General features: G+C 47.7%; 90 protein-coding genes (1 of these 90 running past the window's edge). 17 read left to right on the top strand and 73 right to left on the bottom strand.

The genetic code is table 11. The features are described 5' to 3' along the window. Positions 1 to 366 precede the first annotated feature (366 nt). Positions 367 to 1,635: a hypothetical protein gene (locus IKW96_RS02385; protein ID WP_296569875.1), complete on the bottom strand. Its 1,269-nt coding sequence runs from the start codon at positions 1,633 to 1,635 to the stop codon at positions 367 to 369. Between the two features lie 712 nt (positions 1,636 to 2,347). On the opposite strand from IKW96_RS02385, the gene IKW96_RS02380 reads away from it, so the two are divergent. Further along, on the top strand, positions 2,348 to 3,091 hold the full coding sequence (locus IKW96_RS02380; protein WP_296569873.1) for a hypothetical protein: 744 nt from the start codon (positions 2,348 to 2,350) through the stop codon (positions 3,089 to 3,091). Between the two features lie 328 nt (positions 3,092 to 3,419). Here IKW96_RS02380 and IKW96_RS02375 read toward each other — a convergent pair whose 3' ends face one another. After that, a complete protein-coding gene (locus tag IKW96_RS02375) occupies positions 3,420 to 4,472 on the bottom strand; it encodes a hypothetical protein (protein WP_296569871.1) in 1,053 nt (350 codons plus the stop codon). Between the two features lie 145 nt (positions 4,473 to 4,617). Continuing rightward, the gene (locus IKW96_RS02370) at positions 4,618 to 5,529 is read right to left on the bottom strand and encodes a transglutaminase-like domain-containing protein (RefSeq protein WP_296569869.1); all 912 of its coding nucleotides are present in this window, start codon (positions 5,527 to 5,529) and stop codon (positions 4,618 to 4,620) included. A 295-nt stretch (positions 5,530 to 5,824) separates the two neighbouring features. On the opposite strand from IKW96_RS02370, the gene IKW96_RS02365 reads away from it, so the two are divergent. The 3 genes from IKW96_RS02365 (at position 5,825) to IKW96_RS02355 (ending at position 8,227) form a co-directional block, all read left to right on the top strand. Continuing rightward, positions 5,825 to 6,046: a hypothetical protein gene (locus IKW96_RS02365; protein ID WP_296569867.1), complete on the top strand. Its 222-nt coding sequence runs from the start codon at positions 5,825 to 5,827 to the stop codon at positions 6,044 to 6,046. Between the two features lie 14 nt (positions 6,047 to 6,060). After that, entirely contained in the window at positions 6,061 to 6,945 is an 885-nt protein-coding gene (locus IKW96_RS02360) for a dockerin type I domain-containing protein (RefSeq protein WP_296569864.1), read from the top strand. Positions 6,946 to 7,162: 217 nt separating this feature from the next. Beyond that, positions 7,163 to 8,227: a dockerin type I domain-containing protein gene (locus IKW96_RS02355; RefSeq protein WP_296569862.1), complete on the top strand. Its 1,065-nt coding sequence runs from the start codon at positions 7,163 to 7,165 to the stop codon at positions 8,225 to 8,227. 49 nt (positions 8,228 to 8,276) lie between these two features. Here the strand turns inward: IKW96_RS02355 and IKW96_RS02350 are convergent, their stop codons facing one another. Then, on the bottom strand, positions 8,277 to 10,631 hold the full coding sequence (locus IKW96_RS02350) for a dockerin type I repeat-containing protein (protein WP_296569860.1): 2,355 nt from the start codon (positions 10,629 to 10,631) through the stop codon (positions 8,277 to 8,279). 468 nt (positions 10,632 to 11,099) lie between these two features. Then, complete coding sequence (locus IKW96_RS02345) at positions 11,100 to 11,345, bottom strand: hypothetical protein (protein WP_296569858.1); 246 nt, start codon at positions 11,343 to 11,345, stop codon at positions 11,100 to 11,102. A 351-nt stretch (positions 11,346 to 11,696) separates the two neighbouring features. On the opposite strand from IKW96_RS02345, the gene IKW96_RS02340 reads away from it, so the two are divergent. Beyond that, positions 11,697 to 12,476: an ABC transporter ATP-binding protein gene (locus tag IKW96_RS02340; protein WP_296569856.1), complete on the top strand. Its 780-nt coding sequence runs from the start codon at positions 11,697 to 11,699 to the stop codon at positions 12,474 to 12,476. Positions 12,477 to 12,478: 2 nt separating this feature from the next. Further along, positions 12,479 to 13,645 (top strand): ABC transporter permease, encoded by a 1,167-nt coding sequence (locus IKW96_RS02335; RefSeq protein ID WP_296569853.1) that lies wholly within the window; start codon positions 12,479 to 12,481, stop codon positions 13,643 to 13,645. Between the two features lie 539 nt (positions 13,646 to 14,184). Here the strand turns inward: IKW96_RS02335 and IKW96_RS02330 are convergent. Genes IKW96_RS02330 through IKW96_RS02310 form a run of 5 tightly spaced genes read right to left on the bottom strand, consistent with a single transcriptional unit; the run spans position 14,185 to position 18,857 of the window. After that, on the bottom strand, positions 14,185 to 16,110 hold the full coding sequence (locus tag IKW96_RS02330) for a serine hydrolase (RefSeq protein ID WP_296569851.1): 1,926 nt from the start codon (positions 16,108 to 16,110) through the stop codon (positions 14,185 to 14,187). Between the two features lie 14 nt (positions 16,111 to 16,124). Next, the gene (locus IKW96_RS02325; RefSeq protein WP_296569849.1) at positions 16,125 to 16,904 is read right to left on the bottom strand and encodes an ABC-2 transporter permease; all 780 of its coding nucleotides are present in this window, start codon (positions 16,902 to 16,904) and stop codon (positions 16,125 to 16,127) included. Between the two features lie 11 nt (positions 16,905 to 16,915). After that, positions 16,916 to 17,629 carry a hypothetical protein gene (locus IKW96_RS02320; RefSeq protein ID WP_296569847.1) on the bottom strand — a complete coding sequence of 238 codons (714 nt, stop codon included), beginning with the start codon at positions 17,627 to 17,629 and terminating at the stop codon, positions 16,916 to 16,918. Then, on the bottom strand, positions 17,598 to 18,482 hold the full coding sequence (locus IKW96_RS02315) for an ABC transporter ATP-binding protein (RefSeq protein ID WP_296569844.1): 885 nt from the start codon (positions 18,480 to 18,482) through the stop codon (positions 17,598 to 17,600). Before IKW96_RS02315 ends, IKW96_RS02320 begins: the two co-directional genes overlap by 32 nt. A 3-nt stretch (positions 18,483 to 18,485) precedes the next feature. After that, complete coding sequence (locus tag IKW96_RS02310; protein ID WP_296569842.1) at positions 18,486 to 18,857, bottom strand: GntR family transcriptional regulator; 372 nt, start codon at positions 18,855 to 18,857, stop codon at positions 18,486 to 18,488. Positions 18,858 to 19,458: 601 nt separating this feature from the next. Here IKW96_RS02310 and IKW96_RS02305 point away from each other — a divergent pair. The 3 genes from IKW96_RS02305 to IKW96_RS02295 all read left to right on the top strand — a co-directional run bounded on the left by IKW96_RS02305 (position 19,459) and on the right by IKW96_RS02295 (position 23,147). After that, positions 19,459 to 20,583, top strand: coding sequence for a DUF4349 domain-containing protein (locus tag IKW96_RS02305; protein ID WP_296569840.1), 1,125 nt, complete (start codon positions 19,459 to 19,461; stop codon positions 20,581 to 20,583). 146 nt (positions 20,584 to 20,729) lie between these two features. Beyond that, the gene (locus IKW96_RS02300; RefSeq protein WP_296569837.1) at positions 20,730 to 21,293 is read left to right on the top strand and encodes a sigma-70 family RNA polymerase sigma factor; all 564 of its coding nucleotides are present in this window, start codon (positions 20,730 to 20,732) and stop codon (positions 21,291 to 21,293) included. Between the two features lie 12 nt (positions 21,294 to 21,305). Then, positions 21,306 to 23,147, top strand: a complete 1,842-nt coding sequence (locus tag IKW96_RS02295; RefSeq protein ID WP_296569834.1) for an immunoglobulin-like domain-containing protein — start codon at positions 21,306 to 21,308, stop codon at positions 23,145 to 23,147. Between the two features lie 54 nt (positions 23,148 to 23,201). Here the strand turns inward: IKW96_RS02295 and IKW96_RS02290 are convergent, their stop codons facing one another. Beyond that, positions 23,202 to 25,715, bottom strand: a complete 2,514-nt coding sequence (locus IKW96_RS02290; protein WP_296569832.1) for a glycoside hydrolase family 9 protein — start codon at positions 25,713 to 25,715, stop codon at positions 23,202 to 23,204. A gap of 362 nt (positions 25,716 to 26,077) precedes the next feature. Between IKW96_RS02290 and IKW96_RS02285 the strand changes: the two genes are divergently transcribed. Next, a complete protein-coding gene (locus IKW96_RS02285; protein ID WP_296569830.1) occupies positions 26,078 to 26,473 on the top strand; it encodes a hypothetical protein in 396 nt (131 codons plus the stop codon). A gap of 41 nt (positions 26,474 to 26,514) precedes the next feature. After that, on the top strand, positions 26,515 to 27,207 hold the full coding sequence (locus IKW96_RS02280) for a suppressor of fused domain protein (RefSeq protein ID WP_296569828.1): 693 nt from the start codon (positions 26,515 to 26,517) through the stop codon (positions 27,205 to 27,207). 298 nt (positions 27,208 to 27,505) lie between these two features. Here IKW96_RS02280 and wecB read toward each other — a convergent pair whose 3' ends face one another. From wecB to IKW96_RS02210, 14 genes are all read right to left on the bottom strand, one after another. After that, positions 27,506 to 28,690 carry a non-hydrolyzing UDP-N-acetylglucosamine 2-epimerase gene (gene wecB, locus IKW96_RS02275; RefSeq protein ID WP_296569826.1) on the bottom strand — a complete coding sequence of 395 codons (1,185 nt, stop codon included), beginning with the start codon at positions 28,688 to 28,690 and terminating at the stop codon, positions 27,506 to 27,508. Then, positions 28,690 to 29,889: a capsular polysaccharide biosynthesis protein CapF gene (locus IKW96_RS02270; RefSeq protein WP_296569824.1), complete on the bottom strand. Its 1,200-nt coding sequence runs from the start codon at positions 29,887 to 29,889 to the stop codon at positions 28,690 to 28,692. The genes wecB and IKW96_RS02270 overlap by 1 nt, the downstream gene beginning before the upstream one ends. Then, positions 29,889 to 30,932: a polysaccharide biosynthesis protein gene (locus tag IKW96_RS02265; RefSeq protein ID WP_296569822.1), complete on the bottom strand. Its 1,044-nt coding sequence runs from the start codon at positions 30,930 to 30,932 to the stop codon at positions 29,889 to 29,891. The genes IKW96_RS02270 and IKW96_RS02265 overlap by 1 nt, the downstream gene beginning before the upstream one ends. A 73-nt stretch (positions 30,933 to 31,005) precedes the next feature. Beyond that, on the bottom strand, positions 31,006 to 32,148 hold the full coding sequence (locus IKW96_RS02260; protein WP_296569820.1) for an acyltransferase: 1,143 nt from the start codon (positions 32,146 to 32,148) through the stop codon (positions 31,006 to 31,008). After that, positions 32,138 to 33,259 (bottom strand): DegT/DnrJ/EryC1/StrS aminotransferase family protein, encoded by a 1,122-nt coding sequence (locus IKW96_RS02255; RefSeq protein ID WP_296569818.1) that lies wholly within the window; start codon positions 33,257 to 33,259, stop codon positions 32,138 to 32,140. The genes IKW96_RS02260 and IKW96_RS02255 overlap by 11 nt, the downstream gene beginning before the upstream one ends. 444 nt (positions 33,260 to 33,703) lie before the next feature. After that, the gene (locus tag IKW96_RS02250; RefSeq protein WP_296569816.1) at positions 33,704 to 34,873 is read right to left on the bottom strand and encodes a glycosyltransferase; all 1,170 of its coding nucleotides are present in this window, start codon (positions 34,871 to 34,873) and stop codon (positions 33,704 to 33,706) included. Positions 34,874 to 34,883: 10 nt separating this feature from the next. Further along, positions 34,884 to 36,950 carry a glycosyltransferase gene (locus IKW96_RS02245; RefSeq protein WP_296569814.1) on the bottom strand — a complete coding sequence of 689 codons (2,067 nt, stop codon included), beginning with the start codon at positions 36,948 to 36,950 and terminating at the stop codon, positions 34,884 to 34,886. Beyond that, positions 36,947 to 37,834, bottom strand: a complete 888-nt coding sequence (locus IKW96_RS02240; protein WP_296569813.1) for a sugar transferase — start codon at positions 37,832 to 37,834, stop codon at positions 36,947 to 36,949. The genes IKW96_RS02245 and IKW96_RS02240 overlap by 4 nt, the downstream gene beginning before the upstream one ends. A 22-nt stretch (positions 37,835 to 37,856) precedes the next feature. Continuing rightward, on the bottom strand, positions 37,857 to 38,378 hold the full coding sequence (locus tag IKW96_RS02235; protein WP_296569812.1) for a PglB: 522 nt from the start codon (positions 38,376 to 38,378) through the stop codon (positions 37,857 to 37,859). A 611-nt stretch (positions 38,379 to 38,989) separates the two neighbouring features. Continuing rightward, complete coding sequence (locus IKW96_RS02230) at positions 38,990 to 39,829, bottom strand: CAP domain-containing protein (RefSeq protein WP_296569809.1); 840 nt, start codon at positions 39,827 to 39,829, stop codon at positions 38,990 to 38,992. Between the two features lie 194 nt (positions 39,830 to 40,023). Further along, entirely contained in the window at positions 40,024 to 40,476 is a 453-nt protein-coding gene (locus IKW96_RS02225; protein ID WP_296569806.1) for a YbjN domain-containing protein, read from the bottom strand. A gap of 274 nt (positions 40,477 to 40,750) precedes the next feature. Next, entirely contained in the window at positions 40,751 to 41,467 is a 717-nt protein-coding gene (locus IKW96_RS02220) for a hypothetical protein (protein ID WP_296569803.1), read from the bottom strand. 22 nt (positions 41,468 to 41,489) lie between these two features. Then, positions 41,490 to 43,382, bottom strand: coding sequence for an ABC transporter ATP-binding protein (locus tag IKW96_RS02215; RefSeq protein WP_296569801.1), 1,893 nt, complete (start codon positions 43,380 to 43,382; stop codon positions 41,490 to 41,492). Further along, on the bottom strand, positions 43,382 to 45,109 hold the full coding sequence (locus IKW96_RS02210) for an ABC transporter ATP-binding protein (RefSeq protein WP_296569799.1): 1,728 nt from the start codon (positions 45,107 to 45,109) through the stop codon (positions 43,382 to 43,384). The genes IKW96_RS02215 and IKW96_RS02210 overlap by 1 nt, the downstream gene beginning before the upstream one ends. A gap of 137 nt (positions 45,110 to 45,246) precedes the next feature. On the opposite strand from IKW96_RS02210, the gene IKW96_RS02205 reads away from it, so the two are divergent. Then, positions 45,247 to 46,233 carry a CPBP family intramembrane glutamic endopeptidase gene (locus IKW96_RS02205; protein WP_296569797.1) on the top strand — a complete coding sequence of 329 codons (987 nt, stop codon included), beginning with the start codon at positions 45,247 to 45,249 and terminating at the stop codon, positions 46,231 to 46,233. A 50-nt stretch (positions 46,234 to 46,283) separates the two neighbouring features. Here IKW96_RS02205 and IKW96_RS02200 read toward each other — a convergent pair whose 3' ends face one another. After that, complete coding sequence (locus IKW96_RS02200) at positions 46,284 to 47,471, bottom strand: CPBP family intramembrane glutamic endopeptidase (RefSeq protein WP_296569794.1); 1,188 nt, start codon at positions 47,469 to 47,471, stop codon at positions 46,284 to 46,286. A gap of 86 nt (positions 47,472 to 47,557) precedes the next feature. Then, positions 47,558 to 49,876 carry an alpha-xylosidase gene (gene yicI / locus IKW96_RS02195; RefSeq protein ID WP_296569791.1) on the bottom strand — a complete coding sequence of 773 codons (2,319 nt, stop codon included), beginning with the start codon at positions 49,874 to 49,876 and terminating at the stop codon, positions 47,558 to 47,560. A gap of 572 nt (positions 49,877 to 50,448) precedes the next feature. Here yicI and IKW96_RS02190 point away from each other — a divergent pair. Then, a complete protein-coding gene (locus IKW96_RS02190; RefSeq protein ID WP_296569788.1) occupies positions 50,449 to 54,345 on the top strand; it encodes an endo-1,4-beta-xylanase in 3,897 nt (1,298 codons plus the stop codon). 438 nt (positions 54,346 to 54,783) lie between these two features. Here IKW96_RS02190 and spoIVA read toward each other — a convergent pair whose 3' ends face one another. Together spoIVA and IKW96_RS02180 are read right to left on the bottom strand one after the other, a co-directional pair. Then, complete coding sequence (gene spoIVA, locus IKW96_RS02185; RefSeq protein WP_296569787.1) at positions 54,784 to 56,259, bottom strand: stage IV sporulation protein A; 1,476 nt, start codon at positions 56,257 to 56,259, stop codon at positions 54,784 to 54,786. A gap of 130 nt (positions 56,260 to 56,389) precedes the next feature. After that, a complete protein-coding gene (locus tag IKW96_RS02180) occupies positions 56,390 to 57,943 on the bottom strand; it encodes an SPOCS domain-containing protein (RefSeq protein WP_296569786.1) in 1,554 nt (517 codons plus the stop codon). A 234-nt stretch (positions 57,944 to 58,177) separates the two neighbouring features. Between IKW96_RS02180 and IKW96_RS02175 the strand changes: the two genes are divergently transcribed. Continuing rightward, positions 58,178 to 58,591, top strand: coding sequence for an NUDIX domain-containing protein (locus IKW96_RS02175; RefSeq protein ID WP_296569785.1), 414 nt, complete (start codon positions 58,178 to 58,180; stop codon positions 58,589 to 58,591). Between the two features lie 114 nt (positions 58,592 to 58,705). Here the strand turns inward: IKW96_RS02175 and IKW96_RS02170 are convergent, their stop codons facing one another. The 19 genes from IKW96_RS02170 to ruvC all read right to left on the bottom strand — a co-directional run bounded on the left by IKW96_RS02170 (position 58,706) and on the right by ruvC (position 78,612). Next, on the bottom strand, positions 58,706 to 59,833 hold the full coding sequence (locus IKW96_RS02170; RefSeq protein WP_296569784.1) for a DUF4317 domain-containing protein: 1,128 nt from the start codon (positions 59,831 to 59,833) through the stop codon (positions 58,706 to 58,708). 282 nt (positions 59,834 to 60,115) lie between these two features. Then, positions 60,116 to 60,850 carry a cohesin domain-containing protein gene (locus tag IKW96_RS02165; RefSeq protein ID WP_296569782.1) on the bottom strand — a complete coding sequence of 245 codons (735 nt, stop codon included), beginning with the start codon at positions 60,848 to 60,850 and terminating at the stop codon, positions 60,116 to 60,118. Further along, positions 60,840 to 63,182, bottom strand: a complete 2,343-nt coding sequence (locus IKW96_RS02160; RefSeq protein WP_296569780.1) for an ATP-dependent Clp protease ATP-binding subunit — start codon at positions 63,180 to 63,182, stop codon at positions 60,840 to 60,842. Before IKW96_RS02160 ends, IKW96_RS02165 begins: the two co-directional genes overlap by 11 nt. Before the next feature lie 70 nt (positions 63,183 to 63,252). Next, positions 63,253 to 64,149 carry a hypothetical protein gene (locus IKW96_RS02155; protein WP_296569777.1) on the bottom strand — a complete coding sequence of 299 codons (897 nt, stop codon included), beginning with the start codon at positions 64,147 to 64,149 and terminating at the stop codon, positions 63,253 to 63,255. A gap of 71 nt (positions 64,150 to 64,220) precedes the next feature. Continuing rightward, complete coding sequence (locus tag IKW96_RS02150; RefSeq protein ID WP_296569775.1) at positions 64,221 to 65,393, bottom strand: DUF5711 family protein; 1,173 nt, start codon at positions 65,391 to 65,393, stop codon at positions 64,221 to 64,223. Positions 65,394 to 65,419: 26 nt separating this feature from the next. After that, positions 65,420 to 66,181: a tRNA pseudouridine(38-40) synthase TruA gene (truA, locus tag IKW96_RS02145; protein ID WP_296569773.1), complete on the bottom strand. Its 762-nt coding sequence runs from the start codon at positions 66,179 to 66,181 to the stop codon at positions 65,420 to 65,422. After that, a complete protein-coding gene (locus tag IKW96_RS02140; protein ID WP_296569771.1) occupies positions 66,141 to 69,044 on the bottom strand; it encodes a YfhO family protein in 2,904 nt (967 codons plus the stop codon). Before IKW96_RS02140 ends, truA begins: the two co-directional genes overlap by 41 nt. 22 nt (positions 69,045 to 69,066) lie before the next feature. Next, on the bottom strand, positions 69,067 to 69,870 hold the full coding sequence (locus IKW96_RS02135) for an energy-coupling factor transporter transmembrane protein EcfT (RefSeq protein WP_296569769.1): 804 nt from the start codon (positions 69,868 to 69,870) through the stop codon (positions 69,067 to 69,069). Further along, a complete protein-coding gene (locus IKW96_RS02130) occupies positions 69,871 to 70,734 on the bottom strand; it encodes an energy-coupling factor transporter ATPase (protein ID WP_296569766.1) in 864 nt (287 codons plus the stop codon). It abuts the gene before it with no gap. Between the two features lie 32 nt (positions 70,735 to 70,766). Beyond that, positions 70,767 to 71,621 carry an energy-coupling factor transporter ATPase gene (locus IKW96_RS02125; protein WP_296569880.1) on the bottom strand — a complete coding sequence of 285 codons (855 nt, stop codon included), beginning with the start codon at positions 71,619 to 71,621 and terminating at the stop codon, positions 70,767 to 70,769. A gap of 12 nt (positions 71,622 to 71,633) precedes the next feature. After that, positions 71,634 to 72,482: a hypothetical protein gene (locus IKW96_RS02120; RefSeq protein WP_296569764.1), complete on the bottom strand. Its 849-nt coding sequence runs from the start codon at positions 72,480 to 72,482 to the stop codon at positions 71,634 to 71,636. A gap of 10 nt (positions 72,483 to 72,492) precedes the next feature. Further along, positions 72,493 to 72,690: a DUF6440 family protein gene (locus IKW96_RS02115; RefSeq protein ID WP_296569763.1), complete on the bottom strand. Its 198-nt coding sequence runs from the start codon at positions 72,688 to 72,690 to the stop codon at positions 72,493 to 72,495. Between the two features lie 106 nt (positions 72,691 to 72,796). Further along, a complete protein-coding gene (locus IKW96_RS02110; protein ID WP_296569761.1) occupies positions 72,797 to 73,660 on the bottom strand; it encodes a class I SAM-dependent methyltransferase in 864 nt (287 codons plus the stop codon). A 29-nt stretch (positions 73,661 to 73,689) separates the two neighbouring features. Continuing rightward, positions 73,690 to 75,048, bottom strand: coding sequence for a phosphoglucosamine mutase (glmM, locus tag IKW96_RS02105; RefSeq protein WP_296569759.1), 1,359 nt, complete (start codon positions 75,046 to 75,048; stop codon positions 73,690 to 73,692). 25 nt (positions 75,049 to 75,073) lie between these two features. Further along, positions 75,074 to 75,601 (bottom strand): hypothetical protein, encoded by a 528-nt coding sequence (locus tag IKW96_RS02100; protein ID WP_296569756.1) that lies wholly within the window; start codon positions 75,599 to 75,601, stop codon positions 75,074 to 75,076. Positions 75,602 to 75,632: 31 nt separating this feature from the next. Then, a complete protein-coding gene (ruvB, locus tag IKW96_RS02095; RefSeq protein WP_296569754.1) occupies positions 75,633 to 76,694 on the bottom strand; it encodes a Holliday junction branch migration DNA helicase RuvB in 1,062 nt (353 codons plus the stop codon). A 15-nt stretch (positions 76,695 to 76,709) separates the two neighbouring features. Beyond that, positions 76,710 to 77,444: an enhanced serine sensitivity protein SseB C-terminal domain-containing protein gene (locus tag IKW96_RS02090; protein WP_296569751.1), complete on the bottom strand. Its 735-nt coding sequence runs from the start codon at positions 77,442 to 77,444 to the stop codon at positions 76,710 to 76,712. A gap of 42 nt (positions 77,445 to 77,486) precedes the next feature. Then, entirely contained in the window at positions 77,487 to 78,107 is a 621-nt protein-coding gene (gene ruvA, locus IKW96_RS02085; RefSeq protein ID WP_296569750.1) for a Holliday junction branch migration protein RuvA, read from the bottom strand. A 13-nt stretch (positions 78,108 to 78,120) separates the two neighbouring features. Then, entirely contained in the window at positions 78,121 to 78,612 is a 492-nt protein-coding gene (gene ruvC, locus IKW96_RS02080; protein ID WP_296569748.1) for a crossover junction endodeoxyribonuclease RuvC, read from the bottom strand. 255 nt (positions 78,613 to 78,867) lie between these two features. On the opposite strand from ruvC, the gene IKW96_RS02075 reads away from it, so the two are divergent. After that, positions 78,868 to 79,983, top strand: a complete 1,116-nt coding sequence (locus IKW96_RS02075; RefSeq protein ID WP_296569745.1) for a bifunctional chorismate mutase/prephenate dehydratase — start codon at positions 78,868 to 78,870, stop codon at positions 79,981 to 79,983. Positions 79,984 to 80,001: 18 nt separating this feature from the next. Beyond that, positions 80,002 to 82,377 (top strand): homocysteine S-methyltransferase family protein, encoded by a 2,376-nt coding sequence (locus IKW96_RS02070; RefSeq protein WP_296569742.1) that lies wholly within the window; start codon positions 80,002 to 80,004, stop codon positions 82,375 to 82,377. 102 nt (positions 82,378 to 82,479) lie between these two features. On the opposite strand, the gene IKW96_RS02065 is transcribed toward IKW96_RS02070, so the two are convergent. From IKW96_RS02065 to IKW96_RS02000, 14 genes are all read right to left on the bottom strand, one after another. Continuing rightward, entirely contained in the window at positions 82,480 to 83,418 is a 939-nt protein-coding gene (locus tag IKW96_RS02065; protein ID WP_296569739.1) for a hypothetical protein, read from the bottom strand. Then, positions 83,415 to 84,503, bottom strand: coding sequence for a glycosyltransferase family 4 protein (locus IKW96_RS02060; RefSeq protein ID WP_296569737.1), 1,089 nt, complete (start codon positions 84,501 to 84,503; stop codon positions 83,415 to 83,417). Before IKW96_RS02060 ends, IKW96_RS02065 begins: the two co-directional genes overlap by 4 nt. Continuing rightward, the gene (locus IKW96_RS02055) at positions 84,490 to 85,461 is read right to left on the bottom strand and encodes a glycosyltransferase family 2 protein (RefSeq protein WP_296569734.1); all 972 of its coding nucleotides are present in this window, start codon (positions 85,459 to 85,461) and stop codon (positions 84,490 to 84,492) included. Before IKW96_RS02055 ends, IKW96_RS02060 begins: the two co-directional genes overlap by 14 nt. A 52-nt stretch (positions 85,462 to 85,513) precedes the next feature. Continuing rightward, positions 85,514 to 87,244: a hypothetical protein gene (locus tag IKW96_RS02050; protein WP_296569730.1), complete on the bottom strand. Its 1,731-nt coding sequence runs from the start codon at positions 87,242 to 87,244 to the stop codon at positions 85,514 to 85,516. After that, the gene (locus IKW96_RS02045; RefSeq protein WP_296569728.1) at positions 87,241 to 88,410 is read right to left on the bottom strand and encodes a glycosyltransferase; all 1,170 of its coding nucleotides are present in this window, start codon (positions 88,408 to 88,410) and stop codon (positions 87,241 to 87,243) included. The genes IKW96_RS02050 and IKW96_RS02045 overlap by 4 nt, the downstream gene beginning before the upstream one ends. Continuing rightward, positions 88,410 to 89,609 (bottom strand): glycosyltransferase family 4 protein, encoded by a 1,200-nt coding sequence (locus tag IKW96_RS02040; protein WP_296569726.1) that lies wholly within the window; start codon positions 89,607 to 89,609, stop codon positions 88,410 to 88,412. Before IKW96_RS02040 ends, IKW96_RS02045 begins: the two co-directional genes overlap by 1 nt. A 12-nt stretch (positions 89,610 to 89,621) precedes the next feature. Beyond that, positions 89,622 to 90,707 (bottom strand): glycosyltransferase, encoded by a 1,086-nt coding sequence (locus IKW96_RS02035; RefSeq protein ID WP_296569725.1) that lies wholly within the window; start codon positions 90,705 to 90,707, stop codon positions 89,622 to 89,624. Continuing rightward, complete coding sequence (locus IKW96_RS02030) at positions 90,707 to 91,159, bottom strand: hypothetical protein (RefSeq protein ID WP_296569723.1); 453 nt, start codon at positions 91,157 to 91,159, stop codon at positions 90,707 to 90,709. Before IKW96_RS02030 ends, IKW96_RS02035 begins: the two co-directional genes overlap by 1 nt. A gap of 16 nt (positions 91,160 to 91,175) precedes the next feature. Beyond that, a complete protein-coding gene (locus IKW96_RS02025) occupies positions 91,176 to 92,414 on the bottom strand; it encodes an ABC transporter ATP-binding protein (protein WP_296569721.1) in 1,239 nt (412 codons plus the stop codon). Continuing rightward, a complete protein-coding gene (locus IKW96_RS02020; protein ID WP_296569719.1) occupies positions 92,414 to 93,193 on the bottom strand; it encodes an ABC transporter permease in 780 nt (259 codons plus the stop codon). Before IKW96_RS02020 ends, IKW96_RS02025 begins: the two co-directional genes overlap by 1 nt. A 218-nt stretch (positions 93,194 to 93,411) precedes the next feature. Further along, the gene (gene rlmH / locus IKW96_RS02015; RefSeq protein ID WP_296569878.1) at positions 93,412 to 93,888 is read right to left on the bottom strand and encodes a 23S rRNA (pseudouridine(1915)-N(3))-methyltransferase RlmH; all 477 of its coding nucleotides are present in this window, start codon (positions 93,886 to 93,888) and stop codon (positions 93,412 to 93,414) included. Beyond that, positions 93,885 to 94,670, bottom strand: coding sequence for an MBL fold metallo-hydrolase (locus tag IKW96_RS02010; protein WP_296569716.1), 786 nt, complete (start codon positions 94,668 to 94,670; stop codon positions 93,885 to 93,887). The genes rlmH and IKW96_RS02010 overlap by 4 nt, the downstream gene beginning before the upstream one ends. A gap of 88 nt (positions 94,671 to 94,758) precedes the next feature. Beyond that, positions 94,759 to 96,177: a cysteine--tRNA ligase gene (cysS, locus tag IKW96_RS02005; RefSeq protein ID WP_296569714.1), complete on the bottom strand. Its 1,419-nt coding sequence runs from the start codon at positions 96,175 to 96,177 to the stop codon at positions 94,759 to 94,761. A 119-nt stretch (positions 96,178 to 96,296) separates the two neighbouring features. After that, a complete protein-coding gene (locus tag IKW96_RS02000) occupies positions 96,297 to 96,674 on the bottom strand; it encodes a hypothetical protein (protein WP_296569712.1) in 378 nt (125 codons plus the stop codon). Positions 96,675 to 97,113: 439 nt separating this feature from the next. Here IKW96_RS02000 and htpG point away from each other — a divergent pair, with 439 nt between their 5' ends. After that, complete coding sequence (gene htpG / locus IKW96_RS01995) at positions 97,114 to 99,015, top strand: molecular chaperone HtpG (protein WP_296569709.1); 1,902 nt, start codon at positions 97,114 to 97,116, stop codon at positions 99,013 to 99,015. A 110-nt stretch (positions 99,016 to 99,125) separates the two neighbouring features. Here htpG and IKW96_RS01990 read toward each other — a convergent pair whose 3' ends face one another. The 11 genes from IKW96_RS01990 to IKW96_RS01940 form a co-directional block, all read right to left on the bottom strand. Next, on the bottom strand, positions 99,126 to 99,521 hold the full coding sequence (locus tag IKW96_RS01990; RefSeq protein WP_296569708.1) for a metal-dependent transcriptional regulator: 396 nt from the start codon (positions 99,519 to 99,521) through the stop codon (positions 99,126 to 99,128). Between the two features lie 28 nt (positions 99,522 to 99,549). After that, complete coding sequence (pgsA, locus tag IKW96_RS01985; RefSeq protein ID WP_296569705.1) at positions 99,550 to 100,134, bottom strand: CDP-diacylglycerol--glycerol-3-phosphate 3-phosphatidyltransferase; 585 nt, start codon at positions 100,132 to 100,134, stop codon at positions 99,550 to 99,552. Next, positions 100,131 to 101,462: a 30S ribosomal protein S12 methylthiotransferase RimO gene (gene rimO / locus IKW96_RS01980; protein WP_296569702.1), complete on the bottom strand. Its 1,332-nt coding sequence runs from the start codon at positions 101,460 to 101,462 to the stop codon at positions 100,131 to 100,133. Before rimO ends, pgsA begins: the two co-directional genes overlap by 4 nt. Position 101,463: 1 nt before the next feature. Next, a complete protein-coding gene (locus IKW96_RS01975) occupies positions 101,464 to 102,105 on the bottom strand; it encodes a RecX family transcriptional regulator (protein ID WP_296569700.1) in 642 nt (213 codons plus the stop codon). Continuing rightward, a complete protein-coding gene (gene recA / locus IKW96_RS01970) occupies positions 102,105 to 103,286 on the bottom strand; it encodes a recombinase RecA (protein ID WP_296569698.1) in 1,182 nt (393 codons plus the stop codon). Before recA ends, IKW96_RS01975 begins: the two co-directional genes overlap by 1 nt. Before the next feature lie 127 nt (positions 103,287 to 103,413). Then, entirely contained in the window at positions 103,414 to 104,034 is a 621-nt protein-coding gene (locus IKW96_RS01965; RefSeq protein ID WP_296569696.1) for a metallophosphoesterase, read from the bottom strand. Between the two features lie 101 nt (positions 104,035 to 104,135). Further along, positions 104,136 to 104,996 (bottom strand): peptide chain release factor N(5)-glutamine methyltransferase, encoded by an 861-nt coding sequence (prmC, locus tag IKW96_RS01960; RefSeq protein ID WP_296569694.1) that lies wholly within the window; start codon positions 104,994 to 104,996, stop codon positions 104,136 to 104,138. Further along, positions 104,990 to 106,000 carry a DUF1385 domain-containing protein gene (locus tag IKW96_RS01955; protein ID WP_296569692.1) on the bottom strand — a complete coding sequence of 337 codons (1,011 nt, stop codon included), beginning with the start codon at positions 105,998 to 106,000 and terminating at the stop codon, positions 104,990 to 104,992. Before IKW96_RS01955 ends, prmC begins: the two co-directional genes overlap by 7 nt. A gap of 36 nt (positions 106,001 to 106,036) precedes the next feature. Then, positions 106,037 to 107,440 (bottom strand): HAMP domain-containing sensor histidine kinase, encoded by a 1,404-nt coding sequence (locus tag IKW96_RS01950; RefSeq protein ID WP_296569691.1) that lies wholly within the window; start codon positions 107,438 to 107,440, stop codon positions 106,037 to 106,039. Beyond that, a complete protein-coding gene (locus IKW96_RS01945) occupies positions 107,440 to 108,141 on the bottom strand; it encodes a response regulator transcription factor (RefSeq protein WP_296569690.1) in 702 nt (233 codons plus the stop codon). Before IKW96_RS01945 ends, IKW96_RS01950 begins: the two co-directional genes overlap by 1 nt. Positions 108,142 to 108,203: 62 nt before the next feature. Next, positions 108,204 to 108,646, bottom strand: partial view of a hypothetical protein gene (locus IKW96_RS01940; RefSeq protein ID WP_296569689.1) — the final stretch only. It continues 877 nt past the right edge of the window; the window shows 443 of its 1,320 coding nt (coding positions 878-1,320); its start codon lies off the right edge, out of view; its stop codon occupies positions 108,204 to 108,206.

Raw genomic sequence — 108,646 nt, 5'->3', positions numbered from 1 at the left:
TGTAATCCGACACTTCAAAAATACATCTGATACAGCGGCGATGTATTCCGATGTATTCAGTATGTATCCGAAAACGGCTTAACACCGTATATGAATACATCGAATACACCAAATACATCATTTTTCAAGTTCAGATGAAAATTACTTTTTCCCGAGGACTTCTTTTTTATAAAGCTGAGATCATGTACAGTTTATCAGAATTGATAAAGTTTACCCTCGCCTATGGCGAGGGTAATTTTGTATCTTATGTGACGCGCTTTATTTGACGTTTATATTTTAACGGTTAGTTTTGATTGATTCTGTACCTTATATTCAGAATACTCAGAAAGTATTAAAATATGATTCATCTGAGAATTCTTGACAATTTCAAAGATGCTTTTTGTCGGCAGAAGTACGACTTACGTCCGCCTGCCCGCCATTATTTTTTTTCATTTTTAATTTGGCCTTTTTATCATAGTGCTTTTGAACATTATAGTAGTATTTTGGTGTGCTTCTAATTCCTCCGATATATTTATAGGAGATTTTCGACCATATCCCCTCCGTTGCCATATAAGGCAACAACGTGCACATCATGGTAAATATTATTGCATACACCAAGGCGTCTGAAAACGTGCTGCCAATCTTAAGAAATGAATACCAAAGCACAAAGGTCAGCAACTCAAAAAAGGCAAAAATCAACCCATAAACCAGCTTACCCTTGTAACTGAACGGCACATCAGGAGAAGCCAGTTTGCCTGTCTGACCGTTCATGGCAATTGTATATTCTTTTCTTTTGTATTTAAAATTCATAAACCATATCGGCACAAGGTAATAGGTCAGCTTCTGATTTCTTATCTTGCTGTGTGCATTTACGTCGAAGGAGTCGGGAAAACGACACACACTATCCAGTGCGCCGACTCTTTGTAAACAACAACTTTTTTTTACTTCTTCGTCTGCAAATTCCATTGCATGCTCGGCTCTTATGGAGTATCTGCTTGCGTAAAAGCCGGTAAGGCAGGATTCGGTAAATTTTACCGAATGATTGAACCAAAAAGGAGCAACAGAATAGAAAACATCCTTTTTTATATCTGTTCCGAGAACTGGGAAATCCGTTACTTTAAAGGAGCGTTTGTTAGAATGATCTCCGTATGTGTCACAGACACAGCTATAAAGCCATATTGGTATATAACATCCGACAATATTATCCGTTACCGAAGGATCTCTGAAAGCCTTTGGGGCATATCTTGCGATGTTTTGTCTGTACTTTTCCGCAAATTCTTCAGCTCCGACCCTGAAAGGTATGACCCTGTCGGGACGCAGATCACCGGAAAAATTAGAAGAAATGATTAAGTCATGATTGCAGAAAGGACATCTGGCAGAAGCTGAGTTATTCTTGGTTATGATGTTTCCGCCGCATGAGGAACATGTATACTCCGCAAGCTCCTCGAGCATATCGGGTTCCCATACATATTTTGTCCTGTCAACCCAGTCAAAGTCGGATTGGTTTTCATCTGCCACTTCATTGAAGAAATGCGACCGTATATATTCAAGGCTGAAACCTTTTGAGCAAAAGTTACAGACCATGCGTTGCCTATTGATATCAAAACGCATCGGAGCTCCACATGATGGGCATTTGTACTCCTTTACATCTGCCATAGAAATCACCGCCTCTTTGTTATTATTTCTTTCAAATCATGTATATTAGTGTGATTCGCAGATTTGCCTTTAAATAAAGGGTTTACGCGGCAACTGCTGTAAAGCGGTTGCCTAATACGAGCAAATTATAACATATGAGCACTTCAAAGTCAAGTATATATGACCTGAAAGTCTTTATATTTGAGGAACTTCTGCCTTGGAACAGATTTGTGCAGAACATATGCAAAAGCAGTATCATAGCTGAAACAACTAACGGAATTGCGACTTGCAGCTTATCTTCACTCTCCTATTTTTACTCAATTCTTGATAAAAGCAGTGATGACAAGAATGCTAAGAACGCAGTTTCATCGCTCTATATTATACTATGATGCTACTTTTTTCTTTCCCTGACTTAAGGGCGCACTTATATACCATTTTCATGGTATGTGCGCTCTGCGAGGCAAATATAAAATTAAATTCCTCCAAAAAGAAGCTGCTATCTGATTTAAGGATGTGACAAATGACCTCTTTCAAGTCCGTAGCAGAAATGTTATACTTTTGAAAGAGGAGTGATATCAATGAAAAAATTATTACAATATTTGCTGCGATTGTCACAGCAATAATGTGTTGTAGTTCATGTAGTAAAACAACAACTCAGACATCACAACATACGGGAACAAGTACTTCTCAGACCGAAAATATTAATGAATCCCTCAACGACTGGCAGAAGAAAGTGCTTGAAGCACAGGGACTGCCGACAGAATATGACGAGCTAGATGTTTCGCAGAAGATAGCAATACGCCGTATGTATGAAATGAAGAAATATCTTGATGATAAATACGGTATGGAGTTCGAGTATGCGGGATATATTCCTGCGGGACTAATGGAAAAAGAACAGTTTTTTGCATATTCGAAGGAGCTCGGCACAGACGGCGGAAGGAACTACGTAACAGTCAGAACAAATGATAAGGGAGAATTTACAGACGATTATGTCAGTGCTACTCTAAGAGATAAGTTTGAAAAGATGTATAATGACTTCGTTCAGGATTATTTTCGTTCAGACAAAGCTGTTGTATTCATCAGCCATTTTGAATGTGATTATGAAGATATCAGTGAAATGAATGATGTTTTTTATGACTGTAAAATTCACGGACAAAATCAAATATTTATTTCAGATGAGCTATGTAATGCGGAAAAGTTTAAGCATTTCACAGTTGATTATTATAAATGGCTATATCAGAAAGGCATTTATGGTAATACAAGAATAACAGTGATTTATGATAGGGATTTTGATTCCATTACCTTTGATAACTATACTGATTTTTATGATGATAATCAAATGGAATTTGACATAGGTCTATTTGTAGATGAGAATTTAAGCTATACCAATACGTCGTTTTCAGTATATAAAATGGATAATGACAAAATAGTATGTGAAAGAGAAGAAATCAATCTTGATAAATATGGAGTTAATTAATAATAAGACAAACGGGACAGATGTGTAATGAATGCATCTGTCCCGTTATTGAATATTCGACTGTCATTTCATTATTATTTGGGGCAACAATTGGTCAACAAAGCTACCTTAGTCTGCAAAATGTTGCCCAAAATGATTATAGAATAACTTGGATACTTCGCAATATATCATCGTTTACGCAACTTAGCCATACATTGCCAAAAACTAAAATTTAATTTAGATTTATCATAGTAACCTACTTAATATCCATACTATAATCAAAGTCAAGAATGCATAGCTTGCCGGATATCCGCCGCCCTAAAGATAAGTTGGTTTTAATGATCAGCGATCAGATGTTGAAAATCTTATACATTCCTTTTTTATCTTTTACAAGTATGACCTCAGTGCCCTTACTGCGAACAAGAGCTTCCTTGTCATTGAGACTTATATCGCTCAGGATTTCATGTGTATCCGATGTTTCAAGAGTATAGAAATAGGTATTGCTGCTCTCGCCGGATGAATACATAACGCTTTCTGATCTCCTGCCTTTTATTATAACGTGTCTTGCCGAATATTCTTCTCTCGGATCGCCCGTCAGAAGCTTTTTGAATAAGTATCCGATCACAAATGAGGATATGATCAGTATGGCAAGCATGATAATCAAAGACATACCGTGAAATACCGCCGTGACTATCACCGATACCAGATCCATAGCGGCAATAATAATAAGCAGAGTTTTGAACTGTTTCTTTCTGAGAGTCTTTATGGAATCAACATCAGCCTCCGAAAGCTGATAAAAGCTGATGCTGTCTATAAACGCTGTTTTTGCTCTGCTTTCGTACAACCGTTGTTCAGTCTCCTCAGGCGGCATGATCGGGGCAGAGTATATACCTGAAGAAATAAGCGGCTCAGCAGGAAAAACATCGTAGTTGCTGATCTTGTTTTTTACCACCAACACCCTTGATCCTGTTTGGAAGACCTTTGCATACATAGAGCCTGTAAAATTCCTTATCTCAGCGCCTGTATCATCAAATTTTACAGTAAAGTAATGTGTTGTATTTGTGGTTTCATCCCCACTGCCCCCTGTCGTTTCCTGTGTTGCATAGCAGGATACAATGGTCGCATAGCGTCCTCCGACAGGACAGCGGAATATCTGACAAACAGATACTATCAGACATATCCAGCCAACAGAGCTGAATACCAGAAAAGGAATAAAACCCGAACTGAAATTGCTCCCTGACATGATATATATAAAGAAAGTTACAGATATTATTACAATGCTTGCTATTATGAACGGAATCAAGCGGCTGACCTTACACCTGCGTATATAATCAATTTCAGCTTTGGCAAGCGGGTAAAAATCAGCAGAATTTATAGGATGATCTTTTCTTGTATAAGCCATAAAACACCTCTTTTTCTGATTTGAAACTATTTTGTTATAACAATACTTTATCACTTTGTTTTTTTAAGTCAAGAGTATGAATGTAATTCATGTTGCTATACGGACAAGTCCCCGCGAGTGCGGTGACTTTCTGTATCATTCTTATTTACCTTATCGGACTCGCCTCAACAGAGTCTCTTGATATCAGTCTTATCTCATCTTCCTCAGCTGTATAATTCACAGGCATAAGGCAGAATCCTTGAGTTTCTCCGACGGTATATCTATCCATATATTCAAGCACTGCCAGATTCTTAACATAGTATGCATAATAATATTCATACGCTTCACGGCTCTTTTGCAGATCCTTCAAATCATCATCTGAAATAACGGGTGTGCAGAATTCATTGTTTATTATCTTATCTCTTATTTCGAGCACTGATAACGGTGCAGCATTTTCATCGACCCAATAAAGATCATTGGAAATATCCAGCATTATCCATTTCTCATACTCAGAATCCCACACTTCATTTACTACATGACATTCATTTTCATAAACAGATAAAGATTCTATCCATAGCTTTCTTGCATAGATACCGAGAGCTAAACACATCTCGTTCAGTATCTGAGCTTTCGCCTTGCAGTACGTTCCTTCTTTTTTATTATCCAGATATGCAGCAAGCAGATATTCTGCATTCATGTTTTCGGGGAGCACCTTAGCTGTACTGTTATGTCTGATACGTCCCGCATACTCATGCATAAGATTTTTTGCCTTAGCAAACTCGCTTCCCTCACCTGCAGTTTCTTTAAGATGATATTTTTCAAGCAGGGTATCATATTCCTTATTGTCGAAATCATACTCAAAGACTATTTTTTCTCCGTCTCTGAAATCCTTGGAATTTTTTAAGATGCCGTTTATGGTCTCTTCGACAAATTCCTCAGACTGAAGCCAGAAAAGCGGAGCTTCTTCAGAATCTGTACCTGCATATGCATAAATGTTCAAGCCTATACTTGATACAAGCAATATGCTTAAAACAATGATCGCAATTTTTGTTTTATTGTTTTTTAATTTCTCTTTCATTACATTCCTCATATTAATAGTTTAAATTCTGCTTTATACAGTAATCGGTGCACTCTTCATATTATAACTTTTCCAGCGCCCAAAGTCAAGAATACCTATACACGCCCCTGCGGTTGCGGTATGAACAATGATTCTTCTTTTATACACCAGATTACTACCGCCTTTATATCAAAAATACTATGGCTTAGAATTTCAATTAAGTGCCGCCCTTCATGGGCGGTTCTGTTTTATGTATTGACATTATATCGGTATTATGCTATAATTGGTGACAAGAGAATTGACAAAGAAGTAACATATGGCAAATCGAGAAATTATTGACAGATATACATATAAGAAGATGAAACGAGCGGAGCTTACAAAGTTCATTCTTCGATATGGTGACCAGCTTCTCGGAGAACAAGGCAAAACCATAGACCTCCCGGCTCTTGAGTCAGAACTCAGTAAGATCAAAGGTATCGGCGGTAAGCGCCTTGAGGAGATTATGGTCGTTATTGAGAAATTCTTAGATGTTGAATAGACAGGAGGTATACTATGAATTGTAAAAGAATAATAGCAGCTTTGATGTGTGCAATGCTTCCGTTTGGAACAGCCATACTTTCCGTCAAATCACCAATATCGGCTGCTGCTTCATCAGGATCAATGACATTTGAGGAACTATATGCTTTAGAGGAAAATGAACTTGAGCAGTATTGTTCAAAGAATGATCTGACATATATAAGCAAAGAATCAGCTAAATCAATACTCGAAATCAGACGCGGAAAATGGGTAGCAGTTATGCCAAAAGACTATATGCTCAAAGGCGTGACCGATCTGCTTGAAAGCGAAAATTCAAGTGATATGAAAAGTAAAAACTATTATGATTATGACTTTGAGAAGATCACATCAGAACTGAATATGCCAGAAAAATATTACAGAATCAATGCTGAAAATAATGATTTTGCATTCTATAAAAAGTCTGAAATCGATGCTGACGGTAATGCTAAGGATATTTACGTAAAACTCGCATCAATAGATGTTGAGATAGATCCTTCTATTACTGATGAGGATGCAATTGTAAGATTGTATCAGCTCATATCTGTGTGGACTGAGCAGAATCCTCTTGTTTACAGCGGAATAACTTTCCGTCACGGTCCTGCTCCTGGCAGCAAAATCGAAACTATAGAAATTGAAACACTTGGAGATGTAAACGCTGACGGATATATTAACGCAGTAGACGCTTCAAAGGTACTTGCATATTATGCCCGTATTTCTACGAATCAAATCGGCGAATACACTGAAGATCAGAAGCTTTCAGCTGATGTTAATCATGACAAAATGATCAATGCTGTTGATGCATCTAATATACTTGCTTACTACGCTTACTCCTCTACTACAAAAGAAGCTCCGATATCAATGGAAGAATACATGAAGAAGTAAGAATATATTTAGATTAGCTACCGCCCTTTTCACGGGCGGTTTTGCTTTATGTATACCTCCTCTTGCAGGCACTATGACTTCACCAAGAACAACAACACAACGGCCCTTTTTTTGAATATATACCGCAAAGAGAACCTTATTTCTTGATATTTTCCGATTCATGTGATATAATGTTCATAAAACACTTCGTTTATGATTTATGCAAAGGAGTTTAGATATGAAACTAAAAAGGATCATGATTGCCGCTTCTGTGCTGCTGTCAGTTTCATGTTATACGCTTCCCGCAGCAGCTACAGCCTCAGCTCCATCTGCTGCTGTATCGGCAGTCACCTCTTATGATAGTTCCTACAATCCGTGCAACAAGCAGGACGATATGGAAGTCCCCTACGACGGTTCACGCTGGGTACAGCCTGTGAAATGGAATGTCCCGACCATAAGACCTAAGGATTATAATGGCGGTATTATGCTCTTTTTTGACAAGATAGGATTTGATGCCGGCTATGCCAACGGCAAGGTGCAGCGTGTATACTTCAGTGTGAGAGGAGCAACCGAGCCTGTAAGCCTGATTAAGTTCCACATTTTTTATGATACCAGACTTACCGTCAAAGAAAACTCAAACGGTGAATTCGTTAATTCCGGCAAAGCTGTAAAAAGCTTCACAACAGGTTCTTCAATGGTGGAGGAAGGTCAGCTGGCGTTTTATGCATATTCAGATGAGAATATCCTGCTGGATAACGCCAGTTTATTCACCATTGACTTTATAATTCCCGAAGATGCAGAACAGGGTGATGTCTATCCCATCGGTATTTCGTACGTTGATGACGGTATAGTACCAGATATGTTTATCAATTCGCAGCAGGACGAGGCGGGAAGACTTCAGATGACCTACGTTTTCACAAAGGGCATATATAACGGCTACCTCAAGATCAACGGCGAGAAGCAAACTACGACAACGACCACCTCAACTACTACTTCAACTAAAACAACAACCACCACTGCTGTGACAACAGCGCCTCCTGTTCCCAATCCCGAATATAAGCTTGGTGACGTCAACAACGACGGTCTCATAAATGCAGTGGACGCTTCATCTGTTCTTGAATATTACGCAATAGTCTCATCTGCCCGGTTCAGTACCTTTACAGCAGGTCAGAAGCTTGCCGCTGATGTAAATCACGACGGCTTCATAGACGCTGTTGACGCATCGAAAATACTTTCCTACTATGCATATCTCTCTACAGCTAAAGATGATATAATGCCTTTAGAGGAATACATAAAGACTTAAACTTGCAAAAAAGGAGGACCGAAGTCCTCCTTTTTCATTATTATACAGATCAAATCGCTCCCTTTTCAAGCGTAGCACTAAAACCGAGTCCTGCTGTCTCATAAATGTATATTTTCCCAAGCTGGATACGCTTGTCACCTTCTGTTCCCTCAACCAGTATCTCGATATAACAGTCGTTCTGATAACACTGATCATCGGGCGACCATAATACATAGCCGCAGTTTTTTATATCGCAGGTATTTCCGGAAACAATAACAGCTTCACTTTCACTGTTGAGATAACAGTCTGCAAAGTAACCGGCGTTAGCTGTCAGTGTAACAGGATATCCAGGAGGATCAATTTCAAGCAGTATGCCAAGTCCCGACCAGTCGCTCATTACAGGATTATATCTTGTCTTGATTGATACGATATCACTCAATTCAGGTTTAACTTCACTTTTTTCTTCCTTGATACCAAGCAGTTTATACTGTATCGCCTGTGCGTCGCCGACAGTAAGTCCGTCGCCGTTCATATCACCGTTGAGTTTGCCCTGTTCGGTAAGGTGATTCTCGTCTGTACCGTTTATTCCGTATTTATTGGGATTTGCAAGAGCCTGCATGATAAGTACTGCATCTGCCATATTTATCTCGCCATCGCAGTTTGTATCACCTGAAAGCTTTTCTGTAAGCTCCGGATCCGGCTGCGAAGAGGTCTCCTCAGTACCCTGATCACTCTTTTTGAGCACTACTCTGTCGATATAGAGCGCAGCAACCTGCATATCATACAACAGACCGCTGTTGCCGTCACTTGTGAAATCGCATTCGTTCTTTATTCTTTCAAGAACATCGTCAGGTATCTCAGTATCTCCCATTTTCCCGGTTTGAAGGTAAGTTACATATGACTCTGCATACATTTTATCAAGTTCATCGACTGTTCCGTTTCCGTCAATGTCAGGCGCAGATTTCATCTTTGATGCAACTCCTGCCAAATAGTTTTTATAATGATCTTCTAAAGTCGGAAATACAAAATTTTCGTATTTATCATCATAAAGACGGAAAGGAGCAAATACATCAATATTATTATCCGGATCCATTTCCTTTGCGAAAAGCGCATCTGCATATTCCTTGTAAAATTCACCTGTACTGTCAGTTGCCATTGCATTTGTTCTTTCAATGACAGAATTAAGAATGTAGGTACTGATCAATTCCAGATCATCGTCATCACCGCTTATGCCATTATTGTTGTAATCGCAGTTTTGATCCAGATTATCATATTCTTCCTTTGTAAGCTTGCTTTCCTCAGCTGTTCTGCCGTATAACCTGTCACCGTGAAAGAGGTCGGCAATATGCAGGTCTCTTCCGTCTATTTTATTGTCAAAATTAAGGTCAGGAGCAGGTATTTTTCCTGATTCTATATCATCGAAGAACTGCTTTTGAAGTTTTTCCTTTTCACTTGCCTGCTTTTCAATTTCATCCAGTGACGGCACAGAAATACTTTCATCTTTACTGTATTCAAGATAAGCCTTGACATAATCGCCTATATAGTAATACTGCGCTCCCTCATGGAACTTTTCATAGTATATGTTATCTGAATATTCGGGAAGAACAGGTTCTGTCATGAAAAGGCAGTCAAGAAGTGCCGAAGTATCATAATCCTGTATGAATCCGTAATTACTCTGCTCCAACGTTATTGCCTTTGCCCTTGCCTTTATCTCATCATCAAGCTCTATTTTCTTATCGGGAGAACATTTATATGACCATATGCCCGTATCAGGATCCTGTATGCCTATCCACGGCTCGGAAGTTGTGGCTATTTCAAAATCCAGAACATCGGATATGTCAAACTTACCGTCATTATTGACATCAGGATCGACTTTTCCCTCCTCGATCATCTTTTGCAGGAAAAGATAATGTACGCCAAGATATATTGTCCTGTTATTAAGTGTATCTATAAAATTTATGCTGAAATTGTTACTGTTATAGCTTGGACCGTGACGAATGCCCAGCTCATCATCATATGCTTCATATGTTGACTGTGCAAAATAAGATGTATCAATATCACAGTATAGGAGAAAATGGCAAATAATTTCCAATTTTTCATCTACTTTTCCGTTACCGTCAAGATCGGCATTGGCAGCTATCTTTGTCCTGATATCCTCCGGCAGATAGTCATGGGAGCCGGGATAGTCGTTATATCGATCAAGGAGATAGCAGTCAAGATGATCGAACTTTCCGTCTGAGTTGAAGTCGATATCAAGGTTATTCTCAGTGATATACCGCACAGTCTTCTGTTCGACTTCCAGAGAATGTAGGTATGTGAGATGAGGTTTGTTCTTAACATTCAGTTCAATATCTGCTTTGGGTATGCAGGGCATGGCTGCTGCCGCAGTCAGCATAGCCGCTGCAAAAGACATGATTTTTTTCATAATGATATCACTCCTTTGATTATGTTTTGGCATGCACGGAACTTTTTTCATTATACACTATATTCAGGCATTTGGCAAGAGAATTGAGACAACTGCCATGCCTCGAAGACTTTTGTTTACTGCAAAGCAGGGATTTTCGCTGTCGGGCTAAAGTGTCTTTTGCATACGCCCCTTTCAGTAACCTATGTAAAAATACATCCCCCTCAACTGCGTGAACTCTCCATATCATTTTTTCATAAGCTTTGAACTATCATGGTACTAAGCTAAATCAGATTTATCATAGCAACTTATATATTATCCATATTATACACTGCACTGTCGCCAAAAGTCAAGAATATATATATGAACGAGTAAGTCCCCTAGCGGAGACTTACTGTTTTATTCTTCGTTGCTGCTGTCAAAAAGCTCAGTGAAACAGCTGGTAATGAAGTCCATCTCAGTCTTTTTAGATGAATCATCAGCATGACTTTAGACATTGAATGTTGTAAGGAAGTCTACATGTCCTGCATAGTCCTGTATCTGCTTCATCGAGAAGCTATTATCGTTAGCATGGAAACTTATGCAAGAATGACGGAGTGCATGGAACTTTATATGCGGAAGACCGTTTGCATCAAACAGCTTGTTGAAGTGAGATATTATGCTGCCAGGAGCAATAAGAGTACCGACTGCATTCACGCAGTCAAAGTCCGTATACGCTTTAGTTTTCCTCGGCATAGTATCATGAATGTCTGATGTTATCTGTCATAGATCATATCACAGATAACGTACAGGCTCCGACACGGCTGTGCCGCATATGTCGTTAAAAACGGCATAATAAACGCTATTGTTGCTTCCTCTGTACTTGCATACCATGCTTATGTTTCAACAGTATCAGGGGACATAATGCCTATTGAAGAATTCCCGAAACAATAACCGCATATGCTCTGAAATAAAAAATGATGTTTTTTTGTTAACTACTTGACAAACTTGTTGCTAATATGTATGATGTATATATAAACTCATGATGAGAGTTGTTATCAATATTGCTGTATACATTATATGCTGCAATAATTATTGGAGGATGAAATGGAAATTCTGAAAGCAGAAAAACTCGTAAAAACATTCACTATCAGTGAAAAACAGCGAAAAGCCCTCGGTATAACCGAAAAGACAAAGGTCGCCGTCAACGGTATCAGTTTTACCGCAAGATCAGGCGAAGTGTTCGGACTTATCGGACCTAACGGTGCAGGCAAGACAACTACCATGCGTATGCTGGCTACTCTTCTTATTCCCGACAGCGGTGACGCTCTCTACAATGACGTGAGCGCTGTAAAATCCCCCGAGGAGATACGCTCACAGCTGGCATTTCTCACTACAGACTTAAAGCCTGACATGAAGTCCACACCAAACATCATGTTTGACTTCTTCGCGGAGCTTTATCACATACCAAAGGACGCTGCAGATAAGCGCAAAAAGGAACTCTTTGACGAGTTCGGCATAAATAAGTTTGCAGATACCATGATATCAAAGCTCTCACAGGGACAGAGACAGAAGGTATCTCTGGTAATTTCCGTAATTCACGATCCGAAGTTCGTAATTCTTGACGAACCTACAAACGGACTGGATATCATCGCTGCCCGCGTTGTGCGCGAGTTCATACTTGATATGAAAAAATCAGGCAAGTGCGTAATAATCTCCACTCACCTTTTCGACCTCGTAGAAAAGGTCTGTGACAGAGCCGCCATGATAATGGACGGCAAGATAGTTGCAGACGATACGCTTGAAAACCTCATGCAGGGACGCTCTCTTGAGGACGCATTCTACGATATCTATACAAGCCTTAACGGCGGAAATGATGAGGTGTGACCATGAGAGATATTATTACAGTTGCAAAAAAAGAAATAAGGGCATTTTTCAGTGACAAGGCCATCCTGATGCAGATGTTCTTGCTGCCCTTTGTCATAGTATTCGGCTATGGTATGCTCATGACGGCAACATGGTCAAATACACGTGAGGAGCATGCATCACAGGATAACATATCTATCAATGCCTACAGCATAAATGCTCCTGCCGAGTTCAGTTCAGCATTGAAAGAACTTGGTATAAAGCCGGCACCTGATAATGACATTGAGAAATATAAGTCACAGATCAAATCCAAGGATACAGATATGCTCATGGTATTCCCCGATGATTTCAAAATGGGCGCATCTGATTCAGATTCACTGTCAAATATAGATATTTTCTATAATTCCGACAAGAATTCATCTATGGAGCTTTATTCCAAGGCCACGTTTGTATTCACCACAATGCAGCCGCGCATATTTACATTCAATGAAGCCGCAGATGTTGAATACGACCTCATTGACAAGGCAGCAATGATGAGAAATCTTCTCGGCGGAATAATACCTCTTATGGTATTTATGGCTGTATACATGGTTTGCATGAACCTTGCAGCAAACTCTATCGCAGGCGACAAGGAAAAGGGCTTCCTCAATACGCTGCTTATAACGCCTATTAAGCGTGAAAGTCTTGCAGCAGGAAAGTCTCTTGCTATACTTCTGGTAGCTGTCATTGCAAGCTGCTCGGCATTTTTAGGAATGGCATTATCGCTGCCGAAATTCTCAAAGGCATTGAAAATATCCGAAAACACAAGCTACAGCATAGCTGATTATGCATTACTTCTTGGCGCAGTTATAACTGGCGCATTCGTATTTGCAGTTGTGCTCCTTATCTTCTCTACAATTGCCAAGGATGTAAAACAGGCAACAACTCTTTCGCCTATCCTTCTTCTGGTCATTATGATACCTTCGGTACTGTGCTCATCCGAAAGCTTTTCATCAAGTGTTGAAAAGCTTGGCACAACAAACTACCTCATTCCTGTATGGAATTCAGTAAAGCTTCTTCAGGACGGTATCAAGGTCAGCTATTCATGGGCAAATGCAGGCATAACATTCGGTTTAAACATTGCCGTTGCTCTGTTGGGCATTGTATTTATCGGAAAGCTTTTCAGAAGAGAAAAGATCGTAAACGGCTGATATCATCAGCATACATCAAAGCTCCCATATATGTGTGATACGCATAGGGGAGCTTTTTTATACTTATCTGTATTTTCTTTCAGGATGTTCGGAATAGTACCTTTCCTTATCCTGATACATCCGGTTGCCACCCCGAAGGCAAGCTGAAGCTTGAACAATATAAGCTCCGGAAGGCCTTGACAGTATGTACATTCCTGCCAAGCAGAAAGGCAGCTACATAATATATTTGAGGACGGCGAGTACCGTCCTCTGTATATACTATATGACTTTCAAAACATATATCTCCTTCGGAAGTATGCCGGAATGCTATCCTTACCACTTTACACAAACTATTTTTCTGAAACAAAAGGCTCTCACAATCAGAACCGTGAGAGCCTTATTGTTTTTAATCTGTGATCTTGTCATCGATCAGCTGAAGACCAACAGATCTGTTTCCATCGTAAATGATCTTCCAGGCTGCCTGATCGTGATTCCAGGGCTCACATGAATAAAACATCACATTACTATTAATATTATATACTGCACTATGCATTTAACAGTCAGCAGCACCAGAAGTTGTACATCTCAAAGAATACCATTGCGGATACGGTTATAAGGTTGCCTGTAAAGCAGGACAGACTGCGTATTCTTCCGTAAGGGAGCTTCTTTTTTGAAATGAATGAGTAAGCAGCGGCAAGAAGCGCAAGACCGCATAATGCCAGACAAATAAGCTGTATAACTCCGATGACAGCACCCTCGGTCCTGGTGAGACCGTGTTTGTCTCCTTTCACGCGAATGACCACAATGGATATTATTGCGGCAAGTGATATTATCTTTGCAAACTGTCCTGCGGTGATGATGTGAGCAAAGGAAAGCGGAGCAGCCTTGCCTGCTTTATTGAGCTTCCGCTTTGCAAGGAGTATGAACAGCGAAGCAACTCCGCAGAGCATGAAGCCTGCAAGGAGACAGAGCTTAGGTATATAATTCTTTATTTCAAGATATTCCGAGCAGCAGTTTACAAGGCCACGTCTGCCGTCCGAGTTTTCAACTATGCTAAATATAGTATCATCGTAATAGTCTTCGGAATGATATTCAAAAAACACATCATCAGCAACCTTTGCAGCGTTTATACTGTCAATTGAAAATGCGTCCATATATAATATGAATTTTCCGATACCTGCTGCATGGGTACGGGTATCTGAATAGTATCCGCTGTATGGTGTCATATCTGCTTTTTCGTAGTTTTCACCTATATATTTTTTCAGCTTCAATCTGCCGAAAACAGATCCGCCAAATGAATTTGGGAAATCATCGCCGCAGTTTGAAAGGCCTACGACTCCGAACTTTGATACGGGATCAAATTCCATATTTGCAACGCAGCCGAAGGTAGCACCTGTATGTCCGAAAGTGCGGGTGTTATTGTATTCCTTGACGTCAAAGCCGTAGCTGAAGCCGGGAATATCCGTGTTTCCGTAGAATGACGAGCCTGACAGGAGCTTCTCCTGAGTTTCGGCATTCCGGAAAAGTGGGTGGTCATCGTTGACGAAAGCCTGTGCGTAAGTTGCGAGGTCACCGAGAGTACCCGTTACGGCGCCGCAGGGGTAGAGCTGATCGTTGAACAGGCAGGTGCCCTTGGGCTCGTATTCTTCTACTACCCTTTCCTCTATTGTTCCGTCTTCATTTTCTTTATAGTTTGTATGCAAGGATGATTCGTAGCAGATCGTTTTCAGACGCTGCTCTCTTACCCACGGATTATCGGTAAAGTCGGGACCTGCTGAGGTATGCTCCATACCGAGGGGCTCAAAGATATTCTTATGTACGTACTCAACATAGTCCATGCCGCTGACACGCTGAACAATAAGTCCTGCAAGAGCAGCTGCCCAGTTTGAGTAGGAAGCTACCTCTCCCGGACGGTAGGTCTGGGCGGGCTCGGTATTTCTGAGAGCTTCTTCAAGTGACGGCATTTCAGCCATGTCCTCTGAGGTGGAGTCGTAGAACTTCTCGCACCAGCCCCCCTTGTGGTTCATAATATCCGTTAGTGTAATCGGATCGTCGTATTTAAGATGGCGGAAAAAGTTATCGGGGAGATATGTGCGTATATCTGCTTCAAGGTCAATTTTTCCCTGTTCCCAGAGCTGCATGATACTCACCCATGTAAAGGTCTTGGAGATACTTCCCCATTCAAACACGCTGTTTTCGTCAGCAAGGGTGTGCTCTTCGATATTTGTGCAGCCGTAGTAACGGGTATAGAGTATCTCGTCGCCGTGGAAAATAAGCTCCACACGAGCGTTGGATTTGTCTCTTCTTTCGATATTGTTGCGATGTGAGTCCCATTTTTCCTGAATTTTTATAACAGAGCTGACTGTTGCTCCCGACGGAAATTCAAGAACGTCTTCATCTTCTGCAAAGGCACTGAATGGCTGAGTGCAGACTGTAAGCACCGCCGCAGCAATGATAGCGGCAGTTCTGCGAAGTATTCTTTTCATCTATATCCACCTCCTCAGAGCTCGCGGGCTTCATAGTCCACTACCGAGCAAACAAGCTGATAAAGGGTGAAGCCGAAGCCGATAAAAATCAGTATAATGCTGAGCAGCAGACCGTTCATGGGAGCTGCAAGTGCAATGAGCATATTTACAAACACGATAAGTGCAGGCTTCAGTATATCTATATTGAATATCAGAAGAATGACAGATGATACAGCATAGAATATTGCAATTCCGCCTAAGAATTTAAGAAAGCTTCTCAGCAGGGAGTTGTTCTTGCTTGAAATACCCTTTTTGAAATATCTCCTGTGCTGACCGGCCATTACCATGAGCGTAACAGCGAAAAAAAGCCAGAACATTGAGTTCGTCATAGCCCTCATCTGTATACCTGTACCGAAACCGCTTGATACTTCGTATAAGTTGCTTATGTCCTTAGAAATGACAGAGGTGTGGAAATCACTGAATTTTTCCATTATTAAGTACAGGATAAAGATAATGACGGAAAAAATGGTGTATATTACTGTAGTCAGAGCAAAACGGGAAATTACTATGCTTTTTCTGTCAGTGGGGAGAACAGTGAATATCTTTCCGGTATTATGAGTCTTTTCTGCCATTGTGATAGAAGGCACGAGCATAACTCCCACTACAACGATGCTGTATACCATGAATATGGATTCAGTCAGCATTCCAACGACTACAAACATAGCAGTCAGCATGAAAATAAGGAAGAATTTGCCCTTGTTCCTGCCCTTTGCCGATATGAGATCGACTCGGATGAGATCGATTATCTTTTTCATGTTTTCCCTCCTTAAAGCTCTTTGTCAGAAGCCTTTTTAACGGTGACCGTACAGAAAATGTAAGCTGCTGCTAAGGTGACTGCATTCAGTATGGCAATGGACAGCCATTTTCCTGCCGAAGTCCGCGGCAGCAGTATATCCTTTAATGCGTCAATCTTATCGTTGTATATCATAACAGATATGACTGTAGCTACTGCAGCAAATACAGCCACAATTATCAGGAATTCACGTATGGCAGCCTCCATATTTTTTATCTCTGAGCGCATCTGCGTAAAACAGAGGACAATAGTTAAGAAAGCAAATGCCGCAGCAGCAAACAGATACATTTTCATATATTTGCTCTCAGGCAATTTGTGAAAATTGCTTGCTATATGCGAAAGTCTTTCTGGGAGTATCTTGTAAAGCGAGGAACCCCTGCATATGAACAGACACAGAAAAGAGAGCAGTTCGCCTATGAACATAGTAACGAACATTTCAGTAAAAAGCGCCTTTATGACGGCGCTCCTGCGTACAGGCAGCATACCGTAGAGCCTTTTGCAGTTTGAATTGTTGATTCCCTGTATTGGCGCTATGATCATTACAAAGTTTACTACACAAAGGATACCAAAGGTGAGGCCGAACAGTGAGGCTATAATGCTTACTGCGACAAATACGGCTACATAAGGTACAGTGAGCCTGCTGACGGTGATAAGGTCAAACCTTATCATTTTCATCATTTCGTTCATGTCTGTCCTCCTTTGCAACATAGACAAGTATCTCGTCGATATCAGCCTTTTCGGTCTCAAGCTTGTCGGTGACTTCACTCAGATACTCGGTGCTGAGAAGTGCGTCGAATCCGTTTCTGTAGCCGTGGAAGCCTATGCATTTTTCACGCAGTGCAGAGGAGATGTCCTCCTCAGCGCCTCTGAGAATAACATATTTTTCGTTGAGTTCATCTTTAGTTCCCGTGAACCAAACCCTGCCGTTGTGGAGTATTGTAACGTAGTCGGCGATACGCTCCACATCAGATGTGATATGTGTGGAGAAGAGGACGCTCCTGTTTTCGTTTTCGATGTACTCCGCAAGAATATCGAGAAGCTCGTCACGGGCAACGGGATCAAGACCGCTTGTAGGCTCGTCGAGTATCATAAAGTCAGCCTTGTGAGACAGTGCAATAGCTATCATAAACTTCATTTTCATGCCCTTTGAAAACTCGCCGACACGCTTGTTGTCAGGGAGTCCGAAGGATTTAAGTCTGCCTGCGAACTCCTTGCTGTCCCAGTCCTTGTAGAAGGGTTTCAGCTGTTTTTCGATCTGTTTTGCAGTAAGGTGTTCTGCAAGGTAAAGGCTGTCAAATACTACGCCCAGTTTTTCTTTTATGGCGATAGTGTCTTTAACGCTGTCAAGGCCGAAAACGCTTATCTTGCCGCTGTCTATATTAGCCATATTGAGTATGGAACGGATAGTAGTGGTCTTACCCGAGCCGTTTTCACCAACAAATCCCATTATATAGCCCTTGGGCAGGGAAAAGTTGACATCCTTCAGTGCAAAGCTGTCGTAAGCCTTGTTGAGTCCTTTTATCTCCAGAATGTTCTCCATAAATCATTCCTCCATAAATTTTTTTAACGCGGCGATGATCTCGTCATCGGAAAGTCCCGCATTTCTGCCGTTCAGAACGGCTTTCTCGAAGCCTTCCTCCATTTCGCAGAGCATACGCTCGCGGAGAAGCTCGTTGTTGCTTGGCGCAACGAAATATCCTTTGCCTGTAACAGAGATTATAAAGCCCTCCTCAGCAAGGTCGTTGTATACTCTTGTGGTGGTGATAACGCTTATTTTCAGATCTCTTGCAAGCTGGCGGATAGACGGCAGCTGCTCGTCTTCTGCGACCTTGCCTTCAAGTATCTGAGTCTTTATCTGCTGCTCTATCTGTTCGTAGATAGGCAGTTCAGATTTATTTTTTATAACTATCTTCATAGTGCACTCCTGTGTTATACTGTATATATCATCGTATATACAGTATAACACACCTTCATTCGTTTGTCAATACACCTGAATGTAAAAAATTTATGTACGTACCGCAAATGACTGTATATAGCCTGTTTATGAAAAAAAGCATTGCCTGAGCCAATCAGATGATATCATTGATTTTGAGATAATAATGCAGCGATAACAAATATTCAGCAGCTTTTATGTTCTTTATTGATTTTGCAGGAGCTATTTCAAGCATAATGATGCAGATGTAAACAGATACAAGCTGTAATACTCCCCCCTTTCATAATCGACCTTCAAAAATGGCACTTGAAATATTTTCATCGCAATGCACTAATCCGTTCCACACAATTTGTGTGAAATACCAAAAATGAAAACTCCATGCAACAATAGTATCTTTGCCAGACACATATATATCAAACAGGCTTATGAAGGGCAAGGACTCAATGGATAAGCCCACAGGAACGACAAGTTCTTTATCGCTTGTAAACGATTTTTAACCTTATTGTTATGAGATATTCGTTGACTTATTACAAACAAAATGTTATTATATATATACAAAGCCACCCATAAAGGAGGAATAAAAATGAGGAAGATACTAATACCGCTTGCTCTGGCAGGCACTATGCTGCTCACTTCATGCGGTGAGGGAATGAAAACGGCAGACAGAGCAGAAACCAACTCTTTTGCAAATCAGGCAGGCAGCTCTGCAGATTACAAAAGCGACGAGGCTTATGCCGATTCGGAAGCATTTGAAAACGGCGAAAGCAGCTCCATGAGCTACAAGCAGTCGGAAGTAAAGGCTATAAACAAGCAGATGCTCGTTTATTCATGCGACATGAGCATTGATGTTCTCGAATTCGATCAGGCCGTTGACAAGATACACGAACTCATCAACAACTACAATGGCTTTATCGAAAGCGAAAACTACAATGACGGCGGAGGCAGCACCAGATGGCAGTACACGGACAACGAGAAATGGAAGACTCTTTATACTACCATAAGAATACCAAGCGCCGATTATGAGGACTTCTGCAAGGATGCCGAGGACATCGGTGATATGCGCAGGAAGAGCTCCTCAGTGCAGAACCTCACCACCGAGTATTCCGACCTCAGGACCACCCTCAGCATTTATGAAGCAAAGGAAAAGCGCTATCTCGATATCCTTGCCGATATCAAGGACGAACAGGACGCTATCAGCGTTGAGAACGAGCTCACGAGCATTCAGATCGAGATCGCCAAGATAAAGACGCGTATGAACAACATCGAAAACGACGTTGCTTATTCCTTCATCAATCTCACCGTGAACGAAGTCCGCAAGTACTCCGACAAGCCGGTCGTCGAGAGGACGGACACATTCGGACAGCGCCTGAAGAACACATTGACCAAGACATGGGACAGCTTCCTGTATTTCCTGGAAAACCTGCTGTTCATCATAATAAGGATGCTTCCGTTCCTGCTTGTTTTCGGAATCATCATATTCATAATAGTGAAGATAATAAAATTCTTCTGCAAGCGTGCAGAAAAGCGCAAAAAGGCAAAGTATCAGCAGAGAATGCAGCAAGCTCCGCCAATTATGCAGGGAGCTCCTATGCCGCCCAATCCGCAGATGATACCGCCTAACGTACCGCCGCAGGCACCTCCGCCTGCCGCACCGCCTGCAAGCAGCGATAACAGCGGCAATAACAGCGACAATAAGGACAATAAGTGACCTTTCTCAGAGGGTGTGGTAAAGAAATTTATCACACCCTCACTTAATACCGGAAATTTTTCAGAAATATGTTATGTTTCGCTCCGTTTTTTTCAATAGATATAGTGAAAGCCAAAATAAATGCATTTATAAAGGCGGTGAGGCGAATGACGCACAAGGAATTTCGCAGCAAACTGAAAATATCCTCAGAAAAGGCGCACAAAGAGCTTTTTGAAGCCTACTGCGGCTATGTTTACACCATAGTTTTCAACAGGCTAAGAAGCTGTGCGAGCCGCGAGGACATAGAGGAGTGCGTTTGCGACGTTTTCGCGGACGTTTACTGCTATTATGACACCGAAAAGGAAATTGACGGTGATATATCAGGCTTTATCGGGACCATCGCAAGGCGCAAGGCAGCTGCCTTGTATAAAAGCAGGATATCCTCCGCTGAAACCGTTTCTATTGACGACGAGCTGTCAGAACAGCTGAGCTCGGAACAGGACGTGGAGAGCGAAACCGCTCTTAATGAACAGCGCAGAGTAATACTCAGCCTGATAGCAGGACTTGGCGAGCCCGATTCCTCCATAATCATACAGAAATACTACTACGGGCGCAGCGCACGGGAAATAGCCGATATAGTGGGGCTCACACCCGAAAATATCCGTGTCCGCAGCGGACGTGCCGTCAGGAAGCTGAAAGAAATGCTTGAAAAAGCGGATATCTCTTTATAAGGGGGCATATCTATGAAAAAAGATGAACTTGACCTGGATATTCTCGAAAATGCGGACACTAAGACCATAGAAACGCTTTCCGAAAACTATAAATCACTGTCGGACAGCGATGTTTCAAGGCTTTTTGCAAGGAGCGAAAAGCTCTTCAAAAACAGAGCCGCTGAAAGCGACGGCGAATACTCCTCTACTGTTTCGGGAGTTGAAGTCTACCGCAGACCCGTATGGAAAAAGCTCCTTGCCACAGCGGCTTCGCTGGTGCTCATAGGCTCGGCGGTAACGGGCGGAGCGCTTTTCTATAAAAACAATTTCAAAGACAAACGATACGGCGGTGATACTCTCACTATCGAAGAAATGATTGCCTCCGCAGGAGAGATGCCCTACATTCCATATGAATTCTTCCTTGAAAATAAAAAATTCCTGATGACTATTGACAACTTCACAAGTGAGGGAAATCCCCTGCAGCTCAGCGGCGGACCTTATCCCGACGCAGCAGTTGCTAAGCCCTTCAGATCCCTGCTCGTTGACGGCGATTCCGTAGTGGCTACCCTTCAGAACTGGATGTTTCCCGTGGTCTATGACGGTAAATATTTAGGCTTTGCGAACTGCGGTATGAGCCGAGCCGGCTCTGACTCTCCCGAGCCTTCATACTGGGGCGGTCAGATGTTTGCGCCGCAGCTCAACGAAGCTGTACAAAAAGGCGATTTAGCGCTTTTCACAACAGTTGACGGCACCTATGGCATTTACGAGGACAATACCGTTGTCACGCTTCTTGCAGGCGCTCCCTACAGCGGAAATATCACCTTTGAACAGGTAGATCAGGAGTATAACCTCGTTACTGCTGACTCCGTAAACAATATCGTATACCAGAACGGCAGCATAGTATGGGAAAATGTCCTCTCTCCTCCCGATGACTTCTTTGAAGAAGCTCCCCTCACTGACGAGCTCAGGGGCAAGAACATCATAGACATGACTCCCATATACGAATTTGCCTATGATTACAGTGTACTTGACAATATCACCGCAAACGCCGATAATATCATCATCGGCAGAGTTAACGGTATATCGTATAAGGCTCTTACATATGAGAGCGGCGGAACGCCGTACACTCAGATAGATGTGACCGTATCCGAAGACGCCGCAGGCAAACTTCAAAGCGGCGAAAAAGTCAGCATTTATATGCTGGGCGGCTACATCTCCATGAGAGACAGAACAGGCGATACACTGTACAAAACAGGCGGCAAGTACGGCGACGGTATCAGCATGACCGAAGAGGAGATAGACAACACCTATTACCATGAGATAATCGACAGCGGAGAAGTTCCCATAGCAGGCAATGAATACGCTTTCTTCGTAACAAACAACGAAGACGGCACCTACAGTGCTCCCGGTCATGAATACGGCATACTCTACAAGTATGACAAGGTCTATGTCCGGCGAGACAGTAACGGACTGAGCTATTTCACCCTCGACCAGCTCACAGGAAAGTGTAATTTCACACAACATGACTGGGGCATTGCTCTCACAGCGGAAAATGTCACAAGCAGCGGCCTTACACTGAAATGCACACAGTCGGGCGGCAAGGACTTTTCCGAGCTGAAAGCGCACGGCAACTTTGTTATCCAGCAGCTTATCGGCAGCTCATGGGTAAATGTCAATGAGCTGCCGCAAACAGCTGAGGTCAATTGGGTAACGGATACAGTCCCCCTGAACGACACGACCTCATGGGAAATTGACTGGGAATGGCTCTACGGAAAGCTTACCGAGGGCAGATACCGTATAGGTAAGGAGTTCTTAGACTTCCGCTCCCCGGAAGATTTTGACACAGAAATGATATACGCGGAATTTACGGTCTGAAAAGAAAAAAGCGTAAAGAAGCAATTCTTCTTTACGCTTTTTCTTATATTACTCTTATCTGGGAAGCTTTTCTATCATATGCAGCAGATATGCCTGTATAGCCTGTGCGTCGCCTGTAGTAACGCCGTCGCCTCTGTCGCTTACGTCAGCGTTTGCAAGTCCCTTTGATGTGATACGGTGCTCGTCAGAGCCGTTCACGCCGTACTTATTTGGATTTGCAAGAGACTGCATGATGAGTACAGCGTCGCCCATGTCAACGGCGCCGTCGCAGTTAGCGTCACCGTAAAGACTTGCCTCTTCACCGACCTCTGATGTAGCAATTGTGGTGGTGGTAGTAGTTGTTGTCGTTGTCGCAGCAGTTGTGGTAGTAGTTGTTGACTGCTGCTGCTCGCCCGAGCCTGTATTCTCTGTAAGCGAGAGCAGATATGTGAGCGGAGAGTTCCAGTATATAGTTATCTCGTTTGTGGAATAGCTCTCGGAGTTGTCAACATAGCACTTAGCCGCAGGCTGATCCTGACAGTAAGCCTTTGCAGCGCTGTCCTCGAGGTTCTGGTTTACGCCGCCTGCAAGCATACCCTTCATAGCATGGCCTACAGCCATTGAAGGACGGTGGTGCGGATTCTCGGGAGATACAGTACCATAGCCCGAAACGAAGCAAGTACCGCAGGGGTTGACGCCCAGGAGATAGTTGAGCTGAGCCTGTGCAGCATCATAGTAGCTCTGCTCGCCTGTGAGCTTTCCTGCAAGTGCAAGTATAATACCGCCGTTTGCGATAGTCATATTGCTGCCCCAGTTGTACATCGAGATAGCTTCTCCGTATGGCGAAGCCCCGGAAGTGCTGAGAAGCGACTTTGCCTGCTTTTCAACAGCGCTTACAGCATTTTCGTATGCAGCCTTGTATGCCTCTGACTCCTTGTCTGCGTTCTTCATTGTGAGGAGAGCGATATTGCCGTAGTCGCCCACTGTTGACCAGTCAAGACCCGTAACGGCTCTGCTGACGCCTGAAAGGTACTTCTCGTCACCTGTAGCGCGGTACATCTGAACAGCTGCCCAGTAGCGCTCGTCCTTGTCGGTCTTGTCGCCGTACTCGCCTGTAACGATGTCGGCAGGGTTCTTGAACAGGAAGTTCGGGTTAGCCTCAAGCCAAACCCATGCCTTATCAGCAGCGTCCATGCACTTCTTTGCGAAGTCCTTGTCGTACTTCTCATAGAACTCCGCAGCAAGCGCCATAGAAGCGCAGAGATCAGCGGTAGCAGTTGAGCTTACGGGAGTAACGATAAGCTCTGCGGTCTCCTTTGTAGGCATAACATATGCAGGGAAATTAGCGCATGATACCTTGTGGTATGCACCGCCGTCGGCAGTCTGCATCTTCATCATCCACTCAAGCTCGAAACGTGCCTCGTCCAGTATGTCGGGAGTTCCGTTGCCGCTCTCGGGGATACCGATATCGTCGCTGTAAAGCTCGGGAGCAGCCTCATAAGCGTAAAGCAGGTCTGCAACAGCCTTTGCTGCAGGAACAACGTATCTGCCGTAGTCGCCTGCGTCGTGCCAGCCGCCGCTCACGTCTATCTTTTCGTTTGTGCCGTAAACTGTAGCCATATCCGTATGGCAGGCATCATGACCGAAGTCCTTGTCCTCTATCTTGACGCCGCAGCGCTGTAAATAGAGCATTCTGACGCTGTCGTCAATGAGGTTTGAGTAGACCTTGTCCCCTATCTCGAATGTATATGAATCGTCGAGTCCCTCGCAGGAGATGTAGTACTTGCCTGCCTCACTGACTGATGAGAAGTCACCCGTCCAGTTTGTCTCGTCTGCTCTCTTGTTTTCTGTCCTGTTTTCCAGCTTTCCTGTAAATACAGCCTCCTTTGTATCCGCGTTAACGACCTTGAACTCGGTCTGATCGGTAACGTCGCGGAATACAGCTTTTTTCCTTCCGTCAGTCCTGTAGCCCACCTGGTCCACGTTTATGGACGGAGCATATGGACGGCTGGAAGCATAGTCAACATTGCTGTCGTCAACGAGCTCCAGTGAAACATTGTCTATATAGATAGTATGCTCGGGGAGCTCTCCCTCGTACTTCTCCTGTATACCGCAGTTGAAAACGAGCTTTGCCATGATATCGGTCTCTTTTTCCATTGTGAACTCATAGTCCACAGTCTGTGGCTCTGTAGTAAGCTGAAGGCCCTTCCAGGTGTAAGCCTGATAGGTACCGCCGTTCTGCTGTATCATTCCCTCGATAAAGCGTGGTTCACTTGAAGAAATGTCGTACTTGAGGCGGTAAACGCCGTTCTGATAGAGCGGAACGATGTCGTAGAACACCTGTACGGCATAATTGAGCTTTCCGACGTTGGAAACTGTCAGAGCAAGCTGTCCGTCCTCAGTGCCTAGAGAGCATTTACCGCCGCTCTCCTTGTAGGTGCCCCAGCCGGTGGTGCCGCTCTCAAATGTGGAATTGCTGATAATGTTCCCTGCGGCAATGACAGGAGCTCCGCTGTACGGCAGAGCAGCCGCAAGGACTGTACAGGCTGCAAAAACAGCTGCACAGCGTTTGATAGTAAGATTTTTCATTTTTGATTCCCTCTCAGTTACGTTTTCGCCGAGTAACATAATGTGCTTTTGGTCAAGTCCCGTACAGTGCAGATACGGTATGAACATACCGTATACAGGATTTGAGAAAGCTCAGTATTATGCTAAAGTCGGCATATCATTTTGTGCTTTTACATCTATATTGTATCAGAACAAAGGGCAGTACGCAATAGCGTTTCGTACTTGTTATATAACGTTTTGTGCATTTATTGACATTAATGTGCTATTGCAGCCGATACGGCGTCCTCACTGAATATATATTTGCTTTTGTGCTTAAATCAGTTGCTTTTTCCCGTAATATGTGTTACACTGAAACTACAGACCGGTTTAGCAGGAGGAATAATATGGAAAAGCTTTTACTGACAATAGATGTTATATGCCGCGAACCTCTTTCTGTCAGGGGTTCCGTGACCGAAGTCGTAATGGTACCTTTCAGTGGAACGGCTCACAGCGAGCATTTCCGCGGCGAAGTCATGGGAAACGCCGTGGACACCCAGAAATACAGCCTAAGCAGCGGCAAGTGCCGACTTTCCGCGCGGTATATGCTGCAGGGAACTGACAGGAACGGACAAAGCTGCCGGATATTCATCGAAAACGAGCAGCAGGGCGACAATTGCTGGAAACCAACAATAGTCACCGACAGCGAGTACCTCCGCAGCTGGGAAAAGCTGCCGCTGACGGCAACCGTGGACATCACAGAATCAGGCGTGACCGTAAGGATATATGCCCAGGACGTTTAACGGCTGAACTGAAAGTAAACTTCACAGAAAAGGAGAATATTATGGGACTGTTTGACAAATTCAGGAAAAAAGAGGAAAAACCGCAGGAAGAAGCCGACGAGATGATAGAGCTCGAAAAGCCGGAATGTTCGGGCTGGGACGCAATAACCGCCGCCTTTGAGGAGCTCTATCCGGACCAGAAAAATCCGAAGCACTACGGCGTTCTTGTGCCTTGGGAGCTTGGCGGAGACGATCCCCTGACAGGCATAAGCATTTACGAAACTGCCGAATACTACCACTTTGTCACCTACGGTCTCAGCGAAATATTTGAGAAAGAGACCGACGATCCTGAGATCAGCGGTTACGGCATGGAGTTCACATTCAAGCTGAAACGCTCCTGTATCGCCCCTGAGGACGAGGACGGGGAGCTCCGCTGCGTATGCGGCATATTGCAGAAGGTCGCAAGGATAACCTTCTCAAACGGCGAGCTGTTCCGCGCATATGAGTACATCTACACAGGTCAGACAACGGGTATCGACCTTCATCAGAAGAGCGACCTGACAGGCTTTATCCTCATTGCCGACAAGGACGTGAAGTCCCTGTCCACGCCAAATGGAAAGGTCGATTTTGTGGAGTTCATAGGCTGTACCAATGACGAGCTCCTTGCGGTAAAAAACAAGGAAATGACCGTCCCCGAGCTGTACTCAAAGCTCGGCAGCGATATCACCGACTATGACAGGACTTCCGCCCTGTAGCGGACGGCATCAAGCGCCTTTATCAACAGTCTGCATATACCATTCTGTAGAGGCGGATACTATCCGCCCACCCATACCATAATAAAACAAGCTCTGTTATTGTGCACACTCAACAATAACAGAGCTTAACTTTTATGCGAAACGCAGATTTTCAAAATTATTTTTTTCTTATTAAACGGTTTTCCGTTTAAAAAGCCCCTGTTTTGCCCCCCTTATAGAAAAGCTTTTTCTTCCCGCAAAAAAACGGGCGGCAAAAGCCGCCCTTACTGATCACTTATTACTGATTACTGAAAAGCTCTCAGAACTTTCTCCATACCATCTTATCCACAACGCCTGTGTAAGACTGGATTATCTTGACTACCTTATTTGAAACGATCTCCTCAACGTAGTCGGGAACAGGGATACCGTAGTCGCCGTTCCTGTTCATCTCAACAGCTGTATCTACTGCCTGTAAGAGGGACTTCTCGTCGATACCTGCAAGTATGAAGCAAGCCTTGTCGAGTGCCTCAGGGCGCTCTGTGGAAGTTCTTATGCATATTGCAGGGAACGGATGACCTACGCTTGTGAAGAAACTGCTCTCCTCGGGAAGAGTACCGCTGTCGGAAACAACTGCGAAAGCGTTCATCTGTAAGCAGTTATAGTCGTGGAAACCGAGAGGCTCATGCTGTATAACTCTCTTGTCGAGCTTGAAGCCGCTTGCCTCAAGGCGCTTCTTAGAGCGTGGGTGACAGCTGTAAAGTATAGGCATATCGTACTTTTCAGCCATTTTGTTGATAGCTGTGAAAAGGCTCATGAAGTTCTTTTCCGTGTCGATATTTTCCTCACGGTGAGCCGAAAGAAGTATGTACCTGCCCTTTTCAAGGCCAAGCTTCTTGTGTATATCGGAAGCCTCTATCTCGGCAAGGTTCTGATGAAGCACCTCTGCCATAGGAGAACCTGTAACGTAAGTTCTCTCCTTGGGAAGTCCGCAGTCTGCAAGATAACGTCTTGCGTGCTCGGAGTAAGCAAGGTTGACATCGCTGATGATATCCACGATACGGCGGTTTGTCTCCTCGGGGAGGCACTCGTCCTTGCAGCGGTTTCCTGCTTCCATGTGGAATATCGGGATATGGAGCCTCTTTGCGGGAATAGCCGAGAGACACGAATTTGTGTCACCGAGAATGAGCATGGCGTCAGGCTTTATCTGGCTCATGAGCTTGTATGAGCAGTTGATGATATTGCCAACTGTAGCGCCCAGGTCGTCGCCTACAGCGTCCATGTACACCTCAGGGTCTGCAAGCTTGAGGTCCTTGAAGAATACACCGTTAAGGTTGTAGTCGTAGTTCTGACCTGTATGTGCGAGTATGCAGTCGAAGTACTCTCTGCACTTGTTTATAACTGCGGCAAGACGGATTATCTCAGGTCTTGTGCCAACGATGATAAGAAGCTTGAGCTTGCCGTTATTTTTCCATTTTACATCAGAATAATCTGTTTTTATATCCATTATTTCACTACCTCAAAGAAAGTATCGGGGTGCTGGGGGTCAAACTGCTCGTTTGCCCACATTACCGTAACAAGGTTCTCCGTATCGGAGAGGTTTATGATATTGTGAGTATAGCCTGGGAGCATATGTATAGCCTGTATCCTGTCTCCGCTGACTTCAAACTCTATTACCTCATCGGTGCCTACCTTACGCTCCTGGATAAGTCCGTGACCTGCAACCACGATGAAGAATTCCCACTTGCTGTTATGCCAGTGCTGACCCTTTGTTATGCCGGGCTTGGAGATATTCACGCTGAACTGTCCGCAGTTCGCAGTTTTGAGGAGCTCCGTGAAGCTTCCTCTGTCGTCGCAGTTCATCTTCAGGTCGAATATGGTCTTCTCCTTGGGGAGATAGCTGAGATACATGGAGTAGAGCTTCTTCGCAAAGCTGTTATCCGGTATCTCGGGCATAAGGAGAGTGCTCGGCTGTGCCTTGAAGCTCTCGAGAAGATCAACTATCTCGCCGAGAGTTACCTTATGAGTTGTGGGAACGTAGCAGTATTTTCCGTTGTCCTTCGCAACAGGCTCAAGTCCGTCGTATTCGCAGTGGTGCTCCTTGTTTTCAAGAGCGTCGAACATCTCCTCAACAAGGTCGTCGATATAGAGAAGCTCCAGCTGAGTAGAGCGGTCGTTGACCTGTATGGGAAGGTCGTTTGCGATATTGTTGCAGAATGTGGCAACAGCGCTGTTATAGTTTGGTCTGCTCCACTTTCCGAAGAGGTTCGGGAAGCGGTAAACAAGCACCTTTGCGCCTGTTTCCTTTCCGTAGTCGAAGAAGAGGTTCTCGCCTGCAAGCTTTGACTTGCCGTAGTCGGACTCGCCGTATCTTCCGATAAGTGTAGCCTGTATAGAGCTGGATATCATTACGGGGCAGGTATTATTATGCTTCTTGAGAGCGTCGAGAAGCTCGCTTGCAAATCCGAAATTTCCCGACATGAACTCGCTGTTGTCCTTGGGGCGGTTAACGCCTGCAAGATTGAAAACGAAGTCAGCCTTAGCGCAGTACTCGTCAAGGAGAGCCTTGTCCGTATCGATATCGAATTCGTATATCTCTTCTATCTGAAAGCTGCGTGTACGGTTCTTGCCGTCACGTATATTCCTGAGGTTCTCTACTAAGTTTCTTCCTGCGAAGCCCTTTGCGCCTGTTACGAGTATATTCATCACTTTAACCCCATTTCTGCGAGGCGCTCCTGGATATATGAAAGTGAAGCTATCTTTTCCTTGGTCTCGGCAACTGTGAGGAGCTTTGTATTGCTTGAATTGAACTCAGTGAGAACATTTCTCTCCTCGTCGCCTTCCTTGAAGTACTTATCGTAGTTGAGACCTCTGTTGTCGGCAGGAACACGGTAGAAATCGCCCATATCGATCGCCTTAGCACACTCCTCGTTGGTGAGAAGGGTCTCATACATCTTTTCGCCGTGGCGGATACCGATTATCTTGATATCCTCCTTCTTTCCGCCGAAGAGCTCGCATACAGCCTCTGCCTGTGTCTGGATAGTACAAGCTGGAGCTTTCTGAATGAGAAGGTCTCCGTTCTCGCCGTTTTCAAAGGCAAAGAGAACGAGGTCCACAGCTTCCTCGAGGGACATGATGAAACGTGTCATTGTGGGCTCGGTAAGAGTGATAGGCTGACCGCTTGCGATCTGGTCTATCCACAGCGGGATAACAGAACCGCGGCTGCACATAACGTTGCCGTAACGTGTACAGCATATCTTGGTCTTGCCCGATGTTCTTGACTTTGCGATAGCGACCTTTTCCTCGAGAGACTTTGATATACCCATAGCATTTATCGGGTATGCAGCCTTATCGGTGGAAAGACAGATAACGCTCTTTACGCCTGCCTCGATAGCGGCTGTGAGGACGTTGTCTGTACCGATAACGTTTGTACGTACTGCTTCCATAGGGAAGAACTCGCATGAGGGCACCTGCTTGAGGGCTGCTGCGTGGAAGATATAGTCAACTCCGTACATAGCGCCTCTTACGGACTGAAGGTCACGCACGTCGCCTATGTAGAATTTGATCTTGTCAGCTACTTCTGGCATTGTTGCCTGGAAGTGGTGACGCATATCGTCCTGCTTCTTCTCGTCACGGGAGAAAATTCTTATCTCACCGATATCTGTTTTCAGGAAGCGGTTGAGTACAGCGTTTCCGAAGCTGCCTGTACCTCCTGTGATCATAAGGGTCGCATCTTTAAATAATGACATTTTTCATTCCTCCGAGTTATATGTTTGCATATCCTATGCTGAAGCTATGAGCAGATATCTCTGCCCCTGTCCGTCATCCGATATGCAGTTTCTTAAAGAGTTTATCCTCTTTATTTCTCATTTTTGCTGAAAAGCTATCCCAGTGCTTATCCCACCATTTGAAAAAGGGCTTTTCCAAAAGGTTTATCCTTAATATATCTACCACTGTGCAGACAGCGTATATGATGATAACGCTTCCTATGGCATGAAGGAAAATATAGCTCTTTCCATAGGTGCCGACATTGTCAAGAACATCATTCCAAAGCCATTTACGCATCGCGTCACAGTTAGCGTGTATAAGCAGTACGCCAAAGGACGAAGCTGCAACGGTATTGATAAACTTGCTGTAGGGTATCCTGATCGACTTAAAGAACAGGAAAGCGAATATCCCCACCACAACAGGCAGGAAAGAATTTGAATCCGTAACAAAATAGAACGGAGCAAATATGCCTTTCTTTGAGCCGATAAAAGCACAGCATAATATACTTGCTATTGAAACAAAAAGCGACAAAAGCAGAATCAGTCCGCATTTTCTTCTGTCCGAAAACAGTTCCTTAGGATATAAGCGGATATAGGCTGCAATGAAATATATCACCATGAACCATGAAACGTAATTCATAGTTACACCGAACGGACCGCCGTGTATCGTCCCGAACAGTACATAAGTGAAAAAGCACAGCAGCAGCAGTCTTATATGCTGACGCTCGTTCAGCGACTGTATCAGCGCATTAAGAAACGGTATCGACAGAAAGAATACGATAAAACAGCCCCAGAAATTCTGCTTCACTGACGTAACGGGAATTACAGCCTGAACGAGCCGCATTGCCGACAATCTTTCGTATCCGGTCATAAGAAATATGATATATATTCCTATCCTGTAGAACATTATTTCAAGCAGCAGTTTAGCAAACTTTTTCGCAGTTATCTTTGATCTGCACATAAAATAGCCTGTTATCATAACAAAGCAGTTTATGCCTGTTTTTCCCCATGCTCCGAAAAGCAGAAGGAAAACCGATCTTCCCGACATCTGATCCGCGGCTATAGGTCCGCCGTAATTCATCAGTCCTGAATTAATGACATAATGATGTGCAACTATAAGCAGCATTGCAATAATACGGAACAATTCGATGTTTGAATCGCGCTTCCCCCCTGTCTTTGCGATCACATCATTTTCCATTTTTACACCTCAGTATAACATCGCATATCCTGTCTACATCTTCAAGGCTGAGGTCTGCATACAGAGGCAGGGTAAGCACTCTCTTGCTTATATGGAGTGCAACAGGGGTATTGTTTATATCATATGCTCCGTGGAAGCAGTCAAAGGTATTTGTCAGCGGATAGAAGTACTTTCTTGCACCGATACCGTTTTCCGCAAGAGCTGCGAATACCTCGTTTCGGGTGGAGCCGAAAAGCGTAGGCTCGAATACTACAGGACAGTAAGCGTAATTAGGCTCAACGTCCGCCTGCAGAGGACAAAGGGTTATACCCTCTGTTCCCGAAAGTCTCTCACGGTAACGCTCCATTACAGCCTTTCGCTTTCCGATCTCCCTGTCAAGATGACGGAGATTGCATATGCCCATAGCTGCCTGGAACTCGTTCATTTTAGCATTTCCGCCAACAAACTCAACTCTTTCGGGACCGTGTATTCCGAAATTCTTCATATCGTTGAGAAGCTGCACTAAATAGTCCTTCTTGAAGCAGACTGCACCGCCCTCAATGGTATTGAACACCTTTGTAGCGTGGAAGCTGAACATCGAAGCGTCTCCGAAGCAAGCCGAGCTGACCCCCTTATACCTTACTCCAAAAGCGTGTGCGGCGTCATAGATGACCTTGAGTCCGTACTTGTCCGCAATACGCTGTATCTCCTCTACCCTGCATATATTTCCGTAAACATGAACAGGAACTATAGCGCAGGTCTTATCAGTGATAAGCGCCTCTATCTTGGTAACGTCTATAGTGTAGTCAACAGGGTCTATGTCGCAGAACACAGGAACAAGGCCGTTGCGTACTATGGCGTGTGTCGTCGAAGCAAATGTGAACGGAGTAGTTATTACCTCTCCGTTTTTCGGGAAATTCATTGCTGCAAGAACGTTCTCGAGAGCAAGATGTCCGTTTGTATAGAGCACCACATGAGGGACTTCCAGAAACTTTTCAAGCTCTGTCTGGAGCTCCTGATGCTTTGCACCCATATTGGTCAGCCAGTGGCTGTCCCACAATCCCTTTATTTCCTCACAGTATTCCTCATAGTCTGGCATTGAGGAACGTGTGACCAGAATTTTATCCGCCATTTCACACCTCAGTAATTATATATATTTGGTCAAATATCTTTTCGGGAACATTATTAAACTATATACGTTCGCAATTGTTTATTATACCACACTCATAGGATTTGTCAAGACTTGAATGAACGCTGCAAACGGTATTTCTGACGAACCCGATGTATGCGATACTGAAAATCGCGCAAACATTCCCGAAATAACGACCACAAAAAACATATTTTTCTTTTTGTCAGGACTTTTTCCATTGCTGCCATTACTTTCTGTTGTATGCGATACTATGGTAAAAATCAGAAACGCCCCTCTTGTTGAAGGAGAAGCGAATACAAACTCTGACGCAGAGCCCGTGCAGCAGTTACAGCATTGCGCGGCATACTGCCCTACACGGATAAAACGCAGGCAATGCCACAAAGCAGCGCCTGCTTATCCAAACGGAAATGTACGCAGAGAGCTTTCTCAGTACAGTTCCAGATATTCTTTTAACGAATACTCCCAGCTGTCGTCCTGACTGCAATTCTTTTCAAACTTCGCAGATGACCTGACAAGCTTTGCAACAGATTTAAGATCACCCTGTTCAACAACAGTGCCGAACCTTACTGCGCTCTCGGTGCTTCCGCCTGTTCTGTAACTGATAACAGGAGTTCCGCACGCCTGAGCTTCAAGATTTACCGTCGGGTAATTGTCCTCATAGGTCAGGTTGATAAAATAGTCAGCCGCCGTGTATATCTCGGCAAGTTCCTTGGTGCTGTTGGTGCGGGTTATGCCGAGGATATTCTTCGGCATAGTCTCAAGCTGTTTATCTGTCAGTCCGACAAGGATTATTTTATAGGGATCATCAAGCTTTTTTGAAAGCCTTATGAAGTCTCCAAGCCCCTTTTTATCATACCATGTACTTGCTACTCCGAGAAGCAGCTTTTTGCCCTCGAGACCGTTCTTTTCCCTGAAATTGCTTTCTGTCGGTCTGAAAACGTCTGTATCTATGCCGTTATGTATGACTTTTACGGGACATTTCTTTAAAAAGGACTGCTTTGCAAGGTCGCCCAGCCATTTCGACGGAGTGACCAGCGTCATGTCCTTTACCGCTGTAAAGAGCTTTCTTTTCTTTTTCCAGTTGCTGGCGGAATTGTCAAGCAGGAGCCTTGCAGGATACTCTTTCTTGTCCTTCGGACAATCGAAGCAGCCTGTTTTCCACTTGCCGCACTTTTCATACTCAAAGTGAGGACAGTGGCCCGTAAAAGGCCAGCAGTCGTGCAATGTCCATATCACGTGCTTTTGGGTTTCCGCAAGATAGCGGAACAGCACCTCGATGTTTATGTAATAGCCGTGGATATTATGCAGGTGAACAACATCGGGATCGTAGCTCCTGACCCACTCTATAAAGCGTTCCGTAGCTCTTTTCGAACCGAAGCCCGTATCATCAAGCAGTCTCGAACGCAGAGCGTGTATCTTCGTATCCGTATCGCTGCCTATTTTGACAGCGTATTTCTGATACTTCTCGGGAACCGTTTCCCTGCCGTATGCTATCCTGACCTCATGTCCCTGAGCTGTCAGTGCGTCTGCCAGGTCGGTGCATATTCTTCCAGTGCTGCGGATACCGCAGACGCTGTTTATCATCAAAACCTTCAATTTGTACCTTCTATCTGCAATTTTCTCTCAGGATATCCTCAAGCTTATCCATAACGATATCCACTGCAAAATGCTGAGAATAATACTTTCTGCCGTTTTCGCCGAGCTCCTGACGTTCGGGAGAAGCAATGAACTCCTTTACAGCTCTTACGAGGTCCTGCTCGTCATCTGCCTTTGCACAGAAGCCGCACCTGCTCTCGCTTATGACATCGGGTATCTCGCCGTCAGCAGAGGCGATTATGGGTTTGCCTGCCGCCATATAGCTCTGCACCTTTGCAGGGAGAGTAAGTGATATGAGCGGATCGGGCAGAAGGGTAACTATCATGGCGTCAGCCAGTCCGTAGTACTTCGGCATTTCCTCGGAAGGCTTCCTGCCGTGGAAGATAACGTTTTCAAGCTCTTCCTTTTTCGCATAGCTCTTCAGGTTATCAAGCTCCTGACCCTCGCCGACGATATGGAAAACTATCCTTTTTCCGTTATCCGTTATCTGCTCTCTCTGGATTATAGCAGCTGCTCTCAGTATGACGCCTATATTCTGAGCGGTTCCGACATTTCCCGCAAACACAAGATCTGTGGTGTCTTTTTCGCCGCCCTGTGGGATATGATTGAATGTAGAAAGAGCATACTGAGGCAGATATACTATCTTATTCCCGGGGATACCGAACTCCTCCATGAAGTAGTCCTTAAACTTCCTCGAGGTAACGAGCAGAACGTCCACCTGCTGATATATCTTCTTTGATATTTTATAGTAGAACTTATATACTGCCGAATCCTTGCTTACTCCGCCGACGCAGAGGCTTGCGGGCCAGAGATCCATACAGTACATAACTACTCGTTTATCGTGTTTTTTTGCATACGCAATGGCAGGCTCCACCATCATTACGGGTGAGGACTGATTTGCGAATATCACGTCGTATTTTCCTTTCAGACGTGAGAGGAAGAACTTAGCAGAAACAGGGTAGCTGTGGTAATTCAGCATTCTGTGTACTGTGTCCTTTTTCCTCGGGATAACGGGAACATGAGTGATATCTATCCCGTTATGCTGTTCCTTGCTCGTCTTGTTGCGGTAGCCCTCGAAAACATCGCCCATAGGATAATTAGGCGTACCCGTTATTGCGTGTACATAGTGTCCGCGCTTTGCCATTTCCTCCATAGGATACAGCGACGGATAGGGCTCGGGCCAACCGTACTGACAGGTTGCAAGGATCCTCATTTTCTCATCGGATTTTACCGTTTTTTTTAAACACTCGCCTGTTTCTGTAAGGCTTATGCTGTCCTCAAAGCCGAACTTGTCGACTGTATCTACCTTTTCATATATCAGGTCTCCGAAGACCTTCTTGACCACGTTGAATTTCGCAAGCTTTATCCCTGCATTGAAAAGACCTGTAAGGCGGATCTTTTCTCCGTTCAGCCTTGCAATTCTTCTGACCATTTCCGAGGTATTCACATATTCGGCATTCTGGGGGAAGAACAAGCCGCTTTTTTCCTCGTCGATGACCTGCTTTACGAACTCGCAGAGATTTCCGATATATACCATTGAACGCTTGTTCCTGTAATCAGGGAAAACAGGTGAAGCCAGCGCGAATTTTCTCAGGGTCTGATAGTTGCCCTTGCAGCCCTTGCCGTAGACCATAGGCGGTCTGAGGCAGGCAAATCTGAAGCTGTCGTCCGCAAGCTTTGCTATTGCGGCATCTGCCTGCGCCTTTGACTTTCCGTAAGCATTTGTGGGAGCTGCTTTTGTTTTCTTGCTTATCCTGCCTGTAAGCTTACCGTAGACAGACATGGAAGAAAGCAGGACGAACTGCTTGACTCCTCCTGCTTTTGCAGCTTTTGCGATCTTTATAACAAGGTCCCTGTTGACCTTGAAGTACAGCGCCCTGTTCTCGTCGGTCTCCTTGATATGAGCGATTCCCGCAACATTGAAAACAACGTCATAGCCTGCAAAATCATCAGGCTTCGGCTCAAAGCCCATAGTATCTATGATATCGACAGAGTATTTATCGGGTTCGCTCAGAAGATAGTCCTTTACGCATTCTCCTATGTATGAGCCTGCGCCTGTTATCATTATTTTCTTCATCTTTTTTCTGCCTTTTTAAATTCCTTTGCCATCTGTCCTGTACCGCCCTCTACGATTCCCTCGCTTCTGAGAACGGAAGAAACAGAGCCCATAAACACCTTCATATCCATAAGGAGCCCGTTTGCACTGCTGCCCTTGAGAGCGTCCGTATAAACGCCGTCCAGTCTTGCCTTTTCGGGGATCTCGAGCTCATCTCTGCCCTTTATCTGAGCAAGTCCAGTAAGTCCGGGCTTGATATCGTTAGCGCCGTACCTGTCGCGCTCCGAGGTGAGGTAATCCTGATTCCAGAGAGCCGGACGCGGACCGATTATGCTCATATTGCCGATAAAAATGTCCCATATCTGCGGAAGCTCGTCGATAGAGAGCTTTCTGATGACCTTTCCGACTTTCAGCAGGTACTGGTCGGGATTGTCCAGCATATGCGTGGGAACGTCGTGAGGCGTACACATCTTCATGGAACGGAACTTGTGGAGCATAAAGTACTGCTTATCCTGTCCGACGCGCTTCTGCGTAAAGAGTACCGGACCGGGGTCGTCAAGCTTTATGGCAAGAGCCGTAGCAGCAAAAACAGGCGAGAGTGCAACAAGTCCACAGAACGAGAGCGAAACGTCAAAAGCACGTTTTATGTATCTCTCGTATACTGTGGGAATATGCTCACTTTCGCCGATAGCTTCAAGATGGCCGCATTTTCCGTCGGCATTTATCGGGTCGTTCTCGTCCTCGACAAAAACTACCTTTTTGCCCTGCATTTTGTTCTGCTGGTCGGGCTCGTTCCTGTAGACCGAGCCCGACTTTTTATTTTTCGCAATAACATTTAAAGCAACAAATGCAGTTCCAAGAGCGGCTCCTGCAACTGCAAATGTCTTAGTCCAATTTATACCCATACCGTCTCCCCTTTGATATTTATCACACTGCTAACGAGCCGTGGTGGTAATCATTGTCGAACAGATCACCGTATCCGCTTCGTGTACCTGCTGCTACCTGTACTCCCGACTTTACGATGGAGCCGCAGTTTATGTGGCAGCCTTCCTCGATAACACTGTTATGATTTATTATTACGCCCGCCGATATGATACAGCCTGACATAATAGTAACATCTGTATGCACAACAGCCATAGGCTCAACAAAGCAGCCCATGCCTATCTTCGCAGAGGGCGAAACATAAGCTCTTGCATGAATGAGCTTAGGTATCTTGTAACCCGCATTGAACAGCTTATTGATAAAGCTGAGGCGGAAATCCGAATTTCCAACAGCTACGACAGCATAGTCGTACTCGCTGCGGAAGTTTGCGTAATCGCTTATTTTGCCGATCGCGGCAGGATTATTGTCGTCAAGGAATGCGATCTTATCATACTCGCCCGTTGACTCAGCGATCTCTTTCGCTACCATGCCATACTGACCCGCGCCGATAATAAGTAAATTATTCATAATCGTCACCCCAATGAAATTAAAAAAATGATTTTTGTTTTTCCCTATGCCTCTTCAACTGAGACCTGTACTTTGCAATACGAGCCTCTTGCTCCGTCTTTTTGCAGCAGTTGATATAAAATTGATTCAGTGTGTAAAAAAACAGAGTTTTTCACGAACGATCAACATCAGCCTCGCCTGTTTTTATCTGTGCGGAAAACCGCCGTATATTTCTGTACGGCCCCGCGCGGCAAGACTCTGTCGGAGAAATACAAAAATGTATTACTCCTCAACATAATGTATTATAGCATACAGATATACATTTTGTCAATATTTCCCAATAAAGATTGGAGACTGTACCTAATAACAACTTATATACAACCCCGAATTTATATAACTTGTAATACTCTGTTCACAAATTACTATCAGTATTATTTCGAGGCACGGTGATTTTTATGTATTTTAAGCCATATACCGTGCTTTCACGCATATCGGGCAGTGAAAAATTATACCTTTTGTTCATTCTGAAAAATCTCATTATTTTAAAAATTATACTTCCGTTCATAAATAAAAACGGCTGATCTCTCAGCCGTTTTTATCATGAACACACCTTCTATATTATTCTCATTCATTTATTTCCATTCTTTAAGCATCTTCAACAGCATTTCCGCCGTTACCGGCAGAGTATCGCATTCGCCGAGCAAGTACATCGCAAGCACCTCAGCGTCGTCGGCGTTTACCTCATCGTCATCGAGCATATCCGCGCTTTCCAGCTGAAGAGTATTGAGCTCCTTCTTGCCTGCAAGGAACTTGTTCAGTGTTATAAGATCAAAGGAATCTATCTCGCCGTCACCGTTTATGTCTCCCGAGCTCACAGGTCTTTCCCTGACAGTTTCGGGGAGATACTGGTTTTTCAGTTCGATATCGCAGCCGATAAACAGAGTTTCCCAGTAATAATGGAAATTATTGGGGTCTTCCTCCGCATACACAGCGGCTATTCCGATATGGGTGTAATTCGGGTTCATTATGTTTTTCCAGTGTCCCTCGGAAGCCTTCCACTGCTCGAAAGTAGCTTCTGCCGAGGAATTTCCTGCCGCTAAGTTCTCTCCTGCCCACAAAAAAGGCACTATCGAAACGTCTATGGCAGTATCAAAGCCGAAATACTTCTCGCCGTTCTTTTCTTCCCTGTAATCAATGATATCACTGGGACGGGTATGGCTGAACATTCTCGTACACTCGGTAGCACGGATATACGCTATATCGCAGAGATACGGAACTATCTTCAAAGGCTCGAGACCTGCATCAGTTCTCGCTTCGTTGATAAGAACGACTACCTCGCCGCACCTTGCGGAAAGGTCCTGTTTATCCTCCGCCACAGCCTTGGTCGGGAAGCTCGCAAGTACGCAGAACATCATAGCAAATGCAACCACAGCAGCAGATATCCTGCCTGAAAGTTTTTTCATTGTACTCATGCAAACACCTCCCTCTCATATGAAATACTTGTGTAATTATAGTTTAGCACAAATATCCAAATATTAAAAGAGAAAAATGCATAATTTGTCAGTTCGTACAATAAAATTCTACGTTTTGTACAATGCTTTCTTTACATATGGTATTATCGGCTCCGGATTATCCTGGAAATAATTCAATATTTAGCGGTTTTTCGTTAATTATTGTTGCTGCTGTCAATAAGCTCGGAGATCTTTCCGAAATATTTGTCAACAGCGAGCACGCTGATGTTGATATACTCCTCGATCTGAGCGTTCGTATTCTCGCCCTTGAGTATAGCGTTTGTCAGCACGATTATCTGGCCGTCCTTGTCTGTGAACATCTTGCAGGCAAAGTTTGCAGGGTCGGAATTGAACTCGTTCATAAGCTTGTAGAGGTCCTCGCTTACGCTTGAAAACAGTGCAAGTCTGCTGAGAGCAAGGCTGAGAGCACTGTTCTGAGGGTTAAAGTGAATAAGTATGAACGGAGCTGCGTCGTGATTTGGCAGCTTTGTGCGGAATCTTATCATATTCACGTCCTGCTGGTTGCGCTCGTAGGATACGTTGCGACTCTCGAGAAGAGTACAGAAATCCGCAACAACAGGGTTCATTTCATTTTTGTTTTCGTCCATGGTTATTTTCTCCTTACGGTTGATTTTTTGTTAAAAATGCTATACCACATTATAACATACAAGCCGGGCTTTGTCAATCACGGCAGGGGAAACAATGGAAAAAGCGCCCATTTCTGGACGCTTTGACCTTTAGGGTGGTTTATATGAAAAAATGTGGCTGTCATTACCGTTCGGAAGTTTTTCTCTTCCATGATGGTATTATATCCCACCCATATGATTATTCTGTGACAAAAAGCTGAACTAAGTGAAAAATCCTGACGAGTAAACTGTGACATCAGAGCCCCGATACGGTAAATCCGACCTCTACGTTTTTCCACTCGGCAAACTCGGAACGGTCTATTATCTGTGCGGAACAGCTGCCGTCGTTGACAGCCGTGGGCTTAGAGGTATCGCCGTTCTCGAAGAGAGCTCCCTCCGCGGTCCTTGCGTCGGCAGGGAGAGCGTCGTCCGATACCCACTCGTTGAAGATATTGGCGCGTATTGAGCCGCTTTCCGTGTTGGTGTAGCTCTTTTTTCTGAGCTCCAGCTCTTTTCCGTCCACTTTTACGCTGTTTATCGTTATTACCGCATTGGGCAGGACTTCCTCGGCATTGTCGATGATAACTGCCGCAAAGCCTATGCCCTTTATGGTATATTCGCCGTTTATGTCACCTGTTTCGTCGTATCTGAAGCCGTTGGTATCGGCGGTAACGCTTACTGTGTACTCGCCGTTTCCATTTATGTGTGCAACTCCTGCGTCGTATGAGAGCTGGTCGCTGCCGTTGACGTCCTTGTTGCCGAGGTACTGGACTTCCCATGCCTCGTCGGTTATGGCAAGGTAAGCGTCGCCTGCGGCTGCTTCAACAGCGTCGTTTATGTCAACGCCCTCGACTGTTACAAGCTCCGTAGGGAGCTCAGCGCTGCCTACCTTTCCGCTGCTCCTGCTGCATGAAGCGGAGCATACAAGAAGCGCCAGCGCTGCGGCAAATGCTGCATTTCTTCTGAGTTTCATTCTTTTCCTCTTTCCGGTATCATCAGCTGAGCTCGAACATTCCCGTGTACAGCTGATAGTACTTGCCCTGCTGAGCAATAAGCTCTTTGTGGTTTCCTCTTTCGATTATCCTGCCGTGCTCAAGCACCATGATAGCATGGGAATTGCGTACAGTCGACAGTCTGTGAGCGATAACGAATACCGTTCTGCCCTCCATGAGCGAATCCATGCCCTTTTCGATAAGGGACTCTGTACGTGTGTCGATAGAGCTGGTAGCTTCGTCAAGAATGAGCACAGGCGGGTCCGCAACTGCCGCACGGGCAATCGCAAGGAGCTGTCTCTGTCCCTGAGAAAGGTTTGCTCCGTCAGCGGTGAGCATGGTATCATAGCCGTTTTCCAGATGCTTTATGAAGCTGTCCGCGTTTGCGAGCTTCGCAGCCGCATAGACCTCTTCATCTGTGGCGTCAAGCTTTCCGTAGCGGATATTCTCCATGACAGTTCCCGTAAATAGGTGGGTATCCTGCAATACTATGGACTGCGAGCGCCTCAGGTCGTCTTTCTTTATCTTGTTGATGTTTATGCCGTCATAACGTATCTTTCCCTCGGGAACATCGTAAAAACGGTTTATAAGGTTGATTATGGTGGTTTTTCCCGCACCTGTCGAGCCTACGAAGGCTATCTTCTGTCCCGGCTCCGCAACGAGGGATATGCCGTTGAGTACGGTCTTGTTGGGCTCATAGCCGAATACAACGTCGTCGAACTCCACATTTCCGCGCACCTCAGTATAAGTGGTAGTGCCCGTGGACTTGTGGGGGTGTTTCCATGCCCAGCGGCCCGTGCGGTGGTCGGCTTCGGTGATAGTGCCGTCCTTTGCGATATTTGCATTTACAAGTGTAACGTAGCCCTCGTCAGCCTCGGGCTCCTCGTCGATAACGCGGAAGATACGCTCCGCACCTGCAAGCGCCGTGAGTACTGAGTTGAACTGCTGTGATACCTGAGTTATGGGCATTGAGAAGGAACGTGTGAACTGCAGATACGAGACTACGGTTCCCACAGTCATGCCGCCTATGCCCTTTACTGCCATTATGCCGCCTGCTATGGCAGTTGCCGCATAGTGGATATAGGAGAGGTTGTTCATGATAGGCATGAGTATGTTCGCAAAGGTATGAGCGTGTGTGGAAGCACTGCAGAGCTCCTCGTTGAGCCTGTCGAACTCCTCGTCAGCCTTTTCCTCGTGGCAGAAAACCTTTACGACCTTCTGTCCGTCTATCATTTCCTCAATATAGCCGTTGACTCTTCCGAGAGCTCTCTGCTGGGCTGCAAAGCCCTTGCCGCTCCTTGAGCCTACAAAGCCGATGACCTTGAAGATGATAAAGAGCATAGCCACGACAAGTATGGTAAGTCTCCAGCTGTAAACGAGCATTGCCGAGAATACTCCCACGATGGTTATGGCAGAGCCTATGAACTGTGAGATACTGTTGCTGAGCATTTCGCGGATAGCGTCGGTATCATTGGTGTAAAGGCTCATGAGTTCGCCGTGGGTGTGCTTGTCAAAGTAGCGTATGGGGAGCATTTCCATTTTGCTGAAAAGGTCGTTTCTGATACGCATGAGCGTCGTTGTGGATATTTTCAGCATCATTCTCTGATAGAACAGTGTGGAAAAAGCTCCGAGAGCGTAAATTACCACCATTACGATGATAAGTCCTATGAATCTGCCGTATTTCCAGCTGCCCGTCTTCAGGGCGTCCTCAATGTTGTCGATTATGGGCTTCAGCAGGTAATTTCCCGCTATTCCTGCGCCCGAGCTGAAAAATATACCGAGAACTACGAATATGAACTGTATCCTGAACCCGTGCATATAACTGAATATGCGCTTCAGGGCGCCCATAGTGTTCTGCGGCTTTGCCATTGGTCTCTGAGGTCCTCTTGGCGGCATTATTCATCAGCTCCTTTCTGCTGCGAGTCGTATACCTCACGGTATATCTCGCTCTTCTGCATGAGCTCGTCATGTGTGCCGATATCGGTTATCTTTCCGCCGTCCATGACGATTATGCGGTCGGCGTCCATAACGGAGCTTATGCGCTGAGCTATTATGATAGTTGTGGTATCAGCCAGCTTTTCGCGGAAAGCCTTGCGGATACTGCTGTCTGTAGCGGTATCCACTGCGCTTGTGGAGTCGTCAAGTATGATTATCTTGGGCTTTTTGAGAAGAGCTCTCGCGATACAGAGCCTCTGCTTCTGACCGCCCGAAACATTTACGCCGCCCTGTCCCAGGTCGGTGTCGTAGCCCTCGGGGAAGCCCATGATAAAGTCATGAGCGCAGGCAGCCTTGCAGGCTTCGATTATCTCCTCGTCAGTGGCATCAGCGTCGCCCCAGCGGAGATTGTCCCTGATAGTTCTCGAGAAGAGAACGTTTTTCTGCAATACCATCGCCACCTGGTCGCGGAGAGTTTTCAGCGAGTACTCCTTAACATCGTGACCGCCTACCACTACTCTTCCGTCAGTGGCTTCGTAAAGCCTCGGTATGAGCTGTACAAGGGAGGTCTTCGACGAACCGGTACCGCCTATGATTCCGATAGTTTCGCCTGACTTTATCTTCAGGTTGATATGCTCAAGGGCAAGGTTCCTCATATCGTCATAGTAGCTGAAGCTCACATTCTCAAAGCTGACGGAGCCGTCAGCAGCCGATACCTCCGAGCCCTCAGTGTCCTCTATTGCGGGCTCTTCGCTGAGCACCTCGTAGATACGCTGGATAGAGGCTCTCGAGATAACAAAGGTGATGAACAGTATGGACATCATCATAAGCGAGAGAAGTATCTGTCCGACATATGTGATAAAGCTTGAAAGCGTACCTGTTGCTATATCGCCGTCTACAGCCATTCTTCCGCCGAAATAGAGGATAGTGGCTATACTTGCGTACATTACCAGCTGCATTGCGGGAGTTCCCAGTATTACCAGCTTTTCAGCCGCAAACTGAGCAAGACGGACGTTCTTCGTGTTTTCCTCGAACTTCTCAGTCTCATAGTTTTCACGGGCAAAAGCCTTTACGACTCTGATCCCCACAAGGTTTTCCTGTACCTTGGCGTTCATTTCGTCGTACTTTTTGAGCATTTTCTCAAATCTCGGGTGAGCGTTCGAGATTATCAGTATGACTGCAAGCGCCAGCAGAGGTATCGCAAAGATAAACACGACCGACAGCTTCGCATTGGCCCTGACAGCCATTATCGTGGCACAGACCAGCATGATCGGCGAACGAAAAGCCATTCGCACGAACATCATAAAGGCGTTCTGCACATTGGTGACGTCCGTGGTCAGTCGGGTCGTCAGCGAGGCTGTGGAGAACTTGTCAACGTTAGCAAACGAAAAGCTCTGCACCTTCCTGAACAGTGCGCTCCTGAGGTTCTTGGCAAATCCCATGGCCGCAACTGCACAGAAACGGGCTGCAAGAGCTCCGAAGCAAAGGGAAAATACGGACATGAGCGCCATAAGTCCGCCCATTTTTGCGATATAACCGACATCTCCCTTTTTGACGCCGTTATCGATTATCATTGCCATTATGGTAGGTATGAGGACTTCCATAGCGACCTCTCCGATAATGGTCACAGGCGAAAGTATCGCCTCTTTCTTATACTTTCCGATGTGTGACAGTATGGTTTTGTACATCGGCGATCCCCCTTTTTTGAAAGTAGTCTAAATTTTATTATACCATTTGCAGGTACTGTTGTCAATTCGGAAGCAGTACTAAAATTCCCTTGACAATCGGCTTTGAACATAGTAAAATTAATTACGGAGGTGTTGCTATGCTCGATTACAGACCCAAAATGTTCAGCGAAGCTTCAAAATCTCACGCTTCCAAGAACATTTTCATAATATTACTGTGCTTTCTGGCAGTATTCATCGTTATACTGCTGCTCGAATCGGTCGTACCTGCCGTTGTCACGCTCAAGCCCATGATAGAGGAGCTGCGTAAGCAGGGCTACCTCGATTCGGGAGAGATAATCAGCGTCACAGAAGCAACGAAGCTCGCCACTAAGGTAGCTTCCGCGCCTAAGGTAATGGTCCCGACCCTGTTGTCCACAGGATTCGGAACTCTTGCGGCAATATTCTACTGCCGCTGCATTGAAATGAGACCCGTCCGCTCAATGGGAGCCCGCAAAAACGGCTTCTTTTCACATTATTTCTCGGGACTTCTCTGCGGACTGATAATGATGTCCGCCATAGCTCTTCTCAGCGCCGCTCTCGGCATAAACAGGATCAAGCTTTGCAGCAATATCAATTTCGGCATTATCGCCCTGTTTTTGCTGGGATTCATAGTTCAGGGCATGAGCGAGGAGTTCATCTTCCGCGGCTACCTTATGACTACCATAGGCGGAAGCGGCAAGCATACCGCTGTTGCCGTCCTTATAAGCTCTGTGGGATTCGCCCTTGCTCACGCGGGAAATCCAGGATTCGGACCTCTCCCCTTCGTCAATCTCTTCCTTTTCGGAGCTTTTGCCGCACTTTGTGTGGTGATATTCGATAATATATGGGGAGCCTGCGCTATCCACTCAATATGGAACTTCGCACAGGGCAACTTATACGGAATAAGCGTCAGCGGTTCTGCCGACGCGGAATCCGTGTTACGCAGCGTACCGCAGTCATCTCACGCTTTCCTCACAGGAGGTAAGTTCGGTATCGAGGGAAGTATAGTCACTACCGTTATCCTCGGTATCGGCATAGCTTCGGAGCTGTATATGCTCTCGAAGAAAACTCCCGAAACAGAGCCTGCCCCTGCCGAGGCTGAATAATATGCAAATAATAAGCCCGTATACGGTGTAATGCCGTATACGGGCTGTTTTTATGCCGAGGTCTTTGTCTGATATATAACAAGTACGGTATATGCAATGTGGACAACTACCGCAAGTATCACGCCCACGGAGGTCTTTGCTATGGCTATCCCTCTGCGGCTCTGCGCGGGAGTCGATACCGGGAGCTTACAGTTCTTACGGAATATCACGAGCATTATTATTCCCGTGATATAGCAGAGTATCAGCAGCATTCCGCTTATGCCCATAACAAAGGTATTGTCCTTTAACTCAGTCAGGACCGTCGCAAGAGTATTTATCAGTATGTGGACAACTATCGACGGAACTATGGAATTGTGCTTCATGTCGATGTGACCGAAGAATATTCCTATCAGGAATGCAAGCACGAACTGCGGAAGATTGCCGTGAGCAAGTCCGAAGAAGAACGCCGACATGAATATTCCGAAGCGCTGGTTCGACTTTGAGAATATCTTCATTATAGCTCCGCGGAAGAAGAGCTCCTCCGTGAGCGGCGCTATGATACAGCTGTACATGAGGAGCACCGTAAAGCCGAGCCCCGTTTTTCCCATGTCCATATCCAGAACGTCCGTGGAAAAACCGTACTTTTCAAAGACGTTGTCGATACCGCCTGCTATGATAGCTGACGTGTACCAGATGAATATTCCCGCAAGACAGTGCTGGACTGCGTCGTAAAAGTGGTAATCCCTTGTTCTGAACATGAATGAGGGCTTTATTTTTGCCCATTTCAGTGCAAGGAAGGTAAATCCCACGTTCGCTCCGAGGTAGGTGATGAGGTTTATGGACGCCATTATGGAACCGTTCTGCATATAGTGCGATACAGCGCCTTTTGCAGCGTTTGGGTTCATGCTGGTCAGCATAAGGTTTATGAGCGCAAGGAGCAGATACGCAAAGATGCTGGACGCGAAGAACTGTATCAGCATCATAAATCCGCCGATGTTGTAATAGCGCCTTATAGCGCTCTTTTCCACCTTTGCAGGCTCAAAGGGCACAGTGAACTCGGGCATTGTCGCCCAGGGAAGTATCTCCGAATAGTCGTCCCTGTACCACCTGAACTCAGTAGGATTCCTGAACGGGTCGCGGAGGTCGGTCTTTGTGGACTCCCTGTACTCCTTTTCCTTTTCCTCGAGCTGCTTTGTAAGACTGTATATTTCATGGCTCAGCGCCGCATACTCAGCGGTGTAGCCCTGTGATTCGTTCATATATCTGTTATCTCAGTCCTTTCTCCGTATATCTGATATTCATTTTAACATAACTTACGGCAAAAGTAAAGAGATAACGGCAAATTTCAGTCAATTATCACGATGTCGAGTCCCTGAGGGCTTTCCGCCGTAAAAGGACGGTCCGCTCCCCTGACGTTGAGCTCAATGCAGTCGCCCTTGCTGACCGCCTTTATTTCCACTTTTTTACTGTGGCTGCTGTCGTATACCGCAGTTTCCGCGGTACTTCCCTCGTCCATGCCGTAGAGCACTATCTTCATGCCGTCAAGGTAGTCGTAATCGGCAGTTTCCCTGTAATTTCCGTAAACTATAACGGAACGCGGCTTCGCATAGAGCGGCATACCGAAATAATCGTACTTTTTCGTGTACCACCTGCCGCCTGTTAGGACTTCGCCTGTCTGTATATCCGTCCATGTGCCGCAGTCGGGCAGATAGAAGCTGCACTCGCCGTCCTCGCTGAAAACAGGCGCAACAAGAAGCGACTCCCCAAGCATATACTGCGTATCAAGGGTAAGGGTATTGCGGTCGGAGCTGAAATCCACAGCCATCGCCCTCATCATGGGAACGCCGGTTTCATGGGCCTTTACGGCGTTCGCCCACAGATAAGGCATGAGCCTGCCCTTGAGTTTTACGAAATGACGCGCAACATCGCAGCTCTCCTCGTCAAAGTGCCAAGGTACGCGGTAAGAGTTGTTTCCGTGATAGCGTGAGTGGGTCGACATAAGTCCGAAAGCCGTCCAGCGCTTGTATATGTCGGGAGTTCCCGTGGACTCAAATCCACCGATATCATGGGAGAAATAGCCGAATCCCGACATACACAGGGAAAGTCCGCCGCGCAGGGTCTCCCACATGGACTCATAAGCCGAGAAGCAGTCGCCTCCCCAGTGTACGGGAAACTGCTGACAGCCTGCCGATGCCGAACGTGCGAAAAGGCAGGCATTTCCCACTCCTTTTGCGCCCTCGAGGGCTTCAAATACAGTCTTATTATACAGATATGCGTAGTAATTATGCATTCTGTAAGGGTCGGAGCCGTCGGAGTACTGTACATCGGTGGGGATACGCTCGCCGAAATCGGTCTTTACCGCGTCGATACCGAGGTCCGCAAGCTTTCGTATCTGCTCCGCGAACCATATCCGCGCTTCGGGATTGGTGAAGTCGATAATCGCCATGCCCGGCTGCCACATATCGCACTGGAACACGGAACCGTCCTTCTTTCTGATGAAATATCCCTTTCCGGCGCACTCCGCAAATGCCGGAGAGCGCTGTCCGATGTAGGGATTCACCCACACGCATATACGCAGTCCTTTGGACTTCAGGCGGTTTATCATCGCCCTGGGGTCGGGGAATTTTTCACTGTCCCACTCAAATCCGCACCATTGGAACTCCTTCATCCAGAAACAATCGAAATGGAACACATCAAGAGGGATATCCCTGTTTTTCATCTCGTCGATGAAGGAATTCACCGTTTTTTCGTCGTAATCCGTGGTAAATGAGGTGGAGAGCCACAGCCCGAAGGACCAGGGCGGCGGCAGGGCAGGTCTGCCCGTAAGCGCCGTATAACGCTCTATTACGCCGGCTACGTTCTCTCCGCCGAAAATAAAGTACTCAAGGCTCTCGCCCTGTACCGAAAAAGCGGTTTTCGACACATTCTCGCTGCCAACCTCGAAGCTCACCATTTCGGGGTGGTTCACAAACACGCCGTAGCCCCGTGAGGACACGAAAAACGGTATGGACTTGTAGCTCTGCCCGGTGCAGGTGCCGCCGTCGTTGTTCCAGACCTCGACAGTCTGTCCGTTTTTTACGAAAGAGGTGAACTTTTCGCCGAATCCATAGATGTACTCTCCTACGGAAAGTCCCAGCATTTCGCGGATAAACACGCTCTCTCCGCTGTCGGTGCGGGCAAAGAAGCGCTCCTGTGCCTGTACGGCTTCGGCCTGCTTTCTGTGCCACGGCTCCTCCTCTATCACGGAAGTTGTCCGCCAATCGGACTTTGTAAGGAGTTTACCGTCGAAATAATAGGAAATGTCCCATTTTTTCCTTTCGCAGCCGATACGGACCGAGGTTTTTCCCGATATCAGCTCCCGGCTGCCGTCAGGGAGCTCCCTGACAACAGGGCGGAAGTCCCTGTCCTCGTTAAGGGCGAAAGAGGGCTTTTTCGGGGCAGTTCCCGTAAAATGTTCTATCTTCACCTGTATGCTGTTTTCGAGGGTAGATGTAAAAGTCACGGTCAGAACAGGTCCGCCGAGAGTCATCCCCCTGTTGGCAACATGGTACGGCGTCGCATAGACCGTAACAGAGCGCTCGTCGGCGTCCGCCTCGTAGATCTGCGAAGCCCAGTGTACATTATAGCCTGTTTTATTCATCCAGAAACCGTCTGATACCTTCATAATTGTATTCTCCCCTTAATTTGTACGTACAACTTTTTCGATCACATTTTATTGTACCGTTGTATAGTTTAATAATAACATTAATTTCAGCAATTTGCAATAGGCAATTGTACACGAAAGCACCTGTTCATAAAAAATCAAACCACAGGTGCAGATTATGCAGGATACTATTATAATAGTAATATTTTTCGTAAATATTCCCGACTGTACATAAAGGCGGTTGTATTTTTAACAAATGGTCACATTTCACAAAATTGTATATACAAATTAAGCATACTGACATGGATTGACTTCATAAATTCAATTTTTCTTCAAAAACAAAGCATATAATGCTCATAACAATGCATTTTGAGCAATTGTAATTTTATGTAAAAAATACCAATTTCTTATCTAAAAATAATTTAATTTTGACACATATTGGACTTTGTCTGCGTTTTTTGCACCTAATCTTTATTTTTGGGGTTGAATTTATCTGTACAAATATAGTACAATGTGTGTAACAGCATGATATGATATGAATAATATCATTACGTTGAACGAAAAATATACACTTTTTACAAGGAGGAGAATGTATGAAAGTAAAAAAGTTAGTTGCAGGCCTTACGGCTGCAAGCTGCCTTTCAGGAGTGATTACAGTCTTACCTGACGTAGTTTCGCGCACTTATGCTGCTGAGATCGTTTACAACGATTTCGAGCGCAACTACGAGGGCTGGTACGGCGAAGGGGATAATGTTGACGTCACAGCACTGACAGGCGCAGGCTTCGGTTCTTCACGAGGCATGAAGATCTCAGGCAGAAGCACAGCTTCACAGGGCGCAGTTTCATCGAAGGGACTCTACCTCTTCGGCGGAGACAAATACACCTACAGCGTTAAGGTATACAGCGAGTCAGCTCAGAAATTCCATTTTTCACTTCTGACGATCGACGAAAAGACAGGCAAGGAAACTACTGTCGAGCTCGATTCAAAGAATGTTGCGGCAGGAGAATGGACAGAGCTCAAGGGCAGCTATAAGGCTCCCAAGGACAGCTACGAGTTCAAGCTCAGCATCACAAACGACTCTACAGAGGACTTCATCTTCGACGATTTCCTCATCACAGGCGACAAGGAGGCTCAGGAAGCACACGCTGCTCCCTCGGGCAAGGGCCTCAAGGACGAGTTCGCAAACTATTTCCGCGTAGGTAATATCTTCAACAGAGGTACTATCAGCAACAGCGGTATCCAGGGTATCATTCTCAAGGACCACAACGCTGTGGAGTGCGAGAACGAGACAAAGCCCGATGCAACTCTGGTTCAGAGCGGTTCATCGGATACAAACGTAAAGGTATCACTCAGCAGCTGTGCTGCTATATGCGATTTCTGCGTAAAGAACAATATCGCTTTCAGAGGACATACTCTTGTATGGCACAGCCAGACTCCTGAGTGGTTCTTCAAGAGCGGCTTCAACAACAACGGAAGCTGGGTAGACAAGAGCACAATGAACAAGCGTATGGAAAGCTATATCCAGCATATGTTCGAGGCCTTCGCTACACAGTATCCTGACCTTGACCTCTACGCTTACGACGTATGTAACGAGTGTATCTCTGACGGCGGCAACGGCGGCCCGAGAGGCAGAGGCTACGGCAACGGCAACTCACCGTGGGTTCAGGTTTACGGCGACAACAGCTTCATCGAGCAGGCTTTCACTTATGCAAGAAAGTACGCTCCTTCCACCTGCAAGCTCTTCTATAACGACTATAACGAGTTTGCTGACGGCAAGAAGAACAGCATCATCAACTCGATCCTCAAGCCTCTCAAGGCTAAGGGCGTCCTCGACGGTATGGGAATGCAGTCCCACGTAAACGCTGCTGCAAGCAACGCATGGGGCGATACAAATTCCTACCTCAAGGCTATGGACGATTATCTCGCCCTCGGTATCGACGTTCAGGTAACAGAGCTCGATATCAGCGTTGAGAACGGCAAGTACTCATATACAGATCAGGCCAACAAGTACAAGGCTATATTCAAGCACGCTATGGACTGGAACAGCTCGGGTCACGACAACAAGGTAACCCTTGTTCAGATCTGGGGTCCTAACGACTCCAATTCATGGCTCAGCTCGGGCAGCAACGGTCTTCTCTACAACGGAAGCAACCAGCCCAAGGAGGCATATACAGCTCTTACAAGCCTCGTTCCCGACAGCGAGTGGGGCGAAGGCAAGCCTTACACAGGCCCCGGAAGCAGCAACTTTACTCCCACACCTGTTACACCTCCCGAGGTAGACGGTGACGGATACTGGTTCCACAGCACATTCGAGAGCTCAGAGGACAACTGGAGCGGCAGAGGTGCAGCTTCTGTTGAGACCAGCAGCTCCGCTAAGTTCGCAGGCAGCAAGTCACTCTATGTAAGCGGACGTACTGCTTCATGGAACGGTGCAGCTATTTCCCTCAACTCAAGGATCTTCCAGCCCGGTGAGACCTACAGCTTCTCGGTCAACGCTATGACCAACGAGGGCGGCAGCACTACCGAGTTCAAGTTCACTCTCCAGTATGAGGACAGCTCCGGAACAAACTACGCAGAGATTGCTACAGCATCAGCTCCTAAGGGCGAGTGGGTACAGCTTGCAAACACAAGCTATAAGCTCCCTGCTGACGCTTCAAATATGCAGATCTATGTTGAGACTACTGACGAAGACAATACTGTTGACTTCTTCATCGACGAAGCTGTCGCTGCTCCTTCAGGCACAAAGATAAGCGGCGCAGGACAGCCTGCCCTCCCAAGCGGCGGACAGAATTCATCAGGCGGACAGACATCAACTACACTCCACCTCGGTGACATCAACTACGACGGCGTTATCAACTCCTTAGACATGATAGCAGCAAGAAAGGCTATCGTCAAGGGCGGCTTCAGCGATTCAAACGCTCAGAAGGCTGCAGACGTTGACCAGAGCAGAGAATTTGACGTAACAGACCTCGTTTGCCTCCAGGAATTCATTATTGGCAAGATCAAGGAATTCCCCGTAAACAAGCCCGCAGCTCCCGAGGTTGACCTTTCAGCTCTCGCAAGCAAGTTCGGCAGCGTTACACTGGCAGAGTCCTATAAAAAGGATACTGAGAACAATCCTCTGTATACTCAGCGTTTCGGTGCAGACCCCGGCTGGCTCGTATATGACGGCAGACTTTACGTTTACACAACAGCTGATGAATTCGCATACAAGAATAATCAGCTTATTGAAAACGATTACTCCTCAGGCTATATCAACTGCTTATCAACAGCAGACCTTGTAAACTGGACAGACCACGGTCAGATCCCTGTTGCAAAAACAAGAGTAAACGGCACTCCTATTGCAAGATGGGCTAATAACGCATGGGCTCCTGATGCTGCATGGAAAAAGATCAACGGTCAGGACAAGTTCTTCCTTTACTTTGCAAACAACGGTTCAGGTATCGGCGTTATCACAGCTGACGACCCGACATTTACCAAAAATGTAAAGGATCCTCTCGGACATGAACTCATTTCAAGAAGCACACCTAACAGTAACGTAACATGGCTCTTCGATCCTGGCGTTTACTATGATCCCGATACAGACACCGGTATCATTGCATACGGCGGCGGTGTTCCTGACGGACAGGCTGCTAATACAAAGCAGGGACGTATCGCTAAGCTCGGCGATGACATGATCTCGATCGTAGGTACACCTATCGATCCCGGTACACCTTACCTCTTCGAAGATTCAAGCATGATCAAGATCGGCAACACATGGTATTATTCATTCTGCCACAACTGGAATGTTCCCGGCGGTACAAGTGTTAACGGTCAGTCATTCAGCAACGCTGATATCGGTTACATGACATCAACAAATCCGCTCAGCGGATACCAGTATCAGGGTGTTGTATTCAAGAACACCGGTACACAGAGACTTGACAACGGCGGTAACAACCACCACTCAATTATCGAATTCAAGGGCAGCTACTATGTACTTTATCACTCACGTCAGCTTGAAATGCGTATGGGCGTTAACGGCGGCAAGGGTCTTAACTACAGATCACCCTGTATCGATAAGGCAACTATAAGCAACGGAAAGATCACTTGTAACGGTTCACAGAATGGTGTAAGCCAGATCGAGAAACTCGATCCTACACAGACTGTACGTGCAGCTACAATGTCCAACCAGTCCAAGAACATCAGCATATCAGGCGTAGGCAATACTGCTGTACAGTTCAAGAAGGGCGAATGGGCTAAGGTTAGCGGAGTTGACTTCTCCAAGGTTTCAAGCGGAACACTTACAGCAAAGGCTTCTTCTAAGAACGGCGCTATCATCAAGGTAGTTGCAGGTTCAAGAACAGGCAATGCTATCAGCTATATCGAAGTTCCTGCAGGCGGCTCTATGACAGAGATCCAGACAGCACTCGGAGAGATCCCGAGCGGTGCAACTGATATCTACTTCATAGCTAACGGCGACCTCAGCTTCGACAGCTGGTCAATGTCATAATTCTTTTCGATGTTGATCTGTGCGGTGCATCTGCACAACGCGCCGCACAGATTGATATAACTCAAAAACTGAATTGTAAGGGACAAATCAGAACAGGAAAACCGTACTTGAGCAGTACGGCTTTCTTGTTTTTAGTCCCTGACAAAAAAAGAGTACCGCATGGGTACTCTTTTTTATACTTCAAATATATCGTCATAGCTGACGCCGAGAAGCTTTTTCAGCAGTATAATCTCATCGGGGTAAAGGTGCCGCTTCACATCAGGGAATCGAAGATGTTTTAGTTGATCCAATGTAATTTGCACATTAAAAATAACGGGACGTCGAGGACGCCGTCCCCTACAATGGGACAACGTAATTTCATCATAACTCTCGGGAGCCCGTGGGCGGGCTCCCCTACAAGCTAACGGCTGAAAAAAGGAGACCAAAGGTCTCCTTTTTTCATAGTATAAAGCATATAAGCCCCGAACAGCCCTCGTTTATGACTCGCTCGAGAGTCTCCTGGAGCTTCATACGCGCGTCCACAGGCATTTTGAACAGCTTGCTGTGTAGCCCCTCGTTCACCAGCTCGTGCAGGGACTTTCCGAAGATATTGCTCTCCCATATCTTCTTCGGGTCGTCGTCAAAACCGTCAAGGAGATACATCACAAGCTCCTCGGACTGCCGCTCCGTACCCACGATAGGACTGATAGTGGTATTGATATTGGCTTTCATAAGGTGTATTGACGGAGCGGAGGCTTTGAGCTTCACCCCGTATTTGCCGCCCTGTCTGATTATTTTCGGCTCCTCGAGGGACATCTCCTCAAGCTCGGGCATGACTATTCCGTAGCCCGTAGCTTCTACCTCCGCAAGTGCAGGCTCGATACGCTTGTACTTGCGGCGTATGTCGTTGAGCTCCGACAAAAGCGGCATGAGGTCGCTTTCGCTCTCTATCTCGATACCCGTTGTCTCGCCGAGTATCCTGTAGAAAAGGCTGTTGTCAAGCTCTGCGGTAATGGTGACAGCTCCCTTGCCGAGGTCGATACCGCTTATCTCCGCCTTTACAACATCGGGACACTCGGCTATGGCTGACGCCGCGTCCTCGGCTTCACGGACGAGCCGTATATCCTTCGCCGCATTGCGTATACAGTCCAGTATCTCGGACTTGAGCCAGTGACCCTTGCCGAGAGTATTTATCCACCGCGCCGTGCGGATATTTATTTCCTTTATGGGGAACGAAAAGAGTATCTCCCGCATTATGCCGCGAATGTCGTTTTCGTCCAGTTCAAGGCAGTTTACGGGGACTACTTTCGCGTCGTAGCGGTCAGTCAGCCTTGCCGCAAGCGCCTTTGCCTCGGGAGAATCAGGGTCAACGGTATTGAGTATGACCACAAACGGCTTGCCAAGCTCTTTCAGCTCGCGGATAACCCGCTCCTCGCACTCCTCATACTCCTCTCTCGGGATATCTGTCACGGAGCCGTCCGTGGTAATGACCAGCCCGATAGTGGAGTGGTCGGTGATGACCTTCTGAGTGCCTATCTCCGCCGCCATATTAAAGGGTATCTCCTCGTCGAACCACGAGGTCATTACCATACGGGGCTGCTCGTTTTCAATATAGCCGAGAGAGCTGGGTACGATATAGCCCACGCAGTCTATGAGCCGCACATTGAAGGAAGCTCCGTCGCCGAGGTCTATGCGGACTGCCTCCTCGGGGATAAACTTCGGCTCGGTAGTCATAATGGTCTTTCCTGCGGCGGACTGAGGCAGCTCGTCAAGAGCTCTTTCACGCTTGAACTCGCTGTTGATATTGGGTATCACCAGCGACTCCATGAACCTCTTGATAAAGGTCGATTTACCCGTTCGTACAGGTCCCACCACGCCTATGTAGATATCGCCGCCTGTACGCTCGGCAATATCGCTGTATATATCTTTAGCCATACAATACTCCTTTTTATCAGAACTAAGATCTAAGCTCTATGAACTAAGATAGTTAAACTGATATTTCTTAGTTCTCATTATATACTTCTTAGCTCTTAGTTCTTAATTCTTAGCTCTTAGTTCTTAAATCTCAGGATACGATCGGTATGAGCAGCATTCCGCCGCTTTCAAGCCTTTCGCCTGTGAGTTCGTTTTCCTCCATTACTGCGGAAACACTGGTGCTGTAGCGCTTTGCTATGTCCCACACGCTCTCGTTTTCAGTGCCGAAATAGAGCTTTATTGCGTAATCTCCGTCCCTCTCCTTTCGGGAACTGTCATCAACGGATATATCTGTCACCGCTTTTATGGAGTCGGAACTGTACACGGACAGCTTCACAGCCATATCCGCCTTTGCGGTAAGAACTCCCTCAGCGGAGATATCGTAGGAAGTTTCGCGGACTCTCACCTCCGCTGTTACCTCGGAGCCGCCGATATTGTCGGGAAGACCGATAGTTTCCTCGAAAGCCTCCTCGCGGTCGGGCATAATCATACTTCCTGTTCTGTCCTTTGCCGCCATAGAATATACCAGCATACCGCTTATGACCACAGAACGCCCGTCATCGCCGATGTGGGCGTTGATATTCTTGGGCTCGCTCCACATTGCGTAGATATTCTGCGGAACATCGTCCCCTGCCGCAAGTCGGGCGCTGTGACGGAAGCTCTCATCGTAGACAACAGGTATCTGCTCGGCTTTTATGTCGGATATTTCAACATTGCACGGGTACACTGTTGAAAAAGCGTCCTCCGCTATCATAACAGTAGCCGTCCTGACTGCACGGCAGCAGAGCCGCAGCTCCGCCTCGCAGCGCAGAACGCGGTTATCGCCGTCCCTGCCGCCTGTTATGCTTATATCGCAGCTGACCACTTCAGGGGAAACAGTACAGTCGAAGCTGTCGTCAAGCCCGTCAACGTCGATTATCTGACTGTAACCGAGAGAAAAGCTCATAGGCTCAACAGTCATGCTCTCGCCGCCGCCACCTGCGTAGAGAAGCTCTACATCAGCCTCACCCTTTGCAAGGAGCTTTCCCGAGATAAGCTTCATCTCGCAGCCCGAAGCACTGCAACGGCAGCTGATGATACCCGATATATCGGGCTGAGCCGCCGTGAGCTCTATCTCCTCCTCGATATGCACGTTCTTCACGGCGTTCAGCCTCTGGGCGGCATACTTCACAGGCACCTTTTTCAACTGTATATTCAGCCCCTCAGCGTCGGATATGACCTCCTGCTGCTGCTCGCCTGCAACGCTTATTTTCACGGAAACAGCTCCCCGAAGGTCGATACGGCGCTTGTTGACAGCACGGAAGTTCACATGGCCCGTCTTTGCAATTATCCTTACCTCGGGCGAACTCACGCTTTTTCCAAGCTCCGCAGTACGTGTGAAGCTCCGCTGCTGATCCACCGCCTGCACGGTACTGCCGTCCTCGCCGCAGTAGAGTATGTGTATATCGCACCTGAGCTCGTATGTGAGCTTATCGCCGCTAACCGCCCATTCAGTGATAACGGGAAAAGCCTCACAGCGCACGAGCCTGAATATGTCGGGACAGTAATCGGGGAGAATATAGTCAAGCTCGACAGGCTGTTCCTGCAAGCCGTCATAGATCATCTCTGCCGCAGGAACTGTCTCTTTTGTAAGTTTCAGATCCATAAAGGTCGACCTCCTTGAAGTTTGGTTTATGTAATCATATTCAGAAAAACAATTATTTAGAACAGCCTGTTTGACAACCATTTATGATAAAATTCATTACAAATTTACAAAGTCAGGTATAGACAAAATAGACAAAATATGCTATAATAATTGTGAACTACATAAAAAAGCGGCATTTAAATTAATGAACTGCTTTTATTCTGCCCTAAAAACAGGGGCAAGAAAGGATAATATATGCTTCACGAGAAATCATGCGGCGCGATTGTCTACAGGAAATACCACGGCAATACGGAAATTCTGCTGATAAAGCATATCAACAGCGGTCACTGGTCCTTTCCGAAAGGACACGTTGAAAATGGCGAGACCGAGATTGAGACTGCTCGTCGTGAGATAATGGAAGAGACCTCGATCGACGTAATTATTGACCCGACATTCAGAGAAACGGTGACCTATTCACCCAAAAAGGACACCGTAAAGGTTGTCGTTTACTTCCTTGCAAAGGCGAAGAATGTGGATTTTTCACCGCAGGAGGGAGAGATAGCAGAGATACGCTGGGTGGATATATCCTACGCAGCAAATATTCTTTCCTACGAAAACGACCGAACCATCGTTGCCAAGGCAAAGGCGGCTATAAAAGAGAATCATTGAAAAAATCCCTCACTGTTGTGAGGGATTTTTCAGCCTGTAGGGACTGCCTTTGGCAGCCTGCAAACAAAACAAAACGGACGCCAACATGGCGTCCGTGCTAACGGCTAAGAGCTGTTACAGAGTAACAGGCAGCCCATTTATCTCGATAGTCGGGTCGTCGATATCAATAAGGAGACACCTTCTGCCGTCTACCACGCTTGTGCGTACCTTATCCGCCGCTGAGGGCTTGATATTCACAGTGATACCCGGGGAGGTGAGAACGGTCTTGGTCTCTACAAGATTGGCAGCCGTAAGGGGAGCTGTTCCGCAGACCTTTTCGTATACGGGCTCGACCATATTCGCGCGCTCCTCGGGAAGTCCCACATCAACAAGGATATCCCTGAGCTTTGCGTTGTCGATAACGACTCTGTCCGTATCGTCCTTGTTCTCCTCAACGACCTCCTGTATCTTCTCGTTTACGGTCTTTATGAGCATATAGTCAAGGTCGTCGCCAACAACGTTCTTGAGAATGCTCTGGAAGCTGTTCTTCTCGCTCTCAGCCGACATAACAAAGCTGCAGCCCAGCACGTTTTCCACAACGGAAACGTTCGGCGACTTCACATTCTTTGTGTAGTACATAACGTGATTGATATCGGAGCTCCTGTTGCTGAAAACAGGATAAAGGAAGCCGTCCGAGGGAGCTTTGCTGATAATGAGCTCGGTATTGACCTTTTTGGTTATCTCGTTTCCGACGCTGTCGAATATAAAGCCGTCCTTGCTTGTATTCACGGGACAGATAGCCGTGAGGATATAGCGGTATATCTCGTCATCGCCCTCTGCGAACTCGTCGTTCTTGTCCTTTTTGCGGATAGTATATGTACAGTAAGAGGTTATCACCGCGAAAGGGCCTGTGTATGCGATATTATTGGCGATATGGTTGAGGAACTCCTCACAGGCGATATCGTCCTTGAGCTCGGAGGTGAGGAGGGTATAAAGGATATTCTGCGGCTGTCCCTCGTCGTAGGCTTCATTGGGGAACTCATACTCCACAAAAGCCTTGCCTACATTAGTGTTGAGGACCTTTTTCAAAGTCTCGTCGTAAACATCGTGCTCCTCCACAGGCATGGTAAGACAGGAGCTTACATTGTGGTATCTTACGTTCTTATCCGCGTCGATAAACGCTGTAAGAACTCGCTCCATAATGAAAAATCCGCTTTTATCGGAGAAATTCTTCTTTATTTCTGCTGTTTCCTTTTTATTCATTGTATTTTTTCCTTTCTTTTGCAGTCTGAAACTGCATAACATTACGTTTATATAAATTTAATTATTATTATTGAGAAAAAACATTTGAAGAAGGTCTCTTCGTATCTTTTCCCGAGCCTTTATTTGATTTTTTCCGACATAGGACGACCAACAGCAGCAAAGCCGCTTATCGATCTTTCATGGTCGTCCTGTGTCGGAAAAATTCAGCTAAAAGTCTTTGGAAAGGGGTTCGGGGAAGAACCTTTCCTCAGAAAGGTTTTCCCCGATAAATACGTATTAAATTTATCTTACTGTAATGCTGCCGCCCTGGAGATGTTCAAAGGTATACTTCTCATATGAGATATCGTCGCTGACATTTCTGAACATATCCGAATCCATGAAGAAGTATCCGAGGTCGTAGACCGTTCCGGGCTTTGCGTCGTCGGGCACCTTGAAGTAGAACGTAGCTATATCGCCGTCCGTTCCTGCGCTGTCCCAGAATATGGCGGTAAAGAACAGTGAACGTTCGTGATTCCTGATGAGCTCCTCGTCAAGGTTATCCTGCCATTCCATAGCTACAAAGCCTGCATTCTTCTTTATAGCAGGACCCGGCTCGTACTTGACGTCGCGTGTTTCCTCGTTCTCGAGCTGACATTTGAGCACCTCGGGGTAGGTTATATGGATACCGCAGTTGTTCCAGTTATCGCCCGTACCCTTTACAGATACCGTAACGGCTGCTATATCTCCGGGCTTTGCGGTAACGTCTGCTATTTTCAGCTCGGGACCGCTTTCTATCTCGGGAACATCTGCAAACTTGAGTCTCATGAGCTCCATGCTCTCGGTTATCTCGCCGTTGCTGCCCGATGCGGCGTTATTGCCGCCGTTCTGGGAGTTGTCCGTTTTTTCGTCCGATTTCGGGACAGTTCCAACTGTAGTCTTTTCCTTTTCCTCGGGCTTTGAGGAGCCGTCCGAAAGACACCCCGTCAGGGACGCCGCAACCAGCACTGAAAGCAGCGCCGCCATGATCTTACGCTTCATTTTCTGTATTCTCCTTTCTGCCCTCAACGGCAAATGCACCGTCCTTGACAGATATAACTATCTTATTTATGCTTGATGCCTTTTCTATTATGAGGTCGGCAATGCTGTCCTCTATCTCCTGACGGATAACACGGCGGATATCTCTTGCGCCGTATGGCTTTCCGAAGGACTTCTCCGCGATAAGCTCAAGAGCTTCCTTTGTGTACTCGAGAGTTATATCCTTTTCGGCAAGAGGCTCTTTCATCTCGTCGAGAGTAAGAGCTGCGATATCGGCGTAGTTCTCCTTGGTGAGATCCCTGAATACAACTATCTCGTCGATACGGCTGATGAACTCGGGACGGAGGAAATCCCTCAGACCCTTCATGGCCTTTTCGCGTGTTATCTCGTTCTCTGTACGGTTGAAGCCAACGCCTATGCTCTTGTCGGTAGAGCCTGCGTTTGAGGTCATGCAGATGATAGTATTCGCAAAGTTTACCGTTCTTCCGTGAGCGTCGTCCACCTTGCCCTCGTCAAGTATCTGCATGAGTATATTCATTACATCGGGGTGAGCCTTCTCTATCTCGTCGAAGAGTATTACCGAATACGGCTTGCGGCGCACCTTTTCGGTGAGCTGTCCTGCCTCGTCGTAGCCCACATATCCGGGAGGCGAGCCTATCATTCTCGCAACCGAGTGCTTTTCCATATATTCCGTCATATCAAGCCTGATAAGCGGATCGGGCGAGTCAAAGAGCTCCTCCGCAAGTACCTTTACCAGCTCTGTCTTGCCCACGCCGGTAGGTCCAACGAATATGAAGGACGCAGGTCTGCGGCGTTTGCTGAGCTGTACCCTTGTACGCTTGATAGCCTTTGTAAGGACTCCTACAGCCTCTTCCTGTCCGACGACTCTCTTTTTCAGAGCCTCGTCAAGTCTTGCTATCTTGAGGAATTCATTCTCTGCTATCTTGCTTGCAGGTATACCCGTCCAGCGCTCAACTACCTTTGTAACGTCGGACTCCTCAACATTTACGCTGTCAGCCTTTTTCCTGAGCTCCTCACCGTCATCGCGCAGGTGTATGAGCTTGCCCTTGACCTCTGCAAGAGCCTGATAATCTATTTCTTCCTGTTCGGATAAGGATCTCTCCATATCCTCAAGCACCTTTATTTCCTTTTTGTTCTTTTCGTACTCCCCTATCTCGGGCGAACGTATGGAAGCATAGGCGCAGCTCTCGTCCATGAGGTCTATGGCCTTATCGGGGAGGAAACGGTCAGTGATGTATCTCTCTGAGAGTACGGCACAGACTCTCACAAGGTAATCGGATATGTGTACCCTGTGGAAATCCTCGTAATACTTCTTTATGCCCACAAGGACGTTTACTGTATCCTCGATAGTGGGCTCGTTGACTGTAACGGGCTGGAAACGTCTTTCAAGGGCGGAGTCCTTTTCGATGTACTTTCTGTACTCGCCGAAGGTAGTCGCGCCTATTACCTGTACCTCGCCTCTCGAAAGGGCAGGCTTGAGGATGTTTGCGGCGTTCATTGAGCCCTCTGAGTCTCCTGCGCCCACAAGGTTATGCACCTCGTCGATAAAGAGTATGATATTGCCCTCACGCTTTACCTCGTCAACAAGTCCCTTTACACGGCTCTCGAACTGTCCGCGGAACTGAGTTCCGGCAACGAGAGCTGTAAGGTCGAGAAGATAAAGCTTCTTGTCGGCAAGGTTGAAGGGAACGTTTCCCTCGTTAATACGCAAAGCTATACCCTCTGCGATAGCCGTCTTACCTACACCGGGTTCACCGATAAGACAGGGATTGTTCTTTGTACGTCTTGAAAGTATCTGTATAACACGATCTATTTCCATGTCTCTGCCGATAATGGCGTCGAGCTTTCCGTCAGCAGCCTTCTGCGAAAGATTGGTGCAGTAGCTTCCCAGGAACTTTGGCTCCTTGGGCTTTTTGTCCTTGCCGCGTCCGAAAGGGCTGTTCTTTCTGTCCTTGTTGTCGTCATCGGACTTCTTGTTCCCGAAGAGGCTTCTCGGGTCAAATCCGCCCTTGCTGCTGTCGCCGCCGTCGCTGTCAGAGTCACTGCCGCCGAACATATTCGTGATAAAGTCGGGAAGTACGCCCGAGCCGCCCATTTCAAAGCTGTCTCCGTCGAGCATACCGAGCATCTGGTCTGAGAGCTGGTCAAGCTCCTCGTCGGTGATGCCGAGCTTATCCATATATTCCTTTATCTGCGGGATATTCTGCGACCTCGCACAGGAAAGGCAGAGTCCCTCATTCTTCTTTTCGTTGCCCTGAACAGAGGTGATGAACACCACCGCAGGTCTTTTTTTGCATTTACTGCACATTATCATCAGGCAGTTCCTCCTGTAGTTAGTTATGACCGTTCCGACCGTCATTACGGTATGAACGGTATATTTATGATTACCATGTCCTTATAAAGGAATAGAAATATTTAAAGATATAGGTCTTGTCTATCGCCTCGTGATTGAAGAACAGCATTTTGTCGTTGCCCGTTATCACGTTGAGACGTATTATAACAGCGATAGCAAGTATTATCGCAGCCGCCTTGCCGACACCTATGATAACTCTCAGGGATACGGTAAAGAAGCCGTTTTCCGTATGGTCGTTCCTGCTGAACGAGTGAGCTATTGCAAGGAAAATAAGCAGCAGTACCACAAATGCTATGAGGTATATGATAAGTCTTATCAAAGTCGTGTACGGCGGCTGGACATAGTTCTTTACAAGGAACTCAGCGGCCGGCTTTGTATCGTACTCATCACCTAAAAGCTGCATGAACTGCCAGTATTTCTGGGGGTTCTTTCTTATCTGCTCGGCAGCGTATTCCGCTGAATACGGGCTGAGCTTCTTTGCTATGAAATTGCTTGCGGATACGGCATAACAGTCATGGAGCTTAACGGTGAATGTCTCCTCGTCGTCCAGCTGCTTGCTGTTCATATGCCTGATATAATCGTATATCTTGTGGTCCACATCTTCTCCCGAAAGATAGAACTGCTCTATCTTATCGCGGTTGACTGTGACATAGTATCCCATACCGTTTATCTGGGAACATAACTCCGCAGCATAATCGTTCTCTGCGATAGTAAAATTCATTTTTTTCACATTGCTTCCGTACAATGCGCTTTCAGCTATACTGCCTGCAAGCGTCGTACTCAGCGAAAAGCTGATAAAAACAGCAAAGATATAGCCGACTATTGCAGCCGAGGCTTTAAGAAGCCCTTTCCTTAAAGTCAGAAAAATACAAATAAGGACCACTGCTGCTACGATAACATCGTAAAACCACCAAAATTGTTCTCCCATACGCTTCGCGCCGTATCGTGCTACCTACGGCGCTGCCTCCTTTCGGGTAATTAATTGATCAATGATCAGAGTCAGCTTTCATAATCTATACGATCTATTTTATTATAGCCCTTCAGGAAAATATGATCATCACTGCGTACAAAGCCTGTATATGAGTCGCTTACATCAGCCACGGAACGGAGTCCGCCGTTGAAATCGTATGCCATTATCCTTCCCTGGCACATTACGTATGCAAGATCCTCATAAATGGTAACGTCAATTGACGGCTCCTCGAGCTCAATGACGAGTGCTTCGGCATTTTCGCCGCTGAAAAGAGCCATGACGTATTTTCTTCTATCCTCGTTATTTACTATAACTGCTGAATTGCCGTTCTCACTTGAGCCTGCGACGAAATCTCCGTCATATGAATAATATGAGCTGATCTGTCCGCTGCGGTCAACATAACCGCAGGCTTCAGATCCGAGTACGAAGGCACCGCCTTCATATCCGCAGACTCTGAGACCGAATGTATTAAGTCCTGGGGATGTCCATTGTTCATCTTTTTCACTGAAGCTGATCTTCTGCACCTTTGTAACGAGCTGGCCGTTTTCAGCTGAGATATAGCTCAGCACGCAGCCCCTGCTTCCGTCAATGAAGCTCAGATCGCTGGCTCTCTCGATACATTTTCTTGTGTATATGACTTCACCCCTTTTGTCATATACGACCAGTTCACAGCTGTAATTTTCAGAAGTAGTTACTACTGCTGCATATCCCTCCTCGCTGATATCAGCAAAGAGTATCTGGTTTTTTGCGAAAGTCTTGGTGTAGAAGATCTGATCCTCGTCCTCCACACTGAGCTCGTTTCCGCCCTGTTCATAAACAAGGGTCCGTCCGCCCGCATTGCGAAGCACCGTATTCGTATATGTATGCTGTCTGCGCTTGAGAAGAGCGCCGTCAGTATCATAGTAATAGGTGTACGTATCGCTGAGGAGCGTCATCCTGCTGCCCGAAAGGCTTAGCTGGTAATCCGCTCCGCCGCTGACCTCTATAGGGAAGTTTCCCTCGGCCAGCTGACCCGAGTTGACGATGGTCCTGTATTGTTCTCCTATGCCCCTTAATTTATTATACCACTTATCGCGGGTAAAATAAAGCCCTGTTCCGATAATTGCTGCCAGCAGTATACAGATCAACTGCCTCTGTCGCTTTCGCCGCTTCATCCGATTTTTCTGATCGACGATATCTTCGGCGTCATAAACCTTAGGCAAGCTGGCACCTCCTTTTTGTTCTTTTCCTATGTCTCTTTAAGAAGCTCCTCCTCGCTGTAGAACACGCGGTTCAGATACAGTCCGTGAGCCATTGCCGTTCTGCCTGCTTTAAGGCGGTCTTTTGCGGCAAGTATAGCAGGTATATCGTCGGGAGCTATCCTTTTTTCGCTCACGTCGATAAGAGTGCCTGCAATTATCCTAATCATATTATACAAAAAACCGTTGCCTTTTACAAGCATTATCACAGAATCTCCACTATTTTCTATTTTGAAAGAATAAATAGTCCTTACGGTGGTGGAAACATTTGTACAGTCAGCACAAAACGATGAAAAATCGTGGGTTCCCACGAGATATCCTGCGGCTTTTCGTGCAGCCTCGATATCGAATTTTCTCCTGTAATGCAGCATAAGATCCGCTGCAAAGGGATTTTTCGACTCGCTGCAATGCATTTTGTAGATATATTCCTTTCCCTTGCAGTCGTACCGCGCATGGAAATCCAGCGGAACGTCCTCACAGCTGAGAATGGATATATCGTCGGGGAGCTCGCCGTTCACACCTCTGCAAAAGCCGAGACAGTTTATATTGCTGACGGTCTTTACGTTAAAGCAGAACATATTCGCGTGAACTCCCGTGTCTGTCCTTGAACAGCCTGTTACCGTCACAGGCTCGTTCAGCACCTTTGAAAGCTTGTTTTCCAGCACCTCCTGCACCGTCAGAGCGTTGTTCTGGCGCTGAAAGCCGTGGTACTTAGTGCCTCTGTAGGCTATGGTCACTTTCAGGTTCCGCATTGCCCGCCTCCTTTTCAGCAGCAGCCCGCCCGTCGTAAAGTACTACCTCCGAGTCCTCGACTCTGCCGATATGGTCATCGGGGTGGGGAATGCCGAACTGATCGTATATAGCCGCTCCCTGCCTGTAGGTGGAGGTATCGACGTTTTCCCCGGCTTCGCGCTGTATTGCCGCAGCGTGTTCCTTACGGCGGATCCTGCGCTTTCTTTCGGCGTATGTGATGAATATCACAAGCGCCGCGCTGAGGAATGTTATGGTAACTCCGGGTGCAAAGCCCTCGGGAGTGTACTCTATCCTGATATCATGCCCGCCGCTGCCGACTTTTACACCGAGCATGGCCTGCAATACCTTGAAGGTCTCGGCTCTTTCGCCGTCGATATATACTTTCCAGCCCTTTTCGTAGGGTATCGACAGGAAAAGCACTCCGTCCTTCTGAGCATTTATCTTACCGCTTATTTTGCGGTCGGTGAATTTGTCTATTTCCAGCTGTTCATCGGCCAAGTCATTGTAGAACGCCTCAAAACGCTCCTTTTTCAGAGCATAGACCATAAGCTTGAAGTTGCCTGTCTTGTGCTTCTCGTTGGAGGTTATCTTTACTGTGGACTCCTCACCTGCCTGACCGTTGCCCATAGGGAACACGATAGGATAGCTTTCGATGAGCTTGCCCGAATCTATGGTATCCTCGCCGCACTTTATCTCGAGGTGGTCGCAGGTACCGCCCGAACCGTTGGCATAGCCGTAAATGTAGCTTCCGTCGATACAGTCATAGGTGTAGGTAGCGCTGCCTGTAGGCTCTTCCGTATTGTTCTGGAAGGTGTAGTTGCCGTAGCCGTTCTTTGAGACCTCAAGGCCGTCGTACTCTGCAAGAGCCACGGGCTGCGGAACGAAGAACTCCTCCTCATTGTCCGTGAGGTGACGCACAAGGCTGTTCTGGTACTCAAAGGGATTAGCCGTGCTGCTGTCCTCCATGTCAAGCACCTTTTCGCTTACCATGAAGCCCATTGACAGCGGATAGCGGTTCCTGTAAAGCGTCGAGCTGCCTGCTGTACGGATATCCTCCATTACCCAGTCCTCGGAGTTGAGCACTCCACCCTTTTTCACAAGGTATTTTATGCTGAAAAGGGAATTGACAACAGGAGTGGAAGTCCTGTAGTAGTAGCGGTTTCCTGCCTCGGAGGCGTAAAGTCCGAGCCTCTTGCAGAGAGTCGTGACCGAAACGTTTGCCGCCGACGAGAACTGTGAAAGGCCGTAGTAGCCGTAGAGCGCACTGTCGTTGAGGGTGTAGGTCTGAGTCATCTCCGTCCTGTAGAAGGGCGTTTTGTCATTCTCCCTCTCATATTTCAGGAGAGCCTCAACGTCGTCGTATGTTGCAGGATATTCGGTGTAGCTGGTGGTATCGACGGTCTGCACGCCTATCTGCGCGTTGCTTATGAACTCGCTGAACATTGCCGCAGCAAGCACGAAGGTCATGAGAATGTTACGCGTCCTCTGAGTTCTGAACGGAAAGACCTTTGCAGCCACGAATATGAGCCAGAATGCTCCTGCGATGATAGCGGAGCTCTTTATGGCTCCTTCAAATTTATAGTCAACGCCCCGGGATATCTTGTACAGCACAAAGACAGCCGAGGGAGCTATGAGCATGAGTACAAGGTGATATATCTTTATGCCCCTCGTCAGTATGACGTCATAAGCCCTGAATGCCGCCGCAGCAAGCACAAAGCTGAATATGAACGCAAAACGGTAGGGTATCTGATTGGTGAAATGGAATCCGTGCCATATGTAGTTGAGGATATTCATGTTGCAGCTGACGGCTATAACGCCAAGCATTATTACAGCTGCTATCTTCTCTCTTATCTTTATGCCGAATGCGAAGATGAACACTCCGAACAGCATAACTGCCAGCATTCCGCAGGCGAAATTCGGGAGTCCGTCCACCTTTGTGGGCTCGCTGTACGAAAGGAGATTTCCGAATATCTTCTTCCAGTCCTCATAAAAGGATATTTCCTTTGGCATGGAGTTGTTTGCACTGTAGGTCAGTTTAAGACCGAAGTATGCAGGGAGCAGCATGAACGCTCCGAGACCTATGCCCAGCGCCGATGAACGGAACATGAGCAGCAGTTTCCTGAACCAGTCCCTGATCCCTCTGCATTCGATAATGCTTGAAGCCGCAAACATAAATATTGAAAATATACATGTAAAATATCCGACATAGTAGTTCGCAATGAGCGAAAGCGCAAGGCTGAGCGTGAATATCTTCCACCTGCCCTCTCTGCACAGCATCACTATTCCCAGCATTGCCAGCGGAAAAAGCGCTACCGTATCGAACCACATGACGTTCCAGTAATATCCGAGAGTATAGCTGCAAAGGGCGTATGCCACGGAGAACATACATATTGAGAAGTCCCTGCGCCTGTAGGTGTATCTCAGGAACGAGCTGAAAAATGCTCCTGCAAAGCCTATCTTTGCCGCAAGTATGAATGTGAGCGCGTCCCTTTCTCCGCCCTCTCCGAAGAATACCGAAAGCCAGTTCAGCGGACTTGCCGCATAGTAGGATATGAGCGACAGGAAGTTTGTGCCAAGTCCGTTTTCCCATGAATACAGGAACGAGCCGCCGCTCACGAGTTTCTCGCGCACTACCCTGAAAAACGGGTAGTACTGGTGCCACAGGTCAACTACAAGTATCTGTCTGTTTCCAAAGGGGTGTATCCCGAACATTCCGAACGCATAAAGCATTATGGAAAAAGGGATAAGAAACGAAAGTATAAAGTACAATACACCCTTTTCGTACATTATACGGTAAAATTTTCCTTTTCTGAACCGCTCCAGCTTTAATCGCGCAGCAGCTCTTCTTTCTTCTTTGTTCATTGTTTTCCTCTCTGTGATCCGCTCAGACGAGCTTGCCCAGCACGATAACTCCCACAAGGAAAAGTACCGTTACCGCAAGGGCTATATAGTCCCTCGGGGCGGATTTGAGCTGTCTCAGTCTTGTTCTTCCCTCTCCGCCGTGATAACAGCGGCACTCCATAGCTGTTGCGAGCTCGTCCGCACGTCTGAATGCGGATATGAACAGCGGAACAAGTATGGATATGAGGTTCTTTGCTCTCGTTGCGAAGCTTCCTGTATCTATTTCAGCTCCGCGGGCTTTCTGTGCGGACATTATCTTGTCGGTCTCCTCTATGAGCGTAGGTATGAACCTGAGGGCGATGGACATCATCATCGCAAGCTCATGCACGGGGAACTTCACTTTCCTGAGGGGCGAGAGCAGCCTCTCGATAGCGTCCGTAAGTGTTATGGGCGATGTCGTATATGTCAGGAGAGATGTTCCCATGATGAGGAGCACTATCCTTATGACCATGAATAAGCTGGTGTTCAGTCCGTCCTCGGTTATCCTGAGGAATTTCCACTTCCAAAGCACCTCTCCGCTGCTCATGAGCAGAAGATTGAGGACAGCCGTGATGACAAGGAACGGAAGAAGCGGCTTCACGCTCTTCCAGAACATCTTCACGGGTATGCGCGAAAGCAGTATCGCACCGAAGGTGAATGCAGCCCCCACCGCAAGGCATATGTAATTGCCTCCCGAAAAGAGCATTATGATGTATATGAGCGTGATAACTATCTTGAATCTCGGGTCGAGCCTGTGGATGATACTGTTTCCCGGGAAGTACTGTCCGATGGTGATATCCTTCAGCATTCAGCGTACCTTCCTTTCGTTCAGCTGCCTCAGCAGGAGGTCGCGGGCATATCCCACTGTGAATACTTCCTTGCCGAAGTCGAGACCTCTGCGCCTTAGCTCTCCGAAGACTCTGGTTATCTGCGGTACGTCGAGACCTATCTCCGATATTTCGTCGGCTCTTGCGAACACTTTTACCGTTTCGTCGTAGCAGAAGAGCTTCGCCCTGCTCATGACCAGTATCTTGTCGGCAAAGGAGGCTATATCCTCCATGCTGTGAGAAACGATGAGTATGGTATTCTTTGTGCGCTCGTGATAGCGCTTTATATGCTCGAGTATCTTGTCTCTTCCCGCAGGGTCAAGACCTGCGGTGGGCTCGTCGAGTATGAGCACTCTCGGCTCCATAGCCATAACGCCTGCGATAGCCACACGGCGCTTCTGACCGCCCGAGAGCTCGAAGGGCGAGCGCTCCAGCAGCTCCTCCGGAAGCCCTATATCATGGGCTGTTGCAAGTACCCGTCGCTTTATCTCCGCTTCGTCAAGTCCCATATTCTTAGGGCCAAAGGCGATGTCCTTGAAAACCGTCTCCTCGAATATCTGATATTCGGGATACTGGAAAACAAGTCCCACCTTGAAGCGGACGTCGCGTATCCTGTCCTTGTCCTCCCATATGTCCTTTCCGTCAAGAAGAACTTTTCCCGACGTGGGCCTGAGAAGTCCGTTGAAGTGCTGTATGAGCGTGGACTTTCCCGAGCCTGTATGCCCCATAACGCCTACCATTTCGCCCTCATCAATGCTGAGGCTCACATGGTCGACGGCTGTTTTTTCAAAGGGCGTGCCCACGCTGTATGTATATGTAAGTTCCTGTGTTTCAAGGATAGCCAATTCTATTCTCCTTTTCTGCAGCGGCAGACGATTCAGTCTGCGAACAGTTTTTCTATTGCCGCAACGCACTCCTCCTCCGAGATTATCTCGGGAGAGATGTCGCAGCCTGCCTTTCTGAGCTCCCATACGAGCTCTGTCACCTGCGGTACGTCAAGCCCTATGGCTTTCAGCTTTTCCACCTGTGAAAAGACCTTTTCGGGAACATTGTCGAGGACGACCTTTCCCTTGTCCATTACCACCACGCGGTCGCAGTCCGCAGCCTCGTCCATGTAATGGGTTATAAGGACTATGGTTATGCCCTGCTCGCGGTTCATGCGGTGTATGGTGGCAAGAACTTCCTTTCGCCCCTGAGGGTCGAGCATGGCAGTGGGCTCGTCGAGTATTATGCACTTTGGCTGCATGGCGATAATGCCTGCTATGGCAACTCTCTGCTTCTGTCCGCCCGAGAGCTGACTCGGCGAGTGCATCCTGTATTCGTACATTCCCACAGCTCTGAGGCTTTCGTCCACGCGCCTCCGCATTTCCTCATATGGTACGCCGAGGTTTTCGAGGGCAAATGCCACGTCCTCCTCGACTATTGACGATACTATCTGATTATCGGGATTCTGGAATACCATTCCTGCTCTTTGTCGGAGCTCGAACAGCTTGTCAGCGTCCTTCGTGTCTATACCGTCAACCGTTACCGTTCCCTCGGTGGGGAGCAGTATGGCGTTCAGGTGCTTTGCAAGAGTGGATTTTCCGCAGCCGTTGTGCCCCAGCACCGCTACGAACTCACCCTGCTTTATGTCAAGGTCTATGCCCTTGAGGACTTCGACGGGTTCCTTACCCTCTTCGTCTGGCTCATAGGCGAAATGCAGACCTTTTATTTCGATTATATTTTCCATAATTATCCCTGTTCTTCAACAAAAAGTTATAGTCGAGCATATCATGAGGGCTTCCTCTCTCGATCTTGCAGTGACCATGAGCGTATATTCTGTATTGCTGTCGGCAAATGCTCCCACCCAGAATTTGCAATCGCTGTCCTTGCTTTTTTTGCCAAGCGAGTTTATCGGAGGATAGCCATGAGCGTATACATCGTGTCCGTCGTGGTCTCCGTAGAACACCTCGGGGAAGGTCAGAAAGCAAAGTCCCTTTGCCAGTGCGGCGGTATCGAAAGCCTTGGCGTTTTCATCGGTGCGGTCAGCGCTTGTGAAAGAAAGCACAGCCTTATAAAATGAGGTGCGTGTGCCGTCGTAATCTATCCCAAGCTCCTTGAAAGCTTTTACTACATTTTCCTCGCTTACCTCGGGAAAATAGTCATCTTCATCTTCAGCTTCTGCCTCATAATGTTCGTTCCAGTCGTTGCCATTCATTATGGTAACAGCCACGGATCTATCCTCATTCTGGAACTTGCCCATTATAAGCTTGCTTTTTGAAGTCGTCTTGTCCTCAACATCGGGCGGAACGAGGAATTTTATCCTTCCGTCACTCATTTCCTTCCAATCGTCAGGTATTTCATAATTCTGGAGCTTCTGGGCTGTAAGGTCCACGCGCTCCATAGCAGTTTCTTTCATCTCTGATATCTGCTTCTCAAGCTCCTCGGCAGTGGTCGTATACTCTGCAAGTATATCTTCGATACTTTTTGTTGTTATCTCTGCCGTGACATTTGGAGCAGCCTCGTCAGAGAAAGTCTTTTTCCCGTCCTTGCCGCAGGAAACTGCGGTAAGCAGCATTGCTGCCGCCATAAGTACTGTAAGTGTTTTTTTCATTCCTTATCCTTTATTTCTTCAATGCTTTTATCTCGTCAGGGGACGAGATCACAGGCTTGCCGTCCTTGTCAAGAAGCGGAGTCAGACCGCCCGAATAACCTGCTGCATGGTAAACATAGTTAACACCTGTGACTACATCTACCCATATTTCAGAAACAACAAGCTTTCCCTGTGAATATATCTTTACAAATCTTTCCTCTTTTCCCATTTTTGTTCTCCCATATCATAAAAATTTGATTTTCGGGCGGATATTAGCTGCCCCTGCAAGCGGCACAGCCGCTTCCTGATGGCTAAGGGCTAAGGGCTAAAAAACTTCAACGCTGCCAGATAGCGGTTGAACCGCATGGCAGGGTCATTCCCGTTGACTTTACGGGGAGCCCTATCTCGTCGAAACTCACACTTCCGCCATATTTCTCAGTGAGGACAGTTCCGAGGATATATCCCATTACCGAGGGCGAAAGTCCCGTAGTATAGCTGTTTATAAGGAAGAACAGCGGCTCGTCGGAAAGCACTCCCGAGCAGAGCTTCACAAGGTCGTAAACGCAGTTTTCCAGTTTCCAGACCTCGCCTCCCGGACCTCTTCCGTAGCTTGGAGGGTCCATAACTATGGCGTCGTACTTCCGTCCGCGGCGTATCTCGCGGGCTATGAACTTCTCGCAGTCGTCCACTATCCAGCGTATGGGCTTGTCGGTAAGTCCCGAAGCCGCCGCGTTGTCTCTCGCCCACTGCACCATGCCCTTTGAAGCGTCGACATGACACACAGAAGCACCTGCCGCCGCACAGGCAAGAGTTGCTCCGCCCGTATAGGCAAACAGGTTCAGTACGTTTATTTCCCTGCCCGAACTGCGTATCTTATCCGCCATATAATCCCAGTTGACCGCCTGCTCGGGGAAAAGCCCCGTGTGCTTGAAGCCTGTGGGACGGATATTGAAGGTAAGGTCGCCGTAGCTTATGTTCCATGACTCGGGAAGTCTTTTGCGGAACTCCCATTTTCCGCCGCCCTGATTGGAACGGTGATAGTGACCGTCCGCATTTTTCCACAGGGGGTCGCTGCGCTCAGTCTTCCATATTATCTGCGGATCGGGGCGCACAAGGCTGATATTCCCCCATTTTTCAAGCTTTTCACCGTCAGACGTATCTATTATCCTGTAATCCTTCCAGTTATCTGCTGTTCTCAAAATAAATGCTCCTTATATTCTATCGGCGCTCATTCGCCTGCCGAACATTTTTCCTTTATATGCTGCGCTATCTCAACAGCCATATCGTTTATCCTGCCGAAGTCGCTGCCCTCAGCCATTATGCGTACTATAGGCTCTTTTCCGCTTTCACGGACCATTATCCTGCCGTCCTCGCCGAGCTCCTTTTCAAAGCTCTCGATGAGCTCCGTGACGCTCTTTTCGTTTTTCCAGAGCTCCTTGAAGTGGGGCGATATCTTGACATTCAGCTTGACCTGCGGATAAGCGGGTATATCCTCCGAAAGCTGACTAAGTTTCAGTCCGCTTCGCTTCATGATACTCATGAGCCTTGCTCCTGCAAGCTGTCCGTCGCCTGTTCCGCTGTCGCCGAGGAAGATGATATGACCGTTCGGCTCGCCGCCCAGCTTGTAGCCGCCCTCCAGCATACGCTCCAGCACATATCGCGCTCCTGCGCCCGAGCTGACCAGCTTTATGCCGTTTGCAGCGGCGTACTTGCGCAGTCCGAGACTGCTCATCGCGGTAATGACTGCCGTATCCTTGTCAAGAAGCCCCTGCTCCTTCATGCTACGCGCAAAAATGGCGAGCTGCCGGTCGCCGTCGAGCAGAGCGCCTTTTTCGTCAACTGCTATGCAGCGGTCAGCGTCGCCGTCAAAGGCAAGTCCGCAGTCACAGCGGTTTTTCACGACGAACTCCATGAGGTGCTGTATATGGGTACTTCCGCAGTCCCTGTTTATGTTGGTGCCGTCGGGCTTGTCAAACATTACATATGTCTTTGCGCCGAGAGCGTTGAATATCTTTCTTGCCGTGAACGCCGCGCACCCGTTGGCGCAGTCTACAGCTATCCTGAAGCCGCTGAGGTCTGTATCCGCGGCATTTTTTACGTGTTCTATGTACTCGGCGGCAGCCGTTTTCTCGGAATGTATCATGCGCCCCATATTCTCATTGGAACAGGGCTTCATTTCCTGAGGAGCGTACAGCACGAGGCGCTCTATCTCGTCCTCGGCCTCCTCCATGACCTTGTGGCCTTTGCCGCAGAATATCTTTAATCCGTTGAATTCGGCACTGTTATGGCTTCCCGATATCATAATGCCGCCGTCGGCTTCATGAGCGCCTATAAGGTGAGCTACCGCAGGTGTGGGAACTATTCCGAGGAGCTCCGCGTCTGCACCGACTGAGCATATACCTGCGCATACCGCAGCTTCAAGCGCATCCGAGGAACGTCTTGTATCCTTGCCCACAAGTATCCTGGTCTTTCCGCCCTTTTTCGCAAGCACAGACGCAGCAGCTCTTCCCGTCTGCATTGCCAGCTCGCAGGTGAGGTCGGTCACCGCAATGCCTCTCGGACCGTCAGTACCGAACAATTTTGCCATTGACTTGTCGTCTCCCTTTTATTTCTCAACTGATTTTATATATCGCGATTATGCAGCGTTTTTTTGCCAATTCCTCAACGCTGCGGCATATCTCTGTTGTACACACATTGTTGTAGCGGTTATAGACCTTGATAACGCCTGCCTCCCTCACACAGAAAACGGTATGTATCATTGAAAGGAAAGGGCGTCTTGTCCAGAAGGTCATAATAAACGCATTTGCATCCTCCGCGCTGCTCACGCGGTCATACCCTGCCCCGAAATGTTCAAGCGCTTTCCCGAGCCTGAACGCATTGCAGCCGAAAAATCCCATGAGTATGCGGAAACGCTCCATATAAAAGGCGACGTCCTTCAGCGGCTGAGGCTTGCCGAGATAAACAAGCGCGTTGTGTACCGCTATGACCTCGCAGCCATTGAAGCTCATGGGACAAATGCCGTACCTCAGTGAAGAAACACGGCCTTTAGCCTGGCCGTTTATCATCTTGCCGAACTCAGGCTGCTCCGCTCGCTCGCTGTTATGTCTGAGATTGTATCTCCTTGAACCTTTTATCAGCATTTTCTACCTCTCTCCCTTTCGGGGAGCATCGTCAGAAGCTCATCTGTCCGTCATCAGGGGGCGCTGTCTGCTGCTCGGGAGGAGTTATCCCGAGGTGCTCGTAGGCGAGTCTCGTAGCCACTCTTCCGCGCGGAGTCCTTCCCAGGAAGCCCAGCTGCATAAGGAATGGCTCACATATATCCTCGAGGGTAACGCTCTCCTCGTTTATAGCGGAGGCGAGGGTCTCAAGTCCCACAGGTCCGCCGCCGTAGCCCTTGATTATCATTTCAAGCATACGCCTGTCAAGTCCGTCGAGACCGAGGTTGTCGATGTCAAGGCGGCTGAGGGCGATGGAGGCTATCTCCTGCGTTATCTGACCGTTGCCCATAACGTCGGCAAAGTCGCGGACTCTTTTAAGCAGACGGTTTGCTATACGCGGCGTACCGCGCGCCCTGCCGGCTATCTCCGCAGCTCCGTCGGAGGTGCAGGGGATACCCAGTATCATAGAGCTTCTTCTCACGATGTCCGTGAGCTGTTCTTTTGTGTAGAGCTCAAGGCGCTGTATAACGCCGAAGCGGTCACGGAGAGGTGCGGAAAGCTGTCCTGCTCTCGTAGTTGCGCCTATGAGCGTAAAAGGCTTGAGGTCCATGCGTATGGAACGGGCAGAGGGCCCCTTGCCGATGATAATATCTATTACTCTGTCCTCAAGCGCAGGGTAGAGTATCTCCTCCACCGCACGGGACAGTCTGTGTATCTCGTCAATGAAAAGCACATCGTTGTCGGAAAGGCTCGTGAGAAGCGATACCAGGTCGCCCGGCTTTTCAATGGCAGGACCCGTTGTAACGCGGAGGTTCACTCCAAGCTCATGAGCTATAATTGATGAAAGGGTAGTCTTTCCGAGACCCGGAGGTCCGTACAGGAGTACATGGTCGAGAGGCTCGCTTCTGCGCTTTGCCGCCTCGATGTATATGGCGAGGTTTTCCTTCACCTTTTCCTGTCCGATATACTCGTGGAGGGTCTGCGGTCTGAGACTTATCTCGACATCGCTGTCCTCCGTGGTATTCTCGGGAGTTATTATCCTCGGAGCGAACTCCATATCCTCTGTTTGTATCAAATAAACACCTCTGTATTATTTCTCGAAAAATCTCTTCTTGCGGACATAGAAGGGCTCTACGGTCTCCGCTGCCTTCTTGCCCATATCCTGTTCATAGCTTATGAAGCACAGGTGCTCGTTGGCCTTTACTGTCTTTGAAAGATACTTTGACAGCGGCACAAAGAGCTTTCGCGTACTTCCCATCATATCGAGGACAAGGAGTATCTGCGGCTTTTCGCAGCCCTTTATCATCTCCATGATGAATGCGCGGTCAACATTGGGCTGCTTCGACAGGAACTTGCTGGCAGCTCTTGTGATATGGCTCACGGAGTGCTCAACGGGGCGATAGCTTATGATATCGGCTTCGTTGTAGGAGATAGCCTTTATCTTGAGATTACGGGCTATCATGAGAATGCTCTTTATCTCCTGCGACGAGAACTCCTTGCCGTAGGAATTGGGGTTGAGAACTGCCGAGACCGACTGTATAAGGTCGAAAAGACGCAGGCAGTTTATTTTATAGCAGTCAACATATCTTTTGGCGAACTGCTGGAGAGCACGGTAGCTTGTAAAAAACGGTATGAATACCTCGCCGTCGGGGTTCTGGGTGGTTATCAGTTCGAGCTGTACGCCGCCCTCAGAGCGGTCGCGCTCCTGCTTGACAGGGTTCTTGCATATTACATATACGTCGCTCTTTATAAGCGTCTGTAAGAACAATGAACGCTGTGAGGGGTCTTTTATTGCCGCTTTCAGCAATTCGTCAAGATTCATCATAACAGTAACCTTCCTTGCTTCAATATTTTGAAAAATAACTTTTCAGCGCATATTTTTTGCAGCCATTAGTCTGAGTGTTTCCTTTATGAGCTCCTGTGTACTGAGGGACGGGTCGAGCTTGCCCAGTATAGGAGCCGCTTCTCCCTGGGAATATCCGAGGACCATGAGGGCTTCGAGGGCTTCCGATACCGACGAGGACGCTTCCGCAGGTATGCTCGCAAGAGCCGCAGCGTCGCTGCTTATGCTTCCGCTTATGGACTCCGACGATATCTTGTCCTTGAGCTCGAGAACAAGTCTCTGAGCAGTCTTTGCACCTATTCCCTTTGTCTTTGTGAACGCCTTGCTGTCTCCCGAAGCCACGAGAAGAGCGAACTTCTCGGGCGTCACGTCGGAAAGTATAGCCGTAGCCGCCTTCGGTCCCACGCCCGATACGGATATGAGCAGCTTGAAGCAGCTCAGCTCCTGCAGGGTGGCGAAGCCGAAGAGCTCCACAACGTCCTCCCTTACGTAGAGGTATGTATAGAGCTTCGCCTCGCTGCCGATATCGCCCAGCTGAGCGACGGTATTGTATGAAGTGCGGCAGCCGTAGCCGACTCCGCCGCATTCGATGACTGCGAAACCGAGCTCCTTGACTGTAAGCGTTCCTTTTACACTGTATATCATTTTTACGTTTCCTTTATCTGAAATCAAATCTTGTGCTGTGCCCGTGACAAATGGCTATGGCAAGGGCGTCGGCAGCGTCGTCGGGCTTAGGTATCTGAGCGAGTCCGAGTATCTGCCTCGTCATTTCCATTACCTGCTTTTTTTCAGCCTTTCCGTAGCCTACAACCGACTGCTTCACCTGCAGGGGAGTATACTCCGAAACGGGGATATTCCGCTTTGCAGCCGAAAGCACGGTTATTCCGCGCGCCTGGGCAACATCTATGGCGGTTTTCTGGTTCGTTGTGAAGTAAAGCCGCTCTATTGCCATACATTCGGGCGAGAATTTATCGAATATGTACTCTATATCCTCATGTATAGCCCTCAAACGCTCCGGAAATGGCGTTCCTGCCTCTGTCAGCACAGCTCCGTACTCTATGGGCGTGAACCTGATGCCGTCGTAATCGAGAACTCCGAATCCGACTATGGCATAACCCGGATCAATGCCCAGTATTCTGACTTTTTTCAATGTTTTATACCTGTTTTTGATTTTGTTCTTCATGTGAATATAGTTTCTCACTATATACTGTATTATTATAACATAAAACAAGTAGCCTTTGCAATATATTTACTTCTTTTTTATTGATTTCTACAAAAAAAAATGATATAATATGTGAGGTATATCAATGAGCCTTAGCCATTAGCCTTTATCCGTCAGCTTTCAGCCTTTGAGAGCTGACAGATAAGGGCTGACAGCTGACGGCTAATATCGGAGGTATTTTTTATGGATCTTAAACAGCTTCGCGACGGGATAGATGAGATAGACAGCGAGATACTCTCTCTTTTTATGAAGCGCATGGAGCTTTGCAGGGGCGTTGCAGACTACAAGAAGGAGCACAATATGCCCGTTTTTCAGGGAGGACGCGAACAGGAGATCATCGACCGGATCAAAAAGCTGACTGCCAACGAAAATCTCGAAAACGGCACTACCGCCCTTTTCACCAATATCATGGACATAAGCAAGATACTGCAGAACCGCACCATACTTACGGATTCCCACGATTACAGCTACACCTCTCCCGATTTTGAGGGAGCGGAAAAAATAGGCTGTCAGGGCACTTCGGGAGCCAATTCCGAGGCTGCTGCGGAAAAGGTGTTCGGCAAGCGCGATTTCACCTTCTATCCTTCATTTGAGGACGTTTTCAGGGCTGTACAGGCAGGAGAGGTGGACTACGGCGTACTTCCCGTTCAGAACTCAACCGCAGGCTCTGTGGACAGCACCTACGACCTTATGGCAAAATATCCTTTCTACATCGTGAAAATGGTAACTTTGGAGATAGATCACTGTCTTGCAGCAAAAAAAGGCACTAAAATAGAGGACATAACCTGCGTTTATTCCCACAGGCAGGCGCTTTCCCAGTGCGAGGTGTTCCTCAGCAGGACAAGGCTCAAAAAGCACGAGTACAGCAACACCGCAACAGCAGCTGAAAAGGTGCTCAGAAGCGATGAGCCTATCGCTGCGATATGTTCCACATCATGTGCGGAAAAACTTGGACTTGAGATACTGGCAAGGGATATCGCGGACTGCACCATAAACCGCACCCAGTTCATAATCATTTCCAAGGACTTGCAGGTGGCTGAGGAGTCGGACGCAGTTTCCGTAATGCTCACTATCCCCCACAAAGAAGGTAGTCTTTACCGTCTACTCACCAAATTCTTCGTGAACGGAATGAACCTCCTCAGGATAGAGAACCGTCCTATCCGCGACGGCAGCTTCGACGTAATGTTCTTCCTCGATTTCAGCGGAAAGCTCTCCGAACCAAGTGTTAAGGCTGTTCTGCGCGATTTGGAGGAAAATCTCAGCAATTTCAGATGTATCGGCACATTCAAGTCCGAATAAGGGCTAAAGGAGATAAATATGTCCCAAGAATTCTATTCTCTGCTTGAAAACAACAGTTTCGTATTTCTGGACGGAGGCATGGGAACTATGCTGCAGGCTCACGGCATAAAGACCGAGCACGTCCCCGAACTGCTGAATATCACCGACCCTGAGGCGATAATGAATATCCACCGCCTGTACGTTGAAAGCGGCGCTGATATCATCTACGCCAACACCTTCGGCGCAAACCGCTTCAAGCTGGCAAACAGCGGACATTCCGTTGAGGAAGTCGTCACCGCAGGAGTTGCCAACGCAAAAAAAGCAGCCGCAAGCAGGGCTCTTGTAGCCCTCGATCTAGGCCCTATTGGACAGCTCCTCGAGCCTGCGGGAACTCTCAAATTCGAGACCGCATATGACATTTATCAGGAGCTCGTTCTCGCAGGAAAAGATGCAGACGTAATAGTTATAGAGACAATGACAGACCTTTATGAGGTAAAAGCCGCTGTTCTCGCCGCAAAGGAGAACTCGGACAAGCCAGTTCTCGTCACCATGACCTTTGAGGAGAATATGCGTACATTTACAGGCGTTTCTCCCGAATGTATGGTGGCTGTTCTTGAAGGCCTCGGAGCTGACGCTATCGGCGTCAACTGCTCCCTCGGCCCCGAAGAGCTCTTCCCTGTTCTCGACAGGATATGCTCCCTTACAACTCTGCCCGTTATCGCAAAGCCCAACGCAGGACTTCCCGACCCTGTGACCAATGAATACAATGTAGGTCCGCAGGACTTCGCAGAAAGCGCGGTGAAACTCGCAAATGCAGGAGTTACCGTATTCGGCGGCTGCTGCGGAACTACTCCCGAGCACATTTCCGCTATGACAGAGGCTCTTTCGGGCATGGAAAGGCAGACAAGGAAGATAGTCCGTGCAAGCATAGCCTGTTCCGCAGTCAACTGCGTGACCATAAATCAGCCCCGTGTCATCGGCGAACGTATCAATCCTACGGGAAAGAAACGCTTCAAGGAAGCTCTTCTCGCCCATGACGTGGACTATATCCTCGGTCAGGCTGTCGAGCAGATACACGCAGGCGCGGAGATACTCGACGTAAATGTGGGACTGCCGGGCATAGACGAAAAGGAAATGATGGTCACGGCAGTAAAGGCTATACAGAGCGTCTGCGATACGCCTTTGCAGCTTGATTCAACTATACCTGCCGTGCTTGAGGCAGGCCTGAGAGTTTACAACGGCAAGCCTATCGTAAACTCGGTAAACGGCGAGGACGAGTCCTTAGAGGCTATACTTCCACTCGTCAAGAAATACGGTGCTTCCGTGGTGGGACTTGCTCTCGACAAGGGCGGTATCCCTAAGACTGCCGACGGACGTTTCGCTATCGCGGAGAAGATACTCCGCAGAGCTATGGATTATGGCATACCCAAAGAGGACGTTTTCATCGACTGCCTTACCCTTACGGCTTCTGCCGAACAGGACGGCGTTATGGAAACTCTTAACGCTCTCCACATGGTAAAAACGGAGCTTGGCCTCAATACCGTTCTCGGCGTATCGAATATCTCCTTCGGTCTGCCGAACAGGGAGCTCATCACAAGGACGTTCCTTACAATGGCGCTCCACAGTGGTCTGACCCTGCCTATCATAAACCCCAATATCGAGGGTATCATCGGAGCTGTACGCGCTTACAGGCTCCTTGCGGGAATAGACCGCAATTCTGCGGATTTCATAAGCATATACGCACAGGACGACAATGCGCCGAAGGCTCCCGCCCCTGCACAGGACAAGGGAGCTCCCGATATAATGTACTCGGTGGAGAACGGTCTGAAAAATCAGGCTGTGAAAGCCGCCGAGGAGCTCATGTACACTGTCGACCCTATGGAGATAATCAACAGCTACCTTATCCCTGCTCTCGACAATGCAGGAGCAAAGTTCGAGAAGGGAAAGATATTCCTGCCGCAGCTCATACTCACCGCAGAAGCCGCGCAGGCTTGCTTCGAGGTCATAAAGACTAAGCTTTTCGCCGCAAACAGCGAAAGCGTTTCAAAGGGCAAGGTCGTCCTTGCCACAGTCCACGGAGATATACACGATATCGGCAAGAACATCGTCAAGGTGCTCCTTGACAGCTACGGATTTACGGTCATCGACCTCGGCAAGGACGTTCCTCCCGAGACCATTGTCGATGCCGCCATAGAAAACAAGGTCAGCCTTGTGGGACTTTCCGCACTTATGACGACCACTCTCGGCGCTATGGCCGAGACTATAAAACAGCTCAACGAGAAGTACCCCGAATGCAGGACCGTCGTGGGAGGAGCTGTCCTCACAGCTTCATACGCGGAGCAGATACACGCGGACTTCTATGCAAAGGACGCAAAGCAGACAGTTGATATCGCTTCACAGGTCTACGGCGCATGAGCGCATTCCTGAGCTTAAAAGAAAAGCAGCCCACGGGCTGCTTTTTCTTCGTTATAGAGTTGTTTCTTCAAGTCAGGAACGTCGGTGACGCCGTCCCATGCACTATTTGCTGTTTACTGATCTCTGTCTGCCTGCAAACACTCTGCCCACAATAAATGCCGCAACATCGGCAAGTATGGAGGCTATACGCATTACGAGCACAAACAGCACTATCCTGTCGGGGAAGCTGCCGTCGCATACGAATATCATTACTCCCTCGCGTATACCGATACCGCCCGGAGCTCCCGGAGTCACAAAGCCGATTATCCACGCGAACATGAAAGCCCCCGTAAGCATGGCAAGGTCTTTTGCCCCTGCGTTCGGGACTATCAGCGTCAGGCAGGCGAAGTACATCGCCGCCGATACCGCGTTCTGAAACAGGTAGTAGAAGACTCCCCTGAGAAGCATGGGGCGCTTTTCCCGTTCAAAGGCTTTTGCGTAGCGCGAGATGTATTTTCCGAACCTCTCGTAGAACCTCAGTCTGCACAGTACCGCAGCCGCTGTTATAACAGCTGCGCCGATGACCGCCGCTATGAGAAGTCCCCTGCCGTACCGCCGAAGGAGCTCGGCTATCCTGCCGCCGAGGAGCAGCGCCGATATCACGGCAGTCCACATCACACAGAAGAATATGTCCAGGACTGTCGCGCAGGCTACGTCCACATGGCTTATCTCCATTTCCGCTGCAAGCTGGTTCCGCCCCACGTACTGGAAAACGTTTCCGGGGATATATTTGTACAGATTGGACTGAGTATACACGGGCATTGCCGCAGAAAACGGTATGCTCCTGCCCGACAGCACCCTTGTGAACACCAACCACGGATAACAGGAGAATATTATTATCAATGTCTGAAACACAAAGCATATCCCCAGTGAAACTATGGCTCTGCCGTTCCTGAGGTCGGAAAGCTTTATATCCATGCCCATGAGTTTTTTTATTACGAATATTACAGCGGCGATCATTATGATATTGCCGATAATGTTTATTACTTTTTTAGGCTTCATCTCTTATCTTTCCCAAGAAGTTTCTCAAAAAGGCTCACATATTTTCCGCATACCGAGCTCCATGAGTAGTTTTTTCGTGTATATTCGCTGTAGACCGCAGCCTTTCTGCGATAGCCGCCGCGGTCTGAGCAGAGGTCCTTTATGCGATCTGCATACTGCTTCGCATTGCCGCTTTCCATTATCCAGCCGTTCTTTCCGTCTATGACCGCGTCGCGTATGCCCTCTATGCCCGAAGCAAACACCGCAAGTCCGGCAAGGCTCGCCTCCACAGCAACGAGTCCGAAGCCCTCCATGTCTCCGTCCACATGGATATTCGGCATGATGAATGCGTCCGCGTGCGTATAGACCGCGTTCAGCTCAGGAGCGCCGATCCTTCCGAGCATTTTCACCTTGTCGCCGAGGCAGTGATTCTTTATGCTCTCCGCAATTTTTTCACGCTCTTCGCCGTCGCCGATGATGAGGTACTTCACCTTTTCGTCCCTGAGCAGCGGCATTACATTGCTTACGAACCATTCCGCGCCCTTGCGCTTTACAAGTCTGCCGACTGTAACGATAACGGTATCGTCCTTTTCAATGCCGTTCCTGCGGCATATCTCCTCATAGTCAGCACATTCGCCGCTGAACTGCTCAGTATCCACTCCGCAGCTTATAACGCAGGAACGCTTTCCTCCGCGCTTTCTGAAAGCCTTTTCCGTCTCGCTGCTGATAGCGATATATGTGTCGAATTTATTGTAAAAAAGCTTCAGATAGAGCTGATAGAGCTTGTTCCTGAAGGTTATGTCAAGTCCGAAAACGTTTACGACCACTTTTTTACGCGGATAGAGCAGCTTTGTGAAAAAGCCTATGCCGCTCAGAAGTGCGTCACCGATAAAAATTATGTCGTATTTCCGCGCATTTATCAGAGTCTTTACCAAAGCATAGGGCAGGAACCATATCAGGTTCTTCTGCGGCTTTCCGAGGGAGATAATATCCTTTTCCACCATGTCAGGGTCAAAGCCGCTGTAGAGGTTATAGCTGAAATTCTCCATTCCTCCCACAGCAGGCGGATACTTCCTTGTGACGTAAAGGAGCTTAATCTTCTTCATGCTTTTTTTCCTCATCGCTCTTGCCGCACTCCATTTTTCTCACCCTGTACTGCACGTCCTCGAGGAGCTTTCTGTTTGCGGAGATAGTGTCCCCGAGAAGTCCGATGGTAATGGTCTGAAAGCCCATCATTATCAGTATCGCCGTAAGTATCAGGGACTGGATATGGCCGCTGCCGTCGCCCATTGCCATGAGTATCAGGAACCTTATACCGAGAACAGCGCCGAAAAGAAGCAGTACAAAGCCGATAGTCATGAAGAATTTAAGCGGCTTGTACATTACGAAAGAACGGGTTATCACCGTGGAGGAACGCTTCATATAGCGCCACATACTTGAAAACAGCCTCGATGGTCTTGTTTCGGGGTTAGTCCTTATGGGGACCGATGTCATGGCGGTCTTGCTGTTGCCTGCCTGAATGATAGTTTCAAGAGTATAGGTGTACTCGTTCACAACATTGAGCCTGAGGGCTGCGTCCCTTGAATATGCGCGGAAACCGCTGGGAGCGTCGGGGATATCTGTTCCCGAAGCCACACGCACCACCCAGCTTCCCAAATGCTGGAACTTTTTCTTTTTCCACGAAAAATGCTCTGTCTTGTCGATAGGGCGCTCGCCGATGACTATATCCGCCTTTTCATCGAGTATGGGACGGACTATCTTCTCAATATCTGCGCCGCAGTACTGATTGTCCGCGTCGGTATTGACGATTATATCAGCTCCCAGGTGCAGACAGGCGTCGATACCTGCCATAAAGCCCTTTGCAAGTCCCTTGTTCCGCTTGAAGGAGACAATGTGATGGAATCCGAGCTCCTTTGCGCGCTGAACGGTCCTGTCCTTGCTTCCGTCGTTTATTATGAGGTACTCTATTGTGTCGATACCGTCTATATGTCTGGGGAGGTCGTTATACGCAAGCTCCAGCGTTTCCTCCTCGTTATAGCATGGTATCTGTATGATAAGCTTCATATTATTCTTCCTTTCCTTTATGAAACAGGAGCAAAACCTATCGTTATTCCGCTCATTTTATCAGATAAACATCAAGTCTGTCGGAGCTGTCTACTATCTGACAGTCCCTGAGCATTCCCTCATCGGAACGCTTTGCGAACAGGTATGCTTCTTCGCCTATATCCTCAGCAGAATCGGCAAGCTCAACACGTATATCCTTCATCTCGTACTGCAGGAATGAGATGAAATTGCCTGCATCCGACATGATATATATCTTCCTGTCAGGGAGCTCCCTTACTCTGTCACAGAGAGCCCTGTCGCTCTTATATTCCGTCTGGAATGCGGTTATAACGTTTCTCGCACCCGGAACATTTATGCAGAAAAGCACTGCACAAGCTGCCGAACAGAGATATATGCCCAGCTTTTTCCACCTGAAAAGGCATGATATTACCACAAGTGCAAAGAACCACGACACTGCGTAATTGAAGTATGCGTGGAAGTTTATCCCGTTATTCTCGAAAAGCTTGCACAGCGGCGGAGCGCTCACCTTATTGAAGGTCGGGTCGCTGAGTATGGTCATCATGTAGTTGGCTCTGCTCACGCATACCCTCAGTATGACAGGTATGAGCATTGCCGCGATGATGTCGCTCTTTTCCGCCTCAAACAGAAAGCATATGCCCGTCATTATGAGTATTCCCGCCAGAACGTCGAAATACCGCGTATAAATGATGTGGTCTATGCGCTGGAAGCCCAGCATGAATACGCTGCTTATGAGGTAAGTTGAAACAAAGGCGCAGAAAATGAACAGGAACATGAGATATCTGCTGTCAGCTGCCTCAGACAGCTTCTTTCCGTCCTTTACGGCTTTTCTTGCATTGCAGAGTCCGACTGCTCCCCTTCTTGCCATAATGACGATAGCGAACAGTACAAGGCAGAATGATCCTGCCGTAACTGCGAAGAGCTGTCCGCCCATTACTCCGATGAGCTTTCTGAACTCCTCTCCCGAGGTAAGGGCAGCCTTCAGCTTGCCAAGCACGCTGCCGGCGTTGTTCCCGTCAGCACCGCCGCTCCATAAAGCCTTTACAAGGTGCGCTTTTATGAGCCTGTCTGCGATAAATCCTGCCGCAAGGGCTGCTGCGAAGATCCCCGAGCGCTTCAGGCTCACTTTTTTGCAGACAACGGCGATCGCCATGACAAACACCACGGAGGCAACTATGCCGACAGTCCTGTTGTGTACCATGTACATATATGCGCTGAACAGTCCGAGTAACGCAAAGTCAGGAGCCGAAGGCTTATCAAGCACCCTCACCATGAACAGCACCACTATGGTGACAGCCATGAGAAGAGCTGTCTCAGACCACGCAATGCTGGTATTGAACTGATAGGAGGTGTAAAGTATACCTGCCGCAGCCGCCGCGCTTGCAGGAAGCACCTCAAGCTTCGGGAACAGCCGCCTTATTATGTAAACGAACATGAAATAGCAGGCAGTGACCATTGCCACATTCAGCACCAGCGCTGCGCGGTAAAGCGTTACCGTGTCCGAAAATATCTTTATCAGAGGCGCAAGCAGCAGACTGTAGCCGTAGGAATACCATGCAACTGTCCCGGATACGCCGCTCCAGTCCAGACCTGCGAACTCCGCCGCGTGCATCCAGTAGCCCATTTCGTCGTTGAAAACGAAGGGATTATAGCATTCCTTTATCATGCCGCAGTTGAAAAAGACCACAACTGCCGCAATTATAAGCGTAACTATGTACTGCGGCTCAAAGTGCGGCAGTCTGCGCTTATTCTTCTTCTCGCTCATATACTGTCGATCACCTCTCTGAAGCCTTTCATTATAACATCCCAGCGATAGTTCCGGTCCACATATTCCTTTGCATTCCTGCACATTATACCGTACTCCCTGTCATGGGAGAAGATGTAGTCGAGTATGCCCTCCAGCTCGAAATAGCTTGTGTAGTAAAGTCCGCCGTTGCTTTTGATACAGTGTCCTTTCAGCACCTCGCATACGCCGTTGACTATTACGGGCACGGAAAGAGTCATGGCTTCGAGAACTGATATGGAAAGGCTCTCAAAATTCGACGGCAGCCACAGGCATTTCGCACCTGCGATACCGCTGAATTTGTCCTCCTCGCTGACAAATCCGAGACTGATTATATCCTTGTCCTTCGGGATATCACAGACCTGCTTTCCCATGAGAACGAGCTTTAAGCCGCTCTCGGGGCGGCGCTCCTTGTATTCAAGGAAGTATCTGAACATCATGGGGCAGTTCTTGCCCTCGTCGATACGTCCCACATAGATGACATAGTCTCCGTCAATGCCGAACTTTTCCCTGAAAGCCGCAGCGTCGGGCTTGCAGTCCAGTTCGACTCCGGTACCCATTACGCGGCAGGGAATGCTTTCACAGTGAAAAAGTCCCTGTACAAGAGCTTTTTCCTCGTCCGTAAGGAAGATATATGCTCTCGGTAGAGTGAAAAGCTTCTCAAACGTTTTGAAGTGGATATAGGGCTCTTCGTGGGCTGTGGGTATGAATACCGCCTTTTCAGCCACCTCGGGGAGCCCTGTCACCGTAAGGTAATAAAGATAGGTAACGAAAATAAAAACGTCGTATCTGTCCTTGTTCTGACGGATATAGTCTACAGCCGCAGGGGAATAGGGTCCCTGTTTCTCAAACCATGTCCTTTCCGCCTCGGTACTGTACTTTCCCGAGCGCAGATACTTCCCGTTATACTCGTTGAAGTCCTTTGCACGCGGCTTTGCAACAGGAAAACGGAGCACTCTTACTCCGTTTATCATTTCCTCGTCATTTTTGTAATGATCCGCCCATGTTGTATATTCAAGAGCCTTTGTGGTTATGACGTCCACCTCAAAGCTGTCCGTGAGCCTTTCCGCGATGAGCCGCGTATAGTACTCCGAGCCGCCGTTGACCTCAAGTCCGTATCTCTGATTGACAAGAGCTATCCTTTTCATTATTCCTTATCTCCGCTTACTTCTCTGAAAAACTTCATATATTTATCAACGATAACGTCCCATGCGAAATTGCTGCGGACATAATTCCTGCCATTCTCGCCCATCTGAGCTGCTTTTTCCCTGTTGCTGAGGAACCAGTCCGTACAGCCCTCAAACTCAAAATAGTCGCCGAAATACAGACCGCCGTTCGACGTTGAGGCGAAATTCCTCGTTACCGCGCAGCCGCTGTGTACAAGAACAGGTCTGCCGCAGAGCCAGCTTTCCATGATAACAAGTGAAAAGCTCTCATTCCTCGAGGGCTGGCAGAGGAACTCCGCTGCCGCCTGCGCGTTGTACTTGTCCTGCAGGTCGATGAAGCCCAGGTCGATTATCCTCTTCTGCTTCACAAGCTCCGCAGGGAGCTCTATATTGCCGCCGCCTATGAGTATGAGCTTCAGGTCGCTGTCACGGCGCTTTACGTACTCCGAGAAGTACTTCACAAGGGTGTGGACGTTCTTGCCCTCGTCCTTGCGTCCGGCGTATATTATAAACGGGCTGTCTATGCCGAATTTGCTGCGGAAATCCGCCGCATTGCTCGTTAGCTCGGTGTATACTCCCTCGCCGAGGCAGCCCTGCTTGACGCGGCTCATGTCGAAAACGCGGTTGGCAAGCTCGTACTCGGGCTGAGCGTGATAGATTATGCCGCCGATATTCTCGAAAACGGGCCTGAATATGTCCATATACACGTAAGGCTCGTCGTGAAAGCAGGGTATGAGCACCGATTTTTCGGGGCAGACCTGCAACCCGTGAAAAGTCGTTCCGAACATATAGGGTATGAACACAAAAAGGCTGTACTCGTCCTTATGCTTCCTGATATACTCGCAGAGGTCCGGGCTGTTCACCATTTCCTCAACGTATATGCGCTGCTCGTCGGCAGAGACGGGCAGATTTTTCATAAGCTTTGCATTTACTGCGTCAAAAGCCTGCGTATTGCGCTTTCTCACCCTGAAGCGCCTTATTGTGAAGCCGTGAACTTTATCCTCGCCCTCGCTGAAATAATTCTCGTTCCAGTCTGCTGAGAACTCCTTAACGCAGGTGCTGAGCATTTCTATCTCTATCCCTGCCTCGTGAAGATGAGTGGTAAGTCCGCGGAGCTCCATTTCGGCTCCGCCCGGTATCTTTTCGCTGTACCAGGGAATAACAAATCCTATCTTTTTCATTTCTTGAATCCTTTATACGCTGTCTTTTCTGCCCTCTATGAAGCCTTTCAGTTCCTTTGCAAACACATCTCTTACGCGCTCGTAGGAGAAGTCCTCAAGGCGTCTGCGCTGTCCTTCTATTATGCTCTCCCGGAGCTTTTCGTCCGTGAGGACTCTGTTTATGACCTCTGCCGCAAATACAGGGTCGTTATTGTCGAGAAGAACTCCGCTTCCGCCGAGAGTGTCGGATATAGCGCTGGTGTCATATGCGATTATGGGGATATCGAAGAACATCGCCTCCACTAAGGGAACGCAGAAGCCCTCATGCTCGCTCATGCACACGAATGCGTCCGCAACATGATAATAAGCCAGTATCTCGCTGAATTTTATGTGTCCCGGGAATATAACGTCATCGCCTATGCCGAGAGCCCTTGCGTACTTCATCAGGCGCTCCTGATAGTTCTCCATGCCCCTTGCAGAGCCCACAAGTATGAGCCTTGACTCGGGATTGAGCTTTTTGTAGCAGTAAAAGGCTTTTATGACGTTTTCCTGCTTTTTATTGGGAGCTATACGTCCCACAAAGACCAGATTCTTCTTCCCGTCGCTGAACTTCTTTACAGTCGCCTCGTCGGGAGCCTGCCTGTAGTCCTCAAACTTTATGAGAATGGGGCGCACGTCTATAGGGCAGGTGTAGCCCCTTTTCACAAGCTCGCCCTTGTTGAAGGCCGAGTCCGCCATAACATAGTCCACCTTGTCGCGCAGGAAGTCAACTCCCTTGTAGCCCAGCTCTGTCAGCTGTGTGGCAGGTATACTGTATGAGCGGAAGAACTCAGGGGGCGTGATATTGTGATACACCATTATTATGCGGCACTTGAACCTGTCCAGTTTGAATGTCAGGTCAGTACCCGTAGACTTGTGATATATGAGTATGTCGTCCTTTTTAAGGTCGCGGAGCTTGTCCGCTTTTTTTGCTATGCCGTCGGGGAGCCTTTTGTCGATATTCTCTGTGTATATCTCCGTATTGTAGCCCATTTCCTTTATAGCACCTTTGAGCGCTATTGTATCGTTTCCGATAGCGTCGCCGAATGAAAGGGTCGGCAGGAGCTGTACTACGCGCATTACGACTGCTCCTTTGCAATAATGCTGCGGAGCTCTGCGTTTTCGTGCTCCAGCCTGTCAAGCCGCTTCAGGAGCTCCTTGTTGACTATCTCAAGAGTATCCACTCTGTTGCACATATCCTTTGATTTATCCTCTGATATAGCCTTCAAAACTATGGCGGTATTGGCGTTCAGGTCGTTCTGCTCCATAACTATGGGGTCTACATAGAACCTCATTATCTTGCGTATAGCCTTCTTGAAGAACACCTTCACGGGATTTCCCGTGAACTCCTGATAGGGCTGCACATAGTAATGTGAGGTAACATAGTCGAGAGCCTCCGCAGGCGAGCCGCCCTGAGCTGTCTTCTTGTAGGGGATATCGTCAAAGCTCAGCATATCCGCAGTCAGCCCCTTTTCCTTTATCTCTCTTTTTATGTCAGCCATTATCTGCTCTATATTAATGCTATTGTCCATCTTTTTGTCCTTTCAGTTACTTTTTCTCTTTCTTTTCGATGTTGTCATCAAGCAGGAAGCTGTGTTTTATCCTTGCAACTCCCACATCGCCTACACTGGAGAGTATCTCTATCTTATATATGTGCCGGCAGTAGTCAACAGGGATACCGTCGCCGCATTCTATGGTGAAATCCAGAGTATACACATCAGGCAGCAGCGGCACGTTTTCAAGAACTATCTCCGTTGTGCCGTCCTTTGCGATGTCGTATACATCAAAGCGGTCTATCCTCGTGTTGGTCCCGTAGCACGATATGCCCTTGCTGTTGAACACGCCGAGACCGAATACCGCGTCCTCCACCTTTTCCCTGACGCTGTAGCCTATCCTGAAGACGATAGTCTCTCCCGTGCGGAAGACCGTCTGCTCCCCGCCATCGGAATTGAACGATGAAACGCTTTCGATACGGGCGTTGCCGTTGCCGTGGCGCTCGGTCTCGCAGGCACCTGTGGAATTGCCCGTATTCATGCTCTTCTGCATCTCGCGGCTCATGAAGTCGAGGTATTCAAGGTCAACCTCCTTTGGGTCTCCCTCTGCGCGGATAAGACCGTCGTATATCCATATGGAGCGGTCGCATATCTGCTCTATCTGTCCGAGTGAGTGCGAAACGATAACTATAGTCGTTCCCTGCGCCTTTATCTCCTTGAGCTTTGCAAAGCATTTCGCCTGGAAGTTGGCGTCGCCTACTGCGAGTATCTCGTCGATAAGAAGTATATCCGCGTCCACGTTTATGGCTACTGAGAAAGCAAGACGCATATACATTCCCGAGGAATAGGTGCGGACAGGATTGTCAATGAACTGCTCCAGTTCCGAGAAGTCGATGATATCCTGTAATCTTGCGTCTATTTCCTTTTTTGTAAGTCCGAATATGGAGGCGTTGGTATAGATATTCTCCCTGCCGCTCATATCGGGGTGAAAGCCTGCTCCCAGCTCTATAAGGCTGGAAACTCTGCCGTTCATGGTTATTTTTCCCGAATCGGGATACATTATCCTCGTCAGGAGCTTCAGAGTCGTGCTCTTTCCGCAGCCGTTACGTCCGATAAGACCGATAGCCTCGCCCTTTTTCACAGTAAAGCTGATGCCTCTGAGCACCTTTCGCTCCTCATATTTGTTCCTTTTGAAGAAAAGAAGCCTTTCTTTCAGCTGTGAACCCTTGTCAAGGTAGACCTTGAAGCTCTTGGTCACGTCCCTGACCTCTATTGCAATTTCATTTTCCGCCATCAGAGTTCCTCCGCAAAATGCTTCTGTAGCCTGTTGAATACCAGTGTGCCGAAAATAAGGAAGAATACTCCCAGACCTGCCGCAAGGAGAAGCGATGAAAGGTCGGGAACCTGCTTATCGTACAGCACTGTTCTGTAACAGTCGATTATATGTGTCATTGGGTTAAGATTGAAAAGTGGAAGGTATTTATCGGGGACGATATCCTTCGAGTACACCACAGGAGTGAGATACATCCACGCCATAGCCACGATACTCAGGATATGCTCAAGGTCTCTGAAATAAACGGTTATTGCCGAAGTGAGCAGAGACATGCCAAGGGCGAAGATGTATTCCACTATCATTATAACGGGCAGGGTCAGCAGCGCAAGGAAGTTCATGCCTGCGCCCGTCACGAATATGACCGCGAATATGACTATGAAGCACAGCAGCATATTCACAAAGCAGCTTGTCACATAGGATATGGGTATTACCATTCTCGGGAAGTATATCTTCTTTATGAGGTCCTTCTGCGCCACTATGGAAGCAGCTCCTATCGTAATGGACGAGGAGAAGAATATCCACGGTATCAGTGCAACGAACAGGTAAAGGTAATACTTGTTCACATTATTGTTAGGAAGAATATGATTAAAAACTATAGTGTAGACTATCAGTTGAAAAAGAGGATTGATGAAGGTCCACATGAAGCCCAGTACCGAACCCTTGTAGCGTCCGCGCAGGTCCTTTTTCACAAGGCTGAATATCATTTGTCTGTATGCGTACAGTTCTTTTATCGTACTCATTTAACGCTCCTTGAAACGCGCAGGAACGGTCTTTGCCGTCAACAGCGCATAAAATTCCATAGTATCTTTTAATTATATCACAAGCGTATTATACTGTCAAGTTTTATAAAGAACTAAGAGCTAAGTCACATTTATGGGACGTCGAGGACGCCGTCCCCTACAGAAAAACATTCACAAATAAAAAGGACAGCTATGTGTAATACGCATAGCTGTCCTTTTTATTTGTGGTATTTTCCGCCCTCCGCTATCTGGAATGCGCGGTATATCTGCTCAAGCAGCATTACTCTCGCGAGCTGGTGCGGAAAGGTCATTTTCGACATTGACAGCTTCAGTGCTCCCATAGCCTTTATTTCGGGGTCGAGCCCAAAGGAACTGCCGATAATGAAGGTCACCGTGCTCTGTCCGCTTACTCCTGCCGACATTATCTTCTCCGAGAGCTCGGGACTTGTGAGGTGTTTCCCCTCGATACACATGGGAACTATCATGCCCCTTGCGTACTTCTTTATCTGCTCGGCCTCCTTTTTCAGCGCAGAAGCTATCTCCTTTTCCGATGGAGCGTCGCTGAGCCTGCACTCGTCCAGCTCATGCAGCTCGAACGTACAGTATCTGCCGAGCCTTTTTATATATTCGGCGCAGGCGCTGCGGAGGTACTCCTCTTTAAGCCTGCCTATGACTATGAGATTGATATTCATCAGAAGATCACCGCTCCTCCTTTTGTCTCAACGGGAGCAACTCCCATAAGGTAGTCCTTTCCCCGTGTGAAGCGTTCAAGTCCGCGCTGCACAGTCTCGTCCGCTATCCTCGGGTGGTTGTTGTCCTGACTTAAATGCCCGAGAAGTATATGGGTAGTTCCGCCCTCAATGAGCCTGCCTGCCTGGACCGCGCAGTCGTCGTTTGAAAGATGTCCGTTCCCCGAGAGTATACGCTCCTTGAGGTACAGCGGATAGGGTCCCGTCCGCAGCATATAGTCGTCGTAATTAGCCTCTATGAGTACCATGCGGCAGCCCCTGAGAGCTTCTTCCACCTCGGGAGTAACGTGTCCGAGGTCTGTGCACACAGCGCAGTACTTATCGTCAGAGGTATGTATCCTGTAGCCGCAGCTCTGTATGGCGTCATGGGGCGTATTGAAGCAGCTCAGCTCGCTTCCGCCGCAGCTTATGGTCTTTCCCGTTATGTCGATGACATGGGAGCTCACCGCTATCTTATTGCTGTCGCAGAGCTTCTGCAGGGTACGCTTCTGCCCGTAAACGGGGATACCCGTCTTTTTCGTGAGCATGGCAAGTCCTGCAACGTGGTCGGAGTGCTCATGGGTGATGAACACGCCCTGCACCGCATCAAGCGGTATGTTATTGACTTCAAGGGCGTCGGAAAGCCGCTTGAAGCTCACTCCGCAGTCTATGAGTATGCCGCCCTTTTCAGTGCCGATAAAGGTAGAATTGCCCTTGCTGGAGCTGAAAAGGGGATAAAGTCGTGCCATTGGATATTCTCCGTTCTTTTTAGTGAATAGTTATTAGTACATAGTGCAGGGGCGCGAATCACGCCCCTGCAAGCTAATGGCTAACGGCTCAAAGCTTATTTATCTCCGTACCCTGTCTTGTCTCCTTGACCTCATAGCCGAGAGCGGCTATCTTGTCGCGAAGCTCGTCTGCAAGTGCGAAATTCTTGTCCTTGCGTGCAGCCTTGCGCTGCTCAACAAGCTCCATTACCTCGGCAGGGATATCGGCGGAAGCATTTCCTGCATTTTCGGAAAGCTCCTTGGCGTTTGCGATAAGGTCAAGTCCCATGACCTTGTCAAATTCGCTTATGAGAGCCAGCTTTGTTGCTGCATTTGCCTTTGATTTCAGAACGTCATAGATAACGGTTATACCCATAGCGGTATTTATGTCATTGCCGAGAGCGTCGTTGAAATCACCCATAAGGCGGTCATATTCAGCCTTGTCGATGTCGCCGCCGCTTTCCTTCGTAAGGGGAGCTATCTTCTCTATGAGCTTATTGTAGGCAGCTACCGCATTGTCGAGGTTTTCCCATGAGAACACAAGGGACTTCCTGTAATGTGACTGCAAGCAGAAGAAACGGTATACAACAGGCTTGTAGCCCTTTTCTTCAAGGAGCGAAACCGTCAGGAACTCGCCCTTGCTCTTGCTCATTTTACCGCTGTTGGTATTGAGGTGGAGCACATGGAACCAGTAGTTGCACCACTTATGGCCAAGGTAAGCCTCGGACTGAGCTATTTCGTTGGTATGGTGAGGGAAAGCGTTGTCGATACCGCCGCAGTGGATATCAAGGTACTCGCCGTTGTTCTTCATGCTTATGCATGAGCACTCGATGTGCCAGCCGGGGTATCCGACACCCCAGGGGCTGTCCCATTTGAGCTCCTGATCGTCAAACTTGGACTTTGTGAACCATAGCACGAAATCAGCCTTATTGCGCTTGTTTTCGTCAGCCTCAACGCCTTCGCGGACGCCGACTGCAAGGTCCTCCTCGTTGAAATCGTTGAAAACGTAGTATTTTTCAAGCTTTGATGTGTCGAAGTAGATATTTCCGCCTGCCTCGTAAGCGTAGCCCTTTTCCATAAGCACACTGATAACGCGGATAAACTCGTCGATATAGGTAGTTGCGGGAACGACCACATCAGGAGTCTTGATATTGAGCTTCCTGCAGTCGTCAAAGAAAGCGTCGGTATAGAACCTGGCTATCTCCATAACGGTCTTGTGCTCACGCTTTGCGCCCTTGAGCATTTTATCGTCGCCTGTGTCGCCGTCGCTGGTGAGGTGACCAACGTCGGTGATATTCATAACGCGGTTCACATCGTAGCCTGTGAAACGCAGGTACTTTTCAAGAACGTCCTCCATGATGTAGCTTCTGAGGTTGCCTATGTGAGCGTAATGGTACACCGTAGGTCCGCAGGTGTACATATTTACCTTTCCCTCAACATGGGGCACGAAATCCTCTTTTTTATGGGATAATGAATTGTATAACTGCATATTTATTCCTCCAAAATCTATTCTGTAGGGGCGCCATTTTGGCGTCCGCAGATTTATTTCGTATTTATCGGGCGGATAATATCCGCACCTACTGCTAAAGGCTAATGGCTAACGGCTGTTCAGAACTCCCATATCTCGGGCGGCGGATTTTTTATCTTGAGCTTTGAGAAGTACCCGAACATCACAAGGAACTCAGGGAGAATGCTAAGTCCGTCGCGGTAGTAAGCTCCCATGCGCTCTTTCTCATCGGCAATGCCCTTGTAGCTCCGCGGACATGAGAACGTCCAGTCGGCAGTAAGGCTGTCGAAGCTGAGCCTGAAAAAGCCCGAGGGACTTTCCTCTCCGAAGCTTTCAAGGAGAGCGATATGGTCGCCTGCGTCATCAGCCGCCCCCACATAAGCCATAGTTCCGTCGAGGCTCACAGCCGCAAGGAATTTCCCGTCGTTCTTAACGGCCTCATTAACTGCCTCGTCCGAGGGATACTTTATTATATTCATATCTGTCCTCCTTTTCAATTGGTGACATAAACAAAAAGCCCCCGAGGCATTACCCTCGGAGGCGCAGATGCACGTTTCCACTCCGTTTTGTACTCATCATATCCTTAACGCGGACGAAACGCCGGCAGATACACACGCTTATGCGCTTCCCTGCCGAAGCTGACAGCCGCACTTCACTTTTCCCGGCCATGTGCTCGCACCAACCGCACACTCTCTGAAAGTCCGCAGAAAAGCTACTCTGACTGCTACGCCTTTCTTAGTTCTTAGTTCTTAAACTATTATATACTAAAGGAATGGTATTTGTCAAGATTAATCAGGAACAAATATGAACAAATTGTAAACATTTTCTTCTGCCCTTGACTTTACACATGTAAAAGGTATATACTTGTTTTAGCACTCTATGAGATAGAGTGCTAATTTCACTATGGAGATGTTTTAAATGGAAACCAAACAGTTCAAAGCAGAATCCAAAAGACTGCTGGATATGATGATCCACTCGATCTATACTCATAAGGAGATCTTCCTCCGTGAGCTTATCTCCAATGCAAGCGACGCTATAGATAAGCTGTACTTCAAATCACTCACCGACGACAAGGTCGGTCTCAATAAAGACGACTTCGCAATATGGATATCCGCCGACAAGGACAGCCGTACACTGAAAATCACCGATAACGGTATCGGCATGACAGAAGAGGAGCTCGAAAACAACCTCGGTACTATCGCAAACAGCGGCTCATTCAAGTTCAAGAACGAGAACAAGCTGGAAGAGGACAACCAGATAATCGGACAGTTCGGCGTAGGCTTCTACTCTGCATTCATGGTAGCCAAGAAAGTTACCGTAATATCAAAGGCTTACGGCAGCGACAAGGCTTATCAGTGGGAGTCCGAGGGCGTTGACGGCTACACCATAACCGAAGCCGACAAGAAGAGCGCAGGCACCGAGATAATCCTCGAAATGCTTGACGACACCGAGGACGAGAACTACGGCGAGTTCCTCGACCAGTACAGGATAAAGTCACTTATCAGCAAGTATTCCGACTATATCCGCTTCCCTATCAAGATGGAAGTATCCCACAGCCGTCCAAAGGAGCAGACCGAGGAGGAAAAGGAGAAGAACTTCCCTGTTGAGTATGAGGACTACATCGAAGTCGAGACTCTCAACAGCATGACTCCCCTCTGGAAGAAGAACAAGAATGAGCTCAAGGAAGAGGACTACAAGCATTTCTACACAGAAAAGTTCTACGATTACAATGCTCCTCTGAAGTATTCGCATATCAGCAACGAAATGCCTGCATACAATGCGCTGCTCTATATACCGTCAAAAGCTCCCTTTGACTACTACTCAAAGGAGTACGAAAAGGGCTTGCAGCTCTACTCAAACGGCGTACTCATAATGGACAAGTGTGCAGACCTTCTCCCCGATTATTTCAGCTTCGTAAAGGGTCTTGTCGACAGCGAGGATCTTTCACTGAACATCTCCCGTGAGATGCTCCAGCACGACAGACAGCTCAAGGCTATCGCAAAGAGCATTGAAAAGACTGTCAGCAACGAGCTGAAAAAAATGCTCAAAAACGAGCGTGAAAAGTATGAGGAGTTCTGGAAAGCCTTCGGTTTACAGCTCAAATACGGTATTTACAGCGACTTCGGCATGAACAAGGAAAAATTACAGGATCTTCTCCTGTTCACTTCCTCAAACGAGCAGAAGCTCGTAACTCTTGACGAATACGTAACAGGTATGCGCGAAGATCAGAAGTACATCTACTACGCAACAGGCGAGAGCGCAGCCCGTATCGAGCAGCTCCCGCAGACAGAGCTTGTAAAGGACAACGGCTTCGAGATACTTTATCTCACAGATAATATCGACGAGTTTGCTATAAAGTCTCTGATGAAGTACAAGGAAAAGGAGTTCAAATCCGTATCCTCAGACGATCTGGGACTCGATTCACCCGAAAAGAAGGAAGAAATAAAGGCAAAGGAAGAGGAAAGCGCCGACCTTCTCAAGGAGCTTCAGGAAGCTCTGAACGGCAAGGTAACAAAGGTAGCCATCTCGCAGAGGCTCAAATCCCACCCTGTATGCCTTACCAGCGAGGGCGAGATATCACTCGAAATGGAAAAGGTGCTCAACTCCATGCCTACAGACCAGAAGGTACACGCACAGCGCGTACTCGAGATCAATCCCGACCACGCTATATTCGGCAAGCTGAAAGCTCTCAGTGAGGGCGGAGACAAGGAAAAGCTGGGCAAGTACGCACAGCTCCTCTACGATCAGGCGCTCCTTATCGAGGGCATGAGCATAGAGAATCCCGTTGAATTCTCTAACCTTATCTGTGAACTTATGTAAACTGTACCATTAGTTTAAAAGGACGCCCAACGGGCGTCCTTTTTGCATTATACGGAACAAAAAAGGGCGGCAGAGCCGCCCTGCTGATCACTGTTCACTTACAACTGATTTCACTGCCCACTCGTCTGCTTCTTGCTGAGAGTGCGCCTGATAAGCGTTTTCACGCGCTCGCTGGTATCCTGCGGAAACTCCGTGATGAACTTTATCGCCTGCTCGTGAGCCTCCTCGCGGGGCAGCTTCAGGAACCTGTGGAAGAACGTATACACCTCGTCAAACGAGGAAAAAAGTCTCTCCACGGTCTCCTCACCCTCGGGAGTGAGCACCACGCTGTTGCAGAAGTCCTCATATACCAGTCCGCAGTTTGCGAGACATCTGAGCATTTTGCTGACGCTGGGTCTTGAAACGCCAAGATGACGGGATATGCTGACGCAGCGGACGCATTCCTCTTTTTCTGATAATTCCTTTATAGCCGCAAGGTATTTTACCTGACCTGCACAGTGTTTCATTTTATTCTCCTTTCAAAGAGACCGGTGCTTACTTGTCCGAGTCGATAAGGTTCCAGTAGCCCTTGAGGTAAACGACTCCGGAAATAACGGTAAGAACCGCAGATATCCATATAAGCACGGGGATAAGTACATTATCCACAGCGTTTCTGAACTCCAGCGGGAAACCAATTTCAAAATCAAAGCAGAGACTGAGCCAGAAGAGTATAGCCACGATAGCTATCATGGTAAAGGCAGTTTTCAGCTTGCCCCATATTCCTGCGGCAACGACTATGCCGCTGTTTGCGGCAAGAAGTCTCAGACCCGATACCATAAATTCTCTTGCGGTAATGATTATGAACGGAATAGCGCTCATATTCACCTCTCTGAACTCAACAAATACTGCAAGGGCAGCGATAACGAGCACCTTATCTGCCAACGGATCGAGGAATTTGCCGAAATTGGTCACAAGATTTCTCGATCTTGCGATCTTTCCGTCAAGAGCATCGGTTATAGAAGCAATTCCGAAGATGACCAGCGCTATTGCAAAGTGAAATGGTAAGTTTAAATACATGAATAAAAGGAAGAACGGAATAAGAAAGACTCTGAGAAGAGTCAGCTTATTTGGCAGGTTCATTGGCCTATCACCTCTCCTATAAGATCATAATCAAGCGTATCGGTGATCCTGATCTGAACATGATCGCCGACCGCAAGGGGCTTTGCGGAGGTAAAGAATACCTTTCCGTCTATATCGGGGGCGTCGAGCTGTGTTCTGCCGAACCAGCACTCACCGAACTTGTCGAAGCCCTCAACGACCGCTTCAAGCTCTGCACCCATGAGCTTTTCGTTGTTTTCGCAGCTTATGAGCATCTGCTGCTCCATGATTATATCTGCGCGGTGAGCCGCTGTCTCCTCGTCTATCTGGTCGGGGAAGTCATAAGCCTTTGTGCCCTCCTCACGGGAATAGGCAAAACAGCCCAGCCTGTCGAAACGTACTCTCTTCACAAACTCGGCAAGCTCCTCGAACTGCTCCTCGGTCTCTCCCGGGAAACCTGTAATAAGAGTTGTCCTGAGTATTATATTCGGCACCTTCTCACGGATATGCCTGAACAGCGCCTCCAGCTTTTCCGTATCGCCCCAGCGGTTCATACGCGAAAGTATTTCGCCGTTACAGTGCTGTATAGGTATCTCCAGGTACTTCACCAGCTTGTCCTCACGGGCGATAACGTCAAGAAGCTCGTCAGTTATGCGCTCGGGATAGCAGTAAAGTGTACGTATCCATCGGAGGCCGTCTATCCTGCAAAGCTTTGTGAGAAGCTCCGCAAGCTTAGGCTCGCCGTAGAGGTCCTTTCCGTAGAGAGCCGTATCCTGCGCGATGACAACAAGCTCGGTAACGCCGTTTTCCGCAAGGAACCTTGCCTCTTCAATGAGCTTTTCCATAGGAACGCTCCTGAACTTTCCCCTTATCATGGGAATAGCGCAGTAGGTACAGCAATTCGAGCAGCCCTCCGCCACTTTCAGGTAAGTAAAGAAAGGCAGGGTTGACAATATTCTTTCGCCGCAGAGCTCCGCGTCGAGCTTCGGCGCAAAACGCACCACTCTTTCATCAGCAAGGACATGGTCGAGTATATCCACAATATCCTTTGTATCGCCTATGCCGACAACGGCGTCGGCCTCGGGGAACTGCTCAGCAGCCTCCTCCTTGTATCTTTCCACAAGACAGCCTGTGATTATTATCTTTCTGAGACTGCCCTCCTCCTTGAGCTTTCCCAGCTCGAGGATAGTTTCAATAGCTTCTTCCTTAGCAGCCTTTATGAAGCCGCAGGTATTGACTACCGCAACGTCTGCAAGACCGGGCTCTGTGACCAGCTTGTAGCCGTGCTTTCTGAGCTTGTAAAGCATACGCTCAGAGTCAACAAGATTTTTCGAGCAGCCAAGGGACACCATGCCCACCTTGATCGCCATATCAGTTTTCCTCCTCAAGGTCCTCCGCGCAGTCAAAATACTCCTTAACGGCTTTGTTTATCTCAGTAAAGCCGTAGCCGTACCGAACAAGTGCGCTTTTGACCTTTTCTATCGTTTTTCTGTCCTCACGGTCTGTAAGATAACGGGAATACTTTGCTCTGAGGAGCTCCGAAAGGTTCTCCCCGAAGGTATCGCCGTAAGCTTCGAGGGCGTCCACAGCGATGAACTCGCTAAGCCCCTTCTGCATGAGCTCTCTCTTGCAGCGGCGATAGCCGAAGCGCTTTATTTCCACGAGCTTACGCGCCATACGCTCCGCATAGCGCACATCGTCTATAAAGCCGTGCTCCGTGAGCCTTTTCATTACCGCCGTGCAAAGCGGTTCGCTCTTGTAGTTGCCTATGAGCTTCTCAAACATTTCTGAATAGGTATAGTCCCTGTAATCCAGCAGATAGAGCGCTCTCTGATAGGCTCTGCGAAAGTTGGAAGCATATACTATTTTCCGCAGCGTATCGCGGTCTGTCTCCATGCCTGCCCGTATGCCGAAATCCGTGATGATATCCGCATGGAGATAGAGCTTTCGCCCGTCGTCGAGCTCCGCCTCATAGGTCGAGCCCTTGTATCGCGTAACAGATGTTATCTTCATTATTCTTCGGCAGGAGTGAACTCCTCAAAGTTATCGTCAAAGCTTGCGAGAACGTCCTCCCCGGAAGCTCCTCTCTCCTGAGCGCCGTCCTCACCCTCGGGAACAGCCTTTTCCGCAGGCTTGCTCTTCTTCGGAGCCGCATTTGCCAACTCATCCTTATGAGCGAGTATCTGCTCCTCTATCTCCTTCATGAGCTTTTCGTCGTTCTGGAGCAGTTCCTTGACGTTATCGCGTCCCTGTCCCAGCTTCTGATCCTTGTAGCTGAACCACGAGCCGCCCTTCTTTATGATATCGAGGTCAACGGCAAGGTCGAGAACTTCTCCTGTACGTGAGATACCGCTGCCGTACATAAGGTCGAACTGACACTCCTTGAACGGCGGAGCTACCTTGTTCTTGACTATCTTGCACTTTGTGGTCGCACCGATGATATCGGTGCCCGACTTGATGACCTCGCCCTTTCTTACGTCGATACGCACCGACGCATAGAACTTGAGGGCGCGTCCGCCGGGGGTAGTCTCGGGATTTCCGTACATAACGCCAATCTTTTCGCGTATCTGATTGATGAATATTGCAACGCAGTTGGACTTGGATATAGCCGCTGTGAGCTTTCTCATAGCCTGAGACATGAGTCTTGCCAGCTGTCCAACATGGAGATCGCCCATTTCGCCGTCGATCTCGGCACGGGTGGTCATAGCGGCGATAGAGTCAAGTACGATAACGTCGATAGCGCCCGAGCGGATAAGAGCCTCCGCGATCTCGAGAGCCTGTTCGCCGCTGTCAGGCTGTGAAACGAGAAGATTTTCGATATTTACGCCGAGAGCCTGTGCATAAACCGGATCGAGAGCGTGCTCGACGTCGATGAATGCGGCTTCTCCGCCTGCCTTCTGAGCCTGTGCGACTATGGACAGCGCAACCGTGGTCTTACCCGAGCTCTCGGGACCGTATATCTCAACGATACGTCCTCTCGGCACGCCGCCTATACCCAGCGCCATATCGAGGGTCATGGAGCCTGTGGGGATAGCGTCAACATTAAGTGTCTTTGTCTGACCGAGACGCATAACAGCGCCTGCGCCGTACTTCTTTTCTATCTGCTTGAGAGCTCCGTCGAGAGCGGCTTTCTTGTCCTCCACAGCGGTAACTCTGACGACTGTCGGCTTTTTAGCAAGTTCCTTCTTTGCCATTGGTATTTCCTCCGTATATATTATAGTATATTAAGCTTTAATGTACCTGAAAATCTATTGTTTTTTCTTAAAAATGAAAAGTTGAAAGTTATGGTATCGCCTGATCGGTATGAGCGGAGCGAACACATCAACTCTGAACTGAATCAAGGCTGAAGCGCTCAAAATCCACTGAATCCCCGTTTACTTCGATGAGAAGCCATGAAGCTCCCTCCAGACCCGAAGCCGAAACAGAAACTACATTTCCCTTTACGAAATTCTCATGACAATGACCGACCACAGCCAGGTCGTATCCCTTTACGTATCCGCTTTCGCAGGCCTTGTCGAACTCGCCGTTTTTCAGGCTTGACAGCGGTAAAAACGGGTACGGCTTTTCGATACCGAGGAACAGGAAATGCGAAAAATGCAGCTTATGTCCATGACTTTCGATCTCAAAGAACAGCGGCATCTTCCTGATGAACTCCATCTGTTCGGCTGTAAGTCTTTTTCTCACACCGTCGTAATACTCCCTGAGATGTTCCACATCGGGATCCACATCGACTCCGTGTTCCGCATAAAGCTCGCAGTTGCCCTTTAAACAGACTATATCGCTTGATTTCAGCAGCTCAAGGCACTCAGATTCTTCATTGCCGCGCTGAAAAATATCCCCTAAAAACACCGTTTTGTCGGGAGCCTGCGCTTTTATCCGTTCAAGGACTGCTTTCAATGCTCTGAGGTTTCCGTGAATGTCAGAGAATACCGCTATCTTCATGGATCATCCTTTCTTTCAGCTCAACGAATGACTGAATAATTTGCTCTTGTAGGGGCTGTCTTTGGCAGTCCGTTAAGGGACGCCGACCCCTAAAAATATGGCTAAAGGCTAAGGGCTTTAACAGCGGCTGCCGTTCTTATGATACCGCCGCCGTCACGTTTCAGTTCCACATTGCCGAAGCCGTTCCTTTCGAGTATCGCCTTTACGGCGTCATGCTGTCCGAGACCGAACTCATAGGCGATAAAACCGCCTGACTTCACAGAGCTTTTCCACAGCTCTGTAACGGCTCTGTAGAAATCGAGACCGTCCTCGCCGCCGAAAAGTGCGGACTCAGGCTCGTATCTGACCTCCGTCATGAGCTCGCTCATGTCCTGTGCCGTGAGATAAGGAGGATTGCTCACAAGTACATCGAGACCCGTTATCTGACGGGCAGTCTCACTTTTCAGCACATCTCCGCTGATTATCCTTATATCACCGCAGCCGTTGAGCTCCGTGTTCTGTCTTAGGTAATAAAGCGCCTTTTCCGACAGCTCCACAGCGTAAACCTCCGCCTGTGGGAGCTCCTTTTTCAGGGCTACGGCTATACAGCCGCTGCCGCTGCAAAGGTCGGCAATCTTCGGCGCTGTGAGACCTTCCCTGCGGCAGATGTCAAGCACCTGTTCCACAAGGGTCTCCGTATCGGGACGGGGTATGAGCACACCCTCGCCTATTCTGAAATTGCAGCCCCAGAACTCCCACTGTCCCAGCAGATACTGCAGGGGATATCCCTCGGAACGGCGCTTTGCAAGGGAGAGTATCTCCGCCGCCTTCCCGTCGGGAACGGGCTCTTTCGGAGCGAACATGGGGAACTTCTCCCCCAGCATATCCTGAAAGATACAAGTCGTGTCAAAATCTGCAGACTCCTCGTCGCGCAGTGCGATAAGACCGCGGCACTGAGCAAAAAGCTCGCCTCGGGTCACCACTTGTCCTCCTCCTTGTCAGAGGGGATACATGGGGTCATAGCAGCAATTGCTATCTCTATCATGCTGTCGTCGGGCTCGCGTGTGGTTATGCGCTGCATGGCAAGTCCGGGAGCAGAAAGTATGCGTGTGAAGAGGTTGTCGTTATTGCCTGCAAGGCGTATGCACTCGTAGGAGATGCCGACAACGAGGGGCAGGAGCACCAGTGAAGCCACGATACGCTGCCAGGTCACCGTGAAGGGCACGAAGCACATCACGAATATGCTGACTATGAGCACTATGAATATGAAGCTCGTACCGCAGCGCTTGTGGAAGCGGCTCTGCTTGCGGATATTCTCCACAGTAAGCGGGAGCTCAGCCTCATGGCAGGCAATGGTCTTGTGCTCTGCGCCGTGATACATGAACTGCCTGCGGATATCCTTCATCAGGCTTGTAAGGTACATATATACAACGAAAAGGGTTATCTTCACCAGTCCCTCCAGGAGAGAGCGCAGGAAGCGGTGTTCCTTGACAGAGGGGATAAGTCCGACTATCCACTTCGGGAGCATTACGAAAAGACCGATAGCCATGACTACGCCGAAAAGTATACCGAGATACATGAATATGTCGTAGCCCGAGCCCTCCTTTTCCTTTTCCTTTTTCTTTTCTTCCCCGGGAGCTGCCGTGCTGTCAGCAGCAGCGGCTCCGGACTTTTCGTCCTTATTCTTCTTGTCCTTTTCTTCTTCCTCGTCCTCGGGCATCTGCTTTTCCGCAGACTTCATCATGTACTTATAGCCCTTGACAAGTGATATGACAAAGTTCGTACAGCCTCTCACCAGCGGCACTTTCCTGTACCACGGAGCGCTTTTGCCGTTGTTTTCGTCCCATGTTTCCAGGTCTACGGTACCGTCGGGAAGACGGCACGCCATTGCGCCCTTATTGGGTCCCAGCATCATTATGCCCTCGATAAGAGCCTGACCGCCTATCTTTGACTTGAATTTTTCCTGTGTATTATTGCTTTTTCCCATGTTTTCACCTTTTTTGGATCAATTATCGTATCTGTCCTATTGCTTTACAGCAGGGAGAGTAATGATAACGGTCGTACCCTTTCCCTCGCCCTCGCTGGTTATGTCCATAGTACCGCCGTGCATACTGATTATCTCGTCCGCAACGGCAAGACCTATTCCCGAACCTCTGCGTGTATGATTTGCCTTGTAGAACTTGGTCTTTACCTTCGCAAGGTCGGATTTCTTTATGCCGCAGCCCGTATCGGCTACGCTTATGATGACGTTTCCGCCCTTTTCATAAGCTATTATGGTAACAGTATCCCCTGCCGAGGAATACTTTATGGCGTTGTCTATAACATTTATGAACACCTGGCGTATGCGGTTCTTGTCGCCGAATACGAAGGGGAGCATCTCGGGCTCGCTGTAGATTATCTCCTTGTCCTCGCGTCTTGCCTTGTCGCTGTATATGAGCACAGCGTCGCCGAGCTCCGCAAGAACGTCCATATTTGCGTTCTGCAGGGTAAAATGACCGTTCTGCATACGCGAGAAGTCAAGGAGCTCCTCGACCATCTGCGAAAGTCGCTCTGTCTCGTTGACTATTACTCCTACGCCCTTCTTCATGGTGTCGGGACTTCCTCCCCCGTCTATCATAAGGGTCTCAGCCCAGCCCTTTATGGCGGTGAGAGGAGTTCTCAGCTCATGAGAAACCGAGGATATGAACTCATTCTTCATAGCCTCCGTGGCGGAGAGCTCGTCAGCCATATTGTTAATGGCAGTACAGAGGTCGCCTATCTCATCGTCGCTGTCGTTGTCGATACGTGTCGAGAAGTCGCCCATTGCGAATTTACGGGCGATACCGCTTATCTGCTGTATCGGTCTTACGATAGAGCCTGCGAAGTACAGACCGGTAGCTATTATGATAAAGATTATCACAACGCATACCACCGAAGCCGCAAGAGCGTAATTCTTGATAGTCTCGTCTATCGCCGTCAGTGACGTCACCATTCTTACCGCGCTGTACTCGCTGCTCATGGAGCTTATGGGAACAGATACCGCAAGTATCTTTTCGCCGCCTCTGAGCTTGTAAACGTGGTCTCCCTCGCTCTTTTCGAGAGCTTCATCGTAATCGGGCATGGGGTCGTCCGCGTCGGGAGAAAATCCCGATGAGGTAAGCACGACTCTGCCCTTTGAATTTATCGCCATAAGCTCTATTTTGTCCTTCTCGTTGAAGGTCTCCAGCATTTTTCTCATCTCAGCCGAAAAGTTGGAGGAGCTGTCCTGCGAATGCATACTCAGCACGCTCGTAACGGCATTGAGCTTCGATACGAGGTACTGCTTTGCAGAGTTATAGAAATAATTCTGTATCGCGTAGATTATTGCCATATCTATGACAAGCAGCGCAAGCACAACAACGCCTAAGTTGTTGACTATCCAGCGCCTGGTGATACTCTTTTTAGCCATTACTGAACATCATTCCATTTATAGCCGTAGCCCCATATGGTAATGATGTACCTGGGGTTTGAAGGCTCTTCCTCTATTTTCATACGTATACGCCTGATATTTACGTCTACTATCTTGTCGTCGCCGTAATAGCTCTCGCCCCAGATATGGTTGAGGATGCTTGCACGGTCGAGGGCAGTGTTCTTGTTGTTCATGAAGAATTCGAGTATCTGATACTCTACCTGTGTGAGCTCAATCGGCTCGCCGTTCTTGGTGACTGTGCGGCTCTTGAGGTTTAGCACGAAAGGACCGCTCTCTATTACGGACTGCTTCTCGTTCTTTATTGAGCTCATGCACACACGCCTGTATATGGCGTCAACACGGGCAGTAAGCTCGGAGGGCGAAAAGGGCTTTGTTATATAGTCGTCGGCGCCTATCATAAGACCGCTAACCTTATCCATTTCCTGAGTCCTTGCAGTGAGCATGATTATGCCTATAGTAGAGCTTTTTTCGCGTATCTTCTTGCATACCGTGAAGCCGTCTATTCCCGGCATCATTATATCCAGCAGAACGACCTCGAACCTGCCGTGCTCCGCCTCAAAGGTCTTGAGAGCGTCCTCGCCGCAGTTGACATCGACTACCTCGTAGCCTGCGCGCTTGAGGTTTATGACAACAAATTCGCGGATAGTATCCTCGTCCTCGCATATAAGTATACGTTTCATATAGAGTATCACTCCTTTGTGTTTGGATATGTGTTATTTCTCAGCAGTAAAGCTGTGTATCGTCAGTCTCTCACCTTGAAGCATACAGCGGCTTCGCCCTGTGTTATGGAAAGCCCGTCGCCCTCGGTGTCAGGATTGTCTGGGATAAGTGCAAGGTACGCCGAATCGCCCTTTGTACGCATGAGCATATATCCTCCCGATATCCTGTCCTCGCGTGAGGGAACGTCCTCCGCGCAGAATATCTTGAGGAGCTCGCGCCCCATATTCCCGTCCTTGTATTTGCAGAAAACTATCTCGTCATTGACGGTATCGCGCTTTACAGTAACATTTCCCACCCATTTTTCGGGGAATATGAAAATATAGCCGTCATTGAGGCTGTAATATGAGGTATAGCGCTTTTTCAGCTTCATGCCGTTATCCAGCTTTTTCCACTCGGTAAGCTTGAGCTGTTCGCCCTCCACTGCCGTTTCATAGCCGGGAGCTGTTATCTGTACGGGGATTTCAA

The sequence above is a fragment of the Ruminococcus sp. genome (assembly GCF_017549005.1).
GTDB lineage: Bacteria > Bacillota > Clostridia > Oscillospirales > Ruminococcaceae > Ruminococcus.
This window is presented reverse-complemented; position numbering and strand designations above follow the sequence as displayed.

What these genes read in the sequence shown, in the direction of transcription:
- IKW96_RS02385 (WP_296569875.1), bottom strand. Translation starts at nt 1,635, where the DNA reads ATGGCAGATGTAAAGGAGTACAAATGCCCATCATGTGGAGCTCCGATG.
- IKW96_RS02375 (WP_296569871.1), bottom strand. Translation starts at nt 4,472, where the DNA reads ATGGCTTATACAAGAAAAGATCATCCTATAAATTCTGCTGATTTTTAC.
- IKW96_RS02370 (WP_296569869.1), bottom strand. Translation starts at nt 5,529, where the DNA reads ATGAAAGAGAAATTAAAAAACAATAAAACAAAAATTGCGATCATTGTT.
- IKW96_RS02365 (WP_296569867.1), top strand. Translation starts at nt 5,825, where the DNA reads ATGGCAAATCGAGAAATTATTGACAGATATACATATAAGAAGATGAAA.
- IKW96_RS02360 (WP_296569864.1), top strand. Translation starts at nt 6,061, where the DNA reads ATGAATTGTAAAAGAATAATAGCAGCTTTGATGTGTGCAATGCTTCCG.
- IKW96_RS02355 (WP_296569862.1), top strand. Translation starts at nt 7,163, where the DNA reads ATGAAACTAAAAAGGATCATGATTGCCGCTTCTGTGCTGCTGTCAGTT.
- IKW96_RS02350 (WP_296569860.1), bottom strand. Translation starts at nt 10,631, where the DNA reads ATGAAAAAAATCATGTCTTTTGCAGCGGCTATGCTGACTGCGGCAGCA.
- IKW96_RS02345 (WP_296569858.1), bottom strand. Translation starts at nt 11,345, where the DNA reads ATGCCGAGGAAAACTAAAGCGTATACGGACTTTGACTGCGTGAATGCA.
- IKW96_RS02340 (WP_296569856.1), top strand. Translation starts at nt 11,697, where the DNA reads ATGGAAATTCTGAAAGCAGAAAAACTCGTAAAAACATTCACTATCAGT.
- IKW96_RS02335 (WP_296569853.1), top strand. Translation starts at nt 12,479, where the DNA reads ATGAGAGATATTATTACAGTTGCAAAAAAAGAAATAAGGGCATTTTTC.
- IKW96_RS02330 (WP_296569851.1), bottom strand. Translation starts at nt 16,110, where the DNA reads ATGAAAAGAATACTTCGCAGAACTGCCGCTATCATTGCTGCGGCGGTG.
- IKW96_RS02325 (WP_296569849.1), bottom strand. Translation starts at nt 16,904, where the DNA reads ATGAAAAAGATAATCGATCTCATCCGAGTCGATCTCATATCGGCAAAG.
- IKW96_RS02320 (WP_296569847.1), bottom strand. Translation starts at nt 17,629, where the DNA reads ATGAACGAAATGATGAAAATGATAAGGTTTGACCTTATCACCGTCAGC.
- IKW96_RS02315 (WP_296569844.1), bottom strand. Translation starts at nt 18,482, where the DNA reads ATGGAGAACATTCTGGAGATAAAAGGACTCAACAAGGCTTACGACAGC.
- IKW96_RS02310 (WP_296569842.1), bottom strand. Translation starts at nt 18,857, where the DNA reads ATGAAGATAGTTATAAAAAATAAATCTGAACTGCCTATCTACGAACAG.
- IKW96_RS02305 (WP_296569840.1), top strand. Translation starts at nt 19,459, where the DNA reads ATGAGGAAGATACTAATACCGCTTGCTCTGGCAGGCACTATGCTGCTC.
- IKW96_RS02300 (WP_296569837.1), top strand. Translation starts at nt 20,730, where the DNA reads ATGACGCACAAGGAATTTCGCAGCAAACTGAAAATATCCTCAGAAAAG.
- IKW96_RS02295 (WP_296569834.1), top strand. Translation starts at nt 21,306, where the DNA reads ATGAAAAAAGATGAACTTGACCTGGATATTCTCGAAAATGCGGACACT.
- IKW96_RS02290 (WP_296569832.1), bottom strand. Translation starts at nt 25,715, where the DNA reads ATGAAAAATCTTACTATCAAACGCTGTGCAGCTGTTTTTGCAGCCTGT.
- IKW96_RS02285 (WP_296569830.1), top strand. Translation starts at nt 26,078, where the DNA reads ATGGAAAAGCTTTTACTGACAATAGATGTTATATGCCGCGAACCTCTT.
- IKW96_RS02280 (WP_296569828.1), top strand. Translation starts at nt 26,515, where the DNA reads ATGGGACTGTTTGACAAATTCAGGAAAAAAGAGGAAAAACCGCAGGAA.
- wecB (WP_296569826.1), bottom strand. Translation starts at nt 28,690, where the DNA reads ATGGATATAAAAACAGATTATTCTGATGTAAAATGGAAAAATAACGGC.
- IKW96_RS02270 (WP_296569824.1), bottom strand. Translation starts at nt 29,889, where the DNA reads ATGAATATACTCGTAACAGGCGCAAAGGGCTTCGCAGGAAGAAACTTA.
- IKW96_RS02265 (WP_296569822.1), bottom strand. Translation starts at nt 30,932, where the DNA reads ATGTCATTATTTAAAGATGCGACCCTTATGATCACAGGAGGTACAGGC.
- IKW96_RS02260 (WP_296569820.1), bottom strand. Translation starts at nt 32,148, where the DNA reads ATGGAAAATGATGTGATCGCAAAGACAGGGGGGAAGCGCGATTCAAAC.
- IKW96_RS02255 (WP_296569818.1), bottom strand. Translation starts at nt 33,259, where the DNA reads ATGGCGGATAAAATTCTGGTCACACGTTCCTCAATGCCAGACTATGAG.
- IKW96_RS02245 (WP_296569814.1), bottom strand. Translation starts at nt 36,950, where the DNA reads ATGAAGAAAATAATGATAACAGGCGCAGGCTCATACATAGGAGAATGC.
- IKW96_RS02240 (WP_296569813.1), bottom strand. Translation starts at nt 37,834, where the DNA reads ATGGGTATAAATTGGACTAAGACATTTGCAGTTGCAGGAGCCGCTCTT.
- IKW96_RS02235 (WP_296569812.1), bottom strand. Translation starts at nt 38,378, where the DNA reads ATGAATAATTTACTTATTATCGGCGCGGGTCAGTATGGCATGGTAGCG.
- IKW96_RS02230 (WP_296569809.1), bottom strand. Translation starts at nt 39,829, where the DNA reads ATGAGTACAATGAAAAAACTTTCAGGCAGGATATCTGCTGCTGTGGTT.
- IKW96_RS02225 (WP_296569806.1), bottom strand. Translation starts at nt 40,476, where the DNA reads ATGGACGAAAACAAAAATGAAATGAACCCTGTTGTTGCGGATTTCTGT.
- IKW96_RS02220 (WP_296569803.1), bottom strand. Translation starts at nt 41,467, where the DNA reads ATGAAACTCAGAAGAAATGCAGCATTTGCCGCAGCGCTGGCGCTTCTT.
- IKW96_RS02215 (WP_296569801.1), bottom strand. Translation starts at nt 43,382, where the DNA reads ATGCCGCCAAGAGGACCTCAGAGACCAATGGCAAAGCCGCAGAACACT.
- IKW96_RS02210 (WP_296569799.1), bottom strand. Translation starts at nt 45,109, where the DNA reads ATGTACAAAACCATACTGTCACACATCGGAAAGTATAAGAAAGAGGCG.
- IKW96_RS02205 (WP_296569797.1), top strand. Translation starts at nt 45,247, where the DNA reads ATGCTCGATTACAGACCCAAAATGTTCAGCGAAGCTTCAAAATCTCAC.
- IKW96_RS02200 (WP_296569794.1), bottom strand. Translation starts at nt 47,471, where the DNA reads ATGAACGAATCACAGGGCTACACCGCTGAGTATGCGGCGCTGAGCCAT.
- yicI (WP_296569791.1), bottom strand. Translation starts at nt 49,876, where the DNA reads ATGAAGGTATCAGACGGTTTCTGGATGAATAAAACAGGCTATAATGTA.
- IKW96_RS02190 (WP_296569788.1), top strand. Translation starts at nt 50,449, where the DNA reads ATGAAAGTAAAAAAGTTAGTTGCAGGCCTTACGGCTGCAAGCTGCCTT.
- spoIVA (WP_296569787.1), bottom strand. Translation starts at nt 56,259, where the DNA reads ATGGCTAAAGATATATACAGCGATATTGCCGAGCGTACAGGCGGCGAT.
- IKW96_RS02180 (WP_296569786.1), bottom strand. Translation starts at nt 57,943, where the DNA reads ATGGATCTGAAACTTACAAAAGAGACAGTTCCTGCGGCAGAGATGATC.
- IKW96_RS02175 (WP_296569785.1), top strand. Translation starts at nt 58,178, where the DNA reads ATGCTTCACGAGAAATCATGCGGCGCGATTGTCTACAGGAAATACCAC.
- IKW96_RS02170 (WP_296569784.1), bottom strand. Translation starts at nt 59,833, where the DNA reads ATGAATAAAAAGGAAACAGCAGAAATAAAGAAGAATTTCTCCGATAAA.
- IKW96_RS02165 (WP_296569782.1), bottom strand. Translation starts at nt 60,850, where the DNA reads ATGAAGCGTAAGATCATGGCGGCGCTGCTTTCAGTGCTGGTTGCGGCG.
- IKW96_RS02160 (WP_296569780.1), bottom strand. Translation starts at nt 63,182, where the DNA reads ATGATAATGTGCAGTAAATGCAAAAAAAGACCTGCGGTGGTGTTCATC.
- IKW96_RS02155 (WP_296569777.1), bottom strand. Translation starts at nt 64,149, where the DNA reads ATGGGAGAACAATTTTGGTGGTTTTACGATGTTATCGTAGCAGCAGTG.
- truA (WP_296569773.1), bottom strand. Translation starts at nt 66,181, where the DNA reads ATGCGGAACCTGAAAGTGACCATAGCCTACAGAGGCACTAAGTACCAC.
- IKW96_RS02140 (WP_296569771.1), bottom strand. Translation starts at nt 69,044, where the DNA reads ATGAACAAAGAAGAAAGAAGAGCTGCTGCGCGATTAAAGCTGGAGCGG.
- IKW96_RS02135 (WP_296569769.1), bottom strand. Translation starts at nt 69,870, where the DNA reads ATGCTGAAGGATATCACCATCGGACAGTACTTCCCGGGAAACAGTATC.
- IKW96_RS02120 (WP_296569764.1), bottom strand. Translation starts at nt 72,482, where the DNA reads ATGAAAAAAACACTTACAGTACTTATGGCGGCAGCAATGCTGCTTACC.
- IKW96_RS02115 (WP_296569763.1), bottom strand. Translation starts at nt 72,690, where the DNA reads ATGGGAAAAGAGGAAAGATTTGTAAAGATATATTCACAGGGAAAGCTT.
- glmM (WP_296569759.1), bottom strand. Translation starts at nt 75,048, where the DNA reads ATGGCAAAATTGTTCGGTACTGACGGTCCGAGAGGCATTGCGGTGACC.
- IKW96_RS02100 (WP_296569756.1), bottom strand. Translation starts at nt 75,601, where the DNA reads ATGCTGATAAAAGGTTCAAGGAGATACAATCTCAGACATAACAGCGAG.
- IKW96_RS02090 (WP_296569751.1), bottom strand. Translation starts at nt 77,444, where the DNA reads ATGATGAATCTTGACGAATTGCTGAAAGCGGCAATAAAAGACCCCTCA.
- ruvA (WP_296569750.1), bottom strand. Translation starts at nt 78,107, where the DNA reads ATGATATACAGTGTAAAAGGAACGCTTACAGTCAAGGAGCTCGGTTTC.
- IKW96_RS02075 (WP_296569745.1), top strand. Translation starts at nt 78,868, where the DNA reads ATGGATCTTAAACAGCTTCGCGACGGGATAGATGAGATAGACAGCGAG.
- IKW96_RS02070 (WP_296569742.1), top strand. Translation starts at nt 80,002, where the DNA reads ATGTCCCAAGAATTCTATTCTCTGCTTGAAAACAACAGTTTCGTATTT.
- IKW96_RS02065 (WP_296569739.1), bottom strand. Translation starts at nt 83,418, where the DNA reads ATGAAGCCTAAAAAAGTAATAAACATTATCGGCAATATCATAATGATC.
- IKW96_RS02060 (WP_296569737.1), bottom strand. Translation starts at nt 84,503, where the DNA reads ATGAAGAAGATTAAGCTCCTTTACGTCACAAGGAAGTATCCGCCTGCT.
- IKW96_RS02055 (WP_296569734.1), bottom strand. Translation starts at nt 85,461, where the DNA reads ATGAAGCTTATCATACAGATACCATGCTATAACGAGGAGGAAACGCTG.
- IKW96_RS02050 (WP_296569730.1), bottom strand. Translation starts at nt 87,244, where the DNA reads ATGAGCGAGAAGAAGAATAAGCGCAGACTGCCGCACTTTGAGCCGCAG.
- IKW96_RS02045 (WP_296569728.1), bottom strand. Translation starts at nt 88,410, where the DNA reads ATGAAAAGGATAGCTCTTGTCAATCAGAGATACGGACTTGAGGTCAAC.
- IKW96_RS02040 (WP_296569726.1), bottom strand. Translation starts at nt 89,609, where the DNA reads ATGAAAAAGATAGGATTTGTTATTCCCTGGTACAGCGAAAAGATACCG.
- IKW96_RS02035 (WP_296569725.1), bottom strand. Translation starts at nt 90,707, where the DNA reads ATGCGCGTAGTACAGCTCCTGCCGACCCTTTCATTCGGCGACGCTATC.
- IKW96_RS02030 (WP_296569723.1), bottom strand. Translation starts at nt 91,159, where the DNA reads ATGGACAATAGCATTAATATAGAGCAGATAATGGCTGACATAAAAAGA.
- IKW96_RS02025 (WP_296569721.1), bottom strand. Translation starts at nt 92,414, where the DNA reads ATGGCGGAAAATGAAATTGCAATAGAGGTCAGGGACGTGACCAAGAGC.
- IKW96_RS02020 (WP_296569719.1), bottom strand. Translation starts at nt 93,193, where the DNA reads ATGAGTACGATAAAAGAACTGTACGCATACAGACAAATGATATTCAGC.
- IKW96_RS02010 (WP_296569716.1), bottom strand. Translation starts at nt 94,670, where the DNA reads ATGGCACGACTTTATCCCCTTTTCAGCTCCAGCAAGGGCAATTCTACC.
- cysS (WP_296569714.1), bottom strand. Translation starts at nt 96,177, where the DNA reads ATGCAGTTATACAATTCATTATCCCATAAAAAAGAGGATTTCGTGCCC.
- IKW96_RS02000 (WP_296569712.1), bottom strand. Translation starts at nt 96,674, where the DNA reads ATGAATATAATAAAGTATCCCTCGGACGAGGCAGTTAATGAGGCCGTT.
- htpG (WP_296569709.1), top strand. Translation starts at nt 97,114, where the DNA reads ATGGAAACCAAACAGTTCAAAGCAGAATCCAAAAGACTGCTGGATATG.
- IKW96_RS01990 (WP_296569708.1), bottom strand. Translation starts at nt 99,521, where the DNA reads ATGAAACACTGTGCAGGTCAGGTAAAATACCTTGCGGCTATAAAGGAA.
- pgsA (WP_296569705.1), bottom strand. Translation starts at nt 100,134, where the DNA reads ATGAACCTGCCAAATAAGCTGACTCTTCTCAGAGTCTTTCTTATTCCG.
- rimO (WP_296569702.1), bottom strand. Translation starts at nt 101,462, where the DNA reads ATGGCGATCAAGGTGGGCATGGTGTCCCTTGGCTGCTCGAAAAATCTT.
- IKW96_RS01975 (WP_296569700.1), bottom strand. Translation starts at nt 102,105, where the DNA reads ATGAAGATAACATCTGTTACGCGATACAAGGGCTCGACCTATGAGGCG.
- recA (WP_296569698.1), bottom strand. Translation starts at nt 103,286, where the DNA reads ATGGCAAAGAAGGAACTTGCTAAAAAGCCGACAGTCGTCAGAGTTACC.
- IKW96_RS01965 (WP_296569696.1), bottom strand. Translation starts at nt 104,034, where the DNA reads ATGAAGATAGCGGTATTCTCTGACATTCACGGAAACCTCAGAGCATTG.
- IKW96_RS01955 (WP_296569692.1), bottom strand. Translation starts at nt 106,000, where the DNA reads ATGGGAAAAAGCAATAATACACAGGAAAAATTCAAGTCAAAGATAGGC.
- IKW96_RS01950 (WP_296569691.1), bottom strand. Translation starts at nt 107,440, where the DNA reads ATGGCTAAAAAGAGTATCACCAGGCGCTGGATAGTCAACAACTTAGGC.
- IKW96_RS01945 (WP_296569690.1), bottom strand. Translation starts at nt 108,141, where the DNA reads ATGAAACGTATACTTATATGCGAGGACGAGGATACTATCCGCGAATTT.